The 115,343-nt window shown below is 62.9% G+C and carries 76 protein-coding genes and 1 riboswitch (2 of these 77 cut by a window edge); of the genes, 30 read left to right on the top strand and 46 right to left on the bottom strand.

Annotated elements, in window-relative coordinates:
- Nucleotides 1-2,702: the 3' portion of an RHS repeat-associated core domain-containing protein gene (locus XALGPE39_RS15240; protein ID WP_161795339.1), read on the top strand. The gene continues 1,657 nt to the left of window position 1, outside the view; the window shows 2,702 of its 4,359 coding nt (coding positions 1,658-4,359); its start codon lies beyond the left edge, outside the window; it ends in the stop codon at nucleotides 2,700-2,702.
- A 638-nt stretch (nucleotides 2,703-3,340) separates the two neighbouring features.
- The gene (locus tag XALGPE39_RS10120; RefSeq protein WP_052690065.1) at nucleotides 3,341-3,790 is read left to right on the top strand and encodes a DUF4440 domain-containing protein; all 450 of its coding nucleotides are present in this window, start codon (nucleotides 3,341-3,343) and stop codon (nucleotides 3,788-3,790) included.
- 14 nt (nucleotides 3,791-3,804) lie between these two features.
- Here XALGPE39_RS10120 and XALGPE39_RS10115 read toward each other — a convergent pair whose 3' ends face one another.
- The 4 genes from XALGPE39_RS10115 to XALGPE39_RS10100 form a co-directional block, all read right to left on the bottom strand.
- Nucleotides 3,805-5,274: a PepSY domain-containing protein gene (locus tag XALGPE39_RS10115; RefSeq protein WP_235429788.1), complete on the bottom strand. Its 1,470-nt coding sequence runs from the start codon at nucleotides 5,272-5,274 to the stop codon at nucleotides 3,805-3,807.
- Nucleotides 5,261-7,474: a TonB-dependent receptor gene (locus tag XALGPE39_RS10110; RefSeq protein ID WP_235429787.1), complete on the bottom strand. Its 2,214-nt coding sequence runs from the start codon at nucleotides 7,472-7,474 to the stop codon at nucleotides 5,261-5,263. Before XALGPE39_RS10110 ends, XALGPE39_RS10115 begins: the two co-directional genes overlap by 14 nt.
- A 97-nt stretch (nucleotides 7,475-7,571) precedes the next feature.
- Nucleotides 7,572-8,609, bottom strand: a complete 1,038-nt coding sequence (locus XALGPE39_RS10105) for a hypothetical protein (protein ID WP_052690063.1) — start codon at nucleotides 8,607-8,609, stop codon at nucleotides 7,572-7,574.
- Complete coding sequence (locus XALGPE39_RS10100; RefSeq protein WP_045728065.1) at nucleotides 8,606-9,571, bottom strand: GTP-binding protein; 966 nt, start codon at nucleotides 9,569-9,571, stop codon at nucleotides 8,606-8,608. The genes XALGPE39_RS10105 and XALGPE39_RS10100 overlap by 4 nt, the downstream gene beginning before the upstream one ends.
- Nucleotides 9,572-10,647: 1,076 nt before the next feature.
- On the opposite strand from XALGPE39_RS10100, the gene XALGPE39_RS10095 reads away from it, so the two are divergent.
- Nucleotides 10,648-11,283, top strand: a complete 636-nt coding sequence (locus XALGPE39_RS10095) for a polysaccharide deacetylase family protein (RefSeq protein WP_235429786.1) — start codon at nucleotides 10,648-10,650, stop codon at nucleotides 11,281-11,283.
- Between the two features lie 293 nt (nucleotides 11,284-11,576).
- On the opposite strand, the gene mutS is transcribed toward XALGPE39_RS10095, so the two are convergent.
- A complete protein-coding gene (gene mutS / locus XALGPE39_RS10090) occupies nucleotides 11,577-14,168 on the bottom strand; it encodes a DNA mismatch repair protein MutS (protein WP_045728064.1) in 2,592 nt (863 codons plus the stop codon).
- A gap of 473 nt (nucleotides 14,169-14,641) precedes the next feature.
- On the opposite strand from mutS, the gene XALGPE39_RS10085 reads away from it, so the two are divergent.
- The 3 genes from XALGPE39_RS10085 to XALGPE39_RS15700 all read left to right on the top strand — a co-directional run bounded on the left by XALGPE39_RS10085 (nucleotide 14,642) and on the right by XALGPE39_RS15700 (nucleotide 18,718).
- Entirely contained in the window at nucleotides 14,642-15,697 is a 1,056-nt protein-coding gene (locus XALGPE39_RS10085) for a N(4)-(beta-N-acetylglucosaminyl)-L-asparaginase (protein ID WP_045728063.1), read from the top strand.
- Complete coding sequence (locus tag XALGPE39_RS10080; RefSeq protein ID WP_045728062.1) at nucleotides 15,694-16,443, top strand: copper homeostasis protein CutC; 750 nt, start codon at nucleotides 15,694-15,696, stop codon at nucleotides 16,441-16,443. Before XALGPE39_RS10085 ends, XALGPE39_RS10080 begins: the two co-directional genes overlap by 4 nt.
- Before the next feature lie 211 nt (nucleotides 16,444-16,654).
- Nucleotides 16,655-18,718 carry a hypothetical protein gene (locus XALGPE39_RS15700; protein ID WP_152624876.1) on the top strand — a complete coding sequence of 688 codons (2,064 nt, stop codon included), beginning with the start codon at nucleotides 16,655-16,657 and terminating at the stop codon, nucleotides 18,716-18,718.
- Between the two features lie 43 nt (nucleotides 18,719-18,761).
- Here the strand turns inward: XALGPE39_RS15700 and XALGPE39_RS10075 are convergent, their stop codons facing one another.
- A complete protein-coding gene (locus tag XALGPE39_RS10075) occupies nucleotides 18,762-19,850 on the bottom strand; it encodes a sialidase family protein (RefSeq protein ID WP_045728061.1) in 1,089 nt (362 codons plus the stop codon).
- 152 nt (nucleotides 19,851-20,002) lie between these two features.
- On the opposite strand from XALGPE39_RS10075, the gene XALGPE39_RS10070 reads away from it, so the two are divergent.
- Nucleotides 20,003-21,340, top strand: a complete 1,338-nt coding sequence (locus tag XALGPE39_RS10070) for an alpha-L-fucosidase (RefSeq protein WP_235429785.1) — start codon at nucleotides 20,003-20,005, stop codon at nucleotides 21,338-21,340.
- Between the two features lie 9 nt (nucleotides 21,341-21,349).
- Here XALGPE39_RS10070 and XALGPE39_RS10065 read toward each other — a convergent pair whose 3' ends face one another.
- The 9 genes from XALGPE39_RS10065 to XALGPE39_RS16045 all read right to left on the bottom strand — a co-directional run bounded on the left by XALGPE39_RS10065 (nucleotide 21,350) and on the right by XALGPE39_RS16045 (nucleotide 34,879).
- Entirely contained in the window at nucleotides 21,350-22,609 is a 1,260-nt protein-coding gene (locus XALGPE39_RS10065; RefSeq protein ID WP_200893874.1) for an EAL domain-containing protein, read from the bottom strand.
- Nucleotides 22,610-23,068: 459 nt separating this feature from the next.
- Nucleotides 23,069-24,913 carry a beta-galactosidase family protein gene (locus XALGPE39_RS10060; RefSeq protein ID WP_045729127.1) on the bottom strand — a complete coding sequence of 615 codons (1,845 nt, stop codon included), beginning with the start codon at nucleotides 24,911-24,913 and terminating at the stop codon, nucleotides 23,069-23,071.
- 58 nt (nucleotides 24,914-24,971) lie between these two features.
- Nucleotides 24,972-27,314 (bottom strand): GH92 family glycosyl hydrolase, encoded by a 2,343-nt coding sequence (locus tag XALGPE39_RS10055; RefSeq protein ID WP_045728060.1) that lies wholly within the window; start codon nucleotides 27,312-27,314, stop codon nucleotides 24,972-24,974.
- A 50-nt stretch (nucleotides 27,315-27,364) separates the two neighbouring features.
- Entirely contained in the window at nucleotides 27,365-28,804 is a 1,440-nt protein-coding gene (locus XALGPE39_RS10050) for a glycoside hydrolase family 125 protein (protein ID WP_045729126.1), read from the bottom strand.
- Between the two features lie 165 nt (nucleotides 28,805-28,969).
- On the bottom strand, nucleotides 28,970-30,400 hold the full coding sequence (locus XALGPE39_RS10045; protein WP_045728059.1) for a 6-phospho-beta-glucosidase: 1,431 nt from the start codon (nucleotides 30,398-30,400) through the stop codon (nucleotides 28,970-28,972).
- The gene (locus XALGPE39_RS10040; RefSeq protein ID WP_045728058.1) at nucleotides 30,375-31,310 is read right to left on the bottom strand and encodes a carbohydrate kinase family protein; all 936 of its coding nucleotides are present in this window, start codon (nucleotides 31,308-31,310) and stop codon (nucleotides 30,375-30,377) included. The genes XALGPE39_RS10045 and XALGPE39_RS10040 overlap by 26 nt, the downstream gene beginning before the upstream one ends.
- Nucleotides 31,307-32,680, bottom strand: a complete 1,374-nt coding sequence (locus tag XALGPE39_RS10035) for an APC family permease (RefSeq protein WP_045729125.1) — start codon at nucleotides 32,678-32,680, stop codon at nucleotides 31,307-31,309. Before XALGPE39_RS10035 ends, XALGPE39_RS10040 begins: the two co-directional genes overlap by 4 nt.
- Nucleotides 32,677-34,590 carry a beta-galactosidase gene (locus XALGPE39_RS10030; protein ID WP_045728057.1) on the bottom strand — a complete coding sequence of 638 codons (1,914 nt, stop codon included), beginning with the start codon at nucleotides 34,588-34,590 and terminating at the stop codon, nucleotides 32,677-32,679. The genes XALGPE39_RS10035 and XALGPE39_RS10030 overlap by 4 nt, the downstream gene beginning before the upstream one ends.
- Before the next feature lie 34 nt (nucleotides 34,591-34,624).
- The gene (locus tag XALGPE39_RS16045) at nucleotides 34,625-34,879 is read right to left on the bottom strand and encodes a hypothetical protein (protein ID WP_045728056.1); all 255 of its coding nucleotides are present in this window, start codon (nucleotides 34,877-34,879) and stop codon (nucleotides 34,625-34,627) included.
- 63 nt (nucleotides 34,880-34,942) lie between these two features.
- Between XALGPE39_RS16045 and XALGPE39_RS15975 the strand changes: the two genes are divergently transcribed.
- Nucleotides 34,943-35,104, top strand: a complete 162-nt coding sequence (locus XALGPE39_RS15975; protein ID WP_161795337.1) for a hypothetical protein — start codon at nucleotides 34,943-34,945, stop codon at nucleotides 35,102-35,104.
- Nucleotides 35,105-35,209: 105 nt separating this feature from the next.
- On the opposite strand, the gene XALGPE39_RS10020 is transcribed toward XALGPE39_RS15975, so the two are convergent.
- From XALGPE39_RS10020 to XALGPE39_RS09990, 7 genes are all read right to left on the bottom strand, one after another.
- Nucleotides 35,210-38,182 carry a TonB-dependent receptor gene (locus XALGPE39_RS10020; protein ID WP_235429784.1) on the bottom strand — a complete coding sequence of 991 codons (2,973 nt, stop codon included), beginning with the start codon at nucleotides 38,180-38,182 and terminating at the stop codon, nucleotides 35,210-35,212.
- A 645-nt stretch (nucleotides 38,183-38,827) separates the two neighbouring features.
- Nucleotides 38,828-41,539, bottom strand: a complete 2,712-nt coding sequence (locus tag XALGPE39_RS10015) for a glycoside hydrolase family 3 C-terminal domain-containing protein (RefSeq protein WP_082061879.1) — start codon at nucleotides 41,537-41,539, stop codon at nucleotides 38,828-38,830.
- 32 nt (nucleotides 41,540-41,571) lie between these two features.
- A complete protein-coding gene (locus tag XALGPE39_RS10010; RefSeq protein ID WP_045728055.1) occupies nucleotides 41,572-44,274 on the bottom strand; it encodes a glycoside hydrolase family 2 protein in 2,703 nt (900 codons plus the stop codon).
- Between the two features lie 16 nt (nucleotides 44,275-44,290).
- Nucleotides 44,291-46,786, bottom strand: a complete 2,496-nt coding sequence (locus tag XALGPE39_RS10005; protein ID WP_045728054.1) for a family 20 glycosylhydrolase — start codon at nucleotides 46,784-46,786, stop codon at nucleotides 44,291-44,293.
- A 53-nt stretch (nucleotides 46,787-46,839) separates the two neighbouring features.
- Nucleotides 46,840-47,895, bottom strand: coding sequence for a glycosyl hydrolase family 18 protein (locus XALGPE39_RS10000; protein ID WP_045728053.1), 1,056 nt, complete (start codon nucleotides 47,893-47,895; stop codon nucleotides 46,840-46,842).
- Nucleotides 47,892-49,592 carry an alpha-L-fucosidase gene (locus tag XALGPE39_RS09995; protein WP_045728052.1) on the bottom strand — a complete coding sequence of 567 codons (1,701 nt, stop codon included), beginning with the start codon at nucleotides 49,590-49,592 and terminating at the stop codon, nucleotides 47,892-47,894. Before XALGPE39_RS09995 ends, XALGPE39_RS10000 begins: the two co-directional genes overlap by 4 nt.
- A 103-nt stretch (nucleotides 49,593-49,695) precedes the next feature.
- Nucleotides 49,696-52,380: a TonB-dependent receptor gene (locus XALGPE39_RS09990; RefSeq protein WP_045728051.1), complete on the bottom strand. Its 2,685-nt coding sequence runs from the start codon at nucleotides 52,378-52,380 to the stop codon at nucleotides 49,696-49,698.
- 921 nt (nucleotides 52,381-53,301) lie between these two features.
- Between XALGPE39_RS09990 and XALGPE39_RS09985 the strand changes: the two genes are divergently transcribed.
- Nucleotides 53,302-54,324, top strand: a complete 1,023-nt coding sequence (locus tag XALGPE39_RS09985; protein WP_045728050.1) for a glucokinase family protein — start codon at nucleotides 53,302-53,304, stop codon at nucleotides 54,322-54,324.
- Between the two features lie 222 nt (nucleotides 54,325-54,546).
- Here XALGPE39_RS09985 and XALGPE39_RS09980 read toward each other — a convergent pair whose 3' ends face one another.
- The 3 genes from XALGPE39_RS09980 to bioA form a co-directional block, all read right to left on the bottom strand.
- A complete protein-coding gene (locus XALGPE39_RS09980) occupies nucleotides 54,547-57,126 on the bottom strand; it encodes a TonB-dependent receptor (RefSeq protein WP_045729122.1) in 2,580 nt (859 codons plus the stop codon).
- Nucleotides 57,127-57,558: 432 nt separating this feature from the next.
- The gene (locus tag XALGPE39_RS09975; protein ID WP_045728049.1) at nucleotides 57,559-58,290 is read right to left on the bottom strand and encodes a 16S rRNA (uracil(1498)-N(3))-methyltransferase; all 732 of its coding nucleotides are present in this window, start codon (nucleotides 58,288-58,290) and stop codon (nucleotides 57,559-57,561) included.
- Nucleotides 58,281-59,672 (bottom strand): adenosylmethionine--8-amino-7-oxononanoate transaminase, encoded by a 1,392-nt coding sequence (bioA, locus tag XALGPE39_RS09970; RefSeq protein ID WP_045728048.1) that lies wholly within the window; start codon nucleotides 59,670-59,672, stop codon nucleotides 58,281-58,283. Before bioA ends, XALGPE39_RS09975 begins: the two co-directional genes overlap by 10 nt.
- A gap of 74 nt (nucleotides 59,673-59,746) precedes the next feature.
- Here bioA and nudE point away from each other — a divergent pair, with 74 nt between their 5' ends.
- The 8 genes from nudE (at nucleotide 59,747) to XALGPE39_RS09930 (ending at nucleotide 67,483) form a co-directional block, all read left to right on the top strand.
- Nucleotides 59,747-60,301: an ADP compounds hydrolase NudE gene (gene nudE / locus XALGPE39_RS09965; RefSeq protein WP_045728047.1), complete on the top strand. Its 555-nt coding sequence runs from the start codon at nucleotides 59,747-59,749 to the stop codon at nucleotides 60,299-60,301.
- Nucleotides 60,298-61,098, top strand: coding sequence for a 3'(2'),5'-bisphosphate nucleotidase CysQ (gene cysQ / locus XALGPE39_RS09960; RefSeq protein WP_045728046.1), 801 nt, complete (start codon nucleotides 60,298-60,300; stop codon nucleotides 61,096-61,098). Before nudE ends, cysQ begins: the two co-directional genes overlap by 4 nt.
- Before the next feature lie 146 nt (nucleotides 61,099-61,244).
- Nucleotides 61,245-62,102 carry a nucleoside triphosphate pyrophosphohydrolase gene (gene mazG, locus XALGPE39_RS09955; protein ID WP_082061877.1) on the top strand — a complete coding sequence of 286 codons (858 nt, stop codon included), beginning with the start codon at nucleotides 61,245-61,247 and terminating at the stop codon, nucleotides 62,100-62,102.
- Nucleotides 62,103-62,497: 395 nt separating this feature from the next.
- Nucleotides 62,498-63,460, top strand: coding sequence for an SPFH domain-containing protein (locus XALGPE39_RS09950; RefSeq protein WP_045729120.1), 963 nt, complete (start codon nucleotides 62,498-62,500; stop codon nucleotides 63,458-63,460).
- A gap of 3 nt (nucleotides 63,461-63,463) precedes the next feature.
- Nucleotides 63,464-63,895, top strand: a complete 432-nt coding sequence (locus tag XALGPE39_RS09945) for an NfeD family protein (protein WP_045728045.1) — start codon at nucleotides 63,464-63,466, stop codon at nucleotides 63,893-63,895.
- A 368-nt stretch (nucleotides 63,896-64,263) separates the two neighbouring features.
- A complete protein-coding gene (gene gcvT, locus XALGPE39_RS09940; RefSeq protein WP_045728044.1) occupies nucleotides 64,264-65,370 on the top strand; it encodes a glycine cleavage system aminomethyltransferase GcvT in 1,107 nt (368 codons plus the stop codon).
- A 99-nt stretch (nucleotides 65,371-65,469) separates the two neighbouring features.
- The gene (gcvH, locus tag XALGPE39_RS09935) at nucleotides 65,470-65,865 is read left to right on the top strand and encodes a glycine cleavage system protein GcvH (RefSeq protein WP_012916687.1); all 396 of its coding nucleotides are present in this window, start codon (nucleotides 65,470-65,472) and stop codon (nucleotides 65,863-65,865) included.
- Nucleotides 65,866-67,003: 1,138 nt separating this feature from the next.
- Complete coding sequence (locus tag XALGPE39_RS09930; RefSeq protein ID WP_045728043.1) at nucleotides 67,004-67,483, top strand: hypothetical protein; 480 nt, start codon at nucleotides 67,004-67,006, stop codon at nucleotides 67,481-67,483.
- Between the two features lie 507 nt (nucleotides 67,484-67,990).
- Here XALGPE39_RS09930 and XALGPE39_RS09925 read toward each other — a convergent pair.
- Together XALGPE39_RS09925 and XALGPE39_RS09920 are read right to left on the bottom strand one after the other, a co-directional pair.
- Complete coding sequence (locus XALGPE39_RS09925; RefSeq protein ID WP_200893873.1) at nucleotides 67,991-69,343, bottom strand: serine hydrolase domain-containing protein; 1,353 nt, start codon at nucleotides 69,341-69,343, stop codon at nucleotides 67,991-67,993.
- A 394-nt stretch (nucleotides 69,344-69,737) separates the two neighbouring features.
- Nucleotides 69,738-71,336: a choline dehydrogenase gene (locus tag XALGPE39_RS09920; protein WP_045728041.1), complete on the bottom strand. Its 1,599-nt coding sequence runs from the start codon at nucleotides 71,334-71,336 to the stop codon at nucleotides 69,738-69,740.
- Nucleotides 71,337-71,558: 222 nt separating this feature from the next.
- On the opposite strand from XALGPE39_RS09920, the gene XALGPE39_RS09915 reads away from it, so the two are divergent.
- Nucleotides 71,559-71,912 carry a DUF1304 domain-containing protein gene (locus tag XALGPE39_RS09915; RefSeq protein WP_045729119.1) on the top strand — a complete coding sequence of 118 codons (354 nt, stop codon included), beginning with the start codon at nucleotides 71,559-71,561 and terminating at the stop codon, nucleotides 71,910-71,912.
- Nucleotides 71,913-72,100: 188 nt separating this feature from the next.
- Here XALGPE39_RS09915 and XALGPE39_RS09910 read toward each other — a convergent pair whose 3' ends face one another.
- On the bottom strand, nucleotides 72,101-74,581 hold the full coding sequence (locus XALGPE39_RS09910) for an acyl-CoA dehydrogenase (protein ID WP_045728040.1): 2,481 nt from the start codon (nucleotides 74,579-74,581) through the stop codon (nucleotides 72,101-72,103).
- Nucleotides 74,578-74,841, bottom strand: a complete 264-nt coding sequence (locus tag XALGPE39_RS16460) for a hypothetical protein (RefSeq protein WP_235429783.1) — start codon at nucleotides 74,839-74,841, stop codon at nucleotides 74,578-74,580. Before XALGPE39_RS16460 ends, XALGPE39_RS09910 begins: the two co-directional genes overlap by 4 nt.
- A 140-nt stretch (nucleotides 74,842-74,981) precedes the next feature.
- On the opposite strand from XALGPE39_RS16460, the gene XALGPE39_RS09900 reads away from it, so the two are divergent.
- Complete coding sequence (locus tag XALGPE39_RS09900; RefSeq protein WP_045728038.1) at nucleotides 74,982-75,596, top strand: TetR/AcrR family transcriptional regulator; 615 nt, start codon at nucleotides 74,982-74,984, stop codon at nucleotides 75,594-75,596.
- Nucleotides 75,597-75,972: 376 nt separating this feature from the next.
- On the opposite strand, the gene XALGPE39_RS09895 is transcribed toward XALGPE39_RS09900, so the two are convergent.
- The 3 genes from XALGPE39_RS09895 to XALGPE39_RS09885 form a co-directional block, all read right to left on the bottom strand.
- Complete coding sequence (locus tag XALGPE39_RS09895; RefSeq protein WP_045728037.1) at nucleotides 75,973-78,897, bottom strand: TonB-dependent receptor; 2,925 nt, start codon at nucleotides 78,895-78,897, stop codon at nucleotides 75,973-75,975.
- A 226-nt stretch (nucleotides 78,898-79,123) separates the two neighbouring features.
- Nucleotides 79,124-79,993 carry a hypothetical protein gene (locus tag XALGPE39_RS09890; protein ID WP_045729118.1) on the bottom strand — a complete coding sequence of 290 codons (870 nt, stop codon included), beginning with the start codon at nucleotides 79,991-79,993 and terminating at the stop codon, nucleotides 79,124-79,126.
- 115 nt (nucleotides 79,994-80,108) lie between these two features.
- Nucleotides 80,109-81,002 (bottom strand): Hsp33 family molecular chaperone HslO, encoded by an 894-nt coding sequence (locus XALGPE39_RS09885; protein WP_045729117.1) that lies wholly within the window; start codon nucleotides 81,000-81,002, stop codon nucleotides 80,109-80,111.
- 81 nt (nucleotides 81,003-81,083) lie between these two features.
- On the opposite strand from XALGPE39_RS09885, the gene mtgA reads away from it, so the two are divergent.
- The 3 genes from mtgA to XALGPE39_RS09870 all read left to right on the top strand — a co-directional run bounded on the left by mtgA (nucleotide 81,084) and on the right by XALGPE39_RS09870 (nucleotide 83,517).
- Nucleotides 81,084-81,827 (top strand): monofunctional biosynthetic peptidoglycan transglycosylase, encoded by a 744-nt coding sequence (gene mtgA / locus XALGPE39_RS09880; RefSeq protein ID WP_045729116.1) that lies wholly within the window; start codon nucleotides 81,084-81,086, stop codon nucleotides 81,825-81,827.
- 279 nt (nucleotides 81,828-82,106) lie between these two features.
- The gene (locus XALGPE39_RS09875; RefSeq protein ID WP_045728036.1) at nucleotides 82,107-83,129 is read left to right on the top strand and encodes a glycosyltransferase family 2 protein; all 1,023 of its coding nucleotides are present in this window, start codon (nucleotides 82,107-82,109) and stop codon (nucleotides 83,127-83,129) included.
- Entirely contained in the window at nucleotides 83,089-83,517 is a 429-nt protein-coding gene (locus XALGPE39_RS09870) for a CBS domain-containing protein (protein WP_045728035.1), read from the top strand. Before XALGPE39_RS09875 ends, XALGPE39_RS09870 begins: the two co-directional genes overlap by 41 nt.
- A 172-nt stretch (nucleotides 83,518-83,689) precedes the next feature.
- On the opposite strand, the gene XALGPE39_RS09865 is transcribed toward XALGPE39_RS09870, so the two are convergent.
- The 3 genes from XALGPE39_RS09865 to XALGPE39_RS09855 form a co-directional block, all read right to left on the bottom strand.
- Nucleotides 83,690-84,361, bottom strand: coding sequence for a hemolysin III family protein (locus XALGPE39_RS09865; RefSeq protein WP_045728034.1), 672 nt, complete (start codon nucleotides 84,359-84,361; stop codon nucleotides 83,690-83,692).
- Nucleotides 84,362-84,620: 259 nt separating this feature from the next.
- Complete coding sequence (locus XALGPE39_RS09860; RefSeq protein ID WP_045728033.1) at nucleotides 84,621-86,225, bottom strand: peptide chain release factor 3; 1,605 nt, start codon at nucleotides 86,223-86,225, stop codon at nucleotides 84,621-84,623.
- A gap of 46 nt (nucleotides 86,226-86,271) precedes the next feature.
- Nucleotides 86,272-87,150: a M23 family metallopeptidase gene (locus XALGPE39_RS09855; protein ID WP_045728032.1), complete on the bottom strand. Its 879-nt coding sequence runs from the start codon at nucleotides 87,148-87,150 to the stop codon at nucleotides 86,272-86,274.
- A 154-nt stretch (nucleotides 87,151-87,304) separates the two neighbouring features.
- Nucleotides 87,305-87,423: riboswitch (SAM riboswitch) on the top strand.
- A 10-nt stretch (nucleotides 87,424-87,433) separates the two neighbouring features.
- Here XALGPE39_RS09855 and XALGPE39_RS09850 point away from each other — a divergent pair.
- The 3 genes from XALGPE39_RS09850 to XALGPE39_RS09840 are packed head-to-tail and all read left to right on the top strand — an operon-like array spanning nucleotide 87,434 to nucleotide 90,845.
- The gene (locus tag XALGPE39_RS09850) at nucleotides 87,434-88,540 is read left to right on the top strand and encodes a homoserine O-succinyltransferase (RefSeq protein ID WP_152624872.1); all 1,107 of its coding nucleotides are present in this window, start codon (nucleotides 87,434-87,436) and stop codon (nucleotides 88,538-88,540) included.
- On the top strand, nucleotides 88,537-89,754 hold the full coding sequence (locus XALGPE39_RS09845) for an O-succinylhomoserine (thiol)-lyase (RefSeq protein WP_045728031.1): 1,218 nt from the start codon (nucleotides 88,537-88,539) through the stop codon (nucleotides 89,752-89,754). The genes XALGPE39_RS09850 and XALGPE39_RS09845 overlap by 4 nt, the downstream gene beginning before the upstream one ends.
- An 8-nt stretch (nucleotides 89,755-89,762) precedes the next feature.
- Nucleotides 89,763-90,845: a homoserine dehydrogenase gene (locus XALGPE39_RS09840; protein ID WP_235429898.1), complete on the top strand. Its 1,083-nt coding sequence runs from the start codon at nucleotides 89,763-89,765 to the stop codon at nucleotides 90,843-90,845.
- A 30-nt stretch (nucleotides 90,846-90,875) separates the two neighbouring features.
- On the opposite strand, the gene XALGPE39_RS09835 is transcribed toward XALGPE39_RS09840, so the two are convergent.
- The 3 genes from XALGPE39_RS09835 to XALGPE39_RS09825 all read right to left on the bottom strand — a co-directional run bounded on the left by XALGPE39_RS09835 (nucleotide 90,876) and on the right by XALGPE39_RS09825 (nucleotide 97,475).
- Nucleotides 90,876-92,180: a glycoside hydrolase family 18 protein gene (locus XALGPE39_RS09835; protein ID WP_045728029.1), complete on the bottom strand. Its 1,305-nt coding sequence runs from the start codon at nucleotides 92,178-92,180 to the stop codon at nucleotides 90,876-90,878.
- Between the two features lie 713 nt (nucleotides 92,181-92,893).
- The gene (locus XALGPE39_RS09830; protein ID WP_045729114.1) at nucleotides 92,894-95,974 is read right to left on the bottom strand and encodes a ligand-binding sensor domain-containing diguanylate cyclase; all 3,081 of its coding nucleotides are present in this window, start codon (nucleotides 95,972-95,974) and stop codon (nucleotides 92,894-92,896) included.
- Nucleotides 95,975-96,092: 118 nt separating this feature from the next.
- Nucleotides 96,093-97,475, bottom strand: a complete 1,383-nt coding sequence (locus XALGPE39_RS09825) for an L-serine ammonia-lyase (protein WP_045728028.1) — start codon at nucleotides 97,473-97,475, stop codon at nucleotides 96,093-96,095.
- A gap of 88 nt (nucleotides 97,476-97,563) precedes the next feature.
- On the opposite strand from XALGPE39_RS09825, the gene XALGPE39_RS09820 reads away from it, so the two are divergent.
- Nucleotides 97,564-97,794, top strand: a complete 231-nt coding sequence (locus XALGPE39_RS09820) for a glutaredoxin family protein (RefSeq protein WP_045728027.1) — start codon at nucleotides 97,564-97,566, stop codon at nucleotides 97,792-97,794.
- A gap of 90 nt (nucleotides 97,795-97,884) precedes the next feature.
- Here the strand turns inward: XALGPE39_RS09820 and XALGPE39_RS09815 are convergent, their stop codons facing one another.
- From XALGPE39_RS09815 to XALGPE39_RS09805, 3 genes are read right to left on the bottom strand one after another with little or no spacing between them, the layout of a single operon-like run.
- Complete coding sequence (locus tag XALGPE39_RS09815; protein WP_045728026.1) at nucleotides 97,885-98,451, bottom strand: YceI family protein; 567 nt, start codon at nucleotides 98,449-98,451, stop codon at nucleotides 97,885-97,887.
- Nucleotides 98,452-98,462: 11 nt separating this feature from the next.
- Nucleotides 98,463-99,032, bottom strand: coding sequence for a cytochrome b (locus XALGPE39_RS09810; RefSeq protein WP_045728025.1), 570 nt, complete (start codon nucleotides 99,030-99,032; stop codon nucleotides 98,463-98,465).
- Complete coding sequence (locus tag XALGPE39_RS09805; RefSeq protein ID WP_045728024.1) at nucleotides 99,029-99,691, bottom strand: YceI family protein; 663 nt, start codon at nucleotides 99,689-99,691, stop codon at nucleotides 99,029-99,031. Before XALGPE39_RS09805 ends, XALGPE39_RS09810 begins: the two co-directional genes overlap by 4 nt.
- Before the next feature lie 264 nt (nucleotides 99,692-99,955).
- On the opposite strand from XALGPE39_RS09805, the gene XALGPE39_RS09800 reads away from it, so the two are divergent.
- A complete protein-coding gene (locus XALGPE39_RS09800; RefSeq protein ID WP_235429782.1) occupies nucleotides 99,956-103,459 on the top strand; it encodes an ATP-binding protein in 3,504 nt (1,167 codons plus the stop codon).
- A gap of 133 nt (nucleotides 103,460-103,592) precedes the next feature.
- On the opposite strand, the gene mdtD is transcribed toward XALGPE39_RS09800, so the two are convergent.
- The 4 genes from mdtD to XALGPE39_RS09780 form a co-directional block, all read right to left on the bottom strand.
- Nucleotides 103,593-105,029: a multidrug transporter subunit MdtD gene (mdtD, locus tag XALGPE39_RS09795; RefSeq protein ID WP_045728022.1), complete on the bottom strand. Its 1,437-nt coding sequence runs from the start codon at nucleotides 105,027-105,029 to the stop codon at nucleotides 103,593-103,595.
- 288 nt (nucleotides 105,030-105,317) lie between these two features.
- Nucleotides 105,318-106,511 (bottom strand): serine hydrolase domain-containing protein, encoded by a 1,194-nt coding sequence (locus XALGPE39_RS09790; RefSeq protein WP_045728021.1) that lies wholly within the window; start codon nucleotides 106,509-106,511, stop codon nucleotides 105,318-105,320.
- Nucleotides 106,512-106,599: 88 nt separating this feature from the next.
- The gene (hemE, locus tag XALGPE39_RS09785) at nucleotides 106,600-107,664 is read right to left on the bottom strand and encodes a uroporphyrinogen decarboxylase (RefSeq protein WP_045728020.1); all 1,065 of its coding nucleotides are present in this window, start codon (nucleotides 107,662-107,664) and stop codon (nucleotides 106,600-106,602) included.
- A gap of 11 nt (nucleotides 107,665-107,675) precedes the next feature.
- A complete protein-coding gene (locus XALGPE39_RS09780) occupies nucleotides 107,676-107,930 on the bottom strand; it encodes a WGR domain-containing protein (protein ID WP_045728019.1) in 255 nt (84 codons plus the stop codon).
- A gap of 416 nt (nucleotides 107,931-108,346) precedes the next feature.
- On the opposite strand from XALGPE39_RS09780, the gene XALGPE39_RS09775 reads away from it, so the two are divergent.
- Genes XALGPE39_RS09775 through XALGPE39_RS09765 form a run of 3 tightly spaced genes read left to right on the top strand, consistent with a single transcriptional unit; the run spans nucleotide 108,347 to nucleotide 114,167 of the window.
- Complete coding sequence (locus XALGPE39_RS09775) at nucleotides 108,347-109,519, top strand: efflux RND transporter periplasmic adaptor subunit (RefSeq protein ID WP_235429897.1); 1,173 nt, start codon at nucleotides 108,347-108,349, stop codon at nucleotides 109,517-109,519.
- A complete protein-coding gene (locus XALGPE39_RS09770) occupies nucleotides 109,516-112,716 on the top strand; it encodes an efflux RND transporter permease subunit (RefSeq protein ID WP_045728018.1) in 3,201 nt (1,066 codons plus the stop codon). The genes XALGPE39_RS09775 and XALGPE39_RS09770 overlap by 4 nt, the downstream gene beginning before the upstream one ends.
- Nucleotides 112,716-114,167 carry an efflux transporter outer membrane subunit gene (locus XALGPE39_RS09765; RefSeq protein WP_052690092.1) on the top strand — a complete coding sequence of 484 codons (1,452 nt, stop codon included), beginning with the start codon at nucleotides 112,716-112,718 and terminating at the stop codon, nucleotides 114,165-114,167. The genes XALGPE39_RS09770 and XALGPE39_RS09765 overlap by 1 nt, the downstream gene beginning before the upstream one ends.
- Before the next feature lie 99 nt (nucleotides 114,168-114,266).
- Here XALGPE39_RS09765 and aroB read toward each other — a convergent pair whose 3' ends face one another.
- Nucleotides 114,267-115,343, bottom strand: the 3' portion of a protein-coding gene (gene aroB, locus XALGPE39_RS09760) for a 3-dehydroquinate synthase (RefSeq protein ID WP_045728017.1). The gene runs 33 nt beyond the window's last position; only the last 1,077 of its 1,110 coding nucleotides appear in the window; its start codon lies beyond the right edge, outside the window; it ends in the stop codon at nucleotides 114,267-114,269.

The raw sequence follows: 115,343 nt of genomic DNA, 5'->3' as shown, positions 1-115,343 counted from the left end.
CCACCACGACCTACTGCGAACAGTCCGACATCGATGCCGGAAGCTGCCCGCTGCTGGGTTTGGTGACTTCGGTTGACGGCCCCAACACCGACCTAGACGACATCACCCACTACACCTACTACCCCAGCGACGACAGCGCCTGCGCTACATCGCCAACCACCTGCACGCACCGCAAGGGCGACCTGTGGAAAGTCACCAACGCATTAGGCCAGACCACCGAATACCTGGCCTACGACGGCGCCGGCCGCGTGCTATCGGTGAAGGACGCCAACGGCGTGGTCACCGACTCCACCTACCACCCGCGTGGCTGGCTCACCGCCAGCAAGGTGCGCGGCAGCGATGACAGCACCGAGAGTGACGACCGCATCACCCGCATCGACTACTGGCCGACCGGGCTGGTCAAGCAGATCACCCAGCCCGATGGCGCGTTCACCGCCTTCACCTACGACGCGGCGCATCGCCTCACCGATATTGCCGATAACGCCGGCAACACGGTTCACTACACCTTGGACAACGCCGGCAACCGGCTCAAGGAAGACACTCAGGACGCGTCGGGCACGCTCAAGCGCACGCTCTCGCGCGTGTACAACCAACTCGGCCAATTGACCACGCAAGCCACCGCGCAGGGCAATGCAACCGGCTTCAGCTACGACGCCAACGGCAACGCCACGCAAGTGACCGACGCGCTCGGCCACATCACCCAGAACGACTACGATCCACTTAATCGCTTGGCGCACACGTTGCAGGATGTCGGCGGCATCGCCGCGCAAACCGCGTTCGCCTACGACGCCCTGGACCACGTCACCCAGGTCACCGACCCCAAGGGCCTGTCCACCACCTATGCCTACGACGGCCTGGGCGAACTGACCACGCTCACCAGTCCGGACACCGGCACTACCACTTACACCTACGACAGCGCCGGCAACCGCGCCACGCAGACCGACGCACGCGGGGTGACCGTCAATTACAGCCACGACGCCTTGAACCGGCTGACCAGCGTGGCCTATCCCGATGCGAGCTTGAACGTCAGCTACCGCTACGACCTCAGCCCCAGCACCTGTGCCAGCGGCGAGACCAATGCGGTCGGCCGGCTGTCGCACATGCAAGACGCCAGCGGTAGCACCGATTATTGCTACGACCGTTTCGGTAATCTGGTGCGCAAGGTGCAGACCACCAACGGCAACGTATTCGTGCTGCGCTACGCCTACACCCCGGGCGGGCAATTAAGCCAGTTGACCTATCCCGATGGCGCGGTGGTCGATTACGTGCGTAACACGCAAGGCCAAACCACCGAAGTCGGCGTGACCCCGGTGGGCGGCACGCGGCAGGTGTTGTTGAACAACGCCAGCTACTACCCATTCGGCCCGGTGGCGGGCTGGACCTACGGCAACGGCCGGCCGATGCAGCGCGTGCTGGATCAGGACTACCACCCGCAGGCGATCACCGACACGCGCACAGATGGCTTGGCGGTGGGCTTCGCCTTCGACCCGGTGGGCAACCTCAGCGCGCTGACTGCGCCGGGCAACACCGCGCCGGTGGTGGGCCTGGACTACGACGCCCTGGGGCGGTTGAGCGCGTTCAAGGACGGCCCGACTGGCACTGTGATCGACGGCTACAGCTACGACGCCACCGGCAACCGACTCAGCGCCCAGGTCAACGGCGTGACGCAGCATTACGCCTACCCGGCGGACAGCCATCACCTGGCAAGCGTGGAGGGCGCCACGCGCAGTTATGATGCAGCGGGCAACACCACCAGCATCGGCGGAGCCACGCAGGCGTTCGTGTACGACGACAGCGCCCGCCTGCGCCAGGCCAAACGCAACGGCGCGTTGGCGATGGAATATCGCTACAACGGCCGTGGCGAACAGGTGCAGCGTTTCCTGGGCACGACCAACACCTACACGCTGTACGACGAAGCCGGTCACTGGCTGGGCGACTACGACAACAATGGCGCACCACTGCAACAAGCCATCTGGCTGGACGACCTGCCGGTAGGCGTATTGGCAGCAGGCACGAAGTTGAACTATATCCAGCCTGACCACCTGGGCAGCCCACGCGCGGTGATCGACTCGGTGCGCGACGTGGCGATCTGGCGATGGGACCTCAAGGGCGAAGCGTTCGGCAACACCGCCCCGGACCAGGACCCGGATCGGGACGGCACCGCGTTCGTGCTCAACCTGCGCTTCCCAGGGCAGCGGTATGATGCGGCCAGTGGGCTCAATCAGAATTACTTCCGCGATTACGAGCCGGGTACTGGCCGGTATGTGCAGAGTGATCCGATTGGGTTGGGTGGTGGCACCAATACCTATGCCTATGTCATCAATAATCCTCTGATGTTCATCGATCCACTTGGGCTACAGGAAGTGTTGCCATTTCCCAGTGAATTAATTCGACCGATTCCTCAGGTGATTAGTCCCGGAGAGACCCTCGATCCGGCAATGCCCATCCCCGACACAAAGAGTGACGGACCTGGTTGCCCTAGGAGTGGTGACCCGTGCAAGGGTTTGCGTGACCAACTTCGGATGCATCAGCAAAAGCTGCGCGAATACATCGCCAATCCCAAGATGTATGATAATCTTGGATTTCTCGGAAAGGGGTATGATGAATTAATCATACCGGCGAGAATTAGAAGTCTTGAGCGGCAAATTGCGAATTTTAAGAAGCAGCTAGAAGAATGTGAGGCGCGATATGGTTCAATTTAATTTGCGCGATCTAAAGAAGATTAGTGATGCTATTTTGGATCATATTGTGAATGATCTAAAAATAGAGACGATCACGATAGCGGATGACAAGGACTTCTATTGGGAGATTCCACCTGATCAAGTCTATGCAATCAAAGAGCCGCCACCAATGTTGGACGTTGGAAGGCTTACGGACGATTGGGAGTTCTTGGTGCCATTGCTAGACAATAGAGAACAGGCAGTTTCTCTTATGCTAGTTCACGTCGCATCACTCTTTCGCCACATCGGGAAAGAGGTAGGTCAATAAGGGATAACGAAGTCAAAGTCACTTATACGTAGAGTGCATTGTCGTTCGTGGCCGATAAAGCCGGCCTGGTGCCGGCGAATCGGCGCGTCTTGGTTTCAACCATCGCGCGGACTTGTTCGCACGGTGCAGACCATAAACGGCAACGTGTTCGTATTGCGTTGCGCCTACACCCAATGCAGGCAGTTAATCCAACTGACCTCCAGATGTCGCCGCGCTGCATCACATGCGCAGCGCGCAGGGCAGCGCCTGCAAGCTGGCACCATGGGCTAACATGGCCTCCGCTCTTGATTGTTATAAAATAACAACCATCACCGCGGCGATACACACATCGTCCCCACACTCAGGACTCCCCATGACCGCCGATGCTGGGCCTGTCGATCACCGTTCCGCTGTTGTCGAGCGCACCGCCACGTATTGCTTGACCGAGGCGGGCAAGGTGCTGAGCTGCTGGGCCGAGACAGTGGGCCGCCGCGACATCGATGCGTTGCTTGCCTTGTACGCGCCCGACGCCATTCTGGTGCCAACGCTGTCCGACGATATCCGCGGTCGCGACGAGGATCGTCGAACCTATTTTGCGTCCTTCCTGGCGGCCGATGGGATCAGTTGCGGTATCTCCGTGCAGAATAAGCGGGTTAGCGCCAGGCTCGGTACGGTGGTGATCGGTGGGCTTTACACCTTCGTGTTCGAGCGCAATGGAGTCAGCGAGCCGGTCAATGCGCGTTTCTTGTTCACCTTCGAAGAAATCGAGGGACGCTGGCTCATCACCGGTCACCATTCCTCGCGCTGTTCCGAGGGCGTTTAGTCAATCCCGGCGCATCAGCGTGCGTGCCGTTGCCGCGCGGTCGCACGCAGCCGTTTCGCTGCCAGGATCGTCCCGGTCAGGCTCAGGCACCAGCCGGTGGTCAGCAGCAGCAGTTGCACGGCGATGCGTAGACGCGGGTATTCGACCAGCCCCGGCACGCGCGTCGTGTGCAAGGCGAAGTACAGCCAGGCATAGGCTTGGCGGCTGGTATCCAGTAGCAGCAAGGGGTGGCCCGAGTGCGCGTCGATGTACAGCTCGGCGTGTTGCGGTGTTGCCAGACTGATGCGCAAGGCATTCGCCGCAATGGCATCGGCCTGGCGATACAGCGCGTCGTCGCGTGGTCTGGGCGTTGTCGCTACCGACCAGGCATGTTGAGCTGCGCTGCGGATGGCGCGCTCGCGCTCCGGCGATGACAGCAGGTGTGCATCGCCGGTATCGGCCTGGATGCCGAGCGTGGCGGTTGCGGTGTTGCCGCCATATCCACTCGCCCAGGCCTGGCCGCCGACGACATGGAAGTCGATTTCGCTGCTGCCATCCAACGCCCGTAGCGTAGCCGGCGTGACCTTGGTCAGCGCTGTGCGCAGGTCGGTCATCGCATAGCGTTGCAGCGCCTGCGCCGAGGGCTGGCCGCGCGAGAACAGCCGGCCATGATCCATCGACAGCCAACCGCTGAATATCCAGGCAAGCACGATGACCGCACCCACCAAGCCCAGTCCATGATGCCACTTCAACATGCCGCGGTAGGGCGACCAGCCGCCAGCGTTGCGGTGGCGATAGTGCCAACTGCGGTACAGGCCCAGTGCGGTGCCGCTCAGTGTGCCGACCAGCGCGATCATGCCCAGCCACCACACGCTGCGATCCCACGCGCCGAAGTCGTGCCGCAACACCGTGAAGTACACCCAGTGCGGGATGGAGCCCAACCAATTCCAACGACGCTCGACAGCATGCGTGCGCTGCATGATCTCGCCAGTGCGTGCGGAGACGTACAGCGTCGTGTCTTGCGGGTCGTCCATGTCGACGCGATAGAACGGCCGCCAGGGATCGAAGCGTTGATGCACGATCCATTGGTCGGTTTCCAGGGGGCCGGTTAACCGACGCACTGGCGCATTGCCGAAGCGTGCCGCCACGATCTGGGCCTGCGCGGCGCTCAACAACCCCAGCGGGGCGCCGCTGCGCGCATCAATGCTACGTTGTTGCGCGTCCTGTCCAATGACATAGCGCGGCTGCCCGGCGACGGACAGCAAGCGCAAGTCCGCATCGCGGTGGCTGTGCGCCAGGGCCATCGCTGGCGCGATGCGGACCTGCGCCAGCGCCAGCGGCTCGCTGTGCGACCAACGCGCCGTGTCTGGCAGCGATGGAAATGGCACGAACAGCATCACCATTCCACTGCTGAACCAGACCATGAAGGACAGGCACAGCAGCACGCCCAGCCAGCGGTGCAGCCAGGACAGTTTTGCCCAGAGCCGCCGACTAGAATGCGGCACGCACGTTCAACGCATAGCTGCGCGGTTGGCCCAGCATCACTTGCTGCGGGTAGGAGACATCGGCCCACTGCACGTAGGGTCTGTCGAACAGGTTGTCGACATGCAGGCTCAGCGTCACCGAGGGCGTCAGCCGATACGTGGCGTAGGCGTCGGTGAGTAGGTAGTGCTCCAACTGCAGTGTGTTGGCGAGGTTGCCCGCGCGTTCGCCCACGCGATGCAGGTCGAGCCCGAGTTCCAGTGGCAGGCCGCCTACGCTATCCACGTGGGTGCCGACGTTGAAGACGGTGCGTGGCACGTTGGGTGGACGGTTGCCCGAGACATCGAGGCCGTTGTTGTCGATGAAGTTGTGGTAGCGGGCATCGGTGTAGGCCAGATTGGTGTCCACGGCCCAGTGCGCGCCGAGCCGTGCCGTCAGCGACAGTTCTACGCCACGCGAAGTTTGCGCGCCGACGTTGTTCAGCGTGTCCTGACCGGTCAAGGTGAGGATGTTGTCGCGGCGGATGTCGTACACGGCCAGGGTGGCGCTGGCGCGTTGCTCGCTGCTGGCGGCCTTGATGCCGGCTTCGTACTGGCGTGCGTGGCTGAGTCCGAAGTCCTCGCCGGCATTGACCAGAAAGATATTGGACCCAGGCGGATCGCTGCCGGTGGTGTAGGACAGGTACGGTGTCAGCGACGGGCTCAGTGCATACACCAGCCCGATGCGCGCGTTGTTGGGGCGATAGCGGCGAGTGAAGCTGCTCGCGGCCTGGAACTGACCATTGGCATCGAAGTTGCGCCGCTCCAGGTCCAGGATTTCCCAGCGCCCGCCCAGCACCAGTTTCAGGCGTTTATCCACGTCCAACGCATCTTCCATGAACAGTGCGGTGTTGTTCCATGTGGTGGGGCTGCGCCGTGGTTGGAGGCTGCCGAACACGCCGGTTGGCCCGGGCAGTGTGGGATCGACGCTGTCTCCGTCGGGGAAGCCGCGTTCGCGCACGAAGCGCAGTTGGTTGTGATCCAACCCGACCACCAATCGGTTGGGCAGTTGGCCCAGTGGTTGGTCGAACGTCACGCTGGTCTGGCTGCCCCACAGATGCTGTTGGTGGAAGACGAAGAAGCGATCGCGGTCGATCTGTCCACTGGCGGGGTTGTAGGCGTAGTTCTCCGCGTCGATCCAGCGCCGCGATGCGTCGAATGCAAATAACAAGCTGCGCACGGTGACGTGTTCGCTCGGCGACCAGACCAGCATGGCCTGCGGCCAGAGCTGCCGCGAGGAAATCTGCGCATCGGTGACGTTGTAGTTGTGGTCGCGCAATGCCGCATCCACCACCCTGCCGTCGGCGCTGTGCAAAATGCCGCGCAGCGGTGCGTGGGCGACAGCGGCCGGGACGAGTGGTGTGCCGAAATAGGTGCTCGGATGATCGTTGGCGTAATCGACTGTCAGTTGCAGGCTGAGGTTGTCGCGTGGCCGCCACAGCATGGATGCACTGGCATTGAGCACGTTCGAACCAGTGGCGTGGACGAAGCCGTCGGAGGACAGGCGGCTGATATCGGTTCGGTAGGCAAGGACGTCGTTGAGTGCTCCGCCGCTACCTAAGCCGAACTCGCGACCACCGAAATTCGATGCGCCGGCGAGCAGGTCGTAGCTGATCGGGTCAAAGCGCGGTTGTTTGTCGACCACGTTGACGACGCCGCCAATCGCGCCTTGCCCATAGAGCACCGACGCGGGGCCTTTGAGCACGTCCACCGATTGCAAATTGAACGTGTTCTGCGGGCGCGTGACCATGCCGGATGGCCCCAGATACAAGCCGTTGTGCAGCATGGTGATCTGTGCGCCGGTAAAGCCGCGCATCGATAGGTCGGACAGATTACCCGGCGAACCACCTGCGGTAATACCGGGTAGTGCCAACACTGCGCGTTCGACGCTTTGCACGCCGCGTGTTTGCATGGTGTCGCCATTGATCGTATCGAGCGTGGCGGGCGTCTGTGCGGGCGGCAAGCCGAGTCGGCCGGCGGTCGGCAGAAATGGAGCGGTGTCCTGGCTTACGGCACGGACATTGACCTCGTCCAGGGTCTGCAGCTTAGCGCTTGAGTCCTCTGCCGCCATCGCGATTGAAGGCAGCAGCGCGAGCATCACGGCGAGCGCGAGATGCTGCAGTGGCATGGCGATGGAGCGGGTGGCGAGCGGAGAAACGGCAACGGCAAGGAGGCGGTCAGTCATGCGGAGGGAGGCGAGCGGATGAGGTGGGGGCGGTTGCGCATTGCGATGATGCGCCGTTGGCTGGCGGCAGTCGCACGCGCAGACGAGGGTGTTGGACTTATGGCAGCAGCAGTGGCATCCACAGTGCCTGGCCGTCCTCGTGTACGACGAGCAACCAATGCGGTTCCGGCAGGATCGCAAGCAGCGCGACCGCTGCGTTCCCCGGGGGGCGCAACATATGCCAACGCTCCGGTGTGGCGGGGTCGCCGAACAGGACGCTGCCATCGGTTCTGCCGGCCAGGATGCGCGGTTGATCGGGGAGCGTGCATAACGCGCTGACCAGCTCTTGCTGCGGGGAATCGAACAAGGTCAGCGGAGCGCGCTGCATCGGGCCGTTGATGCCGTCGAATGGCCACAGGATGGCCGCCGTCGCGCCACTGCTGGCGAGCCACGGTTTGGTCCCGACCCAGCACCACTGCCGCACTTTGGTCGCATAGCCGGCGATGTGCAGTTGCAATTCATCGCCCACGCGCCAGCCGTGCAGTGCGGTTTCCTGCATGCTGCTGACGACGAAGCGGCCGTCTGGCGACCAGGTGACGCCGAGATGGCTGCCACGACACGCCAACGGTGTGGCTGTCCAGTCACCGGAGGCCTGTGTCCAGACCGTGGCGCCGCCGTAGTGCGTGACCGCCAATCGCTGCCCAGTCGGATCGAAGGCAATGCCGCCGACGCTGGAGGGGTGATCCATGACCTGCGTACTGCCGTCCCTCCGCCATAGGTGCACCTGACGACCGACGGCGCAGGCATAGTGGCCGTCGCCACTGGCGGCGACGTGCTCCACCCATCGTCCGGGGAAACGCGCCAGCACCTGCACGCCGGCGGCGTCCAGAGACGCGAACACGCCATCGTCGCCGCCGCTGAGCACGCCGCCTGTGGCATCGGCCGCCAGTGTGAGGATCGCCCCATCGTGGAGTTGCACACGGTCTGGCGCTTGCTCCCTGGCGAAGCGGCGGACACTGCCATCGCCCCAGGCGGTGACCAATCGCGTGCCGCACATCACCGTGGCCACTGGCACCGCGTCGACCTGCATGGTGAAGCCGGTGGCCGATTGCGTTGGGATGGATGCGGAGGTGGATGGCTGCGACAGCATCTTCATGCCGTCGCGCAGGCGTTGAATCCCTCTCGCAACTGCATGCGTTCGAGGTTCCTGCCGATGAACACCAGTTTCGACACGCGCGGCTTCCCGGCCGGCCAGGCATCGAGGAAATTGCCGTCGGTCAGCATGTGTACGCCCTGGATCACGTAGCGACGCGACTCGCCGGCCAACTCCAGAATGCCTTTGCAGCGCAAGATGTCGGTGCCGTGCGTGCGCAGCAGGTCGCCGAACCACAGTTCGAATCGCAACGGATCCAGCGGGGCGTGCAATTGCAGCGACACCGAATGGATGTCTTCCTCGTGCTCATGCGCGTGGTCTTCGTCGAGGAAGTCCGGTTCGATCTCCAGGACGCGTTCCAGCGTAAACGCATTCAAACCCAGGACCGCATCTAGCGGCACATCGCTGCGCTGACTGTGATGGATGCGCGCGTAAGGATTGATGCTGCGGATGCGTGCTTGCACCGTTTCCAGGTCCGCCGCCTGGACCAGATCGATCTTGTTGAGCAGGATCACGTCGGCGAAGGCGATCTGTTCGGCGGCTTCGTGCGCTTCGTCCAGATGCGTGGCCAGGTTGACCGCATCGACCACGGTGACGATCGCGTCCAGGCGGGTTTTGGCGGCGACTTCCGGATCGACGTAGAAGGTCTGCGCCACCGGCGCGGGATCGGCCAAGCCGGTGGTTTCGATCAAGATGCCATCGAAATCGCGCCGCTTCATCAAGCCATCGAGAATGCGGATCAGATCGCCGCGCACGGTGCAGCAGATGCAGCCATTGTTCATCTCGAAGATTTCTTCGTCGGCATCGACGACGAGCTCGTTGTCTATGCCGGTCTCGCCGAATTCATTGACGATCACCGCATAGCGGTGTCCGTGCGATTCGGTGAGGATGCGGTTCAACAGCGTGGTCTTGCCGGCGCCGAGGAAGCCGGTCAGAACGGTGACGGGGATTTGTGCGGCAGTCATGGGGAGTTCCTTGGGGGAGCGCTTGTCTGAAAGTGCTTGGAGCGAGAGCGATGCGGTGAATGCGTCGGACGCCGCAACGGGGGGCGCAGATGCGGGCGTGCCAGCGCTGCTCGTGATGGCGGTGATTGGCAACCTGTCTGCCAGGGGTGTGGTGAGTGCGTTGCCGCCTCACATCTGGACATCGGCACTGCGAGCGCCGATGTCGGTAGCGGTTGCAAGTGCAAAGAGAAACGTGACGGTACGCCGTGCGCTGCGCGATACGCGCGCACTGACGGTGTATCCACGTGCGTGCACTGCCACATGCTTGGGGGAAGAATGCGCTGGTGGAGGCGTCGGGCTGGCATGGATGTTATAAAATAACATAACGCATGCAAGACTTGCTCAATCGCGCTGACTCAACTCTGCGGTCTGCGCCGTTTGCTATGTCGAGCCCAGCGCTGTGAGGCCAAAGCAGGTCGAGCGCGAAACCGCGTGTAGATTCAATGGCTTCCTACCGCTATCACGCCGAGCGTTGTGGTGATCGAGTCCGTGCCAAGCATTCAAAAATGCCTTGCTCAGCGGGCTGTGCCGCTTCGTGGCCCAATGCAAGGTTTAACCCGATAGGCCTGCGTGTTTTCGTGGCGTTGAAGATGCTGGTCTGGCGCATGCCACATTCGGCACGAGCGCTGGTGGTGCGGTGCTGAAAGCGCTGGTGCGCGGTGGATCAATGCGGTACTGGGCGATCTTGATGACAGCAGCGCAGAGTGCCATGCCATTGATCGAGTCAAATCCACACGGCGCATTCTGGGCGAATGTCGTCTGCCGTTTCAATCGCTGATTCTGCTAGCCCCAGATGCTGTCGCGACTTGTCACGCGCATGATGTGCCGCACAACCGTGTGTTGAGCCAGTTTTGCATGTGGCGACCAGGCTTTATGGCTGGACAGACACGCATCGATCCGCTCCAACGGCGTGTGGGCCAGCGACTGTGATAGAAATTAGATATAGAAAATCTATATTCCAGATGGTGACGATTTTCTGCTCTTGTTCATGTTTGGATTTGTACTTTGAAATTTATTCAACGATGGCGATAAAAGTGATGACGAAGAAAATTCATTTGACTTTCGACGACGGTCCTCATCCAAGCAACACCCCAAAGGTGCTCGACATCCTTTCTTTACATGGGATCACTGCGACTTTCTTCGTCCTTGGTGAGCGCCTTGCCGCTGCTGGCAATCTCACCGCACGCGCTGTCGCGGAGGGGCATCGTGTCGGTAATCACAGTTTCGATCATGAGCGACTTAGCGCCTTGAGCGAAGCGCAGATTTACGCAGAGATAAAAAATACCGAAGTGGCGCTTTCCAAGTACATTCCCATTGATCGCATCATGCGGCCTCCCTACGGTGCTCACAACGCGACGGTGGATAAAGTGCTGCAATCGCTTGGCTATCGCACCGTGATGTGGTCGGTGGATACCGAGGATTGGAAACGTAAACCTGATGCCTGGGTTGAGTATGGTCTACAGCAGATCCGGCGACGTGAGACTAGTATCGTTCTGATGCACGATATTCATAAGACTACCGTCGATCATCTGGATACCTTTATCAAGGGAATTCTGGCGTTGGGCGATGTGGAGTTCGTCAATCTGCAAGCCGTAACGAACATTCCGCCGCCCGCTTCTAGTGATTCGGGTAATGGTCATTCTGGTAATGTCGATTCTGGATCTGCTGCGTAACCGTATTACTACGTGATGTGCAGCAGCGGCATCCTGTCGTGCATTTACCGAAATTTCTGCGGGATTGGAATCCATTGGAGAAAAGTTTACGAGGCTAACCGTGAGATTATTTCCAATCCGGACCTGATCCATTCCGGCATGCGCTTGCTCATTTCCGTACTGGAACGCTGACATGGTCGCCTGAGTCGGCAATGACCTCACGAGCTGCGCCAGACAGCGCAACTGCGGACGAAGGGCGCGATTGTATGTCGGTGCCCGCGATTCCACTGGATCGCGGGCACTTTGTGCGCAAGTCAGAGCAGTAACTTTAGTCTGTACAGCGCCTCCAGGGCCTGCTTGGGGGTCAACTCGTCCGGATTCAGTGCGGCCAGCGCCTCCTGTGCGGCGGAGGGGGCCGCCGCGAATAGGCCGAATTGCTGTGGCGTGTCCAGTGCCTGTACCGCCATCTGCGCGGCATGGTGCTCGCCGCCGCGCTGCTCCAGTTCGGCCAGTCGCCGCCGCGCTTGCGCCACTGTTGCCTTGGGGAGGCCGGCCAAGGCGGCCACCTGCAGGCCGAAGCTGCGGTTGGCCGGGCCATCCTTGACCGCGTGCATGAACACCAGGCGGTCGCCATGCTCGACTGCGTCCAGATGCACGTTGGCGATGCCGCTGGGGCCGCCGTCGACCGGCTCGTCGGCCAGTGCGGTCAGTTCGAAATAGTGCGTGGCGAACAGGGTGTAGCAGCGATTGTGCTGGGCGAGGTGGCGCGCCACCGCGTCAGCCAGCGCCAGACCGTCGTAGGTGGAAGTGCCACGACCGATCTCGTCCATCAACACCACCGATTGCGCGGTGGCGTGATGCAGGATGTAGCTGGTCTCGGCCATTTCGACCATGAAGGTGGATTGGCCGCGCGCCAGATCGTCGCCGGCGCCGATGCGGGTGAGGATGCGGTCGATCGGGCCGATCACCGCGCGTCGCGCCGGCACATAGCTGCCGATGTGCGCGAGTAGGACGATCAACGCGTTCTGGCGCATGTAGGTCGATTTACCGCCCATGTTCGGGCCGGTGATGACCAGCATGCGTCGGCCTGGATGCAGGTCCAGGTCGTTGGGTTCGAACGGTTGTTCGCGCACCGCTTCCACCACCGGGTGGCGGCCGCGTTCGATGCGCAGGCAGGCGTCGCTTTGCAGTTCTGGCCGGTTCCAGTCCAGTGCCTGCGCGCGTTCGGCGAAACCGGCCAGGACGTCCAGCTCGCTGAGTGCGGCGGCCGCGCGCTTGAGCGGTTCCAGATGCTCGCCCAGAGTGTCCAGCAAGCCTTCGTAGAGCAACTTCTCGCGTGACAGCGCGCGTTCGCGCGCCGACAGCACTTTGTCTTCGAAGTTCTTCAGTTCCTCGGTGATGTAGCGCTCGGCGTTGGTCAGGGTCTGGCGTCGGCTGTAGTGCACCGGCGCCTTGTCGGCCTGGCCTTTGCTGATTTCGATGTAATACCCGTGCACGCGGTTGTAGCCGACCTTCAGTGTGGCGATGCCGCTGCTGGCGCGTTCGCGTGCTTCCAGGTCGATCAGGAATTGGTCGGCGTTGGTGCTGAGCCGGCGCAGTTCGTCCAGCTCAGCGTCGTAGTCGGCGGCGATGACCCCGCCGTCGCTGAGCTTGAGCGGTGGCTGCTCGGCGATGGCCGAGGCCAACAGGTGCGCGATTTCGTCGTGCTGGCCCAGTTCCGTTGCCAGTGCCGCCAGTCGTGGCGAATCCAGCGGCGCCAGAATTGCACGCACCGCCGGCAGCAGGCCGAGGCCATCGCGCAAGGTGGAGAAATCGCGCGGCCGTGCCGAGCGCAGGGCGACGCGGGTGAGGATGCGTTCGAGGTCGCCGAGTGCGCGGAATGTATCGCGCAGGTCGGCATCGGCGGCGCGGTCGATCAAGGTGCCGACTGCGTGGTGACGTTGCACCAGCACCTCGCGCAGACGCAGCGGACGGTGCAGCCAGCGTCGTAGCAAGCGCCCGCCCATTGGTGTGATCGTGCTGTCGAGCACGCCGAGCAGGGTGTTGCGGGTATCGCCATCCACGCGCGTGTCCAGCTCCAGATGGCGGCGGGTGGCCGCGTTCATCGCGATCGCCTCGCCAGCGGTTTCCATCGCGATGGAGGTCAGGTGCGGCAGGCGTTGCTTCTGGGTTTCCTCGACATAGCCCAGCAGCGCGCCGGCCGCCGCGATAGCGCGTGGCCGCTCGTCGATCCCGAAGCCGCTGAGGTCGTGCAACTGGAAGAACGCCAACAACTGGCGGCGGCCGCTGTCGGCATCGAACAGCCACGGTGGGCGTCGGCGCACGCCGCGTCGTTCGCGTAGAAATGCCGGCCACTGGTCTTCGTCCGGCACGAGTAATTCGGCCGGTTCCAGCCGTGCCAGTTCCGCTTCCAGCGCATCCTCGCTGTCCACCTCGTTGACCAGGAAGCGTCCACCGGCCAGGTCGGCCCAGGCCAGCCCGTAGCCGTGCTTGGTCCGCGCGATGGCCATCAGCAAGGTATCGCGGCGTTCGTCCAGCAGGGCCTCGTCGGTGACCGTACCCGGGGTGACGATACGCACCACCTTGCGCTCGACCAGCCCTTTGGCCAGCGCGGGATCGCCGATCTGCTCGCAGATCGCCACCGACTCGCCCAACGCCACCAGCCGTGCCAGATAGCCCTCGTAGGCATGCACCGGCACGCCGGCCATCGGGATCGGCGCGCCGCCGGAGCTGCCGCGTTGGGTCAAGGTGATATCGAGCAAGCGCGCGGCCTTGCGCGCATCGTCGTAGAACAGTTCGTAGAAATCGCCCATGCGGAAAAACAGCAGCAAGTCCGGATAGTCGGCCTTGGCGGCGAAGAACTGCTTCATGAGGGGGGTGTGTTCTTTTAACTCACTGTTCTGCATGGATGTTCTGTGGAGTGCAAGGGGGCAATCGTGCCGCGTTGGCACGCTGAGATAGGGGTGGAGCACGCTGGTTCAGCCGACGTGTTCATGCTGAGTGCGGCTGTCTACCGTCCAGGCTGTGGACCCTATCGGAATAAGACAATGGTACGGGAGAACGAGGATGAGTCCGCGCTGACTCCGGGTGTCCTCGCGGCACTTGCGTGTACTCATCAGATGCGTCAGGCATTGGACGCTTCGTCGATTTTCCGAATATTGGACCAAAAGCATGCTTTAAGCGTTTGCCCTTCAGTCGCGAGAAAACGACAGGTGGCACAGTGCACTTGACCGCCATGCTCGACGGCTTTCTTGTCCATCGCGGGTGATTGGATGCCGCAATTGCCCATTCAATCCTGCGCCACTCTATCGCATGATGCGCGCTTGGCCGCGTGCGATTGCCGCGCGGCGCCTGTCCATTGCCGCGCTGGAGTTGATCAATGCACGAACGTCGTCATTTCCTGAAAACCGCCGCTTTCGGTGCCCTGGCCGCTGGGGTGGGCGGTGTGTTGCCTGGCGCGCGCGCTGCGGCCAAGGCCAAGGCCGGTGTCGCGCCACTGCCGCGCGGCGCGGCGCGGGTGATCTCGACTTGGGATTTTGGTGTGCCGGCAAATCAGGCCGCGTGGCAGGTGCTGGCCCGTGGCGGTACGGCGCTGGATGCGGTGGAAGCCGGGGTGCGGGTGCCGGAGGCGGACCCGGACAATCACACCGTCGGGCTGGGTGGTTATCCCGACCGCGATGGCCGGGTCACGCTGGACGCTTGCATCATGGACCACACCGGCAGTTGCGGCGCGGTCGCGGCGCTGGAGGACATCGTGCACGCGATCTCGGTGGCGCGGCGGGTGATGGAAAAAACCCCGCATGTGATGCTGGTTGGGGAGGGCGCGCGGCAGTTCGCGCTGGCGCAGGGATTCGAGCGCACCACGTTGCTGACGCCTGCGGCAGAACAGGCGTGGAAGGAATGGCTGAAGACCTCGCACTACGCGCCGGAAGCCAACATCGAGAACCACGCCTATCGTCGCGGCACGCTGCCCGGTGGCAAGGACAATCACGACACCATCGGCATGCTGGCGTTGGATGCGCACGGCAATTTGTCCGGTGCCTGCACCACCAGCGGTATGGCGTGGAAGATGCACGGGCGGGTCGGCGATAGCCCGATCATCGGCGCTGGCTTGTACGTGGACAACGAGGTGGGCGGGGCGACATCCACCGGCGTCGGCGAAGAGGTGATCCGCAATGTCGGCAGTTTCGCGGTGGTGGAAATGATGCGGCAGGGCAAGAGTCCGGCCGAGGCGTGTCGCGAGGTGGTGATGCGTATCGTGCGGCGCAAACCGCAGCTCACGCGCGAATTGCAAGTGGGATTCCTGGCGATGAACCGACGCGGCGAGGTCGGCGCGTTCGCGATCCAGCCTGGTTTCACCTACGCGGTCTGCGATGCGCAGCGGCAGGATCTGTTGTTGCCGGGGCAGAGTCATTTCGCCGAGCCGGGGGCATGAGCCGGCCCACGATGCCGGGCCTGGAAGTGGCCGCCGATGCGATTGGCTCGGCGTTGGCCGCACAGGCCGGTGGCGCGATACGGGTGGAATTGTGCGGCGGGCTGGATGGGGGCGGCTTGACCCCATCCTTCGGCACGCTGGCGGTGGTGCGCGATCGCTTGCGGATTCCGTTGTACGTGCTGATTCGCCCGCGCGTGGGCGACTTCGTGTTCGATGAGGCGGAAGTCGAGGCGATGCGCCGCGACGTGGAGCAGTGCGTGCGGCTTGGCTGCGACGGCGTGGTGTTGGGTGCGCTGGATCCATCCGGTGAGGTGGACATGGCGACGATGCGCGAACTGATCGCCGCCGCTGGTCCGTTGGGCGTCACCTTCCACCGTGCCTTCGACGTCAGCGCCTATCCCCGGCGTGCGTTGGAGGACGTGATCGCGTTGGGTTGTGAGCGCGTGCTGACCTCTGGCGCGCGCGAGACGGCGGAAGAGGGCGCGGCCTTGATCGCCGAGTTGGTGCAGCAGGCCGGCATGCGGCTGAGCGTGATGCCAGGTGCGGGCGTCACTGATGCCAATCTGGCGCAATTGCGTGCACGCACGGGCGCGCGCGAATTTCATGGGTCCGCGCGCGGGCCATTGGCATCGCGGGCGCTTACGACGCATCCGCATGTGCGTAGCTTAGGCGGTGATCGCCTGCAGACCGATGTGGCGCGGGTGCGGCGAATGGTGGCGCTGTTGCAGGAGACGCAAGTCGGATAGTGGCTTGCTGGGGCGTGCGCGTTGGTGTGTTTGTTCTTTAGCTTTCAGTGGTCTGGCGTGATATCGCGGTTATGCCAACTTGGCGTGACTCAAGCCAAACAGCCTCCGGGAAAGTCGTGGTGGTTGAGGCATTAGTCTCAATGACTCCTGGGAGTATCAGTTCGCCTGTCCAGAGGTTTTATGGGTGATCTATTAATAAAAGGAGTTTGATGTGTATTGGTTAAGGTTTCTTACATGTCTTTGGATGGCGTTTTTTCTTGTAAATTCAGCATGTGCAGTAAATAATGGTAATGCGGCGAAGATGATCCAGTGTTTAAAATTGCGACAGGATCCGAAATTGCCTTCGTCGTCTCCCTTTCTTTCTCTTCCATTTTATCAACCCTTAGTGGATGGTAGTTCGATAGATTCGGTGGTTACGGATGTGGGCATTCCATCGGATAATGCATATACTCTTCATGATTCGTGGCGAATAGTATCAAGTTCTTCCCTGATTCCAATTGTTCACTGGCGCATGTCGGAATATACCGGCCTGAGCATGGCCGATTTGATAAGTGGGCAGCGCGCTCACATTGATGCTTACGGGAAGTCCGGTGAGCAAATGATTGGGAGATGGGCGGGATTCTGGATGAATACACAAAATGATGCCACTCCGCTTGCAAATGGATCTTTGTCTGCAAATTTAGGGTGTTGGTATCAAGAGCCGCCTTATGCAAAGCTGTTCTCGAATGCTTCCCAGATATTGGATGTTTCATTTGATACTGGGGTTAATTACATTGGGGCTGGTCCAGGCGCGCATTCACAGGCCTATTTTCAATTGATAGTAACTGATACCAGTGGGGGCTGTGGTAATGATTGTGCTTTTAGTATCTCAGTCGGATATGCGGGTCCAGATATCAATGGGGCCGTAAAAGAAGAGACTATTCCTGATGGTACAGGGACTACGGAATTGCCTCTCGTGAATGCAGGTTTGGATGCTCCGCATTGGATTACACGGATGTCTGACTCCATGCATTTTCAAGTGGGGACATTCTCGCCGAGTAAGGTGCATTTTCGTTTGGCGCCAGAACAGCTAATTATGATGCGGAACGATGTGGCTTCAAAATTCCCGAAGTATCAGGCTCTTTCGAAAAATCCAATTGAATATTCTGTCAAGCTTATTAATGTAAATGGAGAGGTTTACGATCCATGTAAGGCTGGCGCGGAGAAGTGTGGGGATGTGTCGTATAGTCAACTAGGCATGGTTGTGGGTAATATTAGGGTGGCTGCTTTTACTCCGCATGAGGCGATGGGTAAGCCATCTTTGCTAGATAAAAACATTCCAATTGTAGTATTTAGAGATGGTTCGGGTAATATATATGGCCTTTCCGCGACTCTGAATTCCTTGGGGCCTGTGCTTATGCAGGTTGGGACTTCACTTGCTATGGCCGATCCCTCGGCAATAAATAGCCAAGGAGTACGGAGAATTTATTTTCTTGGAAGTAATCATCACATCTTCGAAGCATTCAATGCAAACGGATCATGGCAGATATGGGACATGAGTGTAGCGCTTGGCTTCCCTGACGCATTCAGCGCTCCGCGCGCATATGCCGCAACAGATGGTAGTGTTCGAGTCTATTTCCGAGACATTATCGGTCATGTGTATGAGGCTCGTCTAAATTCGGCGGGATGGATGAAAAGTGACCTTACGGCTCTAGTCGGGGCGAATAATCTTCCGGCTGCCTTGGGGAGTCCGGCTGGATATCAAACTGGCGATACAGATCGCGTAATTTACCGAGCAGTAGGTGATCAAATTATTGAAATCTTCTTTTGGGGTGGGCGCTGGCAGGCCTGGAATATGACGGCGACGCCAGGAGCTTCTTCATCCGTAGAAGATCCATTTCCTTTTGTAGATAAAAATGGAAGCGCGCGAGTAATCTATCGTGATATCAATGGTGCAATTCATCAGTTGCTTCAGGGAAGTGCGGGATGGCAGGACACTAGCTCCAAAAACACTCCTGGTGTGGTTGCTGCGCTGGGCTCTCCCTCGGGGTGTATGGTGGGTGACGAAACAAAATTGTTATATCAAGGTGTCGATCATCACGTTCATCTGTTGACCTTGACTGATGGTCAGTGGGTTTCAGAAGATATGAACTTGATTGATGGGGCGGTTCCAGTAAATTCCGATCCATTTGGGTATACGGATGCAGATGGAATATACAGGGTCGATTATGTCGGGATCGACAGTCAGTTGCATGAATTTTTTTGGCAAGGCAGTTGGTTGCACCGTGATCTGTAGGCAGGGAGATCTCAAAAATTCAGTGAATATCCCTAGGTAGCCATTACGCTCCATCGCCCCGCCTACTGGCGAAGCCTAAACGCTTCGGATCCAACACCACATGCTTGATGCGCGTGCGCTTCCAGGTGTAGCTGATATGGATCTGGCCGTCGCGGGTCTGGATTACCGCCGGGTAGGAGAATTCGTCCTTGGGGCTGTTTTCCAGGGTCAGCACGCGGGTCCAGTGCAGGCCGTCGTTCGATAGGGCGACGGCCAGGATGCCGCGACCGTCCCACCAGTCCTTGCCGGCTTCGGTGGGGTTGTAGACCAACAGCGAGCGACCATCCGCCAGCACCACCGCGTCGGTGCCGGAATTGGGGTTGGCCAGCTCAAGCAGGGTCATCGGTTCCCAGGTCTTGCCTTCGTCGCGCGACCAAGTGCTGAAGACGTGGTTTTGTCGGCTGCGGCCGATGGCTTGCAAGCGCCCGTCCGCATGCACCAGCACGCTGGGCTGGATGGCGCCGATTTTGGCCGGATCGTTCATGGCCGGGCCGCGGGTCCAGTGCGCGCCGTTGTCGTTGGACCATTCCATGTGCGCGACCCAGCCAGCGTCCTCGCTGCTGCTGGGGCTGAGGATGCGGCCGTCCACCAGTTGCACGGGTTTGTTCTTGATCGGGCCAAGGATGCCGGTGGGCAAACGCTGTGGTGCCGACCAGTGGTGGCCGCCATCGGGGGAGGTGATCTGCATGCCCCACCAGCCCTTCGGGTCAGGACCGACTTTGTAGAACAGCCGCAGCGGCCCATGCGCCGGTTGGAACAGTACGGGATTCCACGCCGGCAACGGCTTGCCTTGCGCTTGCACCCCATCGGCCACGCGTTGTGCGTGCTGCCAGCCGTGTGCGTCGCGCCGCGCGACCCAGATGCCCACGTCGTCGGCGCCTTCGTGTTGGCCGCCGAACCACGCCGCCAGTAGGCCATCACCAGTTTCCACAAGGGTGGAGGCATGGCATTGCGCGGTCGGTGGTTTGGCGTTGACGAACTCGCTGTACATGATCGGCGAGCGCGTGGCCGCAGGTGGTGCGGGAGTCGCAGGGGCGGCGACGGCGTGCAGGGCAAACAGCGATAGCAGGGAAAACAGCGTGCGAGACTTCATGTGGTCCGGTCCTGTGCCGGAGTGTGGGGATACCTATGTATCATCAATTGAATACCATATGCATGCGGCGCTCGCAGTGCCGTCTGTTTGCGCGATGATTGAGAGGATCTGTGATGCCGCACCGTGCGCTTTTTCCGTTCCGCTGCTTGGCCGTGCTTGCTCTGACCGCTCTGGCCGCAGCGCATGTGCTGGCCGAGAATTTCGCCGAGGTCAAACCTTCGCCTCAGCAAGTGGCCTGGCAGGATCTGGAATTCGGTGTGATCGTGCATTTTGGCACCAACACCTTCCTGGATCGCGAGTGGGGCGACGGCACCGCCAGTGCCAAGGTGTTCGCTCCGGATCGGGTGGACCCGGCACAGTGGGCACGCGCGTCCAAGGCGGCCGGTGCCAAGTATCTGATTCTGGTCGCCAAGCATCACGACGGTTTCGCCCTGTGGCCGACCGAGGAGAGTGCCTACTCCGTGAAGCAGAGTCCGTGGCTGGGCGGTCATGGCAATTTAGTGAAAATGACCAGTGAGGCGGTGCGCAAGCAAGGCATGGGTTTCGGCATTTATCTGTCGCCGTGGGATCGCCACGAACCCAAGTACGCCGATTCCAAGGCCTATGACAAATTCTACGCCGCGCAGTTGGTGGACCTGGCGTTGCATTATGGTCCGCTGACCGAGTGGTGGCTGGACGGCGCCGGTAGTGCCGGTCACGTCTACAACTTCGACAAGTATCTGGAAGAGCTGCGGACCTATCAGGCCAATACCATGGTGTTCGCCGATACCGCGCTGTTCGAGTATGGCGACGTGCGCTGGGTCGGTAACGAGGCCGGCGCAATCGAAGGCGAGAACTGGAATACGATCGATCGTCATGGCGTCCTGCGCTGGCGTCCGGTCGAGGTGGATACGCCGCTGCATAAATTACAGTGGTTCTGGCATCCCAATAGCGATCAGACGCTCAAGAGCGTGGATGAGCTGGTGCAGATTTGGGAAGACAGCGTCGGCCGTGGCGGGCAATTGGTGCTGGGTATCGCTCCGGACAGGCACGGCCTATTGCCACAGGCCGATGTCGAACGACTCGAGCAAATGGGGCAGGCACTGCAAGCGCGTTACGGTGCCGAGCGCAATTTGGTGCGCGGCCGACTCAAGGCCGACGACGCAATCGTCGCAGCGGTCGATGGCGATCGCGATACGTTCTGGAGCGCACCTGCCGGCTCGCATCACGCCACGATCGAGTTGCAGTTCAAACAGCCGGTGACATTCGATACCGCGTTGTCGATGGAGTGGCTCAACGATGGCCAATTGGTGCAGAAATACGCAGTGGAAGTTTTTCGCGATGGCGCCTGGGTCAAGGTGGCGCAGGCGCAGGCAATCGGCCATATGAAGATCGATCACTTCCCTGCGGTCACCGCCTCGCGTGTGCGTTTGAACATCCTATCCAGCGTGGATGCGGCACATATTCGCGAGTTTCAATTGTTCGATGTCGGCGCTACCGCCGCGCGTTGAGCCAGTAGGTCAATTGCAGGTATTGACCAGCACTTGTTCGGCTGTGTCCCTGGTGTGGCGTGTGGCGTCTGATAAGTGTTGGTGCGCGAGCCGAATCGCATCGTCACGTTGCATGGGCTTGGCTAGATAATAACCTTGCGCATAATCGACGCCTAATTGCTGCAGCGTTTCCAGTTCGCTGGCCGCTTCGACGCCTTCGGCGACGACTTCGCTGCCGATTTCGTGTGCGAAGTTGATCAATCCTTTGGCGAGGGCTTTGCGGTGCCGGTCGTGGTCGATGGACTGGGTCAGGCTGATGTCGAGTTTAATGAAGTCCGGCTGCAGGTTGAGGATATGCCGCATGCTCGAATAACCCGCGCCGGCATCGTCTACGGCCACGCGCACGCCCAGTTCTCGCACAGGCTTCAATGCTTCCACCAACGCCGCATAATCATTCACGATGGCATGCTCGGTGATTTCCAGCACGATCCGTGAGGCATTCACGCCGCGCAGGAGCGGCAGTAGCCTGGAGGAGATGATCAGCTCCGGCGAGCAATTGAGGTTGAACGAGATGTTGTCCGGGAATCGCGTTAGTTCCTGCAATGCCTTTTCGATGGCATGCAGTTCCAGCTCCAGGCCGAGCCCGACGCTGTGGGCGGCGTTGAACCATTTGTCCGGTGAACGGGCAGGCTGCATGTTGAAGCGCGACAGGCATTCGAAGCCATGCACGTGCGGTTTCGCGATGCCATACACCGGCTGGAACACGATGCTCAGGGCGTCGTTCTGAATGGCCGCATGGATATCCTGGGCCACGGATTCTTGCTCGCGTTTCTGCCGCTCGACACTGTCGAAATAGAAACCGAGGAACTCGGAGAACGCACGCAGCATGTCCATGTCGCGTTCGGTGAGCGAGGGGACGGGGCGGTGGCTGAAGCAGCACAGCGTCCCGAACACACGCTTGTCTTCCAGGACGATGGGGGTGCTGAGGTGAGAGCCAATGGGAATGGCGTGCGTTTCCGGGATGGCGATGGCGGCGGGAATATGCGCTGTGTCGGGGATGAACTCTGGCAATTCTCCGTTCACCACCTTCATGCAGTAGCCCGTATCCATTGGGATGGACTGTCCGCGTTTGAGCAGTGGAAATGCTTCGCAGTCGACGTGATCGAGAATTCGCGTATCGCCCTGGAAGCGCGACACGAAGGCCACGTCCATCGACAGGTGACGCCTGACCACCCCCAGTACCCGGTCCAGTCCGGAGGCTCCCATGGAATGTTCGAAGAAATTGGCCAACTGGCCTGCGTCGTCTAGGGAGTCAATCATTTTCATAGGATAAGAAGCACGATCAGGGGGAGGCGCGTTGCGGATTGAAGACAGGCGGGAGATTGCGATGACGCCGTGTGATTCCTGGCCGCAGGCGATTGGAGTCTTTGAGTAACTTTATCAGCGAAAATTTTGACGCAGATCACATATACGTCACGGGCGTCAGCTGCTCGGTTCGCCGGTTAGCGGCGATTCCGTGCGCCGCAGAGGCTGACGCAGCTTGGGTTTGAGCATGCGCGAGCTGGGCAAAAACGCGGAGTCGTCGGGTGTTTCAGGCGCGACCGGTCCTGCAATGGGAGATGAATTGCAGGACGGTCTTAACGCTGCCGATGGCGTCTGCCGGTGGCCGCAGCGCTGTAAGCGTCGGCATCGGCCCGTCGTACACCCGGCCGCGCGAGTCGCGAGGCCGGGGGATCATAGCCGATTTAGTTAGTTGCCAGGCGAACTCCACACCTGCGTTTTTACCCCGCGCACGCTTGCATGCCGGCTGTCGTCCAGATCGAACACGATCACGCTGTTGTCGCCCTGGCGTTGCCATGGCGCTGGAAAGTACAGCGCGCGTTGCGGGCCGATGTTCCAGTGGCGACCAAGATTGTGGCCGTTGGCCCAGGCAAAGCCTTTGCCGAATGCGCGCATGTCCAGGAAGGTATCGGCCGGGGCGGTGATCTTGAGCGTGCCGCGGTGGAAAGCGGGGCCGTTCACCTTGGCGGTGGTCCAGCCGTGGAGTTTGCTGGCGTCGTCCATCGGCAGCGGGAAGGTCTGCCAGCCGGTCAGGGGCTTGCCGTTAAGCAGCACCGGGTCGACCAGGCCGGCGCGACCGTCGGGCAGGTGCGTGCCGTAGTTGATGCGGCCGCCGTTTTCGACCAGCACGTCCAGCGTATGGGTGCCGGCGGGAATGTCCACGTCCACGGCGACCTGCTGTAGGCGGCGGTCGGCGCTGCCGGCGAGCGCGTGATCGACGTAGACGCGCGCATAGTCGCGTACCTCGCCCAGGTAGAGGCTGCCCTTGCGCGGGCCGGTGACGCTCGTGCGATAGAGGATGTAGCCGTAGGCCTGGCCGTAGTGTTCCATCGGTTGCGGGATGTCGGTGGTGGCGACTGCCGCTGGCAGGTTGTCCCAGAGCGAGGCCGATTCGCGCAGCGGTGTGTCCGCCAGTTCGGCGAAGTGTTGCGGCGCGGGCAGCGCTGGCGGCTGGATGCCGGTGACGCGGGCGATGGCGTCGCGGAACAAGGCGAATTTGGGCGTGGGACGTCCGGCTTCGTCCAGCACCGCGTCGTAGTCGTAGCTGGTGGTCTGCGGGGCGTAGTGGTCGGTGGGGTTCTTCTGGAAGTTGGCTCCGTTCATGAAGCCGAAGCTGGTGCCGCCGACGAACATGTAGATATTGGCGGAGTGGCCCTGGCGCAGGATCCATTCGAACTCGCTGGCTTGTTTGGCGGCGTTGGTGGCGGCATGTTTGTCGCCCCATTGATCGAACCAGCCTGCCCAATATTCGCCCACCATCTGCGGTTGCCCGGGGCGGAACTTGCTCAGGGTCTGGAAGGCGGTTTTGGCGTCGCCGGGGCCGAAGTTCACCACCGCCAGGGTATTGGGCAGGGTGCCGTTGGCGAGCACGTCGGCACCGTCGGCGGTGAACAGGATGGCTTTGTCGAAGCCGGCCTGGACGTACATGGCGCGGTTGGCGCGCATGTAGGCGTGGTCGTCGTTGTAGGAGCCGTATTCGTTTTCCACTTGCACGGCGATGACCGGGCCGCCGTTGCCGTTGAGTCGTGGCTTGACCTGCGCGCCGAGCGCATCGAGGTAGGCCCGGCTGGCGGCCAGGAAGCGCGGATCCTGGCTGCGCACGCGCATGCCCGGTTCGGCGAACAACCATGCTGGATAGCCGCCGGCTTCCCATTCGGCGCACACGTAAGGGCCCGGACGCAGGATCACGTTGAGGCCCTGCGCGGCGGCGGCATCGATGAAGGCGGCGATGTCGTTGTTGCCACTGAAGTCGAACTGACCAGGACGCGGTTCGATCAGATTCCAGAAAATATAGGTTTCCACCGTGTTCAGGCCCATGGCGCGGGCTTTTTGCAGGCGGTCGTTCCAGTAGGCGCGGGGAATCCGCTGGAAGTGGATGGCGCCGGAGATAATCTGGTAGGGCTTGCCGTCGCGGGTGAAGTGATCGCCCTGGGTGGAAACCGTCGGCCAGGTTGGCGTGTGCATCGGCTGGGCGGATGCCGCGAATGACAGCAGCAGCGACAGGGCAAGGGTGGAGATGGGGCGAGGCAGCAACATAGGCAGTCTCCGGCAATCGCGAAGGGGATGGTGGGTGCCGCGCCCGCAGTGGGCGTCAGGCGAAGGAGGGCGGCAGGTCGTCCTTGGCGGCGCCGAAGCTGGTGTTGGGGGTCGGCCCCATGTCCAGTTCGAGGGTGCCGCCAGCGGCGAGATCGCCGTGGCGCAGCCAACTGCGCGTGTACGTTTTGCCGTTCCAGCGCGCGCGTTGGATGTACACATTGGTCGGGCTGTTGCCGTGGGCGACGATGCGCAGGGTGCGGCCGTGGCCGACATCCAGTTCGGCACGCTTGAACAGCGGGCTGCCGAGCACGTAGGTGGCGCTGACCGGATCGACCGCATACAGGCCCAGCGCACTGAGCACGAACCAGGCGCTCATCTGTCCGCAGTCCTCGTTGCCCGATAGGCCGTTGGGTGCGTCGTGGTACTGCTCGCGCAGCAGCCGCCGCACCATTGCCTGGGTTTTGTAGGGCTGCCCGGCGTAGGCGTAGAGGTAGGCGACGTGGTGACTGGGCTCGTTGCCGTGCGCGTACTGGCCGACCATGCCGTCGATGTCCGGTGGTGCGTCGGCGGGCAGTGCCGAACTGGTGGAGAACAGTTCGTCGAGTTTGGCGACGAAGTGGTCACGGCCACCGAACAGGTCCATGTAGCCGTACAGATCGTGCTGGTTGAGGAAGGTGGCCTGCCAGGCGTTGGATTCGGTGAAGTCACGCCAGCGTTTGCTGTGGCCCATCGCGCGCGGGTCGAACGGCGTGGCCCAGTGGCCGTCGCTCAGGCGCGGCTGTACGAAATTGCTGTCGCGGTTGAACACGTTGCGGTAGTTGCGCGAGCGTGCGCGCAGGCGTTGCGCGTCCTCGTGGGCGCCTGCGGCATCGGCCAGGTGCGCCACGGCCCAGTCGTCGTAAGCGAATTCCAGTGTGCGGCTGGCGGATTCGTCGACCTTGTCGCAGGGGATGTAGCCCAGTTGGCGATACAGCCCCAGGCCATGCACGTCGTCGTCCATCGCACGCTTACGCCATGCCGGCCATGCTGCTTTCCAATCGATGCCTTTAAACCCCTTGGCATGCGCCTCGGCCAGCACCACGGCGGAGTGATAGCCGATCATGCAGTCGGTTTCCACGCCTTGCAGCGGCCAGATGCCGACGCCTTGCGGGCACTCGTTGGCCCCGCGCACCAGGCACTGCACCAGATCCGGGACACGTTCGGGCTGGACCAGGGTCAGCAGTGGATGCAGCGCGCGGTAGGTATCCCACAGCGAATAGGTGCTGTAGTTGTGGTAGCCGGCCGGTGCCTGGTGGATTTGCAGATCCATGCCGCGATAGCGGCCGTCGCTGTCGCTGAACAGGCTGGGCGCGAGCAGGCTGTGGTAGAGCGCGGTGTAGAAAATGCGCCGCTGCGCGTCGTCGTCGCTGTCGATGCGCACTCGCCCCAGTTCTTTTTCCCACGCGGCCACGGCGGCGGCGTGTACGCGGGCGAAATCGAAATCGGGTAATTCGCTATCCAGGTTGGCCAGCGCGTTCTCCGCGCTGACCGCGGAGAGGCCGACCTTGACCAGCAACGGCGCGTTGGCGGCGTCGGGATAGTGCAGCGCGAGTTTCAGATGTGTGCCGTCGGCCTGTTGCGCGGAGGCGGCCAGCGGTTTGTCGTCGGAATACAACTGCGCGGTGGCGAACGGCCGCGATAGACGCAGTGCGAAGTAGATGTAGCGGCCTTTGGCCCATTGGTAAACGCGGCGACCGCCGGTCACGGTCTGCTGATCGACGATGCGCAATTGCGCGTCGCTGATGCGGGTGGGAATGCCGGGTTTGTCCTGCATGCCATGGCAGAAATCCAGCAGCAGATGCGCCGGTTTGCCAGCGGGAAAGTGATAACGGTGCAGGCCAGCGCGTGCGGTGGCGGTCAGCTCGGCGTGCACGCCGCTGTCCTTGAGGCGCACGCGGTAGTAGCCGGGCGAAGCGGCTTCGTCGGCATGGTCGTAGCGCGAGCGGTAGCCGGCGTCGGGATCGTCGAGTGGGCCCGGCACCAATTTCACCTTGCCGGTGGCCGGCACCAACAGCACATCGAGCATGTCGCCGATGCCGGTACCGGACAGGTGGGTGTGCGAGAAGCCCATGATCGAACCGTCGTCGGCGTGGTAGCCCGAACACGCGTCCCACACGGCGTTGTAAGTGTCCGGGCTCAGCTGCACCATGCCGAACGGCAGCGTCGCGCCGGGGAAGGTGTGGCCGTGACCGCCGGTGCCGATGAAGACATCGACATGGCGGGTGAGTTCGGCCTTGGCGCGCGCGTCGGCCGGTAGCGCGTAGTTGCCGGCGCGCGCCTGCGCCAGCCGGGCGATGCCGCTGCTGCCGAACAGGGCCAGGGCGATGGCGCCCTGCAGGAAACCGCGTCGTGTGGCCATGGTGCTGTCCTTCGTGAAAGTGTGTTGCGAAGAAAACGGGAGGAGCTGGGTCAGGCTTGCAACAGATGCGGCTTGCGCTGGTGCAGATCGAGGATCAGTTCGCCGAACATGGTGTTGGCCCAGGCGAACCAGGGACGCGTGAAGTGTGCAGGATCGTCCTTGTCGAAGGACTCGTGCATGAACCCGCTGCCGGCATCGGTGTTCTTCAACCATTGCAGGCACTGGCGGATCTGCGTGTCGTCGTCGCTGGCCAGCGCGTATTGCATCAGTGACATTGGCCAGATCGTGCCCAGCCCGCTGTGCGGGCTGCCGATGCCTTCGGCGGCGCGACCACGGTAGAAGTACGGGTTGCGCTCGCTCCAGGCCAATGCGCGGGTGCGCAGGAACAGTGGATCGCGGCGGTCGCAGCAGTCCAGATAGGCCAGGCTCAGCAGGCCCGGTGCGTTGGCGTCGTCGATGAATAACTGGTTGCCGTAGCCGTCCACTTCGTAGGCCCAGAACGGTTGGCCGTCGGCATCGCGCATCTGCCCGAAGCGACGTGTGGCGGTCTGGACCTCGTCGGCGAGGGCACGGCATTGCGTCGCGAAGTCGGCATCGTGGTGCAGGCTGTCGCTCATCGTCGCCAACTGCCGCAGGGAGGTCACCGCGAACAGATTGGCCGGGACGAACAGCGGATACACGCAGGCGTCGTCGGAGGGGCGGAACATCGAATGGATCATGCCGTTGGGCCGGGTCGGGTGGCCGTAGCCGTCCAGCACCAGGGTCTCGCTCGCCAGCGGCGAGGGGCGCTGGAAGCTGTATGGGCCGCGACCATGCAGACGCTGCTGTGCGCGGAAGGTGTCCACCACCACGCGCATCGCCTCGCGCCAGTCGTCGTCGAACGGTGCGGTATCGCCGCTGGCGCGCCAGTACGCGTGCGCCAAGCGGATCGGATAGCACAGCGAATCCACTTCCCACTTGCGCTCGCCGACGCCGGGTTTCATTTCGGTGATGTCGGCGACCGACCACTTCAAGCGTTGACTGGTGCCGTCGGGCAGGAACGCGTTGGCATAGGGGTCCAGGCGGATGCACGCGGCCTGGCGCTGAATCAGGCCATGAAACATGCGCCGCAGCGCCGGATCGTGCTTGGCCAGCGGGATGTATGGGTGCACTTGCGCGGAAGAGTCGCGCAGCCACATCGCCTCGATGTCGCCGGTGATGACGAAGGTGTCCGGCTTGCCGTGGCGGGTGCCGGTTTCCACCGTGGTGTCGAGGGTGTTGGGATAGCAGTTTTCGAACAGCCAGGCCAGGTGCGGATCAGCGATGTCGGCTTTGATGCGGCGCAGGTGTTTTTCCACCGTGGCGCTGACGAAGCGGCGCTTGCCCGGCGGTGGGCGCTTGCTGGGCAGAGACTGTGTCGGGGGCGCGGCAAGGGCAGGGAGTGCCCCGCTCAGCAGGGCGGCACCGGCGCTGGCGCCGATGCAGTGAAGGATATCGCGACGGGTTGGCATTGCCTGGACGCTCTCGAAAGTCAGCATGCACTTGCGGACCGGGCCTGCCATTGCGGCGGACCCGGTCGGGCATGCACATTGTGATGGTACCTATAACGTACCAATTTGCGACGACCTTACAATGTGTGGCCGCGCAGTGCATCCTGCGATCGCACAATCGCTCGCTTAACGATGGCGCTGCGTGTGCCAGTGCATCGCTCCAGTGCCGAGGTCGTGGGCATCGCCGTCGGCGTGGCCGAACAGTTCCTCCAGCAATCGCCGTGCCGGGCTCCATTCGCCGATGGCCGGATGCAGCAGCATGGCCTTGCATGCGTCCAGGTGACTGCCGCTCAGCGCGGCATCAATGGCGGCATGCTCGTAGGCCTTGACGGTGCGCACCAAGCCGTGGACCGCGTCTGGCAGCGGTCGCGCCGGACGCGGGGTGATCCGGTCGTGCTCGATGGTCGAGGAAATTTCCACGATATCGTCGTCGGCCAGTTCCGCCATGCAGCCCTGGTTGCGCACGTTGACCACGTGCTGTCCAGGGCGTGCGCCGGTCAGCGCGCTCATGACGTCCACGGCGATGCGGTGGTAGCCGGTGCTGGCGCGGAATGGATCTGGCTGCGGTGCGATGTCCGCGGCGAAGGCCGAGCCGGCTTCGGCTTCCAGTTTCATGTAGGAGCCGGAGCGTTGCGCGAGATAGGCCGCGTAGGTTTGCACCGCGCCGCTGCCGTCGCCGGCGTTCAAGCGGCTGTGCAAGTTGGCGACCAGCGCCTGGTTGAGACGCTCGATCTCGCCGCCGCGGCTGGCACCGCTGGCGCGCTGGTTTTCCAGCGCACGGCTGCGTTCGTAGTAGAAGTACAGGTACTCGGTCGGGATCAGTTGCAGCGCCCGCAGCATGTCGAAGTCGAATAGCGGCGCCAGATAGAGCTGGCGCAGGATGGTGTCGTCGGCCAGCACGCGCTGGGTGATGTCCTCTCCGCGCAGGCGCACCGAACGGATCCAGCCCAGGTGGTTGAGCCCGACGTACTCGCAGTCCACGTCCTGTGCCGGTTCGCCGAGCGCGCGGGCGATGTTGTGGAACAGTTCCACCGGCGTGTCGCAGATGCCGACCACACGTGCGCGGGTGTGACGGCTGATGGCCTGGGTAATCAAACCGGCCGGGTTGGTGAAGCTGACCAGCCAGGCGTCGGGACTGAGTCGTTCGACCAGCCGCGCCTGCTCGATCGCCACCGGTACGGTCCGCAATGCCTTGGCCACACCGCCGGGGCCAGTGGTTTCCTGGCCGGAGTAGCCGTGGCGGATGATCGTGCGTTCGTCTGACGCGCGCTGGGCGATGCCGCCGACGCGGATGCTGTTGAGCACGAAGTGCGCGCCTTCGATCGCCGATTCCAGCGAATTGGCCGCGTTCACCTGCAGTTCGCCGCCGAACTCGGCCACGACCGCCCGCCCCAGTGCGACCATCAGCGCCAGACGATCCTGATCAGGGTCGTAGAGTACGAGTTCGCGCGCACCGAGCGCGGCGGCGGCGTCGTTGATCCCATACACCACCAGTGGCGCGCGCACGCCGCCACCGCCGATCAGGGCGACTTTACGATTGGGAGAGGAACTGCTCATGGAAACTCCTGAGGTGGTGGGAATCGGGTAAGCCGTCGAGCGCGCCGAGCGCGGTGCAGCAAGCGGCGCCGCACAGACAGCCGCGTTGCGCACAAGCGTGCAGTGGTTCGCGCTCCAGTAGTGCGTCGATGAAGCCGGCATCGAAGGCATCGCCAGCGCCGGTGGTGTCGCGCACCGCGACCGTCGGCGCCGCCACTTGCCGCGTGCCGGTCGCATCGATGACGCATGCGCCAGCCGCGCCGAGTTTGATCGCCACTTGCGTCAAGCCCAGTGCACGGGTCCAGGCCAGGTAGGCGCTCGCCTCGTCATTGGTGCAGCCGGCCAGTGCGGCTTCTTTCTGGTTCGGCAGGAAGTAATCGACTGCGCGACAAGTGACATGGTTGGCTGTGTCGGCCAACCAGGCCGGAGCGAAGCCCACGTCCAGCGAGGTGCTGCAGCCGGCCGCGCGTAGTTGCGGCAGCAGTGTGTGCGCCAAGCTCGGCGGCAACGGCATGGCGAAATGCACATGCCGTGCTGCGCGCATCGCGGCCAATGCGGCTTCGCTGCGTAGCAGCGGCTCCAATGCGGCGTTGGCACCGGGATAGGTGAAAAACGTGCGGTCCTCGCGCAGCGAGACGCTGGCGGTGACGCCGGTGCCGAGTGGGCTGTCGATCAGGCCCTCGGTATCCAGACCGAAATCGCGCAGACGCTGCGCGAACCAGGCGCGGTCGCCTGACCCGATTGCACCGATCATCCCGACCCGGCGACCGAGCCGCGCCAAGCCGCACGCCGTGTTGATGGTGCCGCCGCCGAGTTCGCGGTGATAGTGCTGTGCCAGTGCTTCCTCACCTGGCCCAGGCCAGCGTTCGAAGCCGCTGAAGATGTGGTCGAGATAGACCTCGCCGACCACCACCACATCGGTTGTTTTCATCTCTGGAAGGGCCATGTTGCCTCGCGTTTGGCTTGCAGGAGATACAGCGCGATGCCCGCGCACAGCACCAGCACCGCCGCCAGCAGACGCGGTAGCGGACTACTGGCCAGCAGATATAACCAGCCGCAGACGCTGATCAACAGTGGCCATGGATACAGCGGCATCGCGAAGCTGACGTGGCGGTGCGGACGTCGCCGCAGCAGCACCACCGCCAGACACTGCGCCAGGAATTGGAACAGAATCTGGATGACCATCAGCGTGGCGATCAGATCGTCCAGCGACAGCGGGCAGGCCAGCGCCGAGGTGATGCCCACGAAGAGCAGCGCGACCGTGGGGAAGCGCCCGCGTGGATGCAGTCGCGCGAAGACGCTGAAGAACTGACCGGCCGCCGCCGCCGCATAGGGCACGCGCGAATAGCCCAGTAGTACCACCAAGGCCGAGCCCCAACTGGCGAGCACGATCAGCGCCACCGCGACGGTGCTGCCGGCGTGGCCGTAGATGGCTTGCATGAAGTCTGCCACCACCGCCTTGGACTGCGCTGCCTGACGCCACGGCAGCACGCCGAGCAAAGTCGCGTTCAAGCTCAGGTACAGCACCGCCACGATCGGGATCGAGATCAGGACCGCACGCGGAATGGTGCGACGTGGCTTGCGGATCTCGCCGCCGAGCATGCACACGTTGTTGTAGCCGCCGTAGTCGTACACCGCGATCAGCGCGACCGTGCCGAAGCCGAGCCAGAAGCCGTGCGGTGAGGTAGGCCGCGCATGCAGGAAGTCGCGCATCAGCGCAGGGTCGAAGTGCAGCGCTCCGCTGAGAACGATCCAGAGGCAGGCCGCGATCACCACCGCGCTGACCAGTAGAGATAGCACCTGCACCGAGCGCACTTGCCGATACAGCAGCGCGGTGTTGCACAGGCACAGTGCCATCGCGATTGCGCTGAGTGCCGCATGGCTGAGACCGGGCACCAGGAATGCCAGGTACTGCGCGCAGCCGACCGCCGCTGCGGCCACTGACAGCGGCGCGGTCAGCAGCGTCTGCCACAGATACAGGAAGCCGAACAAGCGCCCGGCGCGTTCGCGACCGTAGGCCTCGCGCAGATAGTGGTACGGACCGCCCGAACGTGGAATGGCGGCACCCAGTTCCGCCCAAACCAGTCCGTCGCACAGACACAGCAATGCGCCGACCAGCCAACCCAGCAGCACCGACGGACCTGCCAGCGCCGACAATGCCAACGGGATGGTGATGAACGGGCCGATCCCGATCATGTTGAGCAGATTGGCCGAGAGCGCGCTCCAGAATCCCAGCGCACGTAGCGGTGCGTCCTGTGCGCTGGAGGACGAGGACGTGGTGATGGGCGTGCATGAGGTCATGAACATGCGCATTCCTGTTCGCTGTGGAAAGAGCCATCGGTCATCGCCGTGGGGGTCAAGCGATCGGCGCAACGAATGGAGGTGGCGTGCAGACGGTGCAGGTCCAGCACCAGGACCTGATTGGCGCCGCGTCGTAGCCAGGCGCCGGGGCAGTACAAACAGTGCTGTGGGCCGATCTCCCAATAACGGCCGAGCAGGCGGCCGTTGACCCACAGATAGCCTTTGCGCCAATCGCGCATATCCAGATGGATGTCGCCGATGTGGTCCAGTACGATCTCGGCGGCGAAGAACAGTCCCGGCCGTTGCGCTGGCCTTTGCAGCGTGCGCAGCGATGGGGTGGGGTCCGTGTCCAGCGGCAGCCCGTACACCTGCCAGTCGCGTAATTGAGTGCCGTCCAGGTGTACCGGGCCGAGCAGGCCCTTGCGGTCGCCGAGTGCTGGGCCGAAGTGGATATGGCCGAAGCTATCGACCAGCACCTCCAGCTCGCGGTCGTGCGCGCCAGCATCCGGCAGGCGAAATTGCGGCGTACTGTGCAGACGCGGGTGATGCATCCGTGAGACATGCCCGATCTCGCGTTGGTCCAGATGCACCACGGCATAGTCGTGAACCTGGCCCAGATGTAACGCCTGTCCGGCACCGATCCGCCGCCGGTACAGCACCAGGCCCTGGTTCTGGCCGAGCAAACGTTGATTGTCGCTCGGCTGTTCGGCGTGCAATGGCGTGCCAAGGTTGTCCCACAACGCGGCCAGCGGCTGTGCCTGCACTGTGGCGAAGTGCGCACGCAATGGCGCTGCCGGTACTGGCGGTAGCGGCGTGTCGGTGCGCGCACCAATGATGCGGCGCAGTGCGAAGTAGGCCGGCGTGGCACGGCCAGCCTCGTCGATCGGCGCGCCGTAGTCGTAGCTGGTGAGCACCGGCTGGAATTGCGAGCCATCGTCTTGGGCATTGGCACCGGCATTGAGGCCGAAGTTGGTGCCGCCGTGCACCACGTACAGGTTGAACGAGTAACCGGCGTTGGCGATTCGGTGCAGCAGTGGCGCATAGTCGCGGTGCGCGAACTGCGCATCGCCCCAATGCGTCAGCCAGCCAGGGTAGCCTTCCGATACCCAGACTGGCGCCTGTCCGGCGAATGCGCTGGCCGCGTGCAGATCGTGCAGATCGGGACCGTCCAGCCCCAGTGCGGCGCCGGCCAGCACGGCCTTGCGTCGGCGCAGATCCTTGAGTCCTTCGGCGAGAGAGAACGGCCCGTCGATGCCATGTGCGCGCCACAGCGCCGCCAGCGCTTGCAGATAGCCGGTGTCGCTGCCGGACATGCAGTACTCGTTCTCGATTTGCAGCATCAGCACCGGCCCGCCGGCGCTGATCATCAGTGGCGCGATACGCGGCGCAATTGCGTCGATGTAGCGCGTCACTGCCGCCATGTAGCGTGCATCGTGGCGATCACGCAGGCGGATATCCGGCTCGCGCAGCAGATACGGTGGCAATCCACCCAAGGTCCATTCTGCACAGACATAGGGACCAGGCCGCAGATACACCCAGAGACCTTCTTGTTGGCACAGGCGGATGAAACCGACGAAATCGCGTTCCTCACTGTCCAGGTCGAACTGTCCGGGTGCAATTTCCAGCGCATTCCACATCAGGTACAGCGCGATCGTATTCAGTCCCATCGCCTTGGCCATGCGGATGCGATGCAGCCAGTCGGCCCGCGCGATCCGCAGAGGATGCAATTCCCCACTGCGGATTTGCCATGGCTGCCCATCCAGCGTGAACTGTCCTTGCGCGAACCCGAACGCATGCGCTCCTCCGTCTGGTATCGGGACCGGCGATGGAGCCAACGCATGCACTGCTGGTGCTACCGTCAGCCCGAACGGCGCGAGCAAACCGAAGCGGCAGAACGTCCGTCGTTTCATTGCATCCCTCCGCATCGCAGATGGCAAAGCCGCATTAAGTGAACAAGCCGACATGGCGAAACTGATTGACTGAAAGAATTGCCGTGTCGCGTACCGCAACATGACTGCCGTTGCCGTTGCCGTTGCCGTTGCCGTTGCCGTTGCCGTTGCCGTTGCCGTTGCCGTTGTTTTTCTTTTGCTGTTGCTGTTGCTGTTGTTTTTCTGGGGTCCCTTCCGTAGCGGCGTCGCCATCGGGGAATACCCTGTAGGGGCGACGCCCATGGAAGGGCGTCGTTTTCGGTCGGGGCATGGATGCCCCGTCCGAAAATCCCGTTGGCGGAGCGGACCCCCGTAGGGGGCGCGGAGGCGGGGTGTGTTTTCTTTTGGTTACTTTTCTTTGCACAAGCAAAGAAAAGTGACTCGCCCAATGGCGAAAGCTCTTGCTCTTGCTTTCGCTCTTGCCGGTGCTGACGCAAGTACAAGTAAAAACCAGCAAAAAAACTGGCCAAAACGCAAATCCCTGCTGCAACGCTAACACCGGCGAACATATACCTGGAGCCCCGCCACCCACGTCCCCCCTCTCTCGCGGAGACCATGGCAGCACCCTCCAGTAATGCCTGATCGCGCACGTCGCCGCGTCCTAAAACGCGTACTTCACAGTCAACAGCGTGGTCATGCCAGCATCGACGATGTCCGACACCGCCAGATTGCGACGACCCACGTGCGCCCAGTAGCTGTATTGCTTGGTCAGATTGGAGATCGACAGATCCACACTCACTCCGTTGTCGAAGTGATATCCAGCATGCAGATCCACCCGCCGGGTTGGTCTTGCCCACAGGTCGTCCCATGGCGCGCCTTGGTGCAGGAAGTCATAGCCCAGCAGATAGGAACTGCTGAAGTGGTAGCTCAGGTTCACCGAGAAGCGCGAGCGCTCGTAGAACAGTTCCAGGTTGGCCATCGCATTGGGTGCCGACTGCATCTGCTCGTTGCCGAAGCCGGTCATCCCCAGATCGGCGTGAGCGCGTTGGCGGGTGGCATTGGCGCTGATACCCAGTCCATCCAACGGTGCCGGTAGATTTTGGAAGCGCTGGCGCGCACTCACTTCCACGCCGTAGACACGGCCATCGCCGCCGTTGGTCGGCATCTGGTACAGCACGGTGCCGCTGCCGATGGTGCTGGCATTGGCCTGGCTGGCGCCCGCATCGTAGATGTAATTGCGCAGACGCTTGTAGAAGCCGGCAAGCGAGAAGAAGCCGCCGTTGTTGGTGGACCATTCGCCGGACAGATCCAGATTGGTCGATGTGATGGGCTTGAGGTCGGGATTGCCTTGGGTGATGGTGGTGACACCGTTGGAGATGTTGATCTCGCTGCCGCCACCCAGTTGCACGAATGCTGGCCGCGTGTAGCTGGTCCACAGCGCGGCACGGTAAGTGGCATGGCTGTCCGGGCGCCAGGTCAGGAACACGCTGGGCAGCGGCTCGTCGTAATGAGTGTGGTTGCTGGCGAAGTAGCCGATCTGCTCGTTGCCGTTCGCATCGCTCGGTGTCACCCAGAACCGATTATGGATACTGGTGTGCTCCAAACGCAGTCCGGGTACCACTTCCAGGTTGCCGAAGGCGAAGGTGGCCATGGCATAGGCGGCGCTGACCGCTTCGGTGCCGCGCATCGTATTGCAGTTCCAGTTGTTGACGTAGAACGTGCTGCCACAAGTGTCCAGATCATCGTCGCTCAGATGCGAGGCGATCACATGCGCCACCGCGCCCTCGCTGACACGCGGCGTGACCCAGTGATATTTGCCGGGGAAGATCGCCGCGTAGTTGCCATTGAAGATGCCAAGGTCGCCAAGCGTGCTGGTGTCTGGCACGCTGCCGGTCGACCAGTCGCGGTTGCTGTAGTGACGACGGCTTTCGCTGTACTTCACGCCGAACTGCAGCGCGTGAAGCGCGCCGTCGGCGAAGTCGTAGCGCGCGTCGAACTTGGCGCCGCCCTTTTTCTGCCCGGAGTAGATCTTGGTCAGCTCGCCGTAGCTGCCCGCGTACATCGAGCCAATGGCGTTGACCTGCGCCAGCAGCGCCGGAGTCAGTTGCGGGTATGGGAACGCGCCACGACCGTAGTGCATCAGGCTGCTGCCGGAATAGGCGTAGTTGCTTTGGCTGAATTTGTCTTGGCGACCATCGATCTCGACGTGGTCGGGGCGGTCGTTGTCGCCAACGCTGTAGAACAGATTCGGCGACAGGGTCCAGTTGCCGACGTTCTTGCGCGCGCCGACCTGGAACGTCGCCAGGTCGGCGATTTCCGGATTGGTTTCATACCAGAACCGCGTGGCGATGCGGCCGATGTTAGGCGCATACACGCCGGCGCTGGTGGTTGGCACATAGCTCACGTTCTGCGGCAGCAATTGCACGAAGGTGGTGCCTTGATCGGTTTGCGCATAGGCGTAAGTGGCGCGTGCATACAGCGATAGCGTGTCGTCCACGTTCCAGTCGAAGGCGGCGTTGCCGCCGTAGCGGCGTTCCCAGCCGGCGACCACACCGACGTTCATGCCGGTGCTGGTCAGGTTGTCCTGCGGGGCGTTGCCGGCGGCGTTGGTGCCGTCGGCATTGGCGTGCAGGAACCGCCAGGAGCCGTCGTTGAGTGCGCTGGTGGCCGCGGCCACTTCGCTGTTGGTCGAGGTGCGGTAGTCGTAGTAGCCGCTGGCATAGAACCCGAACTGCTGCGCGTCGCCGAACTTATGCTGGAACTCGCCCGCGAGTCCGCCACCAAGACCGTCATTGCCGTAGTCGCGGGCGCGGCTTTCCACACGGCCGCTGACGGTGACGCTACCACTGCTGGTCTGCTTGTGGTCGTAAGCGGTGGGCGTGCGGAAATCCAGCGTGCCGCCGATCGCATCGCCGTCCATGTCGGCGGTGGAGGTTTTGTTGGCGACGATGGTCTGCAGCCCTGAAGGCGGGAGCAGGCTCAACTGCACACTGCGGCTGTACGGCATGCCCTGGGCGACGGTGACGCCATTGATTAGGTTGACGTTGTATTCCGACGGCAGTCCACGCACCGAAGCGAACATGCCTTCGCCGCGCGCCGCGCCATCGACGCCGCCGAAGTAGCCAGAGCCCGTGTAGGTGATGTTGATGCCGGCGATCAGTCCCAGCGCCTCGGCAACGTTGTGCACGGCGGTGTGGTCGAGATCGTCGGCGGAGAGCACGTCTACCGTGTTCGATGCGTTCATCTTCAGCGTGCTGGCGTCGTAGCGGTTGGAGACCACGCTGATCGCCTGCAACTGTTTGGCTTCGTCCAGTGCGATCGACACCGTTGCGCTGCCGTTGTCGCCCACGTTCACGGTGGTTTGCGGCGCGCTGAAGCCTGGATAATCCAACGCCAATGTGTACTGTCCCGCGGGCACGTCGGCGATGACGAAGTTGCCTTGCGCATCGGCGAGCGTGCTCAATGCGGTGCCGACGATGCTCACTCGCGCACGCGCGGCGGGTTTGCCGCTGCTGCGCTCCTTGAGGTTGCCTTCCACGTTGCCCGCCAGTGCCGGCGATGTGGCGCTGATGCTGATGATGGTCAAAAGGGCGGCGAACAACGCTTCGCGCTTGTACTGCGTGTGATGTGTCACGTGTGACCTCGCTGATCGTGATCGATGCAGACGCATTCGCCACGGGCGATGCGCCGGATACATTGCGTTGGAGCCAGGCGCTGTGCGGATGCGACGCACACAGCACCAGCACGCCCACAGAGGGCATGTGTACCGAAGATGCAGGCGAGCGACGTAACGGCTCTGCCGGATGGGCGAACCGCTAGACGGGAATCAACGGTATGGCGGCGAGTAGCCGGCGATGCATTTGGAGCGGGAACGTAACGCGCTCAATTTGTAGCGGCGCGTCATGCGTCATGGCTCCGGCAGCAGCACGATGAGCGCATGGACGGCACAGACAGCGCCGAATGTCCGGCGATACATGCATCAGGGTTGCGACGGCTGCATGGCATAGAGCATCACCCTTGGTGCGACCTGGGAAAATGCCGGCACTGCGTGCGCGGCATTCGACGCAAAGCGCATCGGTGCATCGCACCGATGGGATATCGATACCTGTGCGTGGAGTGACTGTCAAGCGGGCGATGAAATAAACTCGCATTGCGCATCGCCTTGCGCATGATTCAGATGGCACTTCGTGCTGACATGCGTGGGTTCAAGCTGCAGCGCGGCATGTATTGGCGCGCGCTGCAGGCTTACCGCACGGTGGCCGCGTGCGCGGCCCAATGCTCATTTCGGTAGGACGGCGCGGCCTGCGATTGAGAACGCGGTTGCGTCGCCGACCGCGCCGGTGTCCGGCTGGCCGCCGCCGACGAATAGTCGGTAGTCGCCTGCCTCGACCGCGCGCTGGCCGCTGCGATCCACATCGCTGAGTTGGCGCGGCTCCAGGACGAAGGTCAGGGTGCGTGCTTGGCCCGGCTGCAGGCTCACGCGCTGAAAACCGACCAGTGCGCGCAGCGGCGATTGTGCACGCGGCGGATATTGCAGGTACACCTGCACGACCTCGTCGCCGGCGTGCGCGCCGGTGTTGCGCACGGTGGTGGTGACGCGCAAGGTGTCGCCGGCTTGCAGCGTGGTGCTCGACAACTGGGGCGCGGTGTAGGCGAAGTGGGTATAGCTCAGGCCATAACCGAACGGGAACAACACCTCGCCCTTGAAGTAGCGGTAGGTGCGGCCCTTCATGTCGTAGCTGACGTAGGGCGGCAGGTCCTTGGTCGAGCGGTAGAAGGTCACTGGCAGGCGCCCGCCGGGGTTGATGTCGCCGGCCAATGCCTGTGCGATTGCGGTGCCGCCGGATTGTCCGGGATACCATGCCGCGAGGATCGCATCGGCGTGTTGTTTGGCCCAATTCAGCGCCACCGCGCTGCCGCTCATCAGCACCACGATTAACGGTTTGCCGCTGGCCTTGGCCCGTTCCAACAGTGCCTGCTGCGCTGCTGGCAGGGACAGGTCGTTGCGGTCGCCGCCGTCGAAGCCGGGCACGTCGATGCGCAGTTCCTCGCCTTCCACATCCGGTGACAGGCCGACGAAGGCCACCACTGCGTCGGCCTGCGCCACCGCGTGCTCGACCTCGGCCAATTGCGCCGCTGGCGGTGCCAGCCATTCCAGGCGCAGTCCTTGATCTTGGCCGCGGTGTTCCAGTTCCAGACGGATGCGGTGCGGCTGGGTGTCGTCGAAATGCAGCACGGTTTCCACGTTGCGGCCATCGGCGTTGTGCATGCCGGCCGGCACGTGCTTGTCCTCGGCGTTGCCGGCGACGACCAATTGATCGTCGATGTACAAGCGCACCGGATCGTGGCCGGCACAGTCGAAACAGCGAGCCACCCGCACCGCCAGGGTGTAGTCGCCTGGGCCGGGCGGTAGCAGTTCGCCGCTCCAGCGCACCGAGTAGCGATCCTTGTCCACGCCCTTGGCCGGCGCCACGTGGTCCCAGTTGAAGCCGATCACGCGATCCTGGCGTTGTGCGCGCGGATGACCGGCCAGATCCAGATTGTCGAAATATTCGCCACGCAAACCGGGCTTGCCGTCGCTGCGCAGCGCGGTTTCGGGGATCGTGCCCGGTACGCCGGCGGCCAGCGGTGCGCCCTGCGCATAGTGCACTTGCGTGGCACCGAAGCGTGCACGCAGGCCTTGCAGCGGGGTCATCGGCGCCACCGAGGTGCCTTGATAGTTGGCTTCCAGCGCTGCCAGTGCATCGGCATTGGGGCCGATCACCGCCAGACGCAGCCCTGACCGCAGCGGCAGGGTGTCGTTGCGATTTTGCAGCAGCACCAACGATTGCTGCGCCGCTTGCAACGCCAGTGCGCGGTGCGCGCTGCTGTCGATGTCCTTGGCGCCGAGCCGCGCATACGGGTCCTTGTTGTGTGCTTGCAATTCGCCCAGTCGATAACGCGCTGCGAACAGCCGCACCAGCGAGCGGTCCAGCAGTGCCTCGTCGGCTTCGCCACGGTCGATGGCGAGGCCGAGATCGCGGTAGGCGTAGCCGCAGTTCAGATCGTGGCCGGCCTTCAGCGCGGCAGCGGCCGAGCCGGCGTTGTCGGCACGGTAGTAGTGGAACTGGGTCATGTCGTCGATGGCGTCGCAATCGGAGACGACGAAGCCCTTGAAGCCCCAGTTGCCGCGCACGCGGCCGTCGATGAGCCAGTCGGCGGCACAGGCCGGGGTGCCGTGCAGCGCGTTGTAGGCGCACATCACCGAGCCCGCATGACCCTCGACGATGGCGGCACGGAATGCGGGGGAATAGGTGGCTTCGAAATCGTGTGGGGAGACGTCCACGTCGAAACCGTGGCGGCCTGATTCCGGTCCGCTGTGCACCGCCAGATGCTTGGGCGTGGCGATGGTGCGTGGATGCGTCGGATCGTCGCCCTGTAGGCCGTGGATGAAGCCCACCGCGAGCCGCCCGGTGAGATAGGGATCCTCGCCGTAGGTTTCCATGCCACGGCCCCAGCGCGGGTCGCGGAAGATGTTGATGTTGGGCGACCAGATCGTCAGTCCGCCATAGCGCGCATGGTTTTTGCCAGGGCCGCCAGCGAGGTTGAATTTGGCGCGTGCTTCGGTCGAGGTGACGGTGCCGACGGCATGCAACAGGTCGGTGTTCCACGTCGCGGCCAGGCCGATGGCCTGCGGGAAAACCGTGGCCTCGCCGTTGCGGGCGATGCCGTGCAGGCCCTCGCTCCACCATTCGTAGGCGGGGATGCCCAGGCGCGGGATGGCCGGGGCGTCGTTCATTGCCTGGGCGATTTTTTCTGCGCGGGTCATCTTCGCCACCAGCGCAGTGGCGTGGTCCTCGGCGTCGTCGGCCTGGGCCAGTGGTGAGAGCAGCAGGCCAAGTAGGCATAGTCCGCGCGGGATCTCGCGCAGCAGCGACGGCAATCGCGATCCGGTGCTGCCGACATCGTGTCGTTGCGCAGGCGCTGGCGTGCGTCGTGCGGCGCGTGGCATGGTCGGCGTGAGGGTTGTCTTCGGCATCGGGATCACTTGCTTTCCATGGGTTCGGCTGGTGCGCCGGCCAGTGTGCTGGCCAGGTCGCGCACTTGCAGCGCGGCGCGTAATTGTTCCAGGGTGGCGCTGCTGCGCAGATGCACGGTCAGCGGTTCGCCTGGCAGCAGGTCGAAGGCGTTGTCGGAGAGGGTGACGTCCAGATCGCCGAACGCCAGCCACACTTCGCTGGCCAGGGTGGGGCTACGCAGGGTCAGCGCATAGCCATCGCCGTCGGCGTGCAATTCGGTGTGGATGTCCGCGCGTGGCCATTGCAGGCGCTTGGCGGCGTCGAAGAACACCAAGTTGCGCGAGAGCACACGTTCGCCGTCGAGCAGTTCGAACACCGCCACGCTGCGCGCCGGATCGGCGTGGCGCAGCAATTGCGCATCGCTGAAGCTACCCACGCGCACGCTCGACAGTGGCGCCAGCGTCAGCGGTTTTTCGCTCTTGCTCAGCACGTTGCCGGAGAAGTCCATCACCCGCATGCGCCAGCGTGCGGCCAGTGGCGTGGTGCGGTCGGAGACCAACGAGACGCTGGTGTGGCCGCTGTCATCGCGCAGTGCCGCGATCAGTTCCGGCGCATAGAAGCGCCGCGCGCGGTAGTGCAGTGCTTTCCAGCGACCGAAATAATCCAGGCTCGACCACGAAGCGCCCGGCCAGACGTCGTTGAGTTGCCAGTACATCGACCCCATCGCCTGCGGCCGTGCCGCGCGCAGGTGTTCGGCGGCCAGGGCAATGCCCTCGGCCTGCATCACCTGGCTCAGGTACACGAAGCTCTCGAAATCCTTGGGTTCGCCGAACGCGCGGCGGATATACAACAACAGGCGCTGGTTGCCGTTGCCCTTGTCGAACTTCTGATGCGCGCGCATCACCGGCGATTCCGGTTGCAGGTCGCCCGGCTCGGCGAAGGCGCGGATGGTGCGCATCTCCGGGAACGATTGCAGGCCGTATTCGGACATGAAACGCGGAGTCACGTTGAGGTACTCGGTGACCGGCAGCGCCGGCCCGCCCCAGACCTTCCAATAGTGCATGTCGCCATCGTTGGCTTGGTCGGCGGCGCCATCGAAATCGGTCCCGGGCGAGGTGGCCCAGTACGGCGTGTCGCTGTCGTAGGTACGCACCGCCTCGCGCAGCACGCTGCCGAACAGGGTGGTCATGCCACGCACGATGCGTTCGCGTTCTTCCGGGTCGATCGATTGCTTGAACTTGATCCGGTCGCCCCAGTTCTCCCAGCCGGTCTGCACCTCGTTGTTGCCGCACCACAGTACGATGCTGGGATGGTCGCCCAAGCGTTTGACTTGCGCTTCGGCCTCGGCACGGGTGTTCTCGCGGAAGGCCACGTCGTAGGGCGGGATCGCGCCACCGAACATGAAGTCCTGCCAGATCATGATGCCCAGGCGGTCGGCGTCTTCGTAGAAGCTGTCCGGTTGATAGTGCCCGCCGCCCCAGATGCGCAGCATGTTCATGTTGGCCTCGCGCGCCGATTGCAGGAAGCCGTGCATGCGCGCGGCATCCACGCGGCTGGGGAAGCTGTCGAACGGAATCAGGTTGGCACCCTTGGCGAATACGGGGATGCCATTGACCACCAGGGCGAAGCTTTTGCCCCACTGGTCCTGCTCGCGGCGCAGCTCGATGCTGCGCAGGCCGGTGACGCGTTGAGTGTCGAGGCTGTCGCCGCTGGCATCGCGCAGATGCGTCTTGAACGTGTACAGATCCTGCCGGCCATAACCGACCGGGAACCAGCGCTGCGGGTTGGCGATGCGCACTGGCACGGTGAGGATGTTGTTACCCGGATCGAGCAGCGCTTTCTGCGAGAGCTGCGCCACTGTCTGGCCGTCGGGGCCGAGCACGTCCAGATCCAGTTGCACCGCATCGCGGTGGTCGGCTTGCACTTCCAACTGTGCCAGCAGTTGCGCCGCGTCGGCGTCCACGCGTTGCTGGGTGATGCGCAGGCTCTCCACGCGCAGGGCGTCCCAGGCTTCCACGCGCACGTCCTGCCAGATGCCAGCGGTGACGATGCGCGGACCCCAGTCCCAACCGAAGTTGTAAGGCGCTTTGCGCACGTAGGTGGAACTGTGCCGCGCCACTGGCTCGTCGCCGAAGGCCGAATCGTAGGCGCCGGGTAGTGCGTAGGGTTGTTTGGACAGCCATGGCTGGATCTTCTTGATCGGCGAGGACAGTCGCACTTCCAGCACGTTGTCGCCGCGCTGCAGCAGCGGTTTGGCATCTACCCGCCATTGCCGGAACATGTTGTCGGCCGAGAGCAGTTTCTTACCGTTGAGGTAGACCTCGGCGAAGGTGTCCAGGCCGTCGAAGACCAGGTCCACATGCGTGCGTGCCAGCAGCGCGGCGTCGGCCTTGAACCGGGTCTTGTATTCCCAATCGCTCAGTCCGACCCATTGGATCTTGGCTTCGTTGTCGCGATAGAACGGGTCTGGGACCACACCAGCGGCGATCAGGTCGGTCTGCACCGTGCCTGGCACCTTCGCCGGCAGCCATTGTGTGGCGTTCGGGTGGGCGTTGGCCGAGGCATCGCCCGGCGCGAGCCGGACGTGCCAGCCCTGCTGCAACGACAACGACGATGGCGGCGTTGCCTGGCTCAGTGCGGGTAACGCCAGCGCCAGCAATAGCCCGAACCGGGCGGGAAGGCGTGTGCACGGCACGGAACGGAAGCAGCGATGCGGCAGCAGGGTCATGCGGGTTCTCCGGGGATCAGCGCGCGGCGGCGGCTGGCGCCTGCGCGGCGCTGTCGATCAGATGCACTGCGCCGATGGCGTAGTACGGGCCCGCGATGGGCGCGGTGGAACGCAGGCACAGGTCGTGGACGCCGGTCTGCGCCGGTAGCCGCGCTTCCAGCGAGAATTGTTCGCCGAGGGTCTTGCCGGCCGGTAGTGGCAGCCGTGCCAGGAGCTTGCCCTTGCAATCGCCCAGATGCACTTCGAACTCGCCATGCGCGCTCGTAGCCGGATAGCGCTTGACCTTGGCCTGGTCGTGCGCCAACCCATAATTGCGCGCCAGCCGCGCCGCGTCGATGCGGATGCGGGCGATGCCGTCCAGGTGCGCGTCGGCATAGCGCCAGCAACTGCTGAACAGATCGATGTTGAACACAGGCGTGTCTTTGCCGGGCAGGTCGGGCAGCAATGGCACGCGCAGGCCCAGCTCGCCGTCGGCGCAGGAGACTAAGCCCTGGGTGTCGCGGCTGAGCAGGTTGGGGCGGTCGAGGATGCGGCTGCGCGCTGCGGCCAATAAGCGACCGTCGTCGGCGAAGGTGGCGACGCGCACCGTGGTCGGCAGGGGCACGGTGAACGGCGCGGTGTAGTGCGCGGCGTCGGCCTTGGGTTCGCTGCCGTCGGTGGTGTAGCGGAAGTTGCCGAACTTGGCCTGGTTGCTCAGCACGATAGTGGCCTTGCCGCTGTCGAGCGCGGCATTGTCGCCACCTTGCACCGCGATATCCGGCGCGAAAGCACCATCGCTGGCGTCGATGCCCTGAGTGCGATAGCGGTCCAGTTGTGCTGGCAGGCGTTGCAGGAAACTGTTCCAGTTGCGTGCGGCCATCGGCGACCATGCGGCTTCGGCCGCCGCGCTCAACCGTGGGAACAGCGCATGGTCCACGTGCCATGCCGAGGGGATGTACTCGGTCCACAGGGCCGCCTGGGTGCCGAGCACGTGCTTGCCCTCGTCGGCGCTGAGGGCGGCCGGCACCGGATCGAAGCTGTAGACCTTCTCCAGTGGCAACACCGATAGGCGGCCATTGGGTTCGTCGTTGCGTGTGCTTTGCAGGTTGTCCATGTACATCCAGCCGGCGGGTGCCAGGACGACGTCGTGGCCTTGCTTGGCTGCGGCGACCGCGCCTTCCACACCGCGCCAGGACATCACTGAGGCGCTCGCCGGCAGGCCGCCTTCGAGGATTTCGTCCCAGCCGATCAGGCGTCGGTTGTGTTTGGTCAGATAATCGGCCAGTTGCGCGTTGAACCAGCCCTGCATCGCATGGGCATCCTTGACGCCGAGCTTGCGCATTTGCGCACGCACCGCTGGCGAGTGTTCCCACTGGTCCTTGACCGCTTCGTCGCCGCCGATGTGGATGTAGGTCGAGGGGAAGAGTGGCAGCACTTCGTCCAGGACGTTCTGGATAAAGGTCATGCTCTTGGCGTTGGTGTTAAACAGATAGGGATTGACGCCCCAGTCCACCGACACCTTGGGCCGCTGCCGGGTGACCCCGACCAGTTCCGGATAGGCCGCCACCGCCGCCTGCGCATGTCCTGGCATGTCCAGTTCGGGCACGATGGTGATGTGCCGGTCGGCGGCATAGGCGACCAGATCGCGGATCTGGTCCTGGGTGTAGAAACCGCCATAGCGGTTGGGCAGGTCATGGGTGCCGGCGCCGGGCGGTGTGCGCCATGCGCCGACGGTGGTGAGCTTGGGATAGCGCTTGATCTCGATGCGCCAGCCCTGGTCGTCAGTCAAGTGCAGATGCAGCACGTTGAGCTTGTGCTGAGCCATCGCGTCGATGACGTGCTTGACCGTGTCCGGGCCATGGAAATGCCGCGCCACATCCAGCAGCAGACCGCGCCAGCCGAAACGTGGCCAGTCGCGGATATGCACTTGCGGCACTTCCACCTTGCCCTTGTCGGCATCCGGGGTGAGCAGTTGCCAGGCGCTGATCGCGCCGTAGAACAGGCCGGACTCGTCGCGCGCCTGGATCAGCATGGTGTGTGCGTCCACATCCAGCGTGTAACCCTCGGCTTGCGCGACCGCCGTGTTGGGGTTCAGTTGCAGGCGGATGCTGCCGTTGGCCGGGATGGTCTCCTCACGCACCTGCATGTTCAGACCGCGCGTTTTGCGCAGCAGTGTGGCCAGTTGGTCGGCCACGTGCTTGGCCGCTGTGTCGTCGATGGCCACCGACAACACGCTGTCGTTGCCGAAGGTCAGGCTGCCACGGTCGCGTTTGGCTTGCGCCGGTGCCGGGATCAGCGGCAACGGTGCGTCATCGTTTCGGTTGTCCTGCGCTTTCGGCGCAGGGGCCGGAGTCGCCACCGGTTTGGGCGCTGCCTGTGGAGCAGGCGCTGGGGGATGGTCGCAGCCGCCGAGCAGGGTGCCGAGCGCGAGCACGGACAGGCTCAGCCAGACGGTGCGGGAGGCCGCCGCGATGCGCGCGTAGGCGAGCATCGGGCGGTGCGGCAAACGGGAGAGGTTGCCCACAACGGTCATCGGTCTATCTCATACGATCCAAACGCATATCGTAGTGGATCGCCCGTCGTGGATCAGCGTGATGCGCTCGGTAACTCGTCCCAGACCTTGGGGTCTTCGGCGCCCAGCACCCAGCAACTAAAGCCTTCCAGGCCATACTGCTTGGTCAGGTCGTAGCGCGCGCGGAAGCTGCGTGCATCCGGGCGAAACACCCATTCGCGCATGTCGTCGCGGTAGAAGTAGAACCACGATTCCTGCTCCACTGGATCCCATTGCACGGTGGCGTTCTGCTCGATCGCCAGCGGGAAGGATTCGTCCGCGTCGATGTAATCTGCGGTGATGTTGGACGTCTCGGTGCCGTCGGCCTTGACCGGGTCGCCGGTGTACCAGCGATAGCCGTAGGTGGCAATGCCCAGCGACAGCTTGTCCTTCGGTACCTGGGTCAGTGCGTATTCCAGGTTCTTCTTGATCCACGGCATGCCGTCCACCGGGCCGGGCGTGGTCCAGCGGGTGTGCTGGTCGTAGGTCATCAGGCTGATCAGGTCCGCCGATGCGCTCAGTGCTTTCAGATCGTAAGCGCCGCGCCAGTATTCCCACATCCACTTGGCGAAGCGTCCGCCCTCGGCGTAGCCGGGTGCGTTCGGCACCACCGCCACTGACATCTTGAAGCCGGCCTTATGCAGTGCCTCGGCGGTCTGCTTGACCATCAGCGAGTAAGCGTCGCGGTCGGTCCACGCGATGCTTTCGAAATCGAACTGGAAGCCGTAATAACCGTGTTTTTTCCCTTGCACCAGCAGCGCGGCGATCATGCGTTTTTTCGCATCCTCGTCGTGCAGCAGCTTGTGGAAGCCGTCGCGGCCGGCAGTCATCGACAGGATCGGCATCACCCGCAGTTTGTGCTGTTTGGCGATGTCGTACAGGTACAGGTTGGGTGTGCCGTTGACCAGTCCGTTCTGATCCACGCCGTACCAGGTGGGCACGACCACGTCGATTTTGTCGATGTGGGCCAGGAACGCGTTGGTCGATTTCTGCGTGCTCATCAAATAGAACAACGCGGTCGGATTCTTGGCCATGGCGGGGGAGCAGACCAGGGCCAGGGCGAACAGCAGCCCTGCGAAGCGTTTCATCATCGGGAGGTATCCGTTGGCGGGGTGGAAGAGGAAGAGGGTAGGTCGATGCGGAACACGTAGGCGTGTTCGCCCACCGGCTTGGCCGGCAGACGCAGATGCAGGCCGTCGGCACGTTGCTCGAATGGCACGGGCTTGCCACTGGCCAGTAAGGTGACGCCGCGCACGTGGTCGGCCGGGGTCAGCGCGTGGATCACCGCCTTGCCGTCGGCCGGCCAGCCGAGTTCGATCGCATACAACGCGCCATGGCCGGTGGTGAAGCGGAAATCCTTGGCTGTGTAAGGCTTGGTCTTGGTGTCCTGGAAGGTGCCGCCGACCACTTCGGTCGGGCCTTCGCCGTAGGTGCGCCAGGGCCGGCTGCCGTAGATGGCCTCGCCATTGGTCTTGAGCCAACTGCCGATCGACAGCAGGATGTCGCGCTCGCTGTCCGGGATCGAGCCATCGGCGCGCGGGCCGATGTTGAGCATCAGGTTGCCGTTTTTGCTGACCACGTCCACCAGCATGTGCACGATGAAGGTGGGGGTCTTGTAGGTGTCGTGTTCGATATAGCCCCACGAGGCGTTGCTGACCGAGGTGTCGGTCTGCCAGTGGGTCGGGTGGATGCCGGTGAGTTGGCCGCGTTCGATGTCCAGCGTGCCGGCGCCCTCGGGGAAGGCGCCGATTTTGTAGTTCACCACCACGCCGCCTTTGGCGGCGCCGTGGTTGTAGTAGTACGCCAGCATCGTCGGCAGCGTAGCGCGGAAGGTCGGGTGCGCGATCCACCAGTCGAAATAGATCAGGTCCGGATCGTAACGGTCGATCAGTTCGGTGGTGCGCGCCAACCAGTCGTCCAGCCAGGCTTGCGCGACCGGGGTCCAGTCGTTTTGTACGTCGGCGTCGTCCTTGCTCGCCAGGCGTACCTGTGCCGGGCCGTATAGGCCGGCATAGCGCGGATCGTTGATGTCCGAATCGAAATGGCGGCCGCCGTCGAAGAACCAGTCGTGCTCGGCGCGGTGCGAGGACAAACCGAAATGCATGCCTTGGGCGCGGATCGCCTTGGACAGCTCACCGATCACGTCGCGCTTGGGGCCCATCTTTGTCGCGGTCCAGTCCGACAGTTGCGAGTCGTACATCGCAAAGCCGTCGTGGTGTTCGGCCACCGGCACCACATAGCGTGCTCCGGAATCGCGGAACAGCGTGGCCCAGGCCTGCGGATCGAACTTGGACGCGGTGAACAGCGGGATCAGGTCCTTGTAGCCGAAGCGCGATTGCGGGCCGTATGTTTCCCGGTGGTGGGCATATTCCTTGGTGTCCTGCAGGTACATGTTGCGCGAGTACCACTCGCTGCCGAAGGCCGGCACCGAGAACACGCCCCAGTGGATGAAAATGCCGAATTTGGCGTCGTCGTACCAAGAGGGCGAACGGTAACGCTTCAGTGAGGTCCAGTCGGGCCGGAACGTGCCGTGCCGCGCGCCGCTTGCGGCCTCGCGCACCAATCGAGCGCGTTCGGGCGCGTATTTGGCGGTGGCGTGCAGCCACTGCTGGTCGATCTGTTCTGGACTGAGGGTGGTGGCGGTCGGCGCGGTCGGCGACGGCGCATCCGCGGCGCTGGCGGGTATAGCGGCCAGTGCAAGTATCAGGGCCAGCGCACTGGCCAGGCTCTGGCGTGCAGTTCTGGCGTGGCGGGATCGGTCCGCGCGCAGGCGGGTCTCGGACGTCATGGAACTGCACTCCTTATGTAGAAGACGATGTCGGCGCAAGAATACGCCGGACAAAGAAAAGCGCGCCACCGTGGAGGAACGGTGGCGCGCCGGGATTATTACATCAGAACTTGAAGTTCAGCTGCGCCTGATAGCCACGGCCGTTCTTGTAGAAGGCGGTCGGGGTTTCTCTGCTTCCGCTGAACAACCGATAGGTGGAATCCAGCAGGTTGGTCGCGCCGAAAGTAACGCTCACCCAATCGTTGATCTGATACGAAGCGGTCAAGTCCAGTTGCTTGTAGTGGTCTGCGAAGTCTTCCGAGCCTAGGCGTCCGATTTGGGTGAAGTACTTGGAACGGTAGCTGTAGTTCAGACGCACCATCCACGGGCCGTTTTCCCAATACGGGATCAGGTTGTAGGTGTCGCGCGACAGGTAAGGCAGGTTCAGGCCGGTACTAGCACTGGATTTGGCATAGGTATAGTTCGCCTGGATGCCGAAACCAAGCCACAGCGCCTGCTGATAGTTGAGCGATGCGCCCTTGACCTTGGCGTCGGAGGCGTTGGTGGGCGTGGTGACTTGATACAGGCCTGCTACTGCCGGCGGTGCCGGATTCAACTGCTGCGGCGTGGTGACGTTGACAATGTAGGAACTGATATCGCGATAGAACACTTCGCCCGACAGCATGCTGGACGGAGCGAAATACCACTCTGCGGCCAAGTCGTAGTTCGTGGATTCGTAGGGCTTGAGGTTCGGATTGCCGCCGCTGGCCGTCAAGTTGCCGTTGCCACTGTTGACGGTGAATGACCCAGCAAGGTCCGCATAGCGCGGACGCGCCATGACCTTGGCTGCCGAGAAGCGCAGCACGGCGTCATCGGCAATATCGTAGGCCAGGTTGAAGCTCGGCAGTGCCTTGTGGTACTCGTGCGTTTCCGCTGTGCGCGAGTAAGTGGTGCCGCCATCGGCGCTCTGCCAATACTCGGACTTGTCTTTCGTGTCGAGCAGGCGCACGCCGACATTGCCGCGCCACTTGCCCGACTCGAAGTTGAGTTGGGTGTAGGCGTCCTGGGTGATTTCTTTCACGTCGAACGAAGAGCCGTAGTCGGTGTTGTACGGTCCCTGCGGTTGCGCGAGCAGATAGTTACGCACCGCGCCCAGGTTGGCGGTCGACCAATTGGTCAGGTCGCCGCTGGCCCCCAGACCGTCGTACAGGCCGCTTGGCGTGGTGCCAGGGTTGAACTGCGTCAGCGACACCGGGTCGGTGGTGTTGATGCGGTTGCCGCGTGCGTTCACGCCGTTGTCGTGGTTGATGTACTTGTAGCCGAACTGCAGCTTGGTGAACGGACCCCATTGCAGGTCGCGTGCCGCATCCCACTGGAAGTATTTTTCCTGGTCCTTGCTCTTCTGGTAGTAGATACCACCCGCCTGCATGGGGCTGAGCGTGGTGCCTGGAATGGTCTGCGCACCAGGTGCCAGCCCGGCCGGGTTGCCCGGTAGGGTCCAGTTGGAGGCGCCGGCGTTGTCGTAGTTCACTGCGGTATGCGAACCGTCGAAGGCGTAGTTGTAGCCGCCGTTCTGCATCAGGAACTTCATCAGGTATTCGGGGTTCTTGCCGCCAGTCGCCTCTGTATCGCCGATTTGCGAAGTGAACACCCACTTTTCACCGGACCAATCGTGGCGCAGATTCAGGCTCTTGGTGGTGACGGTGCTCTCACGGTAGTTGGCATCCAATTCCGCATAGGGTTGATCATTGACGCCGCCTTTGGTGTTGTCCGACACCGTGGCCGAGGTGACCACGCCATTTTGTACATTGGCCTGGGTGACCTTTTGCATATCGTTGTTGCAAGCCGGGCAGATGTAGCGCGCCTGGCTGTAGTTGTTGTACTTGCCCCTGATGTAGATGCCGGTGAGGTTGATTTCGTTATTCTCGTCCGGCTTCCACTGCAGCGCTCCCTGCAGGCCATTGCGTTCGCGCGTCTGCTGGAAAAAGTCGCTGTTGATGCCCGCCGGCACGCGTGCAGTGGCCACGTTGCTGCCGTCGCCGGTGATCGTGGCGGTGGGAGGAATCTTGGCGCCGGTGGTGTAACCGAAGTATTCGATACCGGCGCGGGCCAAGTCCTGCTTGTCGTGGGTCGCGGAGATCAACGCGCCGAAGGTCTCGTCGTCGTTTTTCCAGCTCCACAGTGCCGAGCCGCGCGGATTGCCATCCTTCGAACGATCGTTGTAGCCATAGCCGATCGAGCCACGGATGGTGTTCTTCGGCAGGTCCAGCGGCTTGCGGGTGTTCACGATCACGGTGCCGCCGATCGAGCCTTCGTCGATGCGCGCTTCCGGAGTCTTGTAGACCTCCATCAAGCCGATGATTTCCGGCGACAGCAGGGTGTAGTTGAAGGTACGGCCGCTGGTGTCGGTGGGGTTGCCGCCCCAGTCGCCGGACGCGATGGTCTGGCCGTTGAGCAGCACGCGGTTCAACGCCGGATCGGTGCCGTTGATGCTGACCTTTTCGCCCTCGCCGAACTGGCGGTCCACGCTGATGCCCGGCAGGTGCGCCAGTGACTCGGCGGCGTTGGTATCCGGGAATTTACCGATGTCTTCTGCGCTGATCGCATCGACGATGGAGTTGGCCGAGCGCTTCACCGACTGGCTCTTCTCCAGCGAGGCGCGGTAACCGGTGACGGTGATCGCGTCCAGTTGCTGGACGCCCTTGGAATCTGCATTGCCGGCAGCGGGAGCTTCTTGCGCAGCGGCGTTACCGGACAGGTACAGCGCGGCCATGATGCTCAGGGCTAAAGTGGTGGTGCGGCTATTCATTGGCTAAACCTCTGGGTGGGTACATGGGCAGTAAGCTGCCGCCGATGTTTCGGTGGCTGACCGCTGCCCGGCCTTGTCTATGCGCAGTGCTCTTACAAACGCTGCGTGTATCGCAATCTCGATGCGCGTCGTCCGGTTGCTGACGCGAAGTAGACGGACGGCGGCATCGAGAACGCCTGTCCTTCCTGTGTTGCTGCAGCTATAACGACCAAGTCCAGCAAAAATGTAGTGTTGGCCCCCTGGCTCCGCTTGACCCGCACGCTCAAACGCCCGTGTTCGACGACGGACAAAAATCGTGTGGAGTTGGTTGGGGGGCCGAGCGCCGCGTTAGCGTGCGCACTGCCACAAGGCACGGGAGGAGCGGCAGTGAGTCGCTGTTGATAGGTTCCCTGAATGTGGCATGTCTTTAAGTTGTAAAACTTGTGTGAGTCGAGTCTGTCGTAGCGCTGACAGCGTTGTCAACATATTGCACCAGAGCGGTTTTATCGGGATGTCTGGGGTGCCATCGACGCCTGTTGTGGGCGCTTCGCAGTGGTGCCTTGATGCGCATCTAGGTCTTTGTCTACAAAAAGAAAATTTGCATCGAGCCGCGTTGATCGGGAGTGCCGGCGCACGGCGCCGCCATGACGCTGGTGACGCAACATGGGTGTTATGCGCGGCAAAAATTTGTGCATTGCGGCGAAATTTTGCGACACGTTGCGATCTTGAGGATCCACTGCCACGGACGGTACGAAGAGATCCGCCGCAAACCATGTCGCGATGCCCGATGTCCTTTAAAATGCGCCTGCGAAAACGAGGTGACACTTCGATGAATTGCGTTGCGCAAATTCCACCTTGACAACGTTGTCAGTGTGATCGGACACTCAATTGATCACTTTGGCCGAATCGGCAGGCGCCTGCTCTGGCGCAACGGGAGAAGACGTGCCCTCAATCAATCCACAAATGGCAGCGGCTGCGCCGCGCGCCGAACCTTTTATTGCTGCCGATGTCGGCGGAACCCATGTGCGGATCGGGCTGGTTGCGCGCGCCACGAGCAGCGGTGCGGCAGCGGCGGTGGAATTGCTGGACTATCGCAAATACCGCTGTGCGGACTATCCGGGGTTGGCCGAGATCATTGCCGAATTCCTGTCAGGCTTGTCCGGCCCGACGCCCACCCATGGCGTGATCGCCAGTGCGGGCTATGCGCTGGAAGATGGGCGGATCATCACCACCAATTTGCCGTGGACGCTGTCGCCGCCGGAGATTCGCGAGCGCCTGGGCATGCAGGCGCTGCATTTGGTCAATGACTTCGAGGCGGTGGCGTATGCGGCCGCTTCGATGGATGCCAGCGAAGTGCTGCACCTCACTGGGCCGCGTCGCGCGCAACGCGGCCCGGCACTGGTGATCGGACCGGGCACCGGGCTCGGTGCTGCGGTGTGGATTCCGACCGCTTGCGGTGCGGTGGTGCTGGCGACCGAGGCCGGGCATGCGGCGCTACCTGCGGGCAGTGCGTTGGAGTTGGAGCTGGTGCAGCGCCTGCTGCGCACGCGCGGCTACGTGCATGTGGAACACTTTCTGTCTGGTCCGGGTTTGATCAATCTGTATGGCGCCTTGTGCGAATTGCGTCAGGCCACGCCGGTCCACACCGAACCGAGCGCGATTACTGCTGCTGCCTTGGCCGGTGACGATGCGTTGGCGCACGAAGCCTTGTCGGCGTTCTGCGGTCTGCTCGGTAGCGTGGTCGGCGACATGGCGCTGCTTTATGGAATCCATAGTGGCATCTATCTGGCCGGTGGCTTCCTACCGCAGATCGCCGATTTCCTTGCTGCCAGCCCGTTCGTCGAGCGTTACTTGAACAAGGGCGCGATGCGTCCTGCGCTGGAACAGATCCCAGTGAAGTTGGTCGAACATGGTCGGCTCGGTGTCATCGGTGCGGCCAATTGGTTCTTGCAACAACAAGGCTGACAGTCTGCGCAGGCGCAGGCGTAGGCCTGCGCTCGCAACCCTGGTCGTTCCCTGTGCCCCTCTCAGTGCGTGATGCGCAAGGCGCGGTTGATGCGAGTGGCCGATGAGGTCATCACCGCGCATGCGTTTTCCTGGCGTAGGTCGATCATGAGCGGGATGTGGCGCGCGGTGCATCCCGCGCGCCATGACAAATCCGCGTAGAGCCGCCATGGCGGCCCATGGCTACAGGGTGACGTGCAGGCTGAGCAGATAGCTGCGCCCGTTCTTGTACAGATAGTACGGCTCGCTGGTCTGGCCAGCGTAGCTGTAGTAAGTCTCGTTGAGCAGATTGCTCGCCTCCAACTGCAGCTTGATCTTGTCGGTGAAGGCGTATCCCAGCGAGGCATCGAGTTGGGTGAAGGCGTCGGTCATCTGGTTTGCGCCCAGTCGTCCGATCTGGGTGAAGTAGGCCGAGCGCCAGCCCAGGGTCACGCGCGCGTCCCACGGGCCTTTTTCGAAATACGGGCTGAGGTTGTAGCTGTTCTTGGAGTTGTAGGGCAGGTTGTAGTTGCTCTGCGTATCGGCTTTGGAATAGGTGTAATTGGCCGCTACGCCGAAGCCGCCGCCCAGTTCCTGCTGGTAGCTCAGCGACACGCCCTTGACCTTGGCTGCGCCGGAGTTCTGCGGCAGCGTGACCTCGTAGATGTCCTGGCGATCATAGGTGTTGTTGTGCAGCGGTTGCTGTACCAGCGTCTGCAGGATGTAGTTGGAGATGTTGCGATAGAACAGTTCTCCGGCCAGGACGCTGTTGGGCGCAAAATACCATTCCAGGGATGCGTCGTAGTTGGTGGAGCGGTATGGATCCAGTGTGGGATTGCCGCTGCTGGCGGTGAGTTTGTTGTCGTCGGCATTGATGTACGGGGTGAGATCGGCGTAGCGCGGCCGTGCGATCACCTTGGCTGCGGCCAGGCGCAGAATCAGCGCATCGGAAAGATCGTAGGCGAAGTTCGCGGCGGGCAGCCACTCGCCATAGGATTTGGCGTAATGCACCGGTGCATAGGCCTTGCCCGCGTACTGGTAGCCGCCGATCGCGTCGCGGGTGTTGACGTAGCGCACGCCGATGTTGCCGCGGTAGTTGTAACCGGCGAAATCGGCTTGCAGATAGGCGGCGCGGTTACGCTCGATCACATCGAACGTGCTGGCATAGCTGGGAATAAAGGTGTCGCTGCCGGGCAGCCCGTTGAGATACCCGACCAGTGCGCTCGGACTCTGCCGCGGCCAGTGGCGCATGTCGTTGCTGACCGATAGCCCATCCAGGTAGTCGCTTGGCGTGGTGCCGCCGTACAGAGCGCTCAGTGTGGTCGCAGGGTCGGCGGGGAAACTGTCGTAGTAGGAGGTCTGCGCGGTGCGGTGCCGCGTCGCTTTCACCCCGGTACGTAGTTTGGTGATCGGTCCCCAATCCACGTCGTGGTCGAAGTCCAACTGGGCGTAGCGTTCCTTGTCCAGGTTCGGATAACGGTTGACCGTGCCGCCGATCACCGACATCGCCTGCAGGTCCGAGGGCGGCACCGCATAGTCGACGCTGACGTGGCGGTGGTCGATGGCATAGTCGTAGCCGCCTTTGCTGCGCAAGGTCAGTCCGTAGATGTGGTCCGCGCCGCCGGTCGAGCGCGTCGCGCCGGCTTGGCTCGATAGATTCCAGCCCTCGCCGTGCCAGTCGCCGCGCAAGGTGTTGCTGCTGGTCTTGACCGAGGTATTGCGCACATACGAGTCCAGGATCGTGTCGGTGTTGTTGCCGTAGGCGCCCGAGGTGGCCACGCCATCGACCACGTTCAGGGCGGTGGCGCTGGACGGAACGACATTGGCGAAGCGGCTTTGGTTGATGTTGTTGAACACCTCATCCACATACAAGCCGGTGTAGCTCAGTTCGAACGCGTCGCTGGGCTTCCATTGCAAGGCGCCGGTGACGCCATCGCGCTTGCGCGTCTGCGTGAACAATGCGCTGTTGATCGCGCTCGGATACACCCCGTGCTTGCCGTTGGCGACCGCATCGGGAAAGCCGGCGCCTTGAATGTTGCTGTAGCCGAAGATTTCAACGCCATCGCGGCGCAGCATGCGCTCGGAATGCATCACCGAACCGAGTACGCCGAATGTGTCGTCGGCGCTCTTCCAGTTGTACAGCAACGAAGCGTTCGGTTTGCCCTTTTCGGAGCGATCGTTGTAGCCGTAACTGATATTGCCGGTCAGCAGGTTCCGCTGCAGTTCCAGCGGTTTACGCGTGTGCACGATCACGGTGCCGCCGAGGCTGCCCTCGTCGATGCTGGCCTGCGGGCTCTTGTACACCTCGGCGTTGCCGATGACTTCCGGCGCCAGTAGCGAGTAATTGAACGAACGGCTGTCCGGGTTGTTCGGGTCGCCGCCCCAACTGGTGGAGGCGATGCTCTGGCCGTTGAGCAGGATGCGATTCAACGCCGGATCGGTGCCGAGGATCGAGACTTTCTCGCCTTCGCCGAATTGACGGTCGACGCTGACGCCGGGTAAATGCGATAACGATTCGGCGACGTTGGCCGCAGGGAATTTGCCGACGTCCTCGGCCGAGATCGCATCCACGATCGCATCGGCGTTGCGCTTGATGTTGAGCGATTTTTGCAGGCTGGCGCGATAGCCGGTTACCTTGATTGCATCCAGTTCCTTGGTCGCTGGCGCGGCGGTGGCGTTGCCGCTGTTGGTCGTTGGCGCAGAAGCATCCTGGGCGAGTGCAGTGGGGACGGCGAGCAGGGTAGCCAGGGCAATGGCCAGGGGCGCGGGTTGGAAATGGTTCAAAGCGGCGTTCTCCCAAGAGTGCATTGGACGCATGAGCTGCGCCGGGGCGGCGGACGAATCCAGCGCGCGGGCGGCGTCATGTGCAAGGGGGATGGCCGAAGGTGGCGGTCGCGATGCGGTCAGCGGCCAAGCGCGTGTGCAGCCGCTACATGCTGAGGTACACCAGCACTGACCTCGGCGTGCTGCGAGGCGCCGTTGTTGCGTTCGATTCCTTGGCCTGTTCCACTCGCGTGAACCAGATGTATCCCGCGTGTTGGTTCAGATGGCAGTGACTGTGTCGCGCCTGTTGTTTGTTGTCAACGCATGCGCCGAGCCGTTGAGCGAAATGAAAAATCGGCGATTTCGCCGGAAAATCCAGGGTTTTTCTCAGGCGTGCGTGGTGTGTCGGCCGTGCGCCAGATCAGCAATGTCTACAAGATTGCATGCGTTGACTCACAAATCGCCGCCATGCGCTTGCAAGGCGGCGATGGCCGCAAGGCCGGCGGTTTCGGTGCGCAGGATGCGCGGACCCAGGCGCAGACCGAGGAAGCCGGCGGCTTGCAACGTGGCGCGATCGCGTGGCGACCAGCCGCCTTCCGGGCCAATCGCGATGGTGGCTGCGTTACCGCTGAGATCGACCGTGCGCAGACGCTGTTCGCCTTGCGGGTCGAGGATGAGACGACATGGACTGTCCGCAGCGTTGCGCGCGGCATCGGCCAGCGCTAGCGGTGCGCTAACTGATGGCACGCTAGCGCGGCCGGATTGTTCGCAGGCCGAGATCACCACGCTGCGCCAGTGCGCGACACGTTTGTCCGTTCGCGTCGCATCCAACTTCACTTCGGTGCGCTCGGCCCAGATGGGCACGATTGCGGCCACGCCGAGTTCGGTCGCCTTTTGCAGGATCAGGTCCATCTTCTCGCCACGTGCCACGCCTTGCAGCAGGGTGATCGCTAGTGGCGATTCGTTGTCGAGCGGGCGCGCCGCGCCGATGCGTGCGCTGGCGCCGCGCTTGCCGGTCGGCAGTAGTTCGGCCTCGTAGTCGCGGCCGTCGCCGTTGAACAGCACGCAGCGGTCGCCTTCGCGTAACCGCAGCACACGCAGCAGATGTCCGGCGACTTCTTCCGGCAGGGCCACGTCGGCCCCGATGTGCAGTGGCAGATCCACATGGCAGCGGGTCAGGCGCATGCCACGGCCTCGTCGATCGCCGCCAGCGTGGTTTCGGCCAGCAGCGCCAGTTGCGTCGCGTCCACACAATACGGCGGCATCCAGTACAGCACGTCGCCTAGCGGACGCAGCACCACGCCACGTCGCAACGCGGCGCGGTAGGCGTGCAGGCCCACGCGCGCGGATGCGGGGAATGTGCTGTGCTTGTCGCCGTTGCGGGTGAGTTCGAACGCGACCACCATCCCGGCCTGGCGCACATCGGCCACATGCGGGTGCTCGGCGAACGGCGCTGACAAGGCGCGCATGGTGTCGGCGGTGCTGCGATTGCGCGCGATCACATCGTCCTCGTGCAGGATCCGCAGCGACGCCAGCCCTGCCGCGCAGGCCAGTGGATTGCCGGTGTAGCTGTGCGAATGCAGGAAGGCGCGTTCGCGGCTGTCGTCGAGAAAGGCGTCGTACAGATGCTGGGTCGCCAGGACCGCCGACAAGGGCAGGAAGCCGCCGGTCAGGCCCTTGGACAGGCACAGCAGATCCGGCATCACGCCGGCCTGTTCGCAGGCGAACAAGGTGCCGGTGCGACCGAAGCCGGTGGCGATTTCATCGGCGATCAGGAACGCGCCATGCGCGTCGCATAGCGCACGCGCGCGGCGCAGGTAGGCCGGATCGTGCATGCGCATGCCGCCGGCGCATTGCAGTCGCGGTTCCAGAATCACCGCGCAGATTTCGCCTGGATGGCGCTCGAATAGAGCGGCCAGTGCATCGGCGGCGACATCGGCGCGTTCGTGCGCGGTCTGTCCTGGCGCGGCGAGGTAGGCATCGGGCGAGGGTGCGAACAGCGCTTCGACGAGCAGCGGCGCGTACACCCGCCGGTACAGCGGGATGTCGCCGACCGCCAGGGCGCCGATGGTCTCGCCGTGGTAGCCGTTCTCCAGGGCGACGAAGCGGGTGCGCTTGTGTTCGCCGCGGTTCTGGAAATAGTGAAACGCCATCTTCAGCGCGACTTCCACGCCGGCCGAGCCATTGTCGGCGTAGAACACCTTGGCCAGCGGTGCGCGGCCATCCTGACGCGGGGCCAGGGCCAGCAATTGCTCGGCCAGTAGCACCGCCGGTTCATGGCTGAAACCGGCCAGCATCACTTGTTCCAACTGTGTGGCCTGGGCGGCAATCGCGGCGGCGATCCGTGGTTCGCTATGGCCGAACAGGTTGGTCCACCAACTGCTCACCGCGTCCAGGTAATGGCGGCCGCTGTGGTCGATCAGCCAGGCGCCTTCGCCGCGTGCGATGGGCAGCAGTGGCAGTGTGTCCGGGTGCTCGCGCATTTGCGTGCATGGGTGCCAGAGGACCGCCAGGTCGCGTTTGCGCCACGCGTCGGCCGTCTGTGCTGCGGTCAGGTCTGTTAGCATCTCGCGCTCATGAACAGGTTTTTCGCTCTGCGCATTCTATCGATCGACGCCCTGGTACGTCGCATGGTGCCGGCATGACCCGTCCGTTGCCGATCATTCACGCGCGCCGCGAGCGCCGCGCATCCGACATCGAGCGTCGGGTCGAGGAGCTGGATCTGGAGTTCAGTAACGGCGAACGTCGGGTGTTCCATCGGCTCCAGGCTTCCGGCCATGGTGCGGTGGTCGTGGTGCCCATGCTGGACCCGCAGACCGTGCTGCTGGTGCGCGAATATGCCGCTGGCGTCCATCGTTACGAACTCGGCTTGGTCAAGGGCCGCATCGATGCCGGCGAGACCCCGTTGCAGGCGGCCGACCGCGAACTCAAGGAAGAGGCCGGCTACGGCGCGCGGCAGTTGCGCGTGTTGCGCGCGATGACGCTTGCGCCGACCTACATGACTCACCAGTCGTGGCTGGTGCTGGCGCAAGAGCTCTATCCCGAAAAACTCGCCGGCGACGAGCCGGAGGAGTTGGAAGTGGTGCCCTGGAAGCTCGCTGAGCTGGATCGTTTGATGTTGCGCGAGGATTTTTCCGAAGGGCGTTCGCTGGCGGCGTTGTTCATCGCGCGCGAGTGGCTGGCGCGCGCTGCATGATCCGTTTGACCCGCGACCTGCGCGAGGCAGTCATCGGCATCGCCGTCGATGCCGCTGCGGCGATCATGCAGGTCTACGCCACTGGTTTCGAAGTCGAACACAAGGCCGATGCCAGCCCGCTGACTCAGGCCGATCTGGCGGCCCACCACATCATTGTCGAAGGCCTGGAGCGTTTGACCCCGGACTTGCCGGTGCTGTCCGAGGAGTCGGCGCAGATTCCGTGGGATGTGCGTCAGCACTGGACGACATACTGGTTGGTGGATCCGCTCGACGGCACCCGCGAATTCGTCAAGCGCAACGGCGAGTTCAGCGTCAATATCGCCCTGATCGATCAGGGTGCGCCGGTGTTCGGCGTGGTCCAGGCGCCGGTGGATGGTCGTCTCTGGCATGCGGTGCGTGGCGAGCAGGCGTACCGCCGCGATGGTGTGGGTGACACCGCATTGAATACGCGGCGGCCGGCGACGGCTCCGCTGCGGGTGGCGGCGAGCCGTTCGCACCGCGATCCGCGCACCGACGCGCTGCTGCAGCGGATGGGCGAGATCGAATTGGTCACGCAAGGTTCCTCGTTGAAATTCTGCCGCCTTGCCGATGGCGAGCTGGATGTCTACCCGCGCTTCGGGCCGACCTCCGAATGGGATACCGCAGCCGGTCAATGCGTGCTGCAAGCAGCCGGTGGGGTGCTGTTGGCCGCCGACACCGGCAAACCGTTCCGTTACAACCGGCGTGATTCCCTGCTCAATGGCGATTTCGTCGCGCTGGGCGATCCCGACCTGTCCTGGCGCGATTGGCAGGGCTGAGCGCAGTGCTTTGGCGCAGTAGGGACGACCAACACGGGTACGACGCACCGCCATAAAACATCCGCCACCGGCCCGATAGGGGGCTCTGCCACATCTGCCAAACTAGACGGCAGGCGGCAGCGTTGCCGTCGTATCGGATTCCACCCGTGACCTCTGCCCGCGACGACCTTCCCGCCCTGCTCGACATCATGGCGCGCTTGCGCGATCCGGCGCAGGGCTGCCCGTGGGATCTGCAGCAGGATTTCGCCAGCATTGCCGCCTACACCATCGAAGAGGCTTACGAAGTCGCCGACGCGATCGATCGCCAGGACCTGGCGGGGTTGAAGGACGAACTCGGCGACCTGTTATTGCAGGTGGTGTTTCATGCGCAGATGGCGCAAGAGCAGGGCGCGTTCGGCTTCGACGCGGTGGTCGCGGCGATCTGCGACAAGATGCTGCGTCGTCACCCGCATGTGTTCGGCGACAGCCAGGTGGCCGATGCGGCGGAGCAGACGCAGCGCTGGGAGCAGATCAAGCGCGCTGAGCGCGCGGCTGCTGGCGAATGCGACACCTCGGCGTTGGCCGGGATCGCCCGTGGCCTGCCCGAATGGCAACGGGCGTTGAAACTGCAGGCGCGTGCGGCGCGCATCGGTTTCGATTGGCCGGGGCCGGAGGCGGTCCTGGACAAGGTGCACGAGGAAATGGAAGAAGTGCGTGCGGAGCTGGCGCACGCCGCAGTCGAGGACAACCAGGCGCGGCTGCAGGACGAGATCGGCGATTTACTGTTCGTCTGCGTTCACTTGGCGCGGCACGCCCGGGTCGATCCCGGTGCGGCGCTGCGCCACGCCAACCGCAAGTTCGAGCGCCGTTTTCGCGCGATGGAGCGGCTGGCGCAGCAGGATGGCACCGCGCTCGATGGCCTGTCCCCGCAGCGGCAGGAGGCGTATTGGCAGGCGGCAAAGCGTGAGGAGCGCGATGCGGCGTCATCATGCGCGACTGTTCAGCGTGGCGATGAATGCGGGTGAGCTGCGGTGCTTGCTGAGCAGGGCGCATGTATCGCTTCGGTCGTGATCGCTGGTTCCGGTTCTAGCCGTGGTCTGCGCGCGAACACGGCGATCAATGATTGCCGCGCTTGCATGGGGCGGGCAGTCTGGCGGTGTCGCCGATGGTCCTGCGGATCTGCACGGCTCAGCCGGGTTGAGTGTGCGCAGGCTACTATGCGGCGATGGCGATGCCTGGCTCGATCACAGCATTCTTTAACCCGTCGGTGACATCGCCTCATCGGCTGGACTCGCTTGCCGGCGATGCAGGAATGTTCCAGGACATCTCGCCGAGGCGTTGTGCTGCGCGTCTGGCGGGCATGCGCTCTGGCGCTGGCTATACTGGCGATTCGATCTTCTTCTGGTTAATGGAGCAACCGATGTCGGCTACGTATTTTTTTGCGTTTCTCCTCCTGTTCGTCGGTGTGATCACGGTGTTCAAGACCGTGCGCATGGTGCCGCAGGGGTTTCAATGGACGGTGGAGCGCTTCGGTCGCTATACCCATACCCTGTCGCCGGGTCTGCATTTTCTGTTTCCGTTGGTCTATGGCGTGGGGCGCAAGGTCAACATGATGGAGCAGGTGCTGGACGTACCCAGCCAGGACGTGATCACCAAGGACAACGCGGTCGTGTGCGTGGATGGCGTGGTGTTCTTCCAAGTACTGGACGCGGCCAAGGCCGCTTATGAAGTGGCCAATCTGGAAATCGCCACGATCGCCCTGGTGCAGACCAATATCCGCACGGTGATCGGCTCGATGGACCTGGACGAGTCGCTGAGTCAACGCGAGACGATCAACGCGCAACTGCTGAACGTGGTCGATCACGCCACCAACCCGTGGGGGATCAAGGTGACTCGCATCGAGATCCGCGATATCCAGCCGCCACGCGATCTGGTCGATGCGATGGCGCGGCAGATGAAGGCCGAGCGCGAGAAGCGCGCGCAGATCCTGGAGGCCGAAGGCTCGCGTCAGTCGGAGATCCTGCGTGCCGATGGTCAGAAGCAGGCCGCAGTGCTGGAGGCCGAAGGGCGCAAGGAGTCGGCCTTCCGCGACGCGGAGGCGCGCGAGCGTCTGGCCCAGGCCGAGGCGCGTGCCACCGAGATGGTGTCCAAGGCAATCGCCGAGGGCGACGTGCAGGCAATCAATTACTTCATCGCGCAGAAATATGTGGAAGCGTTCAAGGAACTGGCCACTGCTCCGAACCAGAAGTTCGTACTGATGCCGATGGAGTCCAGTGGCATCATCGGCTCGATCGCCGGCATCGCCGAACTGGCGCGCGAGGCGTTGAACAAGCAGGCGATGTCGCCAACGGTGCCGCATGCGCCGCCGCGCAACGGAGGCTGAGTCATGCGCTTAGAGTGCATGCTCTGGGGAGCGTTGGCCTTGTTGTTGTTCGGAGCCGAGGCGCTGGTGCCCGGCGCCTTCATGTTATGGATGGGGTTGGCTGCGGCTGTGGTGTTCCTCGTCGTGCTGGTCGTACCCGGCATGCCGTTGCTGTTGCAGATCGGTGCGTTCGTGGTGCTGAGCTTCGTCGCGATGCAGGTGTATCGCACCTGGTTTCGTGCGCGTGGTCGCGGCAGCGACCAGCCGCTGCTCAATCGTCGCGCCGAACAGTTGATCGGCCGATGTGTGACGCTGGATCAGCCGATTCAGGCCGGTCGTGGTCGTGCCAAGGTTGACGATGCCTTCTGGGTCGTCGGCGGTCCCGATCTGCCTGCGGGGAGTGCGGTGCGCATCGTCGGCGTGGACGGGATGACGTTGCTGGTCCAGGCGGAGTAAGGCCGCCACTGGTCACTGGCGATCTCCGTCGGGGCGTGGCACGCCCGTGTTCGCTGCTGACGCATTACTAATAAGAGGAGAACGTCGCGAGTCGCCGTCGGCCCGACGCGGACAGCGCCTAGGAATCGCACTGTGCGAACGCTGCATCAGGATTCCGGGCACTGCACGATCCGTCCGGCGACTAGGCAGTCGTGTTGTCGGCCACTCCAGGCAATCGCATTGGAAAGCGTTTTTGTGCCAGGCCGAGATGGCTGCTCCCAATGGTTGCCACGTTTCCCATCGCATCGCTTCTGCTCTGGTGCACAGGTGGCGCATCCCGCGCCTCCCCATTTCGCGATAATGGGGCACTTTTCTCACGGGCCCGTGCCATGAACCAGAAGACCATCCTCAACGACAGCCATCGCGCCCTCGGCGCCAAGATGGTCGACTTCGGCGGCTGGGATATGCCGATCCATTACGGTTCGCAGATCGACGAGCACCATCAGGTTCGCCGCGATGCCGGCATGTTCGACGTCAGCCACATGACGGTGGTCGATCTGCATGGTGAGCAGGTCCGCGCCTTCCTGCGCCATTTGCTGGCCAACTCGGTGGACAAGCTGAAGGTGCCGGGCAAGGCGCTGTACACCTGCATGCTCAATCCGCAGGGCGGGGTGATCGACGATCTGATCGTGTATTACATGTCCAATGCGTTCTTTCGTCTGGTGGTCAACGCCGCCACGCGGGTCAACGACTTGGCCTGGATCGGCGCGCAGGCACAGGCGTTCGGTGTGCAAGTGCGCGAGCGCGAGGACTTCGCGATGATCGCGGTGCAGGGGCCCAATGCCCGTACCAAGGTGATCGGCCTGTTGCGCGAGTCCGACCGTGCCACGGCCGATAAGCTGGGACGCTTCGCTGCGGTCGAGGTGAACTCGCACGAAGGCGTGCCGTTGTTCGTGGCGCGTACCGGCTACACCGGCGAGGATGGGTTCGAGATCGTGTTGCCGCAGCAACAGGCGCCAGCGTTCTGGGCGGCGCTGCTCGCTGCGGGGGTCGCACCGGCGGGCCTGGGCGCGCGCGACACGCTGCGTCTGGAAGCCGGGATGAATCTGTATGGGCAGGACATGGACGAGCGCGTCTCGCCATACGAAGCCGGATTGGCCTGGACCGTTGCGCTCGACGAGGGCCGCGCCTTTGTCGGTCGCGAGGTGCTGGAGGCGCAGAAGGCCGGTGGTGCGCCGCGGCAAATGATCGGCTTGGTGATGGACGAAAAAGGCGTGCTGCGCCACGGGCAGAAAGTGCTGACTGCGCAGGGCGAGGGCGAAATCCTGTCTGGCACTTTCTCGCCCACGTTGGGCAAGGCGATCGCATTCGCGCGGGTGCCGGCGGGCGAGCCTGGCGCGGTGCAGGTAGATATCCGTGGCAAGGGCGTGCCGGTGCGCGTGGTCAAATTCCCGTTCGTGCGGGAAGGGCAGGTTCAGCCCGGCGTACTGGGTTGAGCCGCGCTTGCCGCCGCGCGTTGTACGACTTCTTTCCAGGGTGCGCGGTTCGCTACACTAGTCTTCCATCCTTGAACCGTTTTCTTCCGGAGCAGCCCTATGAGCGAGATCCCTGGCGACCTCAAATTTCTCAAGTCCCATGAATGGGCGCGTGTTGAAGGTAACGGTCGCGTCACCATCGGCATCTCCGACCATGCGCAGAGCCTGCTCGGTGATTTGGTCTACGTCGAACTGCCTAACGTTGGCGATCAGATTGAAGCCGGTAACGGCGTGGCCGTGGTCGAGTCGGTCAAGGCCGCCTCGGACGTGTACAGCCCGCTGAGCGGTCGGGTGGTCGAGGTCAACACTGCACTCAGCGACAAGCCGGAGACGATCAACGAAGATGCTTATGGCGAGGGCTGGATCTTGGTCCTGGAATTGGATGACGCGGAACAGTTGAACGATCTGCTGTCTCCGGACGAATACGCCGAGCTGCTTGAAGAGGACGGCCACTGAGCTCTCCACTGTCTCGCCACACCCGAACCGGCCGCCCAGTGCGGCCGGTTTTTTTTTGGAGTGCTGGCTTGCTGGCATGGTGTCGGTGTTCTCTCCATCCATCGTCGCAGCAGTAGTGCCAAGCGTGCATCCGGGCGATGTCGCTCTGAGGATGGCGCGTGTTGTTGAACGCTGCGCCCGGTTTTGGTGTGAGCAGCGTGTTGATGGCGTCAGTTTATTGGCGTTGGTTCGCTCGTCTCGCGACGAGGTCATGCAGATGGCTTGGGTGTGCGATTGCCGATATCGCTGGAGAGAAGATGTGGACGGTTGAGCGTGCCAAAAATTGCTTGATTGGCAGGTTGCAGGCAGCAGTGATGCACTCGATGTCAGCACATGGCGTGCGTTGCTCCGGCCAATTGGGTGGTGATGGATGGTGTCGTGATGACCGATGCGTGCATGCCTTCGGTCTTGTCTGATACCACCACGAACGACCTCGACGATGCCTGCAGGAGGCCGACAAACGGTAAGAAATTTCGCGCAGTTTTGCGCATTTGGCTGTGTTGGATCCAAAAAAAGCATGTGGCGTCGAAATATTTTTCAGCTTGCGGACAGACTTGGGCGTGCGCATCTCGTTCTCGCTTCCGTGTCGCGCATGCGCGCTGCTGCTCAGCTCGCGAGGATGCGCTTTTGCAAAAAACATCGGAGTTTTGTGGGTTTTTCTTCGAGCCTGTAGTCGATTGGACGCGCCGCCCATGGCGCTGACGGCGGTGTCGTGGCGATCAATGTGGCGTGCCGCAGCACCGCTCGACGCATCTTTTGGAAAAAAATTTTCGCGGAAGTGTTGACAGTAAAAAAAACCGTGATTAGGTTTCGCTCAGCAGACGTTGCTGTGTAACCGAGTGAATCGGATCGACATCAAAGCGCAAAGCACAACTTGGACATCCGCCACAGAACCGACGATGGTGGATTTGGGTTCGCTTCCCTCCGAGAAATGCAACGTCTCCCCTGGCAAAGCACCCGTATCGACATTCGGTACGGGTGTTTCTGTATCCGATCCGACTCGCAGCGCGAGTCGGTGGGTCATGCAGGCGGATCATCGCCGCGTGTTTGCTTTAACTGGGCGTTTTCAATCCATAGTTCACTGACGAGGAGCCATCTCATGGCCACGAAGAAAGCTGCGAAAAAGCCGGCCGCCAAGAAAGCGGTCAAAAAGACTGCTGCCAAGAAACCGGCAGCGAAGAAGGTTTCGGTAAAGAAGGCGGTCAAGAAGGTCGCCAAAAAGGTGGCAAAGAAGGTCGCCAAGGTAAAGAAGGCGGTCAAGAAGGTTGCCGCCAAGAAAACGGTGAAGAAGGTCGCCAAGAAGAAGACCGCTGCTAAGAAGGCAGTGAAGAAGGTCGCGAAGAAGGCCGTCAAGAAGACCGCCAAGAAGGTTGCTGCCAAGAAGACGGTGAAGAAGACCGCGAAGAAGGTTGCCGCCAAGAAGACCGCCGCCAAGAAGACGGTAAAGAAGTCGGTAGCCAAGAAGCCGGTCGCGAAGAAGGCCGCCGCCAAGAAGACTGTGGCGAAGAAGAAGCCGGTCGTCCGCAAGAAGAAGGCCGCTCCGGTCGCGCTGCCGGCGACACCCGCACCGTTGATCTGATTTATCCCGATAGCCGTTCCTAAGCTCTCTCCCCGGTGCCCAGCGGGGAGGGAGCTTTTTTATTGCAGCACCTCTCGGTTGCGATCCGCGCAACGCATTGCGCCGATGCCGCGGCATCGGCTGTCGCTGCAACGATCTCTCGACGGTGACGGCGACGCGACGGCGACGTCAATGTCGCTTGGCGCATGCGCTCAGCGTGCCGTTGTTAACTGCCAATCGCAGTGCAATCTTTCCATCCGATCACGCCTCCCGCACCGATAGTCTCTTGCTCATCGGTCATGCCGTTTGTCGCAGCGTGGTGCGCAGATCAGCAAATTGTCCGCGGCAGTCGTTCGGTGTTGTGTGCTGTTGCCTTCGCATGCGTGGCGTTGAGCGTTTGGCCCGCGCGCGGCGTCGTTCGTGGATCTTACGGCGCAAGGCATGGCCGCCGCCATTGGCTGGTATAGGCGTTGGATAGCAAGAAGGCGGCTTGCGCCGCCTTCCGCGATACCTCAATCGGGTTTTCGGTCAGTGCGGCGAAGCGACCGAGGTGGAAGAAGACACGCCCTTCTTCTCCTTCGGGTCCGGATTCTCGGTCAACAGGTTGTCGCTGCCGAAGTCGGTGTCCACATCCAACCAGCGCTGCGCCGGTAATCCGATTGCGCGATCGATGACGGTCGGTAGCAGGCCCGAGGGTAGGCCACTTTCGCCGTTCCATAGGATCACCACGCCCAGATCGCGTTCCGGTAACAGCGCGATCAGGCCGCGATAGCCCTGCACGGCACCGGCATGGAACATCACTTGGTGCCCGGAGTAATCCAGCACGCGCCAGCCCAGCGCATAGCTGGCCGAGTTGACCCGGGCGTGGCGCCAACCCGAGCGCATCTCGCCGGGGGTGACAATGAGCGGGGCATGCAACGTTGCCAGCAGCGGCGCAGGCAATACGTCAGGACGGTGTCCGGTCTGAGCGATCAGCCACTGCGCCATGTCGCTGATGCTGGCATTGACGCCTGCCGCTGGTGCCAGCCGGTAGTAGTTGGGCTTGGGCATCAGCGACACCCAGCCGTTGCGGTTGCGCACGTGCGGATGCGCCCAGCGTGGGCTGGCTTGGATGCCGGCCAGGCCGAGGCTGGCGTCATTCATGCCCAGCGGTTTGAAGATGCGGCGCTCCACCAATTGTTCGTAAAAGGTACCGGACGCGGCGAACACCACATCGCCGATCAGACTGAAGGCGACGTTCTGGTACGCATAGCATGCGCCCGGTGCACACTTGATTGGCGCATAGGCCAGCTTGTGGCTGAGCGTGTAGTAATCGACATTGGATTCGACATCGCCGTCGTAGGCGTTGAAGGTCAGGCCGACACGGTGGCTGAGCAGGTCGGCCACGTTCAACTGGCGCGTGGCTGCAGGATCGCTGAGCTGGAAACCGGGAACGTAGTCGACGACCTTGCTATCCCAGCGCAGGATGCCGTCGTTGACGAGCAGGCCGGTCATGGTGCCGGCGAAGGCTTTGGATAGCGATGCGAGGCGAAATACGGTGTGTGCATCGACCGGCTGGGGATGGTTGACGTCGGTGACGCCGTAACCACGTGCGCTGAGAACTTCGCCGTTATGCACGATCGCCATGGCCAGTCCTGGGACGCGTTCGCCATAGGTCAACTGCTCGGCGATTTTTTCCAGGCTCGCGACATCGAAATCCTTGGCCAATGGCAGAGCATGACTCTGCGTATGCGTCTCGCGCGAGAGCGGTGCCGCTGTTGGCGAAGAAGGTGGGGGAGTTTGGGGAGATAGGGGTGGCGGTAATGGTTGCGCTGGTGCGGGGGTTTGTGCGGTGGAGGACATCGCAAGGGGTAACAAGGCCCCGAGCAAACCGATTGCCACCGGTCGAAGGAACCGGTGCCTGCTGTTCTGTGTCATTGCGCCTGATGCCTGTGAGGTGCTGCCCGAGCCGATTCTAGCGCTGCTTTTCGTCATTGCACAAACTGAGAGAAGATGAATAGGCATGAGATTGATCCTGCAGGAAATTTCCCCGCCAAACAGGCGCTTGCGCGGTGTCCGCCGACGGCTCGATCAGCGGCTGCGCTGGGTGTGTTGTCGCCTGCAAGCGTCGTGCCGTTCGTCGGTGGTGGCAGACGTCTGACCTCGGCGAGGAGGTGCCGGGGCTGGGAATAGCGCTGAGTCGACTACGACGGCCTTGTTCAGCTTCGCGAGCACTTGTCGTGCTTGGTCCTGGCCGGGTTGCCGCACCTGCTTGAGTTGCGGTGGTTGCGATCGCTCAGGCGTCGCGTCGCAGGGGAAGGCCGCGGATCATGTCGGCGGCGCGCTCGGCGATCATGATGGTTGGGCCGTTGGTATTGCCGCTGATTAAGCACGGCATGATCGACGCATCGACCACGCGCAGACCGTCGAGTCCGCGCAGGCGCAGTTGCGGATCGACCACCGCCTGCGCGTCGTTGCCCATCCGGCAGGTGCCGATCGGGTGGTAGATGGTTTCGGCCTTGGCGCGGATGAAGTCAATCAGGCCGGCCTCGTCCAAATCCTCGCGTGCGGGCATCAGTGGTGCGCCGCGCATGTCATCGAAGGCCGGCTGTTGCAGGATGTGTCGGGATAGACGCGCGCATTCCACCAGCATACGCAGGTCGAAGCCATCCGGGTCGCTGAGATAGTTCGCCTGGATGCGCGCTGGTGTGCGTGGGTCGGCGTCGTTGAGGGCGATGCGGCCGCGGCTGCGTGGCTGCAGATGGCAGGCATGCAGGGTAAAGCCGTCGCCGGGCAAACGCTTGCGACCGTGGTCCTCGAGCATCGCCGGGATGAAATGCAGTTGGATGTCAGCGCGGGCATCGGCTGCCAGCGCCGAGCGCACAAAGCCGCCGGCCTCTGCGATGTTGCTGCTGCCCGCGCCGCGATGGCCGCGCAGGAAATAATCGAAGGCGATCTTGAGCTGATTGCTGCGGTCGTAGCTGATCCCCGGGCGGGTGTGGTACAGCGTGCACACGTCCAGGTGATCCTGCAGGTTGGCGCCGACCTGCGGTTGATCCAGGTGTACCGCGATGCCATGACGTTGCAGTGCGTCGGCCGGGCCGATGCCCGAGAGCATCAGCAGTTGAGGGGAATTCACCGCCCCGGCGCTGAGCAGCATCTCGCGCTCGGCGCGCGCCTGTACTTCGCGGCCGTGTTGCGCATAGGCGACGCCGACCACGCGCGAGCCCTCGATCAGTAACCGCAGCACCAGCGCCTCGGTGATCACGTGCAGGTTTCGCCGCGCACGCGCTGGCGCCAGATAGGCGACCGCCGTCGAACAGCGCGCGCCATCCTTCTGCGTCACCTGGTAGAGCCCAACGCCCTGTTGCTGTGGTCCGTTGAAGTCGCTGTTACGGGGGAAGCCGGCTTGCTCGCCGGCGGCGATGAACATGTCCGACAGTGGGTTGTGGTGGCGCAAGTCGGACACATGCAGCGGGCCGTCGCCACCGTGTAGCGCATCGCCGCCACGGCTGTTGCATTCGCTGCGCCGAAAGTAGGGCAGCACTCCATGCCAGTCCCAACCCTCGGCGCCCCCTGCGGCCCAGTGATCGTAGTCGGCGGGCACACCACGCACGTAGCACATCGCATTGATCGAACTGGAGCCGCCCAACACTTTGCCGCGCGGCCACCACAGGCGGCGGCCATTCAAGTTCGGCTCGGCCTCGGTGAGATAGTTCCAGTTGAAGCGAGGATTGCGGGCTAGACGCGCCAGGCCCGCAGGCATATGGATAAAGGGATTACGATCGCGTGGTCCGGCTTCGATTAGTAGCACTGTGCAGTGCGGGTCTTCGCTGAGACGATTGGCTAGCACGCAACCGGCCGAGCCCGCGCCGATGATGATGTAGTCGTACACTCACAATGCCTCATGTCCCAGAGTACCGACGCTAGTCGCCAAGGATAGAGCATATGCTCGGCGAACAGGTTCTGCGTGCTTGCAGGGCCGGGATGGCGCATCCGTCCCAATCATGTTCTCGTGCCGTAGCCGTGTGCGCTCGGGAGCGATCATTTCGCGACTGGCTGCTTGCCTTAATTGGGAGCTATGCTGGGCATCATTCCTGCTTTGTCGGAGTGTGCGATGACCTTGTTGGCGACGGTCTTGGTGGGCGCGATTGCATTGTTGCATCTGTACATTCTGGTGTTGGAGATGTTTCTGTGGACGCACCCGTTGGGGATGAAGGTGTTCCGCAATAGCGCTGAAAAAGCCCAGGCCACTCGCGTGCTCGCCGCGAATCAGGGGCTGTATAACGGGTTTTTGGCTGCCGGTCTGGGCTGGGGTGCGGTTGCGCAGCGGGTCGATGTGATGCTGTTCTTTCTCGCTTGCGTGGCGGTGGCTGGTCTGTATGCCGCGTGGAGCGTCAATCGTCGGATTTTGTTCGTGCAGGCGTTGCCTGCGCTGGTGGCCATCGCGATGTTGCTGTTGGGGGCATGAGCGGCGGTTGCTGATCGCAAGTTTGCGCGCGTGAGCGCACGCGGGCATGGCAAGGCGGCTGCCGACGATTGCACCTGTTGTGGATGCGGATATGGCCGGCCATCGACCATGCGCCGGTAGCATGGAGATCGGCGCTCGCAAGACGGCGGAACGAATTCCGCCGTCTGCACGTTTGCCGGTGCGCAGGATCAGGCTGCTTCGCGCGAGTGGTCGTGACCGTTCCCCATGCCGGTGAAATAGCTGGCCGCGCGTAGTGCGTTGCTGTCGAAGTCGTCGACGCTGATCGTGTCCATGGTGATCTCGCGCAGTTCTTCCAGCTGATGGCGCTCGTCGAGCGTGAGCATGCCTTCGCGGACTGCTTCGTCCAGTTGCGAGGTGAAGTCCAGCGCCTGGATTTTCTTGCTCTTGAGCGCTTTCAGGAATTTGCGTTCCACCGGCTCGGCCAGCACGGCCTTGGTCAGATAGCTGGCGATACGGCCACCGGGGTTGTTCTCGCCAGGAGTCAGGAACACGTCTTCGCCGAGGCGATCGCGCGCTTCGTTGGGGGTCATCAGCAGCGCGGCGACGCGGTGGCCTAGGCGGTCGCCCGGTGCTTCGGCGCGACGGCCCCAGGGGAAGATCAATGCCCACATCAGCCAGCCGACTGGACGGATCGGGAAGTTGCGCAGTGCCGCCGACAGAGCCAGTTCGATCTTATGCACGCTGTCGTGGAAGGCCCACGCCAGCAGCGGCTGGTCGCTCGCCGGCGCGCCATCGTCGTGGTAGCGCTTGAGCATCGCGCTGGTCATGTAGATGTGGCTGAGTACGTCGCCGAGGCGTCCGGACAGCGACTCCTTGAATTTCAGTTTGCCGCCTAGCATCAGCATCGACACGTCTGCCATCAGTGCCAGGTTCGCCGAATACCGGTCCAGTTTGCGGAAAAAACGCTGGGTGTAGGCGTCGCCCGGGGCAGCACCGATGCGCGAAGCGGTCAAGCCGAACCACAGCGAGCGCACCGCATTGGAGAGGGCGAAGCCGATATGGCCGAACAGGCTGCGGTCGAACGCGTCGATGCCGGCCTTGTGGTCTGGCTCGCTTGCGGCCTTCATCTCCTTCATCACCCATGGATGGCACAGGATCGCGCCCTGGCCGAAGATCAGCAGGCTGCGGGTCATGATGTTGGCGCCTTCCACGGTGATCGCAATTGGCGCGCCCTGCCAGGCGCGCCCGGCGAAGTTGCGTGGGCCGAGGATGATGCCCTTGCCACCGATCACATCCATTACGTCGCTGATCACCTCGCGGCTCATCGTGGTGCAGTGGTACTTGGCGATCGCCGACGGCACCGACGGGACGTCGCCGCGGTCCACCGCCGCCGCAGTGGCCTGTGCCAATGCACTGATCGCGTAGGCTTTGCCGCCGATCCGCGCGAGCGCCTCTTCCACGCCCTCGAAGCGGCCGACCGACAGGCCGAACTGCTTGCGGATGCGCGCATACGCACCGGTGACCACCGCGCCGAACTTGGCTCCACCGCTGGAGGTGGAGGGCAGGGTGATCGAGCGCCCCACGGCCAGGCATTCGTTGAGCATGTTCCAGCCCTTGCCGACCATATCCACACCGCCGATCAGTTGGCTCAGCGGAATGAAGACCTCGCGGCCGTGGATCGGGCCGTTCTGGAACGGCGAGTTCAATGGGAAGTGGCGGCGTCCGATCTCCACTCCTGGGGTTTCGCGCGGCAACAGCGCCAGAGTGATGCCGATATCCTGGGTATCGCCGATCAGGCCATCCGGGTCGTACAGGCGGAATGCCAGGCCGATCAGCGTCGCGACCGGTGCCAGGGTGATGTAGCGTTTTTCGAAGGTCAGCTTGACGCCGAGGACATTGGCGCCGTTCCACTCACCCTTGCAGACGATGCCGTAGTCGGGAATCGAGGTGGCGTCCGAGCCGGCGAATGGGCCGGTGAGGCCGAAACATGGCACTTCCTGGCCTACCGCCAGACGCGGTAGGTAATAGTCCTTTTGTTCCTTGGAGCCGTAATGCAGTAGTAATTCGCCCGGGCCCAGCGAGTTGGGGACACCGACGGTCGAACTGACCACGGTCGAGGCCGAGGCAATCTTCTGGATCACCTTGTGATGGGCGAGCGCGGAGAAACTCAGGCCGCCGTACTCCTTGGGAATGATCATGCCGAAGAACTTGTGTTCTTTGATGAAGCTCCACAACTCCGGTGGCAGGTCAGCATGGACGTGGGTGATTTCCCAGTCGTTGATCATCCGGCACAGTTCTTCCACTGGGCCATCCAGGAATGCCTGCTCTTCTGCGCTGAGCTGCGGCTTCGGATAGTTGAGTAGCTTCTGCCAGTCCGGATTGCCGGTGAACAGTTCGCCTTCGAAACCGACCGAACCGGTTTCCAGGGCGATGCGTTCGGTCTGCGACAGCGGCGGCAACACCTTGCGGAATACCTTCAGCAAGGGCGCGGTCAGCAGCGGTTTGCGCACGAATGGCAGCAGCAGCGGAACCGTCAACAGCCCCAGCAACACCGCAGCGACGATGGTGGCGACGTGGCTGGCGCCGAGTAGCCAACAGACGACCAACAACGTCGCGCTCGATGCGGCCCAGAGCGCGAGCCGCACGCGGTGATAGGCGGCAAAGGCGCCGGCCAGCAACAACACGAGAAAGGGAGTGGCGATGCTCATGGGTGTGCTCCGGGAACGGACTCGGTAACGGCGAACGGTGCGCCAGGGCTGGCCGGTGGCAGTGCGTCGAGAAAGTCCAGCACAGCCGCGATCAAGGTGGTGTTGGTGGCTCGGCCATGAAGGGGCAGTACGCGACCGCGTGCAGACACGATGCTGCACGCCTTGCCTGGGACCATGGTGATCGCGGTCAGCCACTCGCCCCTGGCGTCATCAAGCCCGCTGCGAGTGGGGTGCTGGAACGTGGTGATGGATGTCTCCATACTTAATGGTATGGAATTCCCGGCGGCAATGTCAATACCCTCTGGTATGGGGGTCGAAAAGCCGGTGTTGCTGGGCATGCGCGCGCTGTTTGTCCAGGCGGCATCCTGCAACCAACCCGCCCGTATGGTTAAATCCACGGATGAATACCGTGCCCTCACCTTCTTCCGACGATGGTCCTGCGCCACCCAGTGGTAGCCGCAATAGTCGGCTCAGTGCTGAAGACTGGGCTCAGGCCGCGCTGGACCTGATCGCCGAGCAGGGCGTGAATGCCGTGGCGGTTGAGCCGCTGGCGCGGCGTCTTGGGGTGACCAAGGGCAGCTTCTACTGGCATTTCCCCTCCCGTGATGCGTTGTTGCAAGCGGCGTTGGAGCGCTGGGAGCTGGTCGAGCAACAACAGGTTTTCGGTAGCCTGGAGGATGTGACGGATCCGCGCACGCGCTTGCGCGCGCTGTTCCAACTGGTGGCACATGAGGTCAAGCCGCACATCATCTACAGCGAGTTGCTGAAGGTGCTCGATCACCCTGCGGTGCGGCCGATCATCGATCGAGTCTCGCAGCGGCGTATGGACTATCTGATTGCCTCGTTCCGCCAGGCCGGACTCAGCCGCACCGATGCCCAGCACCGTGCGCGGCTGGCCTATGCCGCCTATGTCGGGTTCCTGCAGCTTTCCTTGCAATTGCATCAGCCCAAGCCGGCGCGTGAGGAATTCGAGGCCTACGTCGAGCACGTCATCGTGACCTTGATTCCCTGCTGATTCCTGGCAAGCGACTGTTCGGCCTTACCCCGCAACAACGCTGAGTCGTGTCTGCGCTGGAAAACCGCAAGCGCATGTTTTGGACCGACAGCGTCTAGGCCGGCGCGTTCGTGTATGCGCCTACGGCCATTGTGTGCCATGCGTGTTCGCATAACGCCAATTCGTTTCATGCTCGCGCCGAAGCGTGATCCTTGGCCGAGGCTCGCGCATCAATCGCATCCTATCGCGCTTGCTGTGTCCATGCTGATATAGAGGAGAGGGTGCGTGGTTGTGTCGCATCTCTCTTCGTGTGCTGGATGTCTGCCGCGCGCAGGCACAAAAAAACAACGGCTCCTTGCGGAGCCGTTGTAGTGACGCAGCGGTGATCGCGAGGCGATCAGAAGCGCTGCTGGTACTTCATGTAAATGAAACGACCGACGTCGTAGCCGCCGTAGTACGAGTAGCCGGAACTCGGTGTCGAGTACGACGGTGCAGCGTAGTGATCGAACACGTTGTTGGCACCGACCGCGACGGTGGCATTCCACGGGGTGTTGTAGCTCACCTGCAGATCGTGGAAGGTGTTGGCACCGATACGGTTGACCGGGTAGGTCGCACCTTGATACTCCGGAGCGGTGAAGTTCGGATTGCTGCAACGATCATCGAAGAAGCAACGTTCCTTGGCGCTGGAGTAGTAACGCGTGTTCCAGGTGACCGACCAGTCGTTCATCTGCCAGGTCAGGCTCAAGTTCGAGCGGACGCGGAAATAGCTGCCGTCCGGGTGCTGGTAGCCGTTCTGCTGGCTCGGCGGATTGCCCGAGTTATCCTGCTTCAGCTCGTTCTTGGCGACGTAGGTGCTCATCCACGACGTGGTGAAGTTGCCGAACGCGGTGTCGAAACGATAGCTGAGATCCAGATCGTAGCCCTCGGTATCCCGGTAGCCGGCATTGCGCAGGCCGAAGGACAGCGAGGTGATGTTGCCGGCTGCATTGCGCGTGAAGCCCGTGCAACGCGAGGCGATGCCACGCAGGTAGCAGTCTTCCAGCAAGGTGCTCGGGTCATCGCTGACGATGGTGTTGTCGATGCGGATCTTCCACCAGTCCAGCGAGGCGTTCAGGCCCTTGACGAACTCCGGGCTCCATACCAGGCCCAAGGTCTTGGAGGTCGAGGTTTCCGGTTTCAGTGTCGGCGTGGAGCCGGACAGGAACGGGACGTTGCTCTGCTCGCCAGGCCCCGGCGCCGGAGCCGTGCCAGAGTTGTTGAGCTGACGGAAGCCTGCCGGGACCGCCGCCGCGCAGCGCGCATTGCCCGCCGCCGTGCCGAACTTGGTATCGCAGGGGTCGGTATAGTTTTCGAAGCTCTGCGACAGGCCACCGTACAGGTCGGCGATGGTCGGTGCGCGGAAGCCCTGCGACCAGGTGCCGCGTAACATCAGCGAGTCGATCGGCTTCCACTTGAAGCCGAACTTGTTGTTCAAGGTGCTGCCGAAATTGTTGTAGTCGGAGTAGCGGCTGGCCAGCGACAGGCTCAGTTCCTTGGCGAACGCGATGTCGGCCAGCAGCGGCACTTGGAATTCGGCATAGACTTCGTTGAGGCTGTACTTGCCGCTGGTCGGGCCGGCTGCCAGGTCGGTGGAGATGCCCGCTTGCGCCATTGCATCCGGAGAGAAGCTGCCGCTTTCCTGGCGGTGTTCGGCACCCAGTGCCATGGCCAGATCGCCCGCTGGCAGGCTGAAGAGGCTGCCGGTAATGTTGGCGAAGAAGTTCTTCGTCTCGGTCTTCGACAAGGCCTGACCGTTCTGGTACAGGAATTTCTGCACGTTCGGGTCGCGCAGGCTGTTAGGTGAGTTGTAGCCGAACGGAATCAACGGATTCCACGGCGTGCAGTTGCCGCCGGAGCTGCCCAAGGGGATGGGATTGCTTGCGCTTCCGCACTGAGCCACGCCATTGGCATTGATGAAAGACGGGCCGGTTGCTTGGCTCACCGCAAGGGTGTTCAAGTTGCCCGTGGTGACCTGCGTGCCCTTGTTTTGGTTGTACAGATAGCCTACGTCCCAATCCCAGAACTTGCCCTCGGCCAGTTCGAAGGTGCCGTTGAACGCGCCGGTGAAGCGGTAGGTGGAGAGATTGCTGTGCACTTCGCGCGGCACTTCCCAGCCACGACGCACGTATTGGACGGCTTGCGCGGTGGTGCCCGGGGGCAGGCCGCCGGTGGCATCGTTGCCGACCGGATTGAACACGCTGTCGGCCGACAGACCGCCCTGGGTGAGGGCGAAAGCGGCGCTCTTGAACGGATAGCCTGCGTTCTGTGCGAACGAATCGCGATCGGTGTAGAGGATGCTGGTGTCGAAGTGGACGTTATCGGAGAAGTTGAACGTGCCGTTCAAGAACGCCGATTTGCGCTTGATGCCGCTGTAGACGGTCGAGGCCAGCGACGGGTTGGAGACATCGGAGCTATTCAGTGCCCGGTAGCTGTTGATGTTTGCCGGATCCAGACCGGCAGTATCGCGGCGCAGGGTGCGGGTTTCGTTACCAGTGCTGTCCGTGTAGACGAAACGGCCAAACTGCGTGGTGCCGGACAGGCCGCCCTGACGCGGGGCGGACTTCTCGCCGGTCGGGAAACGGTCGCGGCTGAACCAGCGGTCGCGCGCCCACACCGGATCTTCCTTGCTGTATTCGACGCCGGCGTTCAGCGAACCACGATCGCTGCTGCTGCCCATCATGAAGTCATAGACCTGGCGCTGGCCGTCGCCCTGGCCGTACTGGCCGATGTAGGCGCCGGCTTCGGCGCCGTCGAAATGCTTGCGGGTGATGATGTTGATCACGCCGGAAATGGCGTCGGAACCGTAGATCGAGGAGGCGCCGTCCTTCAGCACTTCGATACGCTCCACGGCCACGGCGGGAATCGAGGACACGTCCTGCAGGCCACTGTTGGTGCTGCCCAAGCGCTTGCCATCGACCAGCACCAGCGTGCGCGCGGCGCCGAGGTTGCGCAGATCGATGTAGTAACCACCGACGTCCTCACCGCTGGCCAGGGGAGAGGTGCGGCTGACGGCTGGAGAGCCGGCGGTGGGGATGTTCTGCAGGATGTCGGCGACGGACTTGAAGCCTTGCTTCTCGATCTGGTCGCGGCTGATCAGCATGACCGGTTGCGCGGTCTCGGTGTCGACCTGGCGGATGCGCGAGCCGGTGATTTCGATACGATCAAGGGTGGTGGCGCCCGCCTTGCCCGCGTCTTGAGCGATGGCCGCACCTGCGGTGCCGCCAGCTCCCACGACCAGTGCGAGCACGACTGCGTCGCGCAGTTGGTTGGTCTTGCAATTCATTAATCTCTCTCCGAATGAGATTGGGCTATTGCCCGAGGTATGCCTGTCGTGCGGAGTCGCAAGCGCAACTCCAGGGCCGCCAGGTTGCCGGGATGGTAGCTCGACCGGAGAAAGAATTAAAGTACCGTTAACAAAGTGCTTATTTGAAGTGAATCCGTACTTTGTTCGGATACGGTTCAAGAAATGCCAAGTGCGACTCGCTTTGTCGCGTGTCGCCGATGGGGTGCTACAGATCCTGCTCGTAGCGCACGTAGGGGATGGTGCCCTCTTCGGTGCTGATGTTGTTCGGGGCGAAGGGGTTCTTGCCGCGGGTAACAACGTTCTCTGCGCCAACGGTGAGCTGTCCACTCCAAGGCGTGCGCCAGGTCAGTCCGACCCCCAGGCCCGACCACTTGCCCGGCTGGCCCGGTGCGTCGACGACGCGGCCGATGATATTGGCGCTGAAGGAGCGGTAGCCGCCGCCGATGCTCAGGCTCTTGCTGTCCCACTGATCGACCAGGGCGGGCGAGGCGTCGGCGATTGGCACCAGGCGTGCGTGTGCATACGTGCCGCCAATGGAGACGAAGCCTTCGCGGCCGATGTTCTGCTGGGCGAACACGGTCAGATCGTTTTGCTCCATGCGCATCGACGGCGTTTTGTTGGCGCCGGCCAGCCATGCCGGGAGGTTCTCGCGTCCGCTGCCGGCGGACAGCGACAGGCGCCCGCCGGGACGATTGAAAGACGTGGTGGCGGCAATGTGGTGGCCGATTGCGCCATCCTCGTCGCCCAGGCTGGCGAGCATGCAGTGGCTGGCCAGCCCGCTGATACTGCTGCCGCTGGCGCTATTGCACAGTAGGCCGAGCGAGTCGCCGGAGGACAGCCCAAACGCCGCGTCCAGTGAGTTGCCACCGAAGTGCCAGCGTGCGCCGACGGCTTGTTCGCCTGTCGGCTCCAAGTACAGCAGAGCCTCGACCTTGCCACTGCCCTTGTTCCAGATCGGCAGCACGGTGTGATCGTTGTGATCGTTGGGGGTGCCGGGCTTGCTCTGCGCGTGCGCGCCCGTCATCGCCGAGAAGGCGATCAGTAGGGCTAGCGGCAGGCGCAGAAGGGCTCGCATCGGTTGTTTGATACTCATGGAGGGAACGAAAGTTCCCGCATGGCAGGGGTTCGGATGATAGTTTGTTTATGTTTATTTAACAAGTCGGGTGTCCTGCTCCCGACGCGTCCTCCTGTTACTGCATGCGCTCCGATGACGGAGGTTCAGGCTGCGTTACGGCAAACAATACGCCGAATTCTGCCAATGGGAAATCGTAGCGGTGTCCGCAGAACTCGCAGCGGATCTCGACCTGCCCCGTCGCCTCGGCTGCGGCTCGCGCTTCCTCCTCGCCCAGCGAGCGGAGCATGGCCGCGACTCGCTCGCGCGAGCAGGAGCAGCCGAAGCGCAGTGGTCGGGTTCCGAGCAATTGCGGCGTCTCTTCATGGAAGAGTCGGTGCAGCAGGGTGTCGGCCGGGGTGATCAGCAGTTCTGTCGCGGCGAGGGTCTCGAACAGGGCGCCGGCGCGGTTCCAGCCGTCCGCGTCGCCGCTATCGCCGGGCAGCTTTTGTAGCAGCAGACCTGCCGCCTGGGTTCCTTCGGCGGCCAGAATCAGCCGGGTTGGCAATTGCTCCGACTGGCGGAAGTAGTCCTCTAGCGCCTCGTCCAGTTCGGCCGATGACAAGGCCACCAGGCTCTGGTAGCGCTGCGGTTCGCGCGGGTCCAGGCCGGGGTTCTCGATGGTGATCGCCAGCAGGGCAGTGTCGCCGAGTGTACGCAGATCCCGCGGTGCGTCCTGGCCTTCGTCCAACTGGACGATGCCGCGCAGGGTGCCGGCGGCGGTGCATTCGGCGAACAGGGTACGTAGCGCGCCTTGGCTGCGTAGTTGCACCGATAAGCGTCCATCGACCTTGGTGTGGCCGGTAAACAGGGCGGCGGCGACGCAGGCTTCGCCGAGTAGTTCGGTCGCGGCGCTCGGATAATCCGCCGGTGCCTGGATCTGGCGCCAAGTGTCCTGCAAGCGCACATGGACGCCGCGCACGCCGGCTTGGGGGAGTAGGAAGCGGGTCAGGCGATCATCGGAAGAGTGCATTGCGGCCTCGCTGGGCATGGGAAGATGGCGACCGCAGGAGAATGGATCATCGCGGTGGACCAGATCGAAGAAAGCATTGCAATGGGGGCGGCACGACATGAAGCAAGTGCCGTGCCTGCGCGCAGATCGCTTGCGCGACGCTGGCTGCGCGGGTTGCTGCTGTTGCCGTTGATTTTCGCATTGGTGAGTGTCTCGCAAGTGCTGCTGCTGCGTTTTGTGGATCCGCCGTTCTCGGCGATGATGCTGGAGCGTCAAGTCGGTGCCTGGGCCAGTGGCGAGTGGTCGTTCCGTATCGCCTATCGCTGGCGCGATAGCGCGCAGATTGCGCCCAGTCTGCTGATCTCGCTGGTGGCGGCGGAGGATCAGCGCTTTCCCCGTCACCATGGCTTCGATTTGCGGGCGATCGAGAAGGCGCGCGACCACAATGCGCGCGGCGGGCGTTTGCGCGGTGCCAGCACAATCAGTCAGCAGGTGGCCAAGAATCTGTTCCTTTGGTCGGGCCGCAGTTGGCTGCGCAAAGGGCTGGAGGCCTGGTATACGGTGCTGATCGAAGCGCTGTGGTCGAAGCAGCGGATTCTGGAGGTCTACGCCAATCTCGCCGAGTTCGGTGACGGGGTGTACGGCGCGCAGGCGGCGGCCGCTCGCTTCTGGGGCAAAGACGCGGCGCAACTGACCCCGACACAGAGTGCGTTGCTGGCTGCGGTGTTGCCGGCGCCGCAGCGCTATGACGCGGCGCGACCTGGGGCGTATGTGCAGCGCCGCGCCGACTGGATCGAGCGCCAGGCTCGACAACTGGGAGGCCCAGGTTACTTGCTGTCACCTTAGCGTGACCGAACAAAACCTCGCCAGTTACTCATCGTGCGGGCGCGGACAGCGCACAGGAACCGCAATGTGCAGCTGCTACAGGAGCGTTCCGCGCACTGTTGCGCGCGCGGCGGTGCTGCGGTCGTTGTAGGTGTTTAGCCAACTCCTCGTGCGCGTGATGCAGGTGGTCCGAGGGCATGGAGATGTCGGTGCCGCTGCGTCGGCGTTGGATATTGCGGCCATTGTCTGAGGCGTGCGGGATCACTGGTGCAGTTGCGCCACCCTTCGTACCATTCACGGATGGAACCCGAACGTCTCACCGTCGTCGTTACTGCGTTCAACGAGGCGCAAACGCTGCCGTTGTTGCACCCGCGCATCCTTGCCGTGCTCGATCGACTGGAGGGGGTGCAAGGCCGCGTGTTGTACGTGGACGACGGTAGCCGCGATGCGACTTGGGACACCATGCTGGCGCTGGCCGAGTCCGATCCGCGGGTCGGGGCGCTGCGGTTGTCGCGCAATTTTGGCAAGGAGCTGGCCTTGACCGCAGGGCTGGATTTCGTCGAATGCGGCGCGGCGATGTTGCTGGATGCCGATGGCCAGGATCCGCCGGAATTGATCGGGCAGTTCGTCGCACACTGGCGTGACGGCTACGACGACATCTACGGCACGCGTATCCTGCGCGAGGGGGAAAGCTGGCTCAAGCGCGGCACCGCCGCCTTGTTCTATCGGGTGATCGGGTACCTGTCGAAGACACCGATCCCGGCCGACACCGGCGATTTCCGCCTATTGTCGCCGCGTGCGCTGGCCGCGCTGCGTCAGTTGCGCGAGCGCCACCGTTTCATGAAGGGCCTGTTCGGCTGGGTCGGTTTCCGTCGCTTGGCGGTGCCTTATCGGCGCGCGCCGCGTTTGGCTGGGCACAGCAAGTTCAGCCTGTGGCGGCTGTGGAATTTCGCCCTGGACGGGATCACCGGTTTCTCCACCGCGCCGTTGCGGGTGGCGACGTATCTTGGCCTGGCGACCGCCGTTGCCGCATTTGTGTTCGGGCTGGTCGTGGTGGTCAAGGCTGCGCTATGGGGCGATCGGGTCGCCGGCTGGCCGACGATGATGGCGGTGATTCTGTTCCTGGGCGGCGTGCAGCTGATCGCCTTGGGGCTGATCGGCGAGTATCTCGGTCGCTTGTACGAGGAGTCCAAGCAACGTCCACTGTATTTGGTCGATACCTGGCGTGCACCCGGCGAAGGAGTATGCTCGGACCCGCGATCCAGCGAACCGGGAGGCAGTGATGCGTACGGTACGGCATGTGTTGAGCGAGAAGGGCGGTGAGATCCACGCGATCGCACCGGATGCGGCGGTGATCGAGGCACTGCGGTTGATGGCCGACAAGGGCATCGGCGCAGTGCTGGTGATGCAGGACGGGCATCTGGCCGGGATCCTGTCCGAGCGCGACTACGCGCGCAAGGTGGTGTTGCAGGAGCGTTCTTCGGCCACCACGCCGGTGCGCGACATCATGAGCGACAAGGTCCACACCGTGGATCCTGCGCAGAGCGTGCAGCAGTGTATGCAGCTGATGACCGGGCACCGCATCCGTCACTTGCCGGTGGTGGAGGCGGGTGCGGTGATCGGGCTGATTTCGATCGGCGATCTGGTCAAGGCGGTGATCGAGGAGCAACGTCAGGAACTGGATCAGTTGCAGCGCTATATCGCCAGTTGAGCCGCCTGGTGTTTGGGAGTTCGGGGTTCGGAAAGGCACCGGCACGTGGTTTCGCGTCGGTGCTTCAGTTGTTTGTCTTTCCGCGTTCTGGTGCGATGTGTGGCACGGACGCGCTATCGCTGAAGCGCTGCCGCCTGAGGTGTGCAAAGTGCGAAATGCGGTCGCGGCGGCCTCAGAGCACTTGTCCGGTCACCGCGACGAAATGGCAGACGCTGCCGGCGAGGACGAACAGATGCCAGATCGCGTGGAAGTAGCGCACGGTGTCGCGTTGATAGAAATACGTCCCAAGGGTGTAGAACAACCCCCCGGCTAAGAGCCAGCCAAGTGTTCGCGCATCGATCGCGCGCAACAGCGGCTCGATCGCAACCACGATCAGCCAGCCCATGGCGATGTACAGGAAGGTCGACAGCAGACGGAAACGCCCGGTGAAGAACAGCTTGAAGATCACCCCCGCCACGGCGATGCTCCAGATTGCCGCGAACAAGCCCCAACCCCATGGGCCACGCAGTCCGATCAGGGTGAATGGGGTGTAGGTGCCAGCGATCAGCAGGTAGATCGCGCAGTGGTCGAAGATTTGCAGACGTGCCTTCGCACCTGGATGTGAGATGGCGTGGTACAGGGTGGAGGCCACGTACAGCAGCAGCAAGCTCACGCTGAACACGATGGCCGTGGCCAGTTGCCAGCCGTCGCCGTAGATTGCCGCAAGGGTAATCAGTACTGAGCCGCCAGCTAGCGCTGCGATTGCCCCCAATCCATGGGTCAGCGTGCTGGCAAGTTCGTCGCGCCAGTCCGTGGAGTGGGACGTATCTGCGTGTGTGGAGGCGGGCGAGTGGTCTGCGTCCATGGGGGCATACGGTAAAACAATTGCGAGCGGTTCGCATCCATCGTGGTGCAACATGGCGCTGCTGGTTGGGCGTGTGCTCAGGTGTCGTCATACATCGCCGTGTTGTCAGCGGTTTGTAGGGTCGCTAACAAAACCGCTGCGTCACCGCCGCACGGGCGCGGGCAGTGCTCGGAATCCTCAGTATCTCCATCAGTACACTGTGGTTCCTGTGTGCTGTCCGCGCCCAGTCGACAGCGATTGGCGACGTTGTTAGCCACTCTTAGTCCAGCGCCACGCAGTGCGCGTGTTCGCGGGTGGCGGCGAAGCGCACGTCCGGCGCGCGTTCCTGTGCCAGTTGCAGATTGACCCGGGTCGGGGCCAGGTAGACCAATTCGCCAGCGGCGTCGATGCCAAGGTTCATCGCGTTTTTCTCGCGGAATTCCTCCAGTTTTTTGGCGTTGTCGCAATGCACCCAGCGTGCGGTGACGACGCCGACCGGCTCGAAGCTGGCATCCACGCCGTATTCGTCTTTGAGTCGATAGGCCACCACGTCGAATTGCAACGTGCCGACCGCACCGAGGATCAGGTCGTTACTCATCAGTGGGCGGAAGAATTGCGTGGCGCCTTCTTCGGACAACTGTGCCAAACCTTTCTGCAATTGTTTGAGTTTGAGTGGATCGCGCAGCCGCGCGCGGCGGAACAATTCCGGTGCGAAATTGGGAATGCCGGTGAACGACAGCGCCTCGCCCTCGGTGAAGGTGTCGCCGATGGAAATGGTGCCGTGGTTGTGGATGCCGATGACGTCGCCGGGGTAGGCTTCGGCGGCGATCTCGCGGTCGCTGGCCATGAAGGTCAGCGCATTGGCCAGTTTTACTTCCTTGCCGGTGCGCACATGCAGGGTTTTCATCCCCGCGCCGAAACGGCCAGAACAGATGCGCATGAACGCGACGCGGTCGCGGTGTTGCGGGTCCATGTTGGCCTGGATCTTGAACACGAAGCCGCTCAACTTGTCTTCCTCGGCCCGCACCTGGCGGCCGGTGGTGGCGCGTGGCTGCGGTGGCGGCGCATGTTCGGCGAAGAAGTCCAGCAACGGCTGCACGCCGAAGTTGTTGACGCCCGAGCCGAAGAACACCGGAGTCTGCTTGCCGGCGCGATAGGCGTCCAGGTCGAACGCGTGGCTGGCGCCTTGCACCAGTTCCAGTTCCTCGCGCAGTTCGGCCAGCATCTGTTCGCCGATTTTCTCGGCCAGGCCGGGCGCGTCCAGCGATGGGAAGATGGTCGAATCCTGACGGGTGAAATTGCGGCCCTGCTCGTACAGGTGTACTTCGCCGCTGATCAGGTGCACGACGCCCTTGAGCCGTTGGCCCATGCCAATGGGCCAGGTCACTGGCGCGCACTGGATGCCGAGCACGGTCTCCACTTCGTCGAGCAAGTCGATCGGATCCTTACCCTCGCGGTCGAGCTTGTTGATGAAGGTCATGATCGGCGTGTCGCGTAGCCGGCACACTTCCATCAGTTTGATGGTGCGTTCTTCCACGCCCTTGGCCACGTCGATCACCATCAGCGCTGAATCCACCGCAGTGAGCACGCGGTAGGTGTCCTCGCCGAAGTCGGCGTGGCCGGGGGTATCGAGCAGGTTGATGATCTTGCCGTCGTAGGGGAACTGCATCACCGACGAGGTCACCGAGATGCCGCGTTCCTTTTCCAGCGCCATCCAGTCCGAGGTGGCGTGGCGTGCGGCTTTGCGTCCCTTGACCGAGCCGGCCATCTGGATCGCCCCGCCGAACAGCAACAGTTTTTCGGTCAGCGTGGTTTTGCCGGCGTCGGGATGGGAAATGATGGCGAAGGTGCGGCGACGCGCGGCTTCGGTGGCGACTTCGGACATGGGCAGCACGCCCGGCGGGCGTCATCGGAAACGGGGAAGCCTGCGATTATAGCGGGCTTGTCGGTTGGCCCGTTCGGTTGCGGTACCTGTCTGCGGGCGGATCAGAATGGGCGAAGTGCAGTTCGCCGAGCGGGCCGGCCATGCGCAACGGTACCGATTCCAGGCGCAGGCCACGGTTGAGCTGCACCGCGAAGTGCAGGTGCGGCGCGGTCGTCAGGCCGGTGTTGCCGGACAGGCCGAGCCGCTCGCCGCGCTGTACGCTCTGTCCAACCCGAACCTGCACGCCGCCGGCGGCCAGGTGGGCGTAGAGCGCCATGCTCCCGTCCGCATGCACGATACGCACCAGATTGGCGGCTTGGCCCAGGCGCGCGGCATCGGTGCCGGACTCGCGAAAGTCGTCGCGGATTTCCATCACCACGCCCTCGCGCGCGGCCAGGATCGGGGTGCCTTCGGGCAGCGCGAAGTCCAGTGCGTAGAAGTTGGCGGGATCGTGGTGGCTGAAGCCGCCGCCGAAGCCCTGATCGATGCGGATTGGGACGCCCTTGAAAGGCAATTGGTAGAGGACAGGTTCGGCGTGAGCGTGCGGCGAGCCGGGGATCGCTTCGATGTGCAGGTCCGCGCTGGCGCCACTGGCGTCGGTGTCGCCGTCGAGCGGATACAGGCAGCTCGCCAGGCGGCGTTCGCCCGCCGCCAGTTCGATGTCGCGCGGCAGTGCCGGAATGGCCTTGAACCCGTTGACCTCCCCGTTGAGCTGGATCTGCACGGGTCCACCCAGCGGATTGCCCAGCCAGATTTCACGCAGGCCGTTGCGGCGTGCAGTGACCGTCAGCCAGGTTGGGGCCGTATGCGCGACCGGGTGGGGCGCGTTCCACCGCAGCAGTGTTTGTGCACATGTGCTCGACGCAAGCGCCAGCAGCCAAGCCATTGCAAACCAGCGGTGAGAGGAGTGTCGGTGCACGTAGAGCGGTGCTTGGTCAGGGCGAGGGAGTATGGCCGATACCAGGGGGGGGCGACATGTTTTGTATCGCTTCATCCGAATAAAGCGATTGACATTGCCGAAAAACCTAGGCATCGTGGCATCACCATCGAGACCGGCGGAGGGACAGGCCCTTTGATGCCGGGGCAGCCAGCGGGCGCGCAAGCGCTTGTGTAGGTGCCAAATCCTGCGGTGACCGACGCGTCCGCCGAAAGATGGTTCGATCCATGCTCTGTGCATGGCGAACGCGAGCTCCGCGAAGCTCGATGGCCGTTCCTCACTGGATACCGCCATGCGTCTTGTGAATACGTCCGATTGCTCTACCTCTCTCCCTGCGCCTCACGACCGCTATGGCGTGTCGGCGGTGCCTGCCGATGGCGTGCGGGCCATGCGCGGCGAGATCGCGGTGGCGCTGCCGCTGCGTCATGCGGGCGTGCAGTTGCTGCGCTTGCGCTATGAGCTGAGCGGCCCGGCCAGCGCGCCGGTGGTATTCGTGGCCGGCGGCATTTCCGCGCATCGCCATCTGGCTGCCAATGCCACGTTCCCCGAGAAGGGCTGGGTCGAGGATTTGGTCGCGCCAGGACGTGCGCTGGATCCGACCCAGTTGCGGGTGCTGGCGTTCGATTTCGTCGGTGCCGACGGCAGCCTGGACGCACCGATCGACAGTGCCGACCAGGCCGACGCGATCGCCGCATTGTTGGATGCTCTGGATATCGTCCAATTACATGGCTTCGTCGGCTATTCCTACGGCGCGCTGGTCGGCCTGCAATTGGCGGTGCGCCATCCGCAGCGTCTGCGCAAGCTGGTCGCGGTCAGCGGCGCCCATCGCGCGCATCCTTATGCTGCGGCATGGCGCGCGTTGCAGCGCCGCGCGGTGGCGTTGGGTCAATTGCAGTGCGCCGAACACCATGGGCTGTCGCTGGCGCGGCAGTTCGCGATGCTTAGCTATCGCACGCCCGAAGAATTCGGCGAACGCTTCGATGCGGCGCCGGAAGTGATCAATGGCCGTGTGCGCGTTGCCGCCGAGGATTACCTCGATGCCGCCGGTGCCCAGTACGTGGCGCGCACCCAGGTCAACGCTTATCTGCGCCTGTCCGAATCGATCGACCTGCACCGCATCGATCCCAGCGCCGTCGCCGTGTCCACCGTGGTGGTCGCGGTCGAGGGCGACCGCCTGGTGCCGTTGTCCGACCTGGTGACCCTGGTCGAAGGGTTGGGGCCGCGCGGCAGCCTGCGCGTGCTGCGTTCGCCCTACGGACATGATGCCTTTCTGAAAGAAACCGATCGCATCGACGCGATCCTCGCCACTGCCCTTCGCCCCACCGGAGCTGACGCATGAGTAACGCACACGACACCGATCTGCCTTGTACTGCCGCCACCGCCGCAGTGCGCGCCGGCATCGACCGCGACACCACCCACGGTGCTGTGACCCCGCCCATCGTGCTGTCGTCGAACTTCAGCTTCGATGGCTTCGGCAACAAGCGCCAGTACGACTACACCCGCAGCGGCAACCCAACCCGCGACCTGCTCGGCGAAGCGTTGGCGGAGCTGGAAGGCGGTGCCGGCGGTGTGGTCACCGCCACCGGCATGGGCGCGATCAATTTGGTACTCAATGCGCTGCTGCAGCCGGGTGACACGTTGGTGGTACCGCACGATGCCTATGGCGGTAGCTGGCGGTTGTTCGATGCGTTGGCGAAAAAAGGCCACTTCGTTTTGATCACCGTCGATTTGACCGATCCGCGCGCGTTGGCCGAGGCGTTGGCGCAATCGCCACGGCTGGTGATGATCGAGACCCCATCCAATCCGTTGCTACGCATCACCGATCTGCGTTTCGTCATCGACGCCGCGCACAAGGCCGGTGCGCTGGTGGTGGTCGACAACACGTTCTTGTCTCCGGTGCTACAGAAGCCGCTGGCTTTTGGCGCCGACCTGGTGATTCATTCCACCACCAAGTACGTCAACGGCCACAGCGATGTCGTCGGTGGTGCGGTGGTCGCCGCCGATGCCGAATTGCACAAGCAACTGGCATGGTGGGCGAACGCACTGGGCTTGACCGGTTCGCCGTTCGATGCGTTCCTGACCTTGCGCGGCCTGCGCACGCTGGATGCGCGCTTGCGTGTACACCAGGAGAATGCGCAGGCGGTGGTGGAACTGCTGCAAACGCACCCGGCAGTGCGGCAGGTGTACTACCCCGGCATCCCCACGCATCCCGGACATGCCATCGCGGCGCGTCAGCAACAGGGCTTCGGCGCGATGATTAGTTTCGAACTGGCTGGGGCCGAGCCCGAGGTGCGTGCCTTCGTCGATGGATTGCGCTATTTCACCCTGGCCGAATCGTTGGGCGGTGTGGAAAGTTTGATTGCCCATCCGGCGTCGATGACGCACGCGGCGATGACCCCGCAAGCGCGGGCCAACGCTGGTATTTCCGATGGCCTGTTGCGTTTGTCGGTGGGTATCGAGTCCAGTGCCGACTTGCTGGTCGACCTGCGGGCGGGTCTGGAGCGTGCGCAGCGCGCCAGCGAGGCGGTGCCGCGCAAACGGGTGGATGCGTGAGCAACGCGTTGGCCAATGCGTGTTCGCTGCCGCTGGGGCAAGTCGCGTTGGCGGCGCCGCAGTTGTGTTTGCTAGGCACTGGCACCGTCGGTCGCGCCTTCGTCGCGCGCTATCAGGCGCTGCAACGCCGCCGTGTCGGTCTGCCCGCGTTCGTCTGGCTCGCGAATTCGCGCACGGTGGTCGAGTGCGCGCACGCACCGGCGCAGGCCCTGACCCAGGCCAATGCCGCCGAGCGTGGCGCCCTAGCGGTGGTGTTGCCTGAGAACCTGCGCCAGGGCGATATTGTCGTCGATGCCACGGCCAGCGAGGTGGTGGCGCAGCGGCATGCTCAATGGTTGCGAGGCGGTGTGCATGTGGTCACCGCCAACAAGCTCGGTCAAGGTGCCGCGCTGGCCCGCGCCGAGCAGATTCATGCCGCCTGCCATGCCGTTGGCGCGCACTATGGCGACAGCGCCACGGTTGGCGCAGGCCTGCCGTTGCTGAGCAGTCTGCGCGCGCTGGTGGCCGGCGGCGATCATATCCATGCGGTGGAAGGGATCTTGTCCGGCTCGTTGGCCTGGTTGCTGCATCGCTACGATGGTCGCTGTGCGTTCTCTGCGTGCGTGCGCGAAGCCGCTGCGGCCGGTTATACCGAGCCCGATCCGCGCGAGGACCTATCCGGCGAGGATGTGCGTCGCAAGCTGTTGATCCTGGCGCGTGCCGCAGGCTTGCCGTTGCAGGCCGAGCAGGTGCATGTGGAGTCGCTGGTGCCGGAAGTTTTGGCGGCGGCGACGTTACCGGCGTTGGACGCGGTCTTGTCGGAGTTGGATGCGCCATTGGCCGCGCGCCTGGCGCAGGCGCGCGCGCATGGTGCGTGTTTGCGCTTCGTCGGCCGGTTCGATGCGCATGGTGCCTCGGTGGGCCTGCGCGAGTTACCGTTGTCGCATTCGCTTGTCAGTGGCTCCGGCACCGATAACCGGGTCGCCATCTACAGCGATCGCTATCGGCAGCAGCCATTGTTGATCCAGGGGCCGGGCGCTGGTGCCGAGGTTACCGCCGCCGCACTGCTGGACGATGTGCTACGGATTGTGATGTCCGAACGGTGGCGCTGATGGGGCGCAGCGCCACCGCAGGCTTCAGCCTCAGTGCAATCCTTGGTACAGCGCATGGAGCAGGTTGCCCTGTTCGTCGTCGCCACTCAACTCCCAGAAGAATGCGCCGCCCAGCCCTAGCGCTTTGACGTAGCCGCCCTTGAGGCTGGCCATTGCCGGATCGTCGTAGCTCCAGAAGGTGGAGCTGGCGCTATCGTATTTCCAGTGGGCGAAGGCGTGCGGGTCGTAATAATCGTTGCCGGCGTGTATTTTCAATGCGTTGTATTTTGAGACTCCGGCGTTATTGCCGGCCTGATAGAGGCCGTTGTTGATATTGGCGACGTCTTTCCAGCCCTGCCCGTAGAAGCCGACGCCAAGATTGAGCTTGTATGCCGGAACCCCGCGTTTGAGGAATGCCAATATCGCATCGGTGCTGTTGTAATAGCGCTTATCGCCGGTGGATGGATCAGACGGCGAGTGGAACAGCGCGGAGTGATGGTTGGTGATTGTGTCTGATGCGCCGCCATGGAAGTCGTAGGTCATCACGTCGATGTAGTCCAGATAACGCTGATACACCCCCGGATCGGTGACTCGGATTTTGTCGATGCCTGCGCCTGCATCCACGGCCAACAACAGCCCAGGACGCACCGCGTTGAGCTGGCGGCGGAATTCGGCGATCAGCGCGGTGTAGTTCGCGCGGTCTTCGGGTGTTCCGCAGGTCAGTCCGCAGACGACCGGAAATTCCCAGTCGATGACAAAGCCGTCGAACACGCCAGTGGCTGCGCCGGACCCACCTGCGCCATCAACGACGGGTAGGTTGCCGCGGATGTAAGCATCAATGCATGAGGCGACGAAGGCTTGGCGGTTTTCCGGACGCGCCGCGCTGGCGAAGCCGGGGGACCAACTCCAACCACCAAGCGCCATTACCACCTTGAGTTGGGGATGCAGTGCCTTGAGTTTGCGCAACTGGTTCCAATTGCCGCGTAGCGGCTGCGTAGCTGTGTCGGCGACACCATCCACGCTCTGCGTTGCATTGACGCTGCGCGTGTAGTCGGCATAGGCGTCGCCGCCTGCGCCTGTATTCGGATCGCTGGCTTGGTTGACGCCGACTTCGCAACGGTTGTTGTGCACGTTGCCGAATGCGTAGTGCAGATGGGTCAGGTGCTGTGCTGCGCCGCTAGTCTCGATATCGCGAACCTGATAGTTGCTACCGTAGATACTCCATTGAGTGAAGTAGCCAACTAGCCGGGGATTGTTGGCGTTGGTTGCTTCGGCATGCGTGCAAGCGGTGCCGAGCGCGAGGAGAACGAAGCTGCAAGAGAGGCCTCGTAGGGATGCGCGGATGAAAGAGTGCATGAGAAATTTCCTTACTTATTTGGAGAGCGAGGTTGGTGCAGGCTCTGGATATAAGCGTGAAATGTCACTCTCGTTACTGGAATCGAGGATTTCCATACGGGACACAATTAACTGTGATTCGAATCGCACCGATTTGTTTGATTGTCTACATAAAGATCTGTGCGTGTGCTGGTAATTTTTTGCTGCGCGTTATGGTGATGGTTTTCGGGTCGTCATGCAGATCTATGAGTGATTTCCTTCATTCACGTGTATGCGCTAGCGCATAGCGTGGAGGTGGCATGATCTGGAAGTTCCTTTTCAGTTCATGTGGTTAACTTGGTCAGCAGTGATCCAGTCGCTAGGTGCTCAAGTCGGCGGCGATGCGCGCATTGCTGTTTGAGTGTGCGGATTCCCCGTTCAATCATCCGTTTCTGCTGTGCACATTGCGTGGTGATGAACTCCTGTTTCATGCCATCGTTGCGCACCAAGGGAGTGTGGCGGCAGTTGGTGAACACCAAGCCTTGCAGGCACTTTAGTCGGTGTGTCTTACAGAGTGCGGCGTACCACGTCGAACCAGCGGCACAGCTTTTTCATCGGCACACTTATCGCTTCTATTTGTAGCCCCCGCCGGATCGAGCACAGCAACTCTCGTCCTTGGAAGGGGGGGGTGGGGCAGGACACGCCTGTGCAGGTGCGATTGCCTGATGTGCAACGCAGCGCGCATTTGCGTCACTTCAGGGTGGGGCGCTGCAGTTGTTGTGGACGAGGGTTAGGCATGTGTGATGCGACATGTGTTCGGACGGTTCCTGCAGCGCCGCCAGGACCTGTTCGGCTTGGGTGCCGGGCAGCGGTCGGTACGCTGCCCAGCCGTTGCGGCCTCTGGCCTTGGCCTGATATAGCGCGCGATCAGCTAAGACCAGTAGTTGTTCCCAGCCGAGCTGATTGTCCGGGTCGTGCACGAACGGGAATTCGGCGATCCCGATCGAGCAGGTGACCCGCCCTTGCTTGCCCTGGTCGAACACGAACGGATGCGCCGCGATCGCATGACATAGCCGCTCGGCGGCGACGGTCAGGTTCTCGTGTGGGGCCGAGCGCATGACCAGCAGAAATTCCTCGCCGCCCCAGCGCACCACGTGGTCGCTCTTGCGGGTCAGCTTGACCAGTAACTTTGCCATCTGTTGCAGGATGGCGTCGCCGGTGTGGTGCCCGTTGCTGTCGTTGATCGCCTTGAAATGGTCGATGTCGATCAGCGCGAATAGCATGCCCGGGCACGATGCCATGTCTTGATCGTCGTCGGCCATGCGTCGGTACAGGGCGATGTCGCTGGGGATGTGCAGCGACAGGTAGCGACGGTTGCGCAATTGGGTCAGTTCGTCGGTGAAGCTGGCTTCCTGCAGGCGCTGGTTGGCTTCCTGCAGCGCTTTGGTGCGCTCGCGCATCTGTTGTTCCAGCGTCTCGCGCTGACGTCGATTGTGTAGCCGCGCCAACTGTACGGTGAGCAGGATCAGTCCAAGCTCACCCAGTCCCAGTAATAACTTGAAATACGGTGTTTCCCGCAAACCTGGCTGAATCCGCAATGGCAATCGCGCCGGTGCCACCGCCCACACTCCGCCATTGTTGCGGGCATTGACCTCGAACAGGTAATTGCCGCCGGGTAAATTGGTATAGGTCGCCACGCGTTGGCGGATGTCGTCGGGCGAATGCCAGCGGGTGTCGTAGCCGAGTAGCCGGTAGCGCAATTCGATGCTTTCCGGGACTTGGAGCGAGGCGGCGGTGAATTCGAAATCCAGATCGCGCGCCTGTTTGGGGAGTGGGGTGGGCAGTGCCTGCGGGCTCAACCACTGTCCCAGGACGCGCACTCGCTCCACCACGGGCAGCGGCGCTACCGGATTCTTGACGATACCAGTGGTGTTCATGGCGACCACGCCGTCGCGGCTGGGCAGCCAGAGCGTGCCGTTTTCGATGAATCCCTTGCCGTTACCGATGCCATTGCAGCACACCCCACGCATGCCGCCATGGTGCTGCGCGCGTTCGCTGAGCATCCGCTCGGCTTGTAACGCGACGGATGGCGTGGCGGCGTGCGCTAGCAGATTGGTCAGGCGCAGACGATAGATGCCACGCAGCCCGGTCACCCAGACGTTACCTTGAGGATCGTCGGTGATGAAGAACGGCGCATTCGCCGGCAGTCCATCGGTTTCGTCGAACATGCTCCAACGCTTGCCATCGAATAGCCACAATTCTTCGGACAGTGTGCCGACCAGCCATTGCCCACCAGGCAACTCGTGGATCGCGGTGATGTCGGCGTTGGCCAGCGCGCTATCGGGTGTGGCGAGTGCGACTAGGCGTTCGCCGCGCAATTCGTACAACCCGTCCTGCGAGCCCACCAGCAGGCGTCCATCGTGGGTTTCGTGCAGCAGGCGGATGCGCGCGTCGCGCAGGCCTTCGCAGATGCCATAGCGGCGCAGATGCTTGCCATCGCTGCGGAACAGGCCATTGTCGCTGGCAAACCATAGACGTTGCGCGTGATCGCGCAAGATGCCGCTGATCTGCAGTTCGTGCAGGGGGGCCAGCAGCCGTGGTTGGCTGAGGTGTCCGTCGCGGTAAAGTGCGATCCCGCGACGCGTTCCGATCCACAGTTGGCCTGGTTCGGCGAGTAAGGTATAGGGCGCGTCTGTCGGCAATTGATCCATGCGCAGAACCTGTTGGTAGCGTCCATCGCGTAATCGTGACAGGCCACTACCGGTGCCGACCCACAGCGATCCATCGGTATCGCGCGCCAGTGTCCACACCAGTGGGTCATTCAAGCCTTGGGGCACGCTGTAGCGCCGGGTCAAGCCGTTCCACAGGCGGCTGATGCCGTTCCAATTGCTGCCCAGCCAAAGGTTATGTTCGCGATCTTCGAAAATTGCGCTGGTGGCGGTGTTTTTGTTGGTTCCGTTATTGCGCTCGACGACCTTGCCATCGCGCACGCGTAACAGAGCGCCAGACAGGCCGACCCAGAGATTGCCATCGCTGTCCTCGAACACGGCATGCACCGCGCGTTGGGTCAGACCGGCCTCGTCAGCGAGCAGTTGCCAGCTTCCTGCGTGAAGATACAGTAGACCGTTGCGGGTACCGGCCCACACTCGCCCTTGCGCTTCCACGAGTTGTTGCACGGGTGCATCGCGCATGTCCTGCGGCAGCGGCAGTGGTGTTGCGCTGTTCTCTCCGAGGCGCAGGACCGCGCCGCGCGTGCCGACCCAAAGTTGGTGTCCACGTGGCAGTAGCGCATACGCGCCGCCAGCGATGTGGTGGCGCAGCCGCAGGCGTTCGCCTTCCACCGCGTAAACGCCATTCTGTGCGGCGACCAGGACCGTACCGTCGGTGTCCAAGGTGATCGCTTCGATGTTGAGCAGCGGCGTGTGTGGATCTTGCGGCAATACATTGGAGAAATGACCATCGCGATACCGTGCCAGCCCGCGGTAGGTGCCGATCCACAGTGTGCCGCTGTTGTCCACGCGTAGTGCCTGGATCAATGTGCCGGGAAGATGGGCCGGTGCTTTGTCGTTGAACGAGGTCATGCGCACGCCATCGAAACGCGTCAGCCCGCTCATCGTGCCGATCCACAGGTAGCGTTGCCGATCCTGCGCGAACGCCTGGATGCTCACTTGCGGCAAGCCCTGATCCAGGCCCCATGTGTCGCGTGCGTAGTGATTGAACTGCTTGTCCGCTTCCAGCGCATTGGCATCGGGGACGTAGGCATTGCACGCCGCCAGGAGCATGACCAGCCCTAGCGCACGCGCGTACCAGCGAACATGGTGGAGAGGTCGCGACATCTCATTGGCGCACTGGTGTCGCGTCCTCGTGCCGATCTGTCGTAGCGCACGCTGCGTGATTTGTCGGGCGATAGCACGGACTGTGGTGTAGGCGATGGCCATCGTTGGCAGCATCGGCTCAGCACTCAATGACGTTGACAGCGAGCCCGCCGCGGCTGGTTTCTTTGTACTTGTCCTGCATGTCGCGGCCTGTGTCGCGCATGGTCCGGATCACTTTATCCAGCGAAACCTTGTGCTTGCCGTCGCCGCGCATGGCCATCCGGCTGGCATTGATGGCTTTCACCGCGCCCATCGCATTGCGTTCGATGCATGGGATCTGCACCAGCCCGCCGATCGGGTCGCAGGTCAGGCCGAGGTTGTGTTCCATGCCGATCTCGGCGGCATTCTCGATTTGTCCGGGATTGCCGCCGAGTGCGGCGACCAGGCCGCCTGCGGCCATCGAACAGGCCACGCCGATCTCGCCCTGGCAGCCGACTTCGGCACCGGAGATGGAGGCGTTTTCCTTGTACAGGATGCCGATCGCGGCCGCAGTGAGCAGGAAGTTGAACACGTGTTGTTCGTCACTGCCTGGGCAGAATCGGTCGAAGTAGTGCAGGACTGCCGGGATGATGCCGGCCGCGCCATTGGTCGGTGCCGTGACCACACGGCTACCTGCAGCATTTTCCTCGTTCACCGCCAGCGCATAGAGATTGACCCAATCCAGTGTGGTCAAGGGATCGCGCATCGCCGCTTCCGGTTTGGAGGAAAGTTCGCGATACAGCATGGGCGCGCGTCGGGTGACTTGCAGGCCACCTGGCAGTGAGCCCTCTTCGCGGATGCCGCGTGCCACGCATGCCTGCATCGCGTTCCAAATCTCGCGCAAACCCGTGCGGATCTGTTCTTCGCTGCGCCAGCATTTTTCGTTTTCGAACATCAGTGCGGCGATACTCAGGCCGCTACGCGCGGCTTGCGCTAGCAGCTCGTCGCCGCTCTTGAACGGGTAGGGCAGCGGTGTTTGGTCGGCGACAATACGGTCGTCGGCGGCATCGTCTTGATTGACCACAAAGCCGCCGCCGATCGAGTAATAGTCGCGTGTTGCGATCATCTCGTCGTTGGCGGCATAAGCGGTGAAGCGCATGCCGTTGCTGTGATGCGGGAGTTTTTGGCGTTTGTTGATCGCCAGGTCGCGCTTTTCGTCGAAGGCGATGCTGTGCTGACCAAGTAGCTGGATGCGTTTGCTGCTGCGGATGCGTTCCAGTGTGCTGGGAATGATATCCGGGTCGATCAGTTCTGGACGCTGGCCTTCCAGGCCGAGCAGCAACGCCTTGTCGGTGCCGTGGCCGCGCCCTGTCAGCGCGAGAGAACCGAACACCTCCACGCGCATGCGCACGACGTTCTGTAGCGTGCCTTGATCCAGCAGCCAGCGTTTCACGAAGCGCTCGGCGGCGCGCATGGGTCCGACGGTATGGGAGGAGCTCGGCCCGATGCCGATCTTGAACAGGTCGAAGATGCTGACAGCCATGCGTGCCGTTGAGGGGAAGGCCTGAAGGACGGTTATTCTATGCCCCCGTGTGCCGGATGGGTTCGTTAATCCGTATCCAATCCAACCGATGTCTCTGATTCTCTACCAACGCGATGATTGTCACCTGTGCGATGAAGCGTTGCGGGTTCTGGCGCAGGCGCGTGCAGCTGAGCCCGACAGTGTGTTTATCGACGGTGATGCCGCCTTGGAGGCCCGCTACGGCATGCGCGTGCCGGTGTTACGTGCCGCCAATGGCCGCGAGCTGGATTGGCCGTTCGATGCGAATGGCGTGCGTTGTTGGCTAAGCGGACTGGACTGAAGGTCAAGGCCGATCTCCCCGCGTAAAAAAGCGGCGGACCCCACGAGGAAATCTTCCGCTCAACGGTCGTGCGTCACGGTCCATGGCGAATCACTTCGCCTTGAATACCACTTTGGTGCTAATCGCGGTTTCGTTGGGGATGGTTTTGGTATCGGCCCAGTCACCGCCGCCCACACCGAAGTCTAGACGCTTGACCGTGGCCTTGCCGGTCAGCACCGGCTGCGCGCCCGCACTCCAAGTGAAGGTCAGAGTTACCGGTTTGGACACGCCACGCAACTCCAGCGTACCATCGGCCGCGTAGGTGTTGTTGCCGAGGGCGCGGAATTTGTCTGCGCGATAGTGTGCGGTGGCGAACCTGGTGACATCGAAGAAGTCTGCGCTCTGCAGTGTGGAATCGCGCTCGGCGTTGCCGCTCTTGGCGCCGGTCAACGGGATCGTCACCTCAAGTTTGGCGCTGGCCAGATGAGTCGGATCGAAGCTGAGCTTGGTGTCGAAGCCAGCGAACTGCCCGGTGAAGACTTCGCTCTCGTACTTGCTGGCGAAGACCAGAGTCGAGCCGGGTGCCTGTACGTAATCGGCGGCGAATCCAGGCGCGGCCATGAGCATGGCGACCAGGTGGGCGGCGACGGCGGCATGGGAAGCGAAACGAGACGGCATGGGGCAACTCCTCAGGATCTGGACGAGGGCAGCCAGCCACGCGGGAGCATCCGCGTCAGGGTGGCATCGCGTTGAAACAAGTGGTGATAAAACGCCGCGCCAGCATGTGCCAGCACGATCACGATCAAGGCCCAGAACCCCCATTCGTGCACGCCGTGCGACAGCGCGCGCAGGTGTGGGTCGGGCGCGCTGAGCTTGGGCACGTCGATCAGCCCGAACCAGCGCAATGGACGCAGGCCGCTGCTGGAGTCGTACAGCCAACCGGACAGTGGTATCGCGAAGATCATCAGGTACAGCAGCGCATGAGTGACGCTGGCGATACGCGCCTGCCAGCCGGGGGTTCCTGCTATCGGTGCAGGTGTGCCAGCGTACACGCGCCAGCCCAGCCTGAAGACGACCAGTGCCAGCACGGTCAGGCCCAGCGACTTGTGCGCGGTATACACCCAGAAGTATTTGGGTGTCCTCGGCAACTCGCCCATGGTCAGGCCGACCACGCCCAGCAGCAGGATCAACAAGGCGATCAGCCAGTGCATGGTCTGGCTGACGCTGCCCCAGCGGTCTGCGGTGTTCTTGGCGGTCATGGCGTGCGGTCCTGTTCGGCTGGGTTGGTCGCCCTGTCGGACGACGGTGCCGTGGCTGATGTCGGTGTGGTGTCGGAATCGGGGCGGCCTTCGCGGGTCGCTTCGGCTTCGATGTGCAATTCGACCGTCGCGCCAATCACCGATGGCCACGAGCTGATACCGAAATCGGCACGTTGCACGGTGGTGGTGGCCGAGAAGCCGACGGTGCGACGGAATGGCGGCAGCGGGTGTCGCTTGATCGCGTTCAAGGTCACCTCCAGGGTCACCTCGCGGGTGACGCCGTGGAGCGTCAGTTGTCCGATCACCTTGGCGTGGCGGGCGTCCACCGGTTCGATTCGAGTAGAGACGAACAGGGCTTCTGGATAGTGTTTGCCGTCGAGCAAATTGTGCGCGAGTGCGGCGCGGTTCCAGGCGTCATCGCCCAGGTCCAGCCGCTGCAAGGGCACTCGCGCTTGCAGGCGTGCGCTGCGCCAGTCCTGCGGATCGAACACCAGGGTGCCGGTGCTGCCGGACACCGTGCCCAACGCCTTGGAGAAACCCGCGTGATCGATTGCGAACAGGACGCGCGTATGTACCGGGTCCAGCGCGTATTGCGCGGGGGCAGCCAGGCCCGTGCCCGGCAGAGTCAGCAAAACCGCAACGAGGCAATGTTTGAACATGAGAGCACCCGCGCTGTATGGGTTGTCGGATTCTAGAGCCTGCGATGTAGGTTGACGTGAGGTGCCTTGGTCGTGCGTGCGACGTCTGCGGTGCAGGATGAGTGATCCGCATGGGCAGTCGACGGTTGCCATGGGCCGTGCTTATCGCCGAGGATGAAGAGCGAGCAGCGATGCCGACACCAGCCTGGAGAGTGACACACGATGTGGTCGAGAAGGAGCTTGGGGTGGCTATTGTTGGCGTGGTCCGCGGTTGCAGGCGCGGTCGTGCCGCTGACGCCGCAACCGCGTCAGCTAACGGTCGCCGATGGCCTGCCGTCCAATACCATCAATGATTTTGCCGAAGACAAGCTCGGCTATTTGTGGATTGCCAGCAGCGATGGCCTGGCCCGGTTCGATGGACATGGGTACCGCATCTGGCGGATTGAGAACGGGCTGCGCGACAACAATCTTTTTAGCGTTCATGTCGATGCGCAGAACCGGGTCTGGTTCGGCACCAGCACTGCGCAACTGGGCATGCTTTCGGCGGACCGCCGCACGTTCCGTTACTACGACCACAGTGTCTATCCTCAAATAGGTTCCGGTGAGGTGTGGGCGATCATTTCCACTTCCGACGGCAGTATCTGGTTCGGAATTGGTAATTCTGGGCTGTACAGGTTGCAGCCAGACGGCCACCTGACCCATTTCATGCCCAAGCCTGGCGACGAACACAGTTTGCCATCGATCAATGTGACCAAGTTGGCGACAGCGCCCGATGGTGCCCTTTGGGTCGGCACTCACGACGGTGTCGCGCGCTGGAATGGGCAAGGTTTCGAGCGTTTTCCCCTTTCTGGGGTTAATCACTATGTTCTTGGACTGACGCCCGAACGCGACGGTATCCTCTGGGTCGGTAATTTTGATGGGGTACGCTTGTTGCGTGCCGATGGTAAGGCGATTGCACCTTATTGGCGTAACATGCCGAACAATAGTGTGATTGCGATGCTGATCCACGACCGCAATGGCAATCGCTGGTTCGACACCATGGACGGCCTGGGTGTGGAGAGCGAGACCGGCATCATCCGCAACGTGCCGCTGTACAGTAATTCCGCGCACGGGGTGGTCAAGCCGAATTTTTTGTTGGGGTTTGAGGATCGCGAGGGCGATCTATGGTTTGCCACTCTCAACAACGGGTTGTGGTATTTGCCGTCTAGATGGCGGCAGTTTTCGGCGCTGTCTTATCGGGTGCATGATCCAGAGTCGATTTACAACTCCTACGTGGTGGCTACTGCGGCCTCGCAGGATGGCGGAGTCTGGTTGACTGGTACTAATGGGGTACTTGACAAGCTTGACCTGGTCACGGGTGCGGTTCGCCACCACATGCGGACGATGTTCGGGATGGATTGGCCAAAAGCCATCGTCGAAGATAATCAGGGACGAGTGTGGGGGGTCGGACCCAAAAGTTTGCTGCGCTACGATCCGGTCAGTGGCGAGGTCATGCGTTGGGACATCGGGGAGAGCAGCAATGCTTTGCTTATGGTGAACACGACGTTGGTGACCGTCAGTGGTGATGCACACCTGTGGTTGTTCAGTGATCTTGACGGTGCGCAGGTGCGCGATCTCGATGGTCACGTCCTGCGTAACATCGCGCTGGGTACCGGCGGGTTGCCTGCAGATTTGGTTGTCAATGCACTCAAGCTTGGACCACAAGGCCAGCCCTGGTTGATCGGATCGCGCGGCGTTCTGTCCTGGAACCCGGCGCGTGCGCGTTTCGAGCCGGTGCCGGGTGCGCCGCGACGGCCATTGAGTACTGTCGCAATCAGTGATGGTAATGTGGTCTGGCTGGCCGGTGTAGGTTGCCTGGAGCGTTATCTGTGGGACGGTACCCGACTGAGCTTGCTCGACCGCATCGACGAAAGCCACGAGTTCCCGAGACTGGTGCCGAACGGCATGGTGGTCGATGACAAGGGCGTGGCTTGGTTGAGCAGCGTGCGCGGGCTGATCCGGGTCGATCCGGCCAGCAAGGCGATGCGCTCCTACGGTGTGCGTGATGGTTTGCCCAACCAGGAGTTTGCAACCAATACCCTGATCCAGGCGCGTGGCGGGCAAATTCTCGGTGGTACCCCGGATGGCGTGGTGTTGTTCGAGCCGTCCCAGGTCGTGCCGTCGCGGCGGCAGCCACCGCTAGTGATCGAGCGCGTCAACGTGCGCCGTGGTGATGCACTGCTGGATCTTTCGCACGCCGACACAATCGTGTTGCAGGAAGGCGACCGCGATTTGAACGTGGTCGCGCGGCTGCTGTCGTTTTACGACACCGAGTCCAACACCTACCGCTTCCGCCTGAGCGGCTACGACACGGAGTGGGTCGATGTCGGCGCCAATGGCGAGCGGCTGTTTCCGCGCTTGCCATCGGGCCAATATACCCTGGAGATGCAGGCGCGTACCGCCGACAAGGTGTGGTCGAAAGTGGTGACTCTGCGCTTTCGCGTGCTGCCGCCTTGGTGGCGCAGTACGTGGGGGATAGTCGGGCTGACATTGCTGGCGTTGTTGATTGTGTGGTGGCTGTCCTATCTTTACCGTCGGCGTTTGCGTCGTCGCAACTCATGGCAACTGGCCCTGCACAAACAGGAGGTGGCCGAGCAGGCCTCGTTGGCCAAAACCCGCTTCCTGGCCACGTTGGGGCATGAAGTGCGCACGCCAATGACCGGCGTGCTGGGGATGAGTGAACTGCTGCTGTCCACGCCGCTGGATCCAAGACAACGCAGTTACACCGAATCGATCCGTGGCGCCGGCACGCATCTGCTGCGCCTGGTCAACGATGCGCTGGATCTGGCGCGGATCGAGGCCGGGCGTCTTGAGCTGGATCAGCAGCCATTCGATCTGGGGCAACTGATCGCCGAACTGGCCGCGATGATGGAGCCGATGGCGCAGGGACACGGCCTGACGTTCGTATTGGACAACGCGATGCCGCAGCAGGTCACCGCGACCGGCGATGCCACGCGGGTGCGGCAGATCCTGTTGAACCTGCTCAACAACGCGATCAAGTTCACCGAGCGCGGCAGCGTGCAGTTGCGGGTGGCGCCGTTGCAGGAGCGTCAAGGGGTGCGCTTCGAGGTTGTCGATACCGGTCCAGGCATCAACGCCGAACAACAGGCGCGGTTGTTCCAGCGTTTTGAACAAGCCGATGGTCCGCGCACCGCCGCGCGTTATGGCGGTAGCGGCTTGGGGCTGGCGATCTGTCAGGAATTGGCGGTGGCGATGAAGGGACACATCGATCTGCAGAGCCGGCTCGGCACTGGCACTCGCTTTGTCGTCGATCTGCCTTTGCCGTGGGTGCCGGCGCCGCTACCGCGTCCCGTCTCTGGCGTGCGTGATGTCGTGTCCGTCGCGGTACCGCAACGGGTGCTGCTGGTCGAGGATGACCCGACCGTCGCCGAGGTGGTCATTGGTCTGCTCAGCACGCGTGGTCACCGGGTGACCCACGCCGCGCATGCCCTGGCGGCGCTGACCGAGGTCGCGTCCAATATCTTCGACATCGCCTTGCTCGACCTGGATCTGCCTGGCATGGATGGTCTGGCGCTGGCGCGGCAGTTGCGCGCCTTCGGTCACGCGATGCCGTTGATCGCGGTAACGGCCCGCGCCGATGCCGACGCTGAACCGCAGGCACGTGCGGCCGGTTTCGATGGGTTCCTGCGCAAGCCGGTGACGGGAGACATGCTGGCCGAAGCGATGCAAACGCCAGCACCTACAATGCACGATGCGGAGGGGGCGAACAGCCATGTCGATGGCGCATAAGCGTCGTGCGCAGGCTGTGCGGTTTCCGCTCAAATCTTCGCGTTTTTGCAGCGGTCCCAATGTACGTGGCGCGTTTGTAGCGTTGGATCGCCTTTCCAGGCAAGCCGCAGTTTGCTGCAACTCTGGGCCGCGTTTACTCGGCCGCCGCCACGTCCTCGACCTGCTGCGGATGCGATGGCTTATTCGGTAATTGCCAGAAGATCAAGGTGGAGGTCAGGGTCATTGCGCCGACGCAAACGAAGGTCGCATGCAGGGCGATGACGGCAGCGTGGCTGTCGCCAAAATAGTCGCCGAAGGCCGCCAGCAGACTGCCCGAGGCCGCAGCGCCGAAGCCAGTGGTCAGCATCATCACCATCGACAAAAGACTGTTACCGGCGCTGGCTTGGTCGCGTTCCAGGTCGCGCAGGGTGACGGTGTTCATGACGGTGAATTGCAACGCATTGACTGCGCCGAACACGGTGAGTTGCAGAAGTTGCCAGCCCAGGGCCTGGCCCGAATCGAGCAGCACGAAGCTCGCCATCGCGGTGCCGACCAGCACCGTATTGGTCATCAGCACTCGACGGTAGCCAAAGCGCTCGACCAGTTTCACCGCAGCGCGCTTGGATGCCATTCCGGCCAGTGCCACTGGGATCATCATCAGGCCGGCGCGCATCGGAGGGATGTCCAGGCCGACCTGCAGCAGTAACGGGATCAGCAATGGCATGCTGCCGCTGCCCATGCGCGAGAACAAATTGCCGAGGATGCCGATGCGAAAACTGACCACCTTGAACAGATGTGTTGGGAACAACGGAGCCGGCGTGTTGGCTGCATGCAGCCAGTAGCCGATGAGCGCCGCCAGCCCAGCGACTGCCAGCAGCATCACGAATGCGTGGCGCAGGCCTAGCTCGGAGATGCCGTCCAGTGCCAGCGACAACGCGACCATGCCGAAGGCCAGCATGCCGTAACCAATCAGGTCGAAGTGGGTGCGCTGCTCGCCATAGAGGTCGGGCATGATCTTCAATGCGGCGGCGAAGCCGGCCGCGCCGATCGGTAGATTGATCAGAAACACCCAGTGCCACGAGGCCACCTGCACCAGCCAGCCGCCCAGGGCCGGCCCGACCAGCGGCCCGATCAACGAGGGGATGGCGATGAAGCTCATCGCGCTGAGAAACTTCGCGCGTGATACCGAGCGCATCACGGCCAGTCGTCCGACGGGCAGCAACATTGCACCGCCGATGCCTTGCAGCACTCGCGCGGCGACCAGATAGTGCAGGCGCGGCGCCGCTGCACACAGCAGCGAGCCCAGGGTGAACAACACGATCGCCACCAGGAAGACCCGGCGGGTGCCGTAACGATCAGCGATCCAGCCGGAGGCGGGGATGAACATGGCTACAGCCAGCGCATAACTGAACACCACCGACTGCATCTGCAGCGGACTCTGCTGCAGGCTGCGTGCCATCGCCGGCAGCGCGGTGTTGACGATGGTCGCATCCAGCATCTGCATGAAGATCGCCAGCGACACCAACCACAGCAGCGGGCGGAAATTCTGCCGAGTGGGGATGGTCAGCGGGTCGGGTGATGGCGCAGACATCGATCTGCATGCTGTGGCTAAAAAACAATGATGGCGTAGTTCAGGTCGTTATGGTGTCGGCTTGGTGTAGACAGGGGTCATTTGCCTCCTGCGCTTTCAGCCCGCCGCGCGAGGCGCTTGCCTGCATGCGATAGAGCGGGGCGCTGGTGACGTTCGATAAGCAGCGACGCCATCGCGCTGAGCTTGGGCAATGCCGTGCGGCGTGCTTGCTGTCGTGGGTGCGAGCCTCGCGGACTTGGGTCAGCTTCCGTGCGTTGCACTGCAACGGTGGTGGATCGCCGTGCGGGGTTATCGCGGTTGGTCGAGCGTGGCATAGACCGCATCGCGAAGTGCGGTGACGAAATGGCCGCACATGCCTTCGTGAATGGTGTTGCTGAAGGCGACCACGCTCAGCTGGCGCGCCGGATCCACGAACCAACTGTGTCCATAGGCGCTGCACCAGCGCCAGGTGCCGACCGATTCCGGCGTCGCGGCCAGTTGCCGGTCGCGTAGCACCATATAACCCAGACCATAGCCGAAACCTGGCGCGCTGGACATCTTCCATCCCCCGCTGTGATCGCGCTGCATGTCCGCGATCAGTGCACTAGGCAATAGCGTGCCGCCGTCCTGGCGCAGGGTTTCTAGCAACTGCAGGAAGTTCGTCGCGCTCCCGGCCATGCCCGCTCCGCCCGAGAAAAACATCCGTGCATCGAAGATGCGGCCCGGGCTGAAGGTCAGGCGGAGTTTGCCCTCGAAGGCCGGCACGACTTCGCCTTCGGCCAGTAGATGCGGCTGTGGCGTATCGTTGACATAGACCGTGTCCATGCGCTGTGGATCATCCACGACGAAGCCGGTGTCGTGCATGGCCAGCGGATCGGTGACCAGTTGTCGCACGCTTGCGTCCAGTGGCGCGTCGTGTACGCGCTCGATCAACGCACCCAGGACATCCGTCGCCAACGAATAGCCCCAGGCGGTGCCTGGCTCGTATAGCAGCGGCACGCTGGCGATGCGGCGCAGGTTCTCCGCCAGGCTGATGATCTGCATGTCCATGCCATCGGACACCCCGGCTCGCGTGTAGGGCCCGTCGGCATCGGTTTCGAGGAAGCGATAGCCCAGCCCGGCGGTGTGGCCGAGCAATTGCCTGACGCTGATCCGGGCGAGGCGGCCATCGGCCAGATGCGGCTGGAACTCGGGCAGCCAACGGACGATATCCGTGTCCAGGTCCAGCTTGCCTTGTGCCGCCAGCACCAACGCTGCGGTCGAGACGATGAGCTTGCTCACCGATCCTAGGCGGCATAGCGTCTTCATGGTCATCGGTCGCTGGCGTTCGCGGTCCGCCCAGCCAGTAGCCTGTTGGTGGATCAAGGTGCCGTTGTGGGCGACCAGCACGCGCGCGCCGACCAGACGCCGTTGCTCCAGCGCTTCCTGGACGACGGCGTCGATGCGGGGCGACAGGACGGTGCCAGCCGCAAAAGCATCGAGTGCAAACGGGGGGACGGTCATCTGCAACCCATTCGGAGGGGGCGCTGCCTCCGATTCTAGTGGCTGCGGTCGCGACGACAAACACTGGGCAGCGTCGCGATCCGGCGCATCAACCGCGCCGACTGTGCCGCTGCACCGCCGCGATCAGTGCGCCAACGTGCTCAGGCTGCATGTCCGGTGACAGCCCGTGGCCGAGGTTGAACACATGACCGTCCGGCGAACCGTTGCCCTCGGCGTAGCTGTGCAGCACGTGCTGTACCTGGCGCTCGATGGCTTCGGGCGCACCGTACAGTACCGCTGGATCCAGATTGCCTTGCAGGGCGACGCGGCCACCGGTGCGGCGCGCCGCATCGGCCAGATCGATGGTCCAATCCACGCCCACGCCTTCGGCACCCGAAGCGGCCAGTTCCTCCAGGTAGGGCGCGTTGCCCTTGCCGAACAGGATCAGCGGGGTGCGTTCGGGGCCCTCGCCGCGTGCCAGTTCGCGGGCGATGCGCAACAGGTAGGGTAGCGAGAATTCGCGGTACATCGCCGGGCTGAGTACGCCGCCCCAGGTATCGAAGACCTGCAGCGCCTGCGCGCCGGCCGCGCGCTGCGCCGCCAGGTAGGCGATCACCGCATCGGTATTGACCGACAACAGCCGGTGCAAGGCGCTCGGATCGTTCAACGCCATCGCCTTGATCCGCGCGTAGTTGTCGCTGCCGCCGCCTTCGACCATGTAGCAGGCCAGCGTCCACGGGCTTCCGGAAAACCCGATCAGCGGTACGCTGCCGTCCAGTTCGCGGCGGATCACCCGCACCGCATCCATCACGTAGCGCAGTTCGGTTTCCATGTCCGGCACGCCGAGCCGTGCGATGGCCGCCGCATCGCGTACCGGATGGCGGAACTTGGGGCCTTCGCCTTCGACGAAGTACAACTCCAGGCCCATCGCATCGGGAATGGTGAGGATGTCCGAGAACAGGATCGCCGCGTCCAGGGGGAAGCGTGCCAGTGGTTGCAGGGTCACTTCGCAGGCTAGTTCCGGGGTTTTGGCCATCGCCAGGAAGCTGCCGGCACGGGCGCGCGTGGCGCGATACTCGGGCAGGTAGCGTCCGGCTTGGCGCATCAGCCATACGGGGGTCTGGTCCACGGGCTCGCGGCGCAGCGCGCGCAGCAGGCGGTCGTTCTTGAGCATGGGAAGATTCCTCAGTGCGGCGCGTCGGCGCCACGGGTGGAGATGACCTGGAAGCCGCGCTTGAGTTGCGCATCGCGGGCTTTTTCGAAGGCGGCATGGGCCTCGTGTTGATGCAGGTATTGTGCGCGCTTGAGTTGCGCGCGCCCGCCGATCTGGCCGCTTTCGCGTAATAGTTCCCAGCCACCGAACAGGTCCGGTTGCAGGATCAGTTGGATGTAGCGCGGCGGCTCGTTGCCGTTGGGGCGTTGTTGTAGGAAGACAAGCATGCATCGATTGTAGCTGTTGCTCGTGCGCGCGGCTCATCGGCACATGCTGGCCGGATGTTGGCGAAAACGCGGTTTCAGGTAGTTTCAGGTATTGCCATGTCACCCCATGCTTGCGGCAGTCGGGCTTGGAGGCGTCTACCGAGGTGTCGTGTCGCGTCCTCTTGCCTTTGCCGTCGTTGTGACGTCGCCGTGATTGGCATTGCCAACGCGTTCGCACACAATGCTGGAACCTATGCTATCGCGCATAGTCATTCACTCAGATTGCGGACCTGGCCGGCATGCAAGTCACAGAAATGCATCTTTTCCCGAGCAAAACGCCGATCTCAGTGCGGGGCTTGGTGCCTTGAAGCGCGCCGCCAACAATGATGCCGGTGCGGCGATGCACGCCAAGGCGCGAGGAGACACCCGTGTCTAAAATGCGCGCCAATCGCGGTGTGGGGCGGGGCGGGTTGCTTGCAGGGCTGATTGTGTCGTGCCTTGTGATCGCTGTCGTCTGGTACTGGATCGCGCATCGCCGCCAGCCGACGCCGGCTCCTACGCCATTGCGCGTGGAGACGATGACGGTTGCACCGCATAGGGTGCCGGACATCATCGAAACCTCGGGCACGATCACCTCGCCGCACACGGTCACTGTCCGCCCGCAGACCGACGGTGTGCTGCAATCGGCGCTGATTCACGATGGCGAGCAGGTCCACAAGGGACAACTGCTGTTCACGATCGATCCCCGGCCACTGCGCACAGCGCTGGCCCAGGCACGCGCCACTCTTGCGCGCGATCAAGCGCTCGCCGCCGATGCCGCCGATACCGAAGCGCGTTACAGCAAACTTTCCAAGACCGGCGCGGTCGATCCGAAGACCTACATCACAGCGGCCGAGGCGTTGCGGTCCTTGCGTGCAACCGTCGCTTCGGATCAGGCCCAGGTCGAGCAGACCCAGCTATCGCTAGCCTATACCCAGATTCGCGCGCCCATCGACGGGCGGGCTGGGGCCATCGCGGTCAAGCCGGGTAATCTCGTTTCCAACGGCGCGGCGACTGCGTTGGTGACCATCAACGTAAACGCGCCGATCGAGACGAGTTTCGCGCTTGCGCACGTACAGGTGGATGCCGTGCGCGCGGCACGCGCAGGGCGCGATGGCATCGGGTTGCCTGTCCTGGCGCTGGATTCGGTGAGTGGCAAACTGCTCGACCGTGGTCAGTTGTATTTTCTCGATAATGCCTTCGATACCAGTAGCGGGACGCTTGCACTGCGTGCGCGTTTCGCCAACGCCGACGGCACACTCTGGCCCGGGCAGTTCGTGACCGTGCGGGTGATCCTGGCGGAAGATACGCAGGTTCTGTCCGTTCCAGAGGGCGCGTTGCAGCAGGGGCAGCATGGTGCGTATGTCTACTGCGTGGTCAACGGGCGCGCGGTCTCGCGTCCGCTGAGCGTGGCCCGCTTGATCGATGGGCAGGCGGTGATCGCCAAGGGCTTGCGCACGGGCGATACCGTCATCCTGACGGTGCCAAATGAACTGCGCGATGGTTCCGCCGTGCAATCGAGCAATCAACGCACCGCGCAGGATGCGGCGGCGACGGGACGGCATGCGTGAATCTATCGGCCGTCTTCATCCGTCGTGCGGTGATGACATCGATCCTGATGATCGCGCTTGTGCTGGCAGGCGGCATGGCCTATTTCGCGCTGCCGGTGAGCGAACTGCCCGATGTCAGTTTCCCCACGATCACCGTCAACATGTCGCTTCCGGGCGCCAATCCCGAGACGATGGCGGCGGCCGTGGCGACACCGCTGGAGCGCCAGTTCAGCGGCCTGCAGGGGCTGGATACGATGAGCTCGACGAGCAGCGTCGGCGCCACGCGGATCGTCCTGCAATTTTCGTTGAGCCGCAATGTCGATGCGGCGGCGCAGGATGTGCAAAATGCGGTCTCGCAGGCGGCCGGACTGCTGCCGCGTGAAATCAATCCGGCGCAGATCCAGAAGGAGGATCCCAGCGCCGCGCCGATCATGCATCTGATCCTGCGCTCGAAGACAATCGCGCTGCCACTGCTCAACCAGTTCGCCAAGGACCGTGTCGCGTTGCGTCTGGCCTCGGTGCCGGGTGCCGGGCAGATCGACGTCAACGGCGCGCAGAAGTATGCCGTGCGTCTGTTCGTCAATCCGCACCTGCTCGCCGCCCGACATCTGGGATTTGACCAGATCGTTTCTGCCGTGCAGGCGGGTAACAGCAACGCGCCGGCAGGAACGCTGATGGGGCGTGCGCGTTCCTACACCGTCAAGGCCGATGGGCAGCTCAAGACGGCGGCCGATTTCGACAAACTGGTCTTGACCTACGCGGACGGCGCGCCGGTGCGTTTCCAGGATGTCGGACATGCACAAGATAGTGTTGAAAACCTGCAGACCGCGGCGTCCCTCAACGGCCAGCGTGCGATTGAGATCAACATTCATCGTCAGCCGGGGGCCAATACGTTGTCGGTGACGAAAGGCATCCAGGCGGCGCTGCCAGGGATTCGCGCGCAACTGCCCGGTGATGCCGAACTCGACGTGCTCTACGACCGTGGCGACTACATCGGTGCGTCGGTGGAGGACGTGGAATGGACGCTGGTTGGATCGCTGGTGCTGGTGATCGTCGTGATCCTGCTCTTTCTCCGCAGTTGGATCGCGACGTTGATCGTCGCCCTGGCGCTGCCGACCTCGTTGATCGGCACCTTCGCGGTGATGCACCTGTTGCACTACAGCCTCGATAATATCTCGATGCTGGCGCTGACCTTGTCGGTCGGCTTTGTGGTCGACGATGCGATCGTCGTGATCGAGAATATCGTCCGCCATGCCGAACAGGGTGCCAGCCGCATGGAGGCGGCGATGACCGCCTCCAAGGAAATCGGTTTCACCGTGTTGTCGATGACGCTTTCGTTGTCGGCGGTATTCTTGCCGATCGTGTTCATGGGCGGCTTGGTCGGACGGCTGTTCTCCGAGTTTGGCATGGTGATCGCGATCGCGGTCATCCTCTCCGGGATCATCTCGCTCACGCTCACGCCGATGTTGGCCAGTCGCTGGCTCGATCCGAAGAAGAGTTCGGGCTGGGTGTTCGAACGCTTCGACCGGCTCATCGACGCATCCGAGCGCGGTTATACGCGCTCCCTCGAATGGGCCACGCGCCACGTCGGCTTGATGTTCGTGATCGGCATCGCGACGTTGTTCGGTACGGCGGGTGTCTATGCCATTGTCGATAAGGGTTTCATTCCCCAGGTCGATTCCGGAAAGATCGATGGTGAGACCCGCGTGCCGGAAGGCACCGCTTTCGACGATTTCGTTGCCAAACAGAACGCGGTGGTCAAAATTATTCAAGCCGACCCGAACGTCGCCAATGTGGAATCGGTGATCGGTTCGAGCGGCACGCTCAGTAACAGTGGACGCTTGCTGATCGGGCTTAAACCGCTTTCCGAACGCAAGGGCACCGCGGACGATGTCATTCAGCAGGTCCGCGCGAAGGTGGCCAAGATTGAAGGCATCACGCTCAACATGCGCAATCCTCCTGCGATCGACATGGGGCCGACGGCGTCGAACGGATCCTTGCAATACGTGCTGCAGTCCACCGACCAGAAGGCGCTGTACGCCCAGTCGGAGACGATCCTGCAAAGTATCAAGCGTCTTCAGCAGATCCAGGATCCGAAAAGCGACCTGCAGATCAAGAATCCCGAAATCGATGTGATTCTGCATCGCGAGCAGGCCGCATCCTTGGGCGTCACCGCCGCCGGTGTGCAGGACACACTGCAAAGTGCATACGGCGGACGCAAGATCAGCACCATCTATGGCGACACCGATCAGTACGAGGTGCTCCTGCAGGTTGCGCCATCGGCACAGGCCGATCTCAATGCGCTGGATGCCCTGTCGTTCAATGGCAACCAGAATCCGGGTATCACGGCGATCGGTACACAGACCTCCAACAGCAGTTCGGGCACCAGCGCGGTGTTGACTGCCGCAGGCGGCCCGATGGTGCCGCTTCGCGCGGTGGCGGACGTGCGCATGGGCGTCGGTCCGGTGGCGATCAACCACTATGCCGGCCTGCCAGCGGTGACGCTGTCGATGAATCTGGCGCCCGGTGTCGCATTGGGCGATGCCGCTGCGGGGATCGGCAACCTGATGGCGCAGACGCTCGGCAAGGGCGACGCACGCGCTATCAGCGGCCAGTTCGCCGGCTCGGCGCAGGCGTTCGAAAATTCGTTGAAGACGCTGCCGATGCTGCTGCTCATCACGGTGCTGCTGATCTACGGCGTGCTCGCGATTCTTTACGAGGATGCGTTGCACCCGATCACGATCCTGACCTCGCTTCCGCTCGCCGGATTCGGTGCCATTTTCATGTTGGTGCTTTTCAGGCAGGAGTTGAATCTTTTCAGTTTTGTCGGTCTTATTCTGCTGGTCGGGCTGGTCAAGAAGAACGGCATCATGATGGTGGATTACGCGCTGGAACTGGAGCGTTCTGGCGAGGAACAATGGAAGAATCCACGCGCGGCGATGATCGAAGCGGCGAAGGTGCGCTTCCGTCCGATCATGATGACGACCCTCGCGGCGGTCCTTGGCTCGTTGCCCATCGCGCTGGGTTTCGGTGCAGGCGCCGAAGCGCGCCGCCCGCTCGGCATCGCGGTCGTGGGCGGCTTGCTCTTTTCGCAGGCGTTGACGCTCTATCTGACACCAGCGTTCCATATCGCGATGGCGGAATGGATGCTGCGCCGCCGTGCGCGTCGCGGCGGGAACACGCCGCCGCCTGCGCCATCGATGGCAGAGCCGGCCTGATGCGTTATATCGCCGTCATTGTGGTGTGCCTGCTGTCGGCATGTCGCCTGGCACCGGTCTATGTACGTCCCGCACCGCCGATACCGCCGTCGTGGCCGGCAGGCGACGCCTACTTGGCGCAGAACGAAGCGGCACTGCCTTCGCTCACCTATCGGCAAATATTTCGTGACCCGCGGCTACAGCGTCTGATTGCGCAAGCATTGGACAATAATCGGGATTTACGGATTGCCATTGCCAACATCGCCCAGGCGCGTGCGCAATATCGGATCCAGCGCGCCGAATTGCTGCCCGAGGTCAGTGGGACGGCGAATGGCGTGCGTTCTTATCGAGGCAGGGGCGCGGCAGCGGCGCCAGCCACGGCAGGCGGGTCGGACGCAACGACGGTTGTCGCCCCAGCGCAAGGCGATAGCCGCGATTACAGCCTCGGTGTCGGCATCACCGCCTTCGAGATCGACCTGTTCGGACGGGTCCGCTCGCTGACCACTGCCGCGCAACAGCGTTACCTGGAACAAGAGGCCGCCGCGCGCGCCACCCGTCTGACGTTGGTCGGTGACATCGCCACGGCGTGGTTGACCTACGCCAGTGACAACAGCCTGCTGAAGATCGCGCAGGACACGGTGCAAAGCGCAAGCATGAGCGTTGCGCTGACCCGGCAGCGTTTCGAGGGGGGGATCGCGCCGCATTCGGATCTGTATCAGGCCAACCAAGTGCTGCATACGGCGCAATCGGACTTGGCCGAGCAGACCACCGCGATGGCCCAGGACCTCAACGCGCTGCGTCTGCTGGTGGGTGGCCCGGTGGATCCGGCCCTGTTGCCTGGCTCGATCCAAGACGCTGCGGCGAGCATCGGCGAACTGCCGGCTGGACTGGATTCGAGCATTCTGCTGCGCCGGCCTGACGTGGTGCAGGCGGAGTACGAATTGCGCGCGGTCAATGCCCAGATTGGCGCCGCTCGCGCAGCGTTGTTCCCGCGCATCACCCTGACCGGCATGCTGGGGTTGAGCAGTACGGCACTGTCGGACTTGTTCACGCACGCCGCATTCAACAGGACGGTGGGGGTTGGTGCGAGCGCTGCCATTTTCGACGCCGGCGCGGCGCGAGCCAATGTGAAATACACCCAGGCACAACGCGACGCCGCATTGGCGACATACGAAAAGACCCTGCAAACCGCCTTCAGCGAAGTCTCCGATGCGCTGGCTAGACGCGGCACCATCGATGCGCAGTTGCTTGCACAGCAAAATCTCGTGGCCGATTCGGCCAGCAACTATCAATTCAGCGATCAGCGCTATCGCGGCGGTGTCGAGCCGTTCCTGTCCAATCTCGATGCGCAGCGCAGCTACTACGCGGCACAACGCGGTCTGGTCACGACGGAGCTGGTCAAGGCGACCAATCGGGTGACGCTGTATCGAACCCTCGGCGGCGATGCGACGTTGGAGAGCGTGCAGAACTGAGTCGGCCTGAGCGTTTGTTCGCCGCGCAATGCCTGCTGCTGCATTGCGCCAGACATCGCGGCAGGCGCCAATGCGTGAGCGTCGCGGCGGTGTTGCCGCTCAGCCGGTGGCTAGCACCGCCAGGACCTCGGCTTCGTCCACGTCGGGGACGATTTCGGCGTGACCGATGCCACGCCACAACACCAGGCGTAGGCGACCGGCCAGGTTTTTCTTGTCCAGGCGCATGCGTGCCAGCAATGCTTGCGGTGCCAGTCCGCTCGGCAATGTCGTGGGGAGGCCGAAGTCGATGAGCTGGGCGCGCAGCCGCGCGGTGTCCTGTGCCGAAGCCAGGCCCAGTCGTGCCGATAATTCGGCGGCCAGTACCATGCCCACCGCGATCGCTTCGCCATGGTTGAGGTTGCTGTTATCGGGTGCGCCGTAGCCTTGTTCGGTCTCGATGGCGTGGCCGAAGGTGTGGCCGAGGTTGAGCAGGGCGCGCTCGCCTTTTTCCAGTGGATCGCGGGCGACGATGTCGGCTTTGTGTTCGCAACTGCGCGCGATGGCCTGCGCCAGTGCGGCAGGGTCGGCCGCCAGCAGCGCGTGGCGTTCGGCGTGCAGCCATTCGAAGAACAGCGGGTCGCGGATGGCGCCGTACTTGATTACCTCGGCTAATCCAGCACGCAATTCCCGTGGCGGCAGCGTGCGCAGTGTGGTGGTGTCGGCCAGCACGGCGCGCGGCGGATGGAATGCGCCGACGAGGTTCTTGCCTTGCGCGATGTCCACTGCGGTCTTGCCGCCGACCGAGGAGTCGACCATCGCCAGCAGCGTGGTCGGCAACTGCACGCAGTCCACGCCACGCATCCAGCATGCGGCGGCGAAGCCGGCCAGGTCGCCGACCACGCCGCCGCCCAGGGCCAGCACGCAAGCGTCGCGGGTGGCGCCGAGTTCGGCCAGGGCGGTAATCGCCCCGCCGAAACTGTCCAGGGTCTTGGACGCCTCGCCGGCGGCGATCACGAATGCGCCGATCTGCAACTGCGGGCATGCGGCCAGCAATGCCTCGCGGACCTGCTGCGCATACAGCGGCGCGACGTTGCTGTCGCTGAGCAGCAGGACATGGCGGCCACGCACGTGTGTGGCCAGCAAGGTGCCGTTGTCGAGCAGTCCCGGCTCGATACGGATGGTGTAGGCCGGGTCGCC

Origin of the sequence: Xanthomonas sp. GPE 39 (assembly GCF_000963005.1) — a bacterium.
Classification (GTDB): Bacteria; Pseudomonadota; Gammaproteobacteria; order Xanthomonadales; family Xanthomonadaceae; genus Xanthomonas_A.
This window is presented reverse-complemented; position numbering and strand designations above follow the sequence as displayed.

What these genes read in the sequence shown, in the direction of transcription:
- XALGPE39_RS10105 (WP_052690063.1), bottom strand. Translation starts at nt 8,609, where the DNA reads ATGAAGATGCTGTCGCAGCCATCCACCTCCGCATCCATCCCAACGCAA.
- XALGPE39_RS09810 (WP_045728025.1), bottom strand. Translation starts at nt 99,032, where the DNA reads ATGACCGCCAAGAACACCGCAGACCGCTGGGGCAGCGTCAGCCAGACC.
- XALGPE39_RS09885 (WP_045729117.1), bottom strand. Translation starts at nt 81,002, where the DNA reads ATGCACTCTTCCGATGATCGCCTGACCCGCTTCCTACTCCCCCAAGCC.
- XALGPE39_RS09860 (WP_045728033.1), bottom strand. Translation starts at nt 86,225, where the DNA reads ATGTCCGAAGTCGCCACCGAAGCCGCGCGTCGCCGCACCTTCGCCATC.
- XALGPE39_RS16045 (WP_045728056.1), bottom strand. Translation starts at nt 34,879, where the DNA reads ATGCCCCGACCGAAAACGACGCCCTTCCATGGGCGTCGCCCCTACAGG.
- XALGPE39_RS09790 (WP_045728021.1), bottom strand. Translation starts at nt 106,511, where the DNA reads ATGACCGTCCCCCCGTTTGCACTCGATGCTTTTGCGGCTGGCACCGTC.
- XALGPE39_RS09895 (WP_045728037.1), bottom strand. Translation starts at nt 78,897, where the DNA reads ATGAATTGCAAGACCAACCAACTGCGCGACGCAGTCGTGCTCGCACTG.
- XALGPE39_RS10095 (WP_235429786.1), top strand. Translation starts at nt 10,648, where the DNA reads ATGACGAAGAAAATTCATTTGACTTTCGACGACGGTCCTCATCCAAGC.
- XALGPE39_RS09830 (WP_045729114.1), bottom strand. Translation starts at nt 95,974, where the DNA reads ATGTCGCGACCTCTCCACCATGTTCGCTGGTACGCGCGTGCGCTAGGG.
- XALGPE39_RS09815 (WP_045728026.1), bottom strand. Translation starts at nt 98,451, where the DNA reads ATGCCGTCTCGTTTCGCTTCCCATGCCGCCGTCGCCGCCCACCTGGTC.
- XALGPE39_RS09855 (WP_045728032.1), bottom strand. Translation starts at nt 87,150, where the DNA reads ATGGCTTGGCTGCTGGCGCTTGCGTCGAGCACATGTGCACAAACACTG.
- gcvH (WP_012916687.1), top strand. Translation starts at nt 65,470, where the DNA reads ATGAGCGAGATCCCTGGCGACCTCAAATTTCTCAAGTCCCATGAATGG.
- XALGPE39_RS09945 (WP_045728045.1), top strand. Translation starts at nt 63,464, where the DNA reads ATGCGCTTAGAGTGCATGCTCTGGGGAGCGTTGGCCTTGTTGTTGTTC.
- XALGPE39_RS09915 (WP_045729119.1), top strand. Translation starts at nt 71,559, where the DNA reads ATGACCTTGTTGGCGACGGTCTTGGTGGGCGCGATTGCATTGTTGCAT.
- gcvT (WP_045728044.1), top strand. Translation starts at nt 64,264, where the DNA reads ATGAACCAGAAGACCATCCTCAACGACAGCCATCGCGCCCTCGGCGCC.
- mtgA (WP_045729116.1), top strand. Translation starts at nt 81,084, where the DNA reads ATGGGGGCGGCACGACATGAAGCAAGTGCCGTGCCTGCGCGCAGATCG.
- bioA (WP_045728048.1), bottom strand. Translation starts at nt 59,672, where the DNA reads ATGCTAACAGACCTGACCGCAGCACAGACGGCCGACGCGTGGCGCAAA.
- XALGPE39_RS09910 (WP_045728040.1), bottom strand. Translation starts at nt 74,581, where the DNA reads ATGAGCATCGCCACTCCCTTTCTCGTGTTGTTGCTGGCCGGCGCCTTT.
- XALGPE39_RS09990 (WP_045728051.1), bottom strand. Translation starts at nt 52,380, where the DNA reads ATGAATAGCCGCACCACCACTTTAGCCCTGAGCATCATGGCCGCGCTG.
- XALGPE39_RS10080 (WP_045728062.1), top strand. Translation starts at nt 15,694, where the DNA reads ATGAGCCGGCCCACGATGCCGGGCCTGGAAGTGGCCGCCGATGCGATT.
- XALGPE39_RS10015 (WP_082061879.1), bottom strand. Translation starts at nt 41,539, where the DNA reads ATGCCACGCGCCGCACGACGCACGCCAGCGCCTGCGCAACGACACGAT.
- hemE (WP_045728020.1), bottom strand. Translation starts at nt 107,664, where the DNA reads ATGCTCAAGAACGACCGCCTGCTGCGCGCGCTGCGCCGCGAGCCCGTG.
- XALGPE39_RS10075 (WP_045728061.1), bottom strand. Translation starts at nt 19,850, where the DNA reads ATGAAGTCTCGCACGCTGTTTTCCCTGCTATCGCTGTTTGCCCTGCAC.
- mutS (WP_045728064.1), bottom strand. Translation starts at nt 14,168, where the DNA reads ATGCAGAACAGTGAGTTAAAAGAACACACCCCCCTCATGAAGCAGTTC.
- XALGPE39_RS10110 (WP_235429787.1), bottom strand. Translation starts at nt 7,474, where the DNA reads ATGACTGACCGCCTCCTTGCCGTTGCCGTTTCTCCGCTCGCCACCCGC.
- mdtD (WP_045728022.1), bottom strand. Translation starts at nt 105,029, where the DNA reads ATGTCTGCGCCATCACCCGACCCGCTGACCATCCCCACTCGGCAGAAT.
- XALGPE39_RS09845 (WP_045728031.1), top strand. Translation starts at nt 88,537, where the DNA reads ATGAGTAACGCACACGACACCGATCTGCCTTGTACTGCCGCCACCGCC.
- XALGPE39_RS09765 (WP_052690092.1), top strand. Translation starts at nt 112,716, where the DNA reads ATGCGTTATATCGCCGTCATTGTGGTGTGCCTGCTGTCGGCATGTCGC.
- nudE (WP_045728047.1), top strand. Translation starts at nt 59,747, where the DNA reads ATGACCCGTCCGTTGCCGATCATTCACGCGCGCCGCGAGCGCCGCGCA.
- XALGPE39_RS09775 (WP_235429897.1), top strand. Translation starts at nt 108,347, where the DNA reads ATGCGCGCCAATCGCGGTGTGGGGCGGGGCGGGTTGCTTGCAGGGCTG.
- XALGPE39_RS10005 (WP_045728054.1), bottom strand. Translation starts at nt 46,786, where the DNA reads ATGACCGTTGTGGGCAACCTCTCCCGTTTGCCGCACCGCCCGATGCTC.
- XALGPE39_RS10040 (WP_045728058.1), bottom strand. Translation starts at nt 31,310, where the DNA reads ATGAAAACAACCGATGTGGTGGTGGTCGGCGAGGTCTATCTCGACCAC.
- XALGPE39_RS16460 (WP_235429783.1), bottom strand. Translation starts at nt 74,841, where the DNA reads ATGGAGACATCCATCACCACGTTCCAGCACCCCACTCGCAGCGGGCTT.
- XALGPE39_RS10120 (WP_052690065.1), top strand. Translation starts at nt 3,341, where the DNA reads ATGACCGCCGATGCTGGGCCTGTCGATCACCGTTCCGCTGTTGTCGAG.
- XALGPE39_RS09870 (WP_045728035.1), top strand. Translation starts at nt 83,089, where the DNA reads ATGCGTACGGTACGGCATGTGTTGAGCGAGAAGGGCGGTGAGATCCAC.
- XALGPE39_RS09975 (WP_045728049.1), bottom strand. Translation starts at nt 58,290, where the DNA reads ATGCGCCTGACCCGCTGCCATGTGGATCTGCCACTGCACATCGGGGCC.
- XALGPE39_RS09995 (WP_045728052.1), bottom strand. Translation starts at nt 49,592, where the DNA reads ATGACGTCCGAGACCCGCCTGCGCGCGGACCGATCCCGCCACGCCAGA.
- XALGPE39_RS09820 (WP_045728027.1), top strand. Translation starts at nt 97,564, where the DNA reads ATGTCTCTGATTCTCTACCAACGCGATGATTGTCACCTGTGCGATGAA.
- XALGPE39_RS10010 (WP_045728055.1), bottom strand. Translation starts at nt 44,274, where the DNA reads ATGACCCTGCTGCCGCATCGCTGCTTCCGTTCCGTGCCGTGCACACGC.
- XALGPE39_RS09805 (WP_045728024.1), bottom strand. Translation starts at nt 99,691, where the DNA reads ATGTTCAAACATTGCCTCGTTGCGGTTTTGCTGACTCTGCCGGGCACG.
- XALGPE39_RS10035 (WP_045729125.1), bottom strand. Translation starts at nt 32,680, where the DNA reads ATGACCTCATGCACGCCCATCACCACGTCCTCGTCCTCCAGCGCACAG.
- XALGPE39_RS10045 (WP_045728059.1), bottom strand. Translation starts at nt 30,400, where the DNA reads ATGAGCAGTTCCTCTCCCAATCGTAAAGTCGCCCTGATCGGCGGTGGC.
- XALGPE39_RS09865 (WP_045728034.1), bottom strand. Translation starts at nt 84,361, where the DNA reads ATGGACGCAGACCACTCGCCCGCCTCCACACACGCAGATACGTCCCAC.
- XALGPE39_RS09875 (WP_045728036.1), top strand. Translation starts at nt 82,107, where the DNA reads ATGGAACCCGAACGTCTCACCGTCGTCGTTACTGCGTTCAACGAGGCG.
- XALGPE39_RS10000 (WP_045728053.1), bottom strand. Translation starts at nt 47,895, where the DNA reads ATGATGAAACGCTTCGCAGGGCTGCTGTTCGCCCTGGCCCTGGTCTGC.
- XALGPE39_RS10100 (WP_045728065.1), bottom strand. Translation starts at nt 9,571, where the DNA reads ATGACTGCCGCACAAATCCCCGTCACCGTTCTGACCGGCTTCCTCGGC.
- XALGPE39_RS10055 (WP_045728060.1), bottom strand. Translation starts at nt 27,314, where the DNA reads ATGGCCACACGACGCGGTTTCCTGCAGGGCGCCATCGCCCTGGCCCTG.
- XALGPE39_RS09825 (WP_045728028.1), bottom strand. Translation starts at nt 97,475, where the DNA reads ATGGCTGTCAGCATCTTCGACCTGTTCAAGATCGGCATCGGGCCGAGC.
- cysQ (WP_045728046.1), top strand. Translation starts at nt 60,298, where the DNA reads ATGATCCGTTTGACCCGCGACCTGCGCGAGGCAGTCATCGGCATCGCC.
- XALGPE39_RS09950 (WP_045729120.1), top strand. Translation starts at nt 62,498, where the DNA reads ATGTCGGCTACGTATTTTTTTGCGTTTCTCCTCCTGTTCGTCGGTGTG.
- XALGPE39_RS09900 (WP_045728038.1), top strand. Translation starts at nt 74,982, where the DNA reads ATGAATACCGTGCCCTCACCTTCTTCCGACGATGGTCCTGCGCCACCC.
- XALGPE39_RS09930 (WP_045728043.1), top strand. Translation starts at nt 67,004, where the DNA reads ATGGCCACGAAGAAAGCTGCGAAAAAGCCGGCCGCCAAGAAAGCGGTC.
- XALGPE39_RS09780 (WP_045728019.1), bottom strand. Translation starts at nt 107,930, where the DNA reads ATGCTTGTCTTCCTACAACAACGCCCCAACGGCAACGAGCCGCCGCGC.
- XALGPE39_RS10030 (WP_045728057.1), bottom strand. Translation starts at nt 34,590, where the DNA reads ATGAAACGACGGACGTTCTGCCGCTTCGGTTTGCTCGCGCCGTTCGGG.
- XALGPE39_RS09835 (WP_045728029.1), bottom strand. Translation starts at nt 92,180, where the DNA reads ATGCACTCTTTCATCCGCGCATCCCTACGAGGCCTCTCTTGCAGCTTC.
- XALGPE39_RS10050 (WP_045729126.1), bottom strand. Translation starts at nt 28,804, where the DNA reads ATGCCAACCCGTCGCGATATCCTTCACTGCATCGGCGCCAGCGCCGGT.
- XALGPE39_RS10085 (WP_045728063.1), top strand. Translation starts at nt 14,642, where the DNA reads ATGCACGAACGTCGTCATTTCCTGAAAACCGCCGCTTTCGGTGCCCTG.
- XALGPE39_RS09890 (WP_045729118.1), bottom strand. Translation starts at nt 79,993, where the DNA reads ATGCGAGCCCTTCTGCGCCTGCCGCTAGCCCTACTGATCGCCTTCTCG.